Origin of the sequence: Streptomyces antnestii, from assembly GCF_004005495.1 — a bacterium.
Classification (GTDB): domain Bacteria; phylum Actinomycetota; class Actinomycetes; order Streptomycetales; family Streptomycetaceae; genus Streptomyces; species Streptomyces antnestii.
The window spans coordinates 631,199-745,828 of sequence record NZ_RZYA01000001.1; the positions used below are offsets into that span (position 1 = coordinate 631,199).

A 114,630-nucleotide genomic window follows, 5' to 3' on the forward strand; every position below is an offset into this window, starting at 1 on the left:
GTCGGCATGACCTTCGTGATCATCTCCGGCGGCATCGACCTCTCCGTGGGCGCGATCGTCGCCCTCGCGAGCGTCTGGGCGACCACCGTCGCGACGCAGGACTACGGCTTCGCCGGCATCCTCTTCACGGCCGTCGTCGTCGGCGTCGGCTGTGGCCTGGTCAACGGCCTCCTCATCGCGTACGGCGGCATGGTCCCGTTCATCGCCACCCTCGCGATGCTCGCCTCCGGCCGCGGCCTCGCCCTCCAGATCACCGACGGCAAGACCCAGGTGGTCACCGTGCAGAGCGTCCTGGGGCTCGGCGAGCGCGACTCCTACCTCCTCGGCATCCCGCCGCTCGTCCTCGTCTTCGCCGCCGTCACCGTCATCGGCTGGCTGGTCCTGAACCGCACGACGTTCGGCCGCCGCTCCGTCGCCGTCGGCGGCAACGCCGAGGCCGCGCGCCTCGCCGGCATCGACGTACGGCGCCAGCGCCTTTACCTCTACCTCCTGTCGGGCCTGTGCTGCGGCATCGCGGCCTTCCTGCTGATCGTCCTGGCCGGCTCGGGCCAGAACACCAACGGCAACCTCTACGAACTCGACGCCATCGCCGCCGCGATCATCGGCGGCACCCTCCTGACCGGCGGCCGCGGCACCATCACCGGTTCCGTGCTCGGCGTACTGATCTTCACCACGATCACCAACATCTTCGCGCTCAACAACCTGCAGAGCGACGTCCAGCAGATCGCCAAGGGGGCGATCATCGTCGCCGCGGTCCTGGTCCAGCGACGCACCTCCACCACCAGTTCCTGACTCGGGAAAGGCCGGCCGACATGCCAGAGACCACGAGCCGCAGAGGACTGCTCTTCGGGGCGGCAGCCGCCGTCACCGCGGGCGGACTGCTCACCGCCTGCACGAGCAACGAGCCCAAGGGCGCCAAGCCCGCGGCCAACGACAAGCCCGCGGACGACAAGCCGGGCAAGCACGTCACCATCGGCTTCGCCGGACCGCAGGCCGACCACGGCTGGCTGAACGCGATCAACGACAACGCCAAGGAACGCGCCAAGAAGTACTCCGACATCACCCTGGAGGCGACGGAGGGCTCGAACGACACCGCCGCGCAGATCGGCCAGGTCGAGACCCTCATCAACAAGAAGGTCGATGTCCTGGTGATCCTGCCGGCCGACGGCAAGGCCCTCACCCAGGTCGGCCTGAAGGCGATGCGCGCCGGGATACCCGTCGTCAACCTCGACCGGATCTTCAACACCCCGCAGGCGTACCGCTGCTGGATCGGCGGCGACAACTACGGCATGGGCCTGAGCGCCGGCAACTACATCGGCGAGAAGCTCAAGGGCAAGAAGAACGCCAGGGTCGTCGAGCTCGCGGGCCTCGACAACCTGGAACTCACCAAGCAGCGCTCCCAGGGCTTCGACGACGCCCTGAAGAACTACCCGAACATCAGGAAGGTGGCCCGCCAGGCCGCCGAGTTCACCGTCGAGTCGGGCCAGCAGAAGATGTCGCAGCTCCTGCAGGCGCAGAAGAACTTCGACGCGCTGTGGAACCACGACGACGACCAGGGAGTCGGCGCCCTGCGCGCCATCAAGCAGGCGGGACGCAACGACTTCCTCATGGTCGGCGGCGCGGGCGCCCTCTCCGCCTTCCAGGCCATCGAGGCCGACGACAGCGTCCTCAAGGCGACCGTCCTCTACCCGCCGACCATGGCCGCGTCCGCGATCGACCTCGCGCGCGCCCTCGGCCAGGGCAAGGGCGTCAGCGGCATGGCCGAGTTCGAGATCCCGGCCCACGTGACGCTGTTCTCGGCGGTCGTCGACAAGGACAACGTCGCCCAGTACATGCCGACCGGCTTCAAGTGATGGATGCCCCCACAGCGCATCTCGCGGGACCGGCGTCGACGAGGAGGACACTTGCATGGGCACGACTCAGGAGCCCGGAACCGGAAGGCGCCCCCTGGGTGTCGGCATGGTCGGCTACGCCTTCATGGGCGCCGCCCACTCCCAGGGCTGGCGCACCGTGGGCCGCGTCTTCGACCTGCCCCTGAACCCGGTTCTCGCGGCCGTCTGCGGCCGTGACGGGCAGGCCGTGCGCGCCGCCGCCGACCGGCTCGGCTGGGCCGCGGCCGAGACGGACTGGCGGGCACTGATCGCCCGCGACGACGTCGACGTCGTCGACATCTGCACCCCGGGCGACAGCCATGCCGAGATCGCCGTCGCCGCCCTGGAGGCGGGCAAGCACGTGCTGTGCGAGAAACCGCTCGCCAACACGGTGGACGAGGCCGAGGCGATGGCCGAAGCGGCCGAACGGGCCCGCGCACGCGGCCAGTTGGCGATGACCGGCTTCAACTACCGGCGCGTCCCCGCCACCGCGCTCGCCCGCCGCATGGTCGCCGAAGGCCGCCTGGGCGCCCTGCGCCACGTACGCGTCTCCTACCTCCAGGATTGGCTCGTCGACCCCGACTTCCCGCTGACCTGGCGGCTGAAGAAGGAGTACGCCGGGTCGGGCGCCCTGGGCGACCTGGGCGCGCACGCCGTCGACCTCGCGCAGTACCTGGCCGGGGAGCGGATCGCGGGGGTGTCCGCGCTCACCGAGACGTTCGTGCGGGAGCGGCCGGTGCTCACCGGTGCCTCGGCGGGTCTCGCGGCGGGCGGCTCCTCGCTCGGGCGCGGCCCGGTCACCGTGGACGACGCGGCCCTGTTCACCGCCCGCTTCACCTCCGGCGCGCTCGGCTCCTTCGAGGCGACCCGCTTCGCCGCCGGGCGTAAGAACGCCCTGCGGATCGAACTCAACGGCGAGAAGGGCTCGTTGGCCTTCGACCTGGAGCGGCTCAACGAGCTGTCCTTCCATGACCACACGGAACCCGGGGTCAGCGCCGGCTTCCGCCGCATCCTCGTCACCGAGCCGGACCATCCCTACCTGGAGGGCTGGTGGCCGCCGGGCCACGGCCTCGGCTACGAGCACACCTTCGTGCACCAGGCCCGCGACCTGGTCCACGCCATCGCCGCGGGCGAGCAGCCCCAGCCGTCCTTCGCCGAGGGCCTGCGCGTGCAGCGCGTACTGGCCGCCGTCGAGGAGAGCGCGCTCAAGAACTCCGTCTACACGACCGTCCCGGTCTGAGGAGGCACGGCTCATGCCACGCCAGTTCACCCTGTTCACCGGACAGTGGGCCGACCTGCCCCTCGAAGAGGTCTGCAGGCTCGCCCGCGACTTCGGCTACGACGGCCTCGAACTCGCCTGCTGGGGCGACCACTTCGAGGTCGACAAGGCCCTCGCCGACCCCGGCTACCTCGACTCGCGCCGCGCCCTGCTCGACAAGTACGGCCTCAAGTGCTGGGCCATCTCCAACCACCTCGTGGGCCAGGCGGTGTGCGACGCGATCATCGACGAGCGGCACCGGGCGATCCTGCCGGCCCGCGTCTGGGGTGACGGCGAGGCCGAGGGCGTACGGCGGCGGGCCGCGACCGAGATGGAGAACACGGCGCGGGCCGCCGCGGCCTTCGGCGTCGACACCGTCATCGGCTTCACCGGCTCGTCCATCTGGCATCTCGTCGCCATGTTCCCGCCCGCGCCGGAGTCGATGATCGAGCGCGGCTACGAGGACTTCGCCGACCGCTGGAACCCCATCCTCGACGTCTTCGACGACCAAGGCGTCCTCTTCGCGCACGAGGTCCACCCGTCGGAGATCGCGTACGACTACTGGACCACGCAGCGGGCCCTGGAGGCCGTCGGCCGGCGGGCCGCCTTCGGCCTGAACTTCGACCCCAGCCATTTCGTGTGGCAGGACCTCGACCCGGTCGGCTTCCTGTGGGACTTCCGCGACCGGATCTACCACGTCGACTGCAAGGAGGCCCGGCGCCGCCTCGACGGCCGCAACGGCCGCCTCGGCTCCCACCTGCCCTGGGGCGACCCGCGGCGCGGCTGGGACTTCGTCTCGGCGGGCCACGGCGACGTGCCCTGGGAGGACGTCTTCCGCATGCTGCGCTCCATCGACTACGAGGGCCCGATCTCGGTCGAGTGGGAGGACGCGGGCATGGACCGCCTCCAGGGCGCACCAGAGGCACTGAGGCACCTCAAAACCTTCGACTTCGAGCCCCCGACCTCATCCTTCGACGCGGCCTTCAGCAACTAGCGCCCCGTAAGGGGCGCGGGGAACTGCGCGAGCAACCACAGTGCTCGCGCAGCCGCTGAACCCTGCCCAGAAACCCCTTTGTCTCCGCACAGGAAAAAGCCCCAACAACCTTACGCACAAGGGCTATCCGAGCCAGACAAACGCGGCTAGCTTCGTTGCCGCATACACATGGCAAGCACTTTCTCCGGGGTGACGGCGCACCCCTCCACCGCACGACCCACCCCCTTTCCGGAGGAACCCCGTGCACAGAAAACGCCCCAGAACCCGCAAGGCACTCGCCCTCCTCACCGGCACACTCCTGGCCGGCGCGTCGCTCACCCTCACCGCCCGTGCCGCTGAAGCGCCGCAGGCCGGGACCGCCGCCACGGAGGACTTCCAGCAGGTCACCCTCGCCAAGGGCGCCGAAGAGGTCGGCGAGCCCATGTCGCTGGCCGTCCTGCCGGACCGCAAGGTCCTGCACACCTCCCGCGACGGCGTCCTGCGCCTGACCGACGAGAACGGCACCACCAAGGTCGCCGGCAAGCTCGACGTCTACTCCCACGACGAAGAGGGCCTCCAAGGCGTCGGCGTGGACCCGAAGTTCGCCGACAACCACTACATCTACCTCTACTACGCGCCGCCGCTCGACACCCCGGCGGGCGACGCCCCGAACGACGGCACGGCCGCCGACTTCAAGCCCTTCGACGGCCACAACACGCTCTCCCGCTTCGTGCTCAGGGCGGACGGCACCCTCGACAACGCCAGCGAGAAGAAGATCCTCGAAGTCCCCACCTCGCGCGGCATCTGCTGCCACGTCGGCGGTGACATCGACTTCGACAAGGAGGGCAACCTCTACCTCTCGACGGGCGACGACTCCAACCCGTTCGCGTCCGACGGCTACACGCCCATCGACCAGCGGGCCACCCGCAACCCGGCCTACGACGCCCGGCGTTCGGCGGGCAACAGCAACGACCTGCGCGGCAAGATCCTCCGCATCAAGGTCAACGACGACGCCACGTACTCCATACCCTCCGGCAACCTCTTCGCCCCGGGCACGGACAAGACCCGCCCCGAGATCTACGCGATGGGCTTCCGCAACCCCTTCCGGATGAGCGTCGACAAGCCGACCGGCATCGTCTACGTCGGTGACTACGGCCCCGACGCCGGCACCGCCGACCCGAAGCGCGGCCCCGGCGGCCAGGTCGAGTTCGACCGCGTCACGAAGGCCGGCAACTTCGGCTGGCCGTACTGCACCGGCAACAACGACGCCTACGTCGACTACGACTTCGCCACCAAGACGTCCGGCGCCGCCTTCGACTGCGCCGCGCCGAAGAACACCTCGCCCCACAACACGGGCCTCGTCGACCTGCCGCCCGCGCAGCCGGCCTGGATCCCCTACGACGGCGGCAGCGTGCCCGAGTTCGGCACCGGCTCCGAGTCCCCGATGGGCGGCCCGGTCTACCGCTACGACGCGGCCAGCACCTCGCCCGTCAAGTTCCCCCAGGCCTACGACGGCAACTTCTTCGCCGGTGAGTTCGGCCGCCGCTGGATCAAGCGCATAGAGCAGGACGCGGACGGCAAGGTCACCAAGATCAACCCGTTCCCGTGGACCGGCACCCAGGTGATGGACATGGCGTTCGGCCCCGACGGCGCCCTGTACGTCCTCGACTACGGCACCGCCTGGTTCGGCGGCGACGCGAACTCCGGTCTCTACCGCATCGAGAACGCCACCGACGGACACTCGCCCGTCGTCGACGCCAAGGTCGACAAGACCTCGGGCCAGGCCCCGCTGCGGGCCACGTTCTCCGCGACCGGGACCGACGCCGACGGCGACACCCTGACCTACTCCTGGAACTTCGGTGACGGCACCAGCGGCACGGGCGCCGCGCCCGGCCACACGTACAAGAAGAACGGCACCTACACCGCGACCGTCACCGCCAAGGACGCCACGGGCCGCACCGGCAGCGCCGACGTGCACCTCGTCGTCGGCAACACCGCGCCCAAGGTGACCCTCGAACTCCCCGCGGACGGCCAGCTGTTCACCTTCGGTGACAAGGTGCCCTTCAAGGTGAAGGTCACCGACCCGGAGGACGGGACGATCGACTGCTCCAAGGTCAAGGTCACCCACATCCTCGGCCACGACAGCCACGGCCACCCGGTCACCTCCGCCAACGGCTGCTCCGGCACCATCCAGACCTCCGCGGACGGCGAGCACGACGCGAACGCCAACGTCTTCGGTGTCTTCGACGCCGAGTACACCGACAACGGAGCGAACGGCCAGCCCGCGCTGACCACCCACGACCAGAATGTCACCCAGCCCAAGCACCGCCAGGCCGAGCACTTCGGTGACTCCAAGGGCGTCAGCATCGCCAGCCACGCCACGGCGAACGGCGGCAAGACCGTCGGCGACATCAACGACGGCGACTGGATCTCCTTCAAGCCGTACATCCTGAGCAACGCCACCTCGTTCACCGCGCGCGTCGCGTCCGGCGGCAGCGGCGGCACCCTCGAGATCCGCAGCGGCTCCGCCACCGGCAAGCTCCTCGGCAGCGCCAAGGTCGAACCCACCGGCGGCTGGGACACGTACAAGGACGTCACCGGCACCGTCAGCCACGCCCCCGACAAGACCACGACGCTCTTCCTGGTCTTCAAGGGTGAGGGCACCGACGCCCTCTACGACGTGGACGACTTCACCTTCACCACGAGCTGAGGAAGGAGCAGGACCGTGCGCACCCGCACCCGCATCACCCTCGCGGCCTCCGCCGCCGCCCTGCTCATCGGCTGTGTCTCCGCTCCCGCGTCCTCCTCACCGGGGGACGCGGGGGCGGGGGGCCGGGTCCTGGTCTTCTCCAAGACCGCGGGCTTCCGTCACGACTCGATCCCCGACGGGATCGCCGCCGTGAAGGACCTGGGCAGCGCGAACGGCTTCGCCGTCGACGCCACCGAGGACGCCGGCGCCTTCACCGCAGCCAACCTGCGCCGCTACGACGCCGTGGTGTTCCTCTCCACCACCGGCGACGTCCTCGGCCCCGACCAGCAGACCGCCTTCGAGGACTACATCAGGAAGGGCGGCGGCTACGTCGGCGTCCACGCGGCAGCCGACACCGAGTACGACTGGCCGTTCTACGGCGGCCTGGCCGGCGCCTACTTCCAGAACCACCCGGCGATCCAGCCCGCCACGCTCCGGATCGAGGACCGCGCCAACCCGGCCACGGCCCACCTCGGCCGCGCCTGGAACCGCACCGACGAGTGGTACAACTACCGCTCCAACCCGCGCGAGCACGCCCATGTGCTCGCCTCGCTCGACGAGTCGTCGTACACCGGCGGCACCATGGCGGGCGACCACCCGCTCTCCTGGTGCCAGAACTACCAGGGCGGACGTTCCTTCTACACGGGAGCAGGGCACACCAAGGAGTCGTACGCCGACCCCGCCTTCCGGCAGCACCTGCTCGGCGGGATCCGGTGGGCGGCGGGCAGCGCGCAGGCCGACTGCCGACCCGAGAACGGCTACACGTCCCTGTTCGACGGGACCGCCGAGTCGCTCAAGGGCTGGAAGCAGGCAGGACCCGGCTCCTTCTCGCTCTCCGACGACGGCACCCTGACGTCGAACGGCGGCCTGGGGATGCTCTGGTACGCGGACCGTGACCTCGGTTCGTACTCCCTGAAGCTCGACTGGAAGGTGGCCGGGGACGACAACTCCGGTGTCTTCGTGGGCTTCCCGCCGTCCGACGACCCCTGGTCGGCCGTGAACCGCGGCTACGAGGTCCAGATCGACGCGACCGACGCACCCGACCGCACCACCGGGTCCGTCTACAGCTTCCAGTCCGCCGACCTGAAGAAGCGCGACCGCGCGCTGAATCCGCCGGGGGAGTGGAACACGTACGAGATCCGGGTCCAGGGCGAACGCCTGCGGATCTGGCTCAACGGCGTGAAGATCAACGACTTCACCAACACGGATCCGGCCCGGAGCCTGCGTGACGGGCATATCGGCATCCAGAACCACGGCAACGACGACCAGGTGTCCTTCCGGGACATCCGGATCAAGGATCTGCCCGCCGGCCCGGTCAAGGGCTCCTAGAACGGCGGCGGGCGGGGGACGCCGGACCCCCGCTCGCCGTCCCGGCACCACCGGTGTTCCTCCGGCCCAGGTTCGCGTACGACAAGGAGGCTGCCCATGTCCGCCGAACCCACATCCACCACCGCCCCCCGTTCCCCCCGCTCCCCTCGCTTCGGGGTATGGCTCGTCGGGGCCCGCGGCTCCGTCGCCACCACCGCGGTCGCGGGCTGCGCCGCCGTCGCCGCGGGTCTCCATCCGCCGGCCGGCATGGCCACCGAGACCGAACCCTTCGCCGAAGCCGGCCTGCCGGCGTTGTCGTCCCTCGTCTTCGGCGGCCACGACACCGTCGACTGCCCGCTCCCCAAACGCGCCGAACACCTCGCCGCCGGAGGCGTCCTGCCGCACGGCCTGCCGTCCGCGGTGCGCGCCGAACTCGCCGCCGCCGACCGGGAGATACGCCCCGGCGGCCCCCAGCCGGGAGACACCCGCTCCGACGAAGAGCTCATCACCGCGTTCGCCGCCGACCTCCGCGACTTCGCCGGGCGCGGCGCACTCGCCGGGGTGGTCGTCGTGAACGTGGCGTCCACGGAACCCGCCCCCGAAGGCAGCCGCCTCCCCGCCAGCTCCCTCTACGCGGCGGCGGCCCTGCGGGCGGGCTGCCCGTACGTCAACTTCACCCCGTCGACCGGTCTCCACCACCCCGCGCTCGCGTCGCTCGCCACTTCCTCCGGCCTGCCTTACGCCGGCCGCGACGGCAAGACCGGCCAGACGCTCCTGCGGTCCGTGCTCGCGCCGATGTTCCTCCAGCGCTCCCTGTCGGTACGGGCGTGGTCCGGCACCAACCTCCTCGGCGGGGGTGACGGCGCCGCCCTCGCCGACCCCGGCGCCGCCGCCGCGAAGAACGCCGGCAAGGAACGCGTCCTTGCCGACGCGCTCGGGGCGGCGCCCGAGGGCGAGGTCCACATCGACGACGTGCCCGCGCTCGGGGACTGGAAGACGGCCTGGGACCACATCGCCTTCGACGGGTTCCTCGGCTCCCGCATGATCCTCCAGACGATCTGGCAGGGCTGCGACTCCGCACTCGCGGCCCCCCTCGTCCTGGACCTGGCCCGCCTCCTCCTGCGCGCCCACGAGAAGGGCGTCACCGGCCCGCTCCCGGAACTCGGCTTCTACTTCAAGGACCCCGACGGCGACGCGTCCCCGGCACTCGCCGAGCAGTACGCGGCGCTCGTGGGGTTCGCGGGACGGCTGCGATGAGCGGCCGCACCGGACAGCTGCGCGCCTGGGCCGAACTCCTGCGCCTGCCTGCCCTGTTCACGGTCCCCGGTGACGCGCTCGCGGGCGCCTCGGCGATGGGCCTGCGCCCTGGCCGCGGCACGCTCCTGGCCGTCGGCTCGTCCCTGTGCCTCTACGAGGCGGGCATGGCCCTCAACGACTGGGCGGACCGCGACGAGGACGCCGTGGACCGCCCGCACCGCCCGCTGCCGTCAGGCCGAATCCGCCCCGCAGCGGCCCTGACGGCAGCGGCCGCCTTCACAGCGGCGGGCCTGACCCTGGCCCACCGAGCGGGCCGCCCGGCATCACTGCTGGCAGGCGCCCTGGCGACAACGGTCTGGTCCTACGACCTGGCCCTGAAACACACCCCGGCGGGCCCGGCAACGATGGCAACGGCGAGGGGCTTGGACGTCCTGCTGGGAGCGGCGGCCACCGCAACATGCCGCGCGCAGGCGCCCCGCCCGGCAGCGGCAACACCTGCCTCCCTCCGCTCTGGGCAGGCGCTCCGCACGGCAGCGGCAACACTTGCCTCCCTCCGCTCTGGGCAGGCGTCCCGCACGGCGGCGGCAACACCTCTCGCCCCTGGCTGTGGGCAGGCGTTCCGCAAGGCGATGGGGGTCCCCCCGCTCGAGCGAAGCCGAGAGTGGGGGAGGGTGGGCACAGCCCCACGCGCCGGGCGCCCGTCACACGGCCTGAGGGCAGCACTGCCCGCGGCAGCCACCGTCGCCGCCCACACCCTCGCCGTCACCACGGTGTCCCGCAACGAGACACAGGGCGGGAACACCCTCGCGCCCCTGGGAGCACTGGCCGCGACCCTCACGCTGACCCGGTTGACGGCCCGTACCCACAAACTCCCGGCAGGCCGGCGGGTAGCAGCCGCCCCCGGCCTGCCGGGCTCCGTCACCACGGCCCTGGCCGCGGCCTACGCGGCCGCAACGACCCGCCCCTACCTCCACGCGGCCCTGAACCCCTCCCCACCCCTCACCCAACGCGCCGTGGGCGCGGGGATCAAAGCCCTCATCCCCCTCCAGGCCGCGCTGGCCGCCAAGGCCGGCGCCCCCGGAACAGCCCTGCTCACCGCCGCCCTCGCCCCGCTGGCACAGCGCATCGCACCGAAGGTGAGCGTCACATGACCCTCCGCTGGGGATACGGCACCAACGGCCTCACCGACCTCCGCCTCGCGGACGCCCTCGCCCTCCTCGCCGACCTGGGCTACGACGGCGTGGGCCTGACACTCGACCACATGCACCTGGACCCCCTCGCCCCCGACCTCCCCGCCCGCACCGGCCAGGTGGCCCGCGCCCTGGACCGGCACGGCCTGACCGTCACCGTCGAGACCGGCGCCCGCTACGTGCTCGACCCGCGCCGCAAGCACGGCCCCTCCCTCCTCGACCCCGACCCGGACGCCCGCGCCGCCCGCACCCGGCTCCTCATCAGGGCGGTCCAGGTCGCCGCGGACCTGGGCGCCCACGCCGTGCACTGCTTCAGCGGCATCACCCCCGACGCCACGGACGACGGCACGGCGTGGAAGCGTCTCGCGGACGCGCTCGCGCCCGTCCTCGACGCGGCCACCGACGCCGGGATCCCCCTGGCCATCGAGCCCGAGCCCGGCCATCTCCTGGCGACGCTCGCCGACTTCCACTACCTCCGTCAGGAGTTCGGCGGACCCGACGCCCTGGGTGTGACCCTGGACATCGGCCACTGCCAGTGCCTGGAACCCGTACCGCCCGCGGACTGCGTGCGTGAGGCCGCGCCCTGGCTGAAGCACGTACAGATCGAGGACATGCGGCGCGGTGTCCACGAGCACCTCCCGTTCGGCGACGGCGAGATCGACTTCCCGCCGGTCCTCGCAGCCCTCGAAGCGACCGGCTACCAGGGCCTGGCCGTCGTGGAGCTGCCCCGCCACTCCCACGCCGGCCCGCAACTCGCCGAGGACTCCCTGCGTTTCCTGCGCGCCACCGCCGAAGGAGGCACCCCATGACCGGCACACCCCCCGGCATCGGAGCCCTCCGCGCCCGCACCGAGGCCGCCCTCGGCGAAGCCGCCCGCGCCTGGCTCGACAAGGCCGCGACGGAGGCCGCGTCAGGTGACACCGGCAACCAACAGACTCCCGCCCCCTGGGAGTTGCGGTTCGCCGAGGCCGGCCGCCGCTGCGGCACCGAGCACGCGGACGACGCCCGGATCGTCCTCCTGCACGCCGCCCGCGCCGACACCCCCACCCTCACCCGCCTCTACGAACAGGGCGCCGCCGCCGAACGCCGCGCCGTCCTCGCCGCCCTTCCCCACCTCGTCCCCGGCCCCGACGCGCTGCCCCTCGTCGAGGACGCGCTGCGCACGAACGACACCCGGCTCGTGGCCGCCGCCGTGGGCCCGTACGCCGCCGAACACCTCCCCCCGCACCACTGGCGGCACGCAGTACTGAAGTGTCTGTTCACCGGGGTGCCCGTGGACGCCGTCGCCGGGCTCGCCGCCCGCGCCCGCGGTGACGCCGAACTCGCCCGCATGCTCGGCGACTACGCGCACGAGCGCACCGCCGCGGGCCGCGCCGTCCCCGACGACCTGCGCCGCGTGCTGGCCCTGACCACGCCGCCCAACCCCGAGGCCGAGGAGTCCTGATGCGCATCTTCGACCCGCACATCCACATGACGTCGCGCACCACCGACGACTACGAGGCCATGTACGCCGCGGGCGTCAGGGCGATCGTCGAGCCGTCCTTCTGGCTCGGCCAGCCCCGTACCTCGCCCGCCTCGTTCTTCGACTACTTCGACGCGCTCCTCGGCTGGGAGCCGTTCCGCGCCGCGCAGTACGGGATCGCCCACCACTGCACGCTCGCCCTCAACCCCAAAGAGGCGAACGACCCGCGCTGCACCCCCGTCCTCGACGCGCTGCCCCGCTACCTCGTCAAGGACAACGTCGTCGCCGTCGGCGAGATCGGCTACGACTCCATGACCCCCGCCGAGGACACCGCGCTCGCCGCCCAGCTCCAGCTCGCCGCCACCCACGAACTCCCCGCGCTCGTCCACACCCCGCACCGCGACAAGCTCGCCGGACTGCACCGCACCCTCGACGTCGTACGCGAGTCGGACCTGCCGCTCGACCACGTCCTGATCGACCACCTGAACGAGACCACGGTGAAGGCGGCCAAGGACGCGGGCTGCTGGCTCGGCTTCTCCGTCTACCCCGACACCAAGATGGACGAGGAGCGCATGGTCGCGATCCTCAGCGAGTACGGGCCGGAACAGGTCCTCGTCAACTCGGCCGCCGACTGGGGCAGGAGCGACCCCCTCAAGACCCGCAAGGTCGCCGACGCCATGCTGAAGGCCGGCTTCACCGAGGACGACGTCGACCGGGTCCTGTGGCGCAACCCCGTCGCGTTCTACGGCCTCAGCGGCCGCCTCGTCCTCGACGTCCCCGGCACCGACGCCACGCACGAGGGCAACTCCATCCTGCGCGGCGGGGCGTGAGCGATGCGCTTCCGGCACCCCGACGGTTCCACCGTCCACCTCGCGTACTGCACCAACGTCCACCCCGCAGAGACCCTCGACGGCGTGCTCGCCCAGCTGCGCGACCACTGCGAACCCGTCCGCAAACGCCTCGGCCGCGACCGGCTCGGCATCGGCCTGTGGCTCGCCAAGGACGCCGCGCGCGCCCTCGTCACCGACCCGGTCGCCCTGCGCGGCCTGCGCACCGAACTCGACCGCCGAGGCCTCGAAGTCGTCACCCTCAACGGCTTCCCGTACGAGGGATTCGGCGCCGACGAGGTCAAGTACCGTGTGTACAAGCCGGATTGGGCCGACCCGGAGCGCCTCGCGCACACCGCGGACCTGGCCCGCCTGCTCGCCGCGCTGCTGCCCTCCGACATCACCGAAGGCACCATCTCCACGCTGCCCCTCGCCTGGCGCACCGGCTACGACCCGGCGCGCCGGGACCTCGCCCACGCCGCGCTCGTCACCCTCGCCGAACGCCTCGACGCCCTGGAGGAGCTGACCGGGCGCTCCGTCCGCGTCGGGCTCGAACCCGAGCCGGGCTGCACCGTCGAGACGACCGGCGACGCCATCGCCCCGCTCACGGCCGTGGCCCGCGACCGCATCGGCGTGTGCGTCGACACCTGCCACCTCGCCACCTCCTTCGAGGACCCGGCCACCGCGCTCAACGCCCTCGCCGCCGCCGGCATCCCCGTCGTCAAGTCCCAGCTCTCCGCCGCCCTGCACGCCGAACACCCCGAGCTGCCCGAGGTCCGCGCCGCCCTCGCCGCGTTCGACGAGCCCCGCTTCCTGCACCAGACCCGCACCCTCACCCCCGAAGGGCTGCGCGGCACCGACGACCTGGGCGAGGCCCTCGCGGGCGGCGCGCTCCCCGACACCGCGCCCTGGCGCGCCCACTTCCACGTACCCCTGCACGCCGCGCCCGCCACGCCCCTCACCTCCACGCTCCCCGTGCTCCAGGACACGCTCACCCGCCTCGTCGGCGGCGCGCACCCGCTCACCCGGCATCTGGAGGTCGAGACCTACACCTGGCAGGCGCTGCCGCCCGAGCTGCGCCCCCGCGCCCGCACCCAGCTCGCCGACGGCATCGCCGCCGAACTCACCCTCGCCCGCGACCTCCTGACGGACCTCGGCCTGAAGGAACTCCCATGACCAGCAAGCAGCTTGAGGAACCCCGCCCCCGCCCCCTCCTCGTCCTTGACGTCGTAGGGCTCACCCCGCGCCTCCTCGACCACATGCCCCACCTCAAGGCCCTCGGCCGGTCCGGCTCCCAGGCACACCTCGGCACCGTCCTGCCCGCCGTCACCTGCGCCGCCCAGTCGACCTTCCTCACCGGCACCATGCCGTCCGAACACGGCATCGTCGCCAACGGCTGGTACTTCCGCGAGCTGGGCGACGTACTCCTGTGGCGCCAGCACAACGGCCTCGTCGCCGGCGACAAGCTCTGGGACGCGGCCCGCCGCAGCCACCCCGGGTACACCGTCGCCAACATCTGCTGGTGGTACGCCATGGGAGCCGACACCGACATCACCGTGACACCCCGGCCCGTCTACTACGCGGACGGCCGCAAGGAACCCGACTGCTACACCCGGCCGCCCGCCCTGCACGACGAACTCACCGACAAGCTCGGCACGTTCCCCCTGTTCCACTTCTGGGGACCCGGCGCCGACCTCGTCTCCAGCCGGTGGATCATCGACGCCACCCGCCACATCATCGCCACCCGCCAGGTCGACCTCGCGCTCGCCTACGTCCCCCACCTCGACTACGACCTCCAGCGCTTCGGCCCCGACGACCCCCGCTCCCACCGCGCCGCCGCCGAGCTCGACACGGCGCTCGCCCCGCTCCTCGACGACGCGCGGGCCGAGGGCCGCACCGTCGTCGTGCTCTCCGAGTACGGCATCACCCGCGTGGAGCGGCCCGTCGACATCAACCGCGTCCTGCGCCGGGCCGGGCTCCTCGAAGTGCACACGCAGGACGGCATGGAGTACCTCGACCCGATGACGTCCCGGGCATTCGCGGTCGCCGACCACCAGATCGCCCACGTCTACGTGCGACGGCCCGAAGACCTCGACACGGTCCGCGAGGCGCTCAAGGACGTGCCCGGGATCGAGCAACTCCTCGACGACGAGGGCAAGAAGGCCCACCATCTCGACCACCCGCGCTCCGGGGAACTCGTCGCGATCGCGGAGCCCGACGCCTGGTTCACGTACTACTACTGGCTCGACGACGACCGCGCGCCCGACTTCGCGCAGCTCGTCGAGATCCACCGCAAGCCCGGCTACGACCCCGTCGAGCTGTTCATGGACCCCCAGGACCCCTATGTGCGGGTGAAGGCCGCCGGCGCCCTGGCCCGCAAGAAGCTCGGCATGCGCTACCGCATGGCGGTCGTGCCCCTGGATCCCGCACCGATCCGCGGCAGCCACGGCCGCCTCCCCATGAGCGACGACAGCCCCGACGGTCCGCTCATCCTCTGCTCCACCCCCCGCGCCGTCACCGGCCGTGTCGCGGCCACCGACGTGAAATCGCTGTTGCTCGACCTGGCCGGCCTCGGATGAGGCCCACTGTGAGAAAGAGAGACACCGTGACCGCGTTCAACGACGCATCAGGAACCGGATCCGGCGACGCCCTGCGCCGCACCCTCGGCGTCAGCCGCCGCCGCTTCCTGAGCACCTGCACCGCCGCCGCGACCGCCGCCGTCGCCGCCCCCGTCTTCGGCGCCTCACCCGCCCTCGCCCAGACCGCGCCCGCCGGGAGCGACCGGGGCGAAGGTCTCGCCCTCGTCCCGTCGGACAAGCGCGGCATCATCCTCTACACCGTGCGCGACGCCACCGGCAGAGACCCGCTCTCCTCGAACCTGCCCTCCGGCTTCCGCGAGGTCTTCAAGGAGCTGGCCCGCTACGGCTACCGGCAGGTCGAGTTCGCCGGCTACGGCCAGCACGCCAACGCACCCGGCGGCGCGAGCCTGGAGTCCGTCGAGGGCGCGAAGCTGCTGCGCTCCTGGCTCGACGAGTACGGCCTGCGCGCCCAGGGCAACCACGGCTTCATCCCGGGCTCGTGGCCTCTCAGCCCGGCCGACCTCGACACGTTCAAGAAGCACCTGGAGATAGCCAACATCCTCGGCATGGACCACATGGGCACCGGCGGCGACCCCACCGGCAGCGCCTACCGGTCCGACTGGGACACCGCCGCCGACAAGTGGAACACCCTCGGCGGCATCGCCGACAAGGCGGGTATCAAGCTCTACACGCACAACCACGACGCGGCGTACGGGTTCCTGCTCGACGGCGGCCCCCTCGACGCGCAGGGCCGCCCGACCCGCAGCTCCGGCATCCGCAAGCTGGAGTACTTCCTGTCGGTCACCGACCCGAAGACGGTCTGGCTGGAGATGGACATCTTCTGGGCACACGTGGCCCAGTACAAGTTCCACACCTACACCGCCCACGACGGCTCCGCGCAGGAGAACGTCTTCGACCCGGCGGCCCTCGTGCGCGCCCACAACAAGCGCTACCCGCTGTTCCACGCCAAGGACGGCACGGTCAACACGACGAACGGCATGGGCTACGACATGGTGCCGTTCGGCGAGGGCGTCATCGACTACCGGACCTTCTTCAGCCGCGTCGGGGCGAAGAACTACCACAACCCGATGGTCGAGCAGGACAACGCCCCCAGCTCCACCGACCTCGGCCAGTCCCTGAAGTACGCGAGGGTCGGCTACGACAACATGGCGGCGTTGCGCGAGTAGCGCCGGACACCGTGAGAGGGGCCCGGCCACCTGGCCGGGCCCCTCTCACGTGGTGATGCGGTTACGCGGTCACCGCACGCTTCGCACTGTTCTCACTGTCCCGTCCCGGCTGCCGCAGCAGCAGCGCGACGGCCGCCGCCACCATCGAGATGCTGCCGGCCAGCGCGTACGCCCCGTTGTAGCCCCACGCGGCGACCACCATCGAGCCGAGCCCACCGCCGAACAGGCCGCTGATGAGCTTCCCGCTGTAGACGAGCCCGTAGTTGGTGGCGTTGTAGTTCTCCCCGAAGTAGTCCGGGGTCAGCGCCGCGAACATCGGGTAGAACGCGCCGCCGCCGAAGCCCGACAGGAAGGCGAAGACCAGGAACAGCCACTCGCTCTTGATGTCGCCCGCCCAGATCACGCCGAACTGGGCGAGCCCCAGCACGACGATCACGAGCACCAGGCTGAGCTTGCGGCCCCAGATGTCCGACATCCAGCCGACGACGGCCCGGCCGACACCGTTGATGACGGCCATGACACCCATCGAGGACGCCGCCACCAGCGGCCCGAAGCCGACCTCCTTGGCGAAGTCCACCTGGAACGAGATGCCGAAGATCGACACACCGGCCGTGAGCACCAGGCTGAACCACATGAGGGGCAGCACCCCGGTCCTGACGGCCTCCATCGGCGTGTACTGGCGTACCGCCGGCGGATTCTTGGCGAGGGACCGCGCGCTCTTCGCCGAACCGGACTTGGCCAGCGGGTCGACGTCGTGCGGCCACCAGTTCTTCGGCGGGTCCCGGAAGAAGAACGCGCAGACCAGGACGACGACCAGCACGTACGCGCCGATCATGTCGAGCACGCGGTGGTAGTTCGACGTGTCGAAGGCGTAGTTGAAGATGAAGATGAACGGCAGTGATCCGTAGGCGAAGCCGCCGTTCACGAAGCCGGTCCTGCCGCCCTTCCGTTCCGGGAACCACTTGCCGACCATGTTGATGCAGGTCGAGTAGACGAGACCGGATCCGAGGCCGCCCACGACTCCGAACCCGAGGATCGCCAGCCACACGTTGCTGAGGTGGGACAGGGCGATGAACCCGAGCATGCACATGAACGCGCCGGTCATCATGGCCTGCTTGGCGGTCACGATGCCTTTCTCCCGCAGCCAGCCGGCCGGGAAGGCGATACCCGCCTGGAAGAACACCCAGATGCTCAGGATCCAGAAGGTGTTGGACTGCGTCCAGCCGTGGGCGCTGGACAGGGTGTCCTCCGCCGAGCCGTACGCGTACTCGGAAACGCTGATGGCCATCATCGCGACCCATGGCAGGTACACCATGAACTTGCGGGAATGGCCGAGGATGTCGCGGTCGGTCTCGCCTACGCGGAAGACGCGGCCGTTCTCGTCGGTGATCTCCTGGTACTTCGTGCCGGCGGCTGATCCTGTGCTGCCTGCGGCCATGGGCTCCGCGGTCATGTCAGGCCATCTCCTCACCGAGCGGTTGCGGATTGGGAACGATGCGGCGCTGCGGCCTCGGCCGGCCCGGCGCCCTGAGGAACAGCGCGAGGAAGGCGGAGGCGATCCCGATGGAGCCCGCGATGACGAAGGCGCCCTCGTAGTCCCACGCCCCGACCACGACGGCGCCCATACCGGAGCCCACGAGGCCGGATATCAGCTTCGAGCTGTAGACCATCCCGTAGTTGGAGGCGTTGTTGTTCTCGCCGAAGTAGTCCGCCGTCATGGCCGCGAACAGCGGGAAGATCGCGCCGCCGCCGAACCCGGAGACCATGGAGCAGAACAGGAAGAACGGCATGCTGCCCATCGACCCGGAGACGAGCACGCCGAACTGGGCGGAGCCGAGGACGAGACAGACGATGACGAGTGTGTTGCGGCGGCCGAAGCGGTCGGAGATCCAGCCGATGACGCCGCGGCCCGTTCCGTTGACGATCGCCTTCAGCGACATTGCCGTGGCCACGATGCCACCGGCGAATCCCATGTCCTTTCCGAACGGCACCTGGAAGGCGATGCCGAAGATATTGATCCCCGCGGTGCAGAGCAGACAGAACCACATCATCCACAGGACGGGTGTACGGGCGGCCTCCTTGGGGCTGTACTGCTTGACGGCGGGCGGGTTCTTCGCCAGCGCCCGGCGGATCTTCGGGTCGTCCGACAGCCGCAGCGGGTCGACATGGGCCGGCCACCAGCCTTTCGGCGGGTCCTTGAAGAACCAGCCGGCGAACGCGACGACGGCGCAGCAGATCAGGCCGACCATCACCAGGACACCCTCGTAGTTGCCGAGGTTCATGTACGAGGTGAACAGGAACACGAAGGGCACCGAGCCGTAGGCGAAGCCGCCGTTGACCATCCCGGTCTTGCCGCCCTTGCGCTCCGGATACCACTTGCCGACCATGTTCACGCAGGTCGCGTAGACGAGGCCGGCGCCGATGCCGCTGAACATGCCGAAACCGATGTACGCGACGACCACGTGCGGCGCGTACGCGAGCGAGAGATAGCCGAGGATCGTGCCGAGAGCGCCGAGGAACATGGCGTACCGCGCGGGCAGCCGGCCGCTCTCGCGCAGCTGGCCGGCGGGAAAGGCGACGGCGGCCTGGAAGAACACCCAGACACCCATCAGCCAGAAGATGTGTCCGCTGTCCCACAGGTGGGCCTCGTGCAGGGTGTCCTCGGCGGACGTGAAGGCGTACTCGGACGAGCTGATGCCGAGCATGCCCAGCCATGGGAACAGCACCATGGTCCAGCGTGGCCGCCCCATGATGTCGCGATCGGTCTCACCGATGCGGTACAGGCGTCCGTTGTGGTCCGTCACCTCCCTGTAGGGGACGGAACTCGATAGGTCGGCGGTTGTCATGACGGTCGCACCCCTTGCGTCGAAAGATCTGGCCAGCGCCCCCTGTCCGGTCTTTCAGAGGTCTTTCGCGTGCGCATGGGCCCCGGGGCCGGCCGGCGCGCACCGCCGGCCGGCCCCCACGTCACTCACCTCATGAACCGCCCCCCAACAGCCCCGCCGCCCGCGCCCAGCGGTACTTCGCGCCGAGCACCGCGACGGGCTTCTCCGTCGTGTACGGGTACGCGACGACGCCCCGCTCGTAGAGGTACTGGCAGGCCTCCTCGACCTCGACGTCACCCGCGAGCGACGCCACCACGGGCTTCTCGACGCCGCGCTCCCGGAACTCGGCGACGACCTTGGCCGTCAGCTCCGCGAAGACCATGGGCGGGGTGACGATGGTGTGCCAGTAGCCGAGGACGAGCGCGTGGATGCGCGGGTCCTCCATACCGAGCCTGATGGTCGCCTCGTACGTCGACGGGGGCTCGCCGCCCGTGATGTCGACCGGGTTGCCCGCGGCGCCGAACGGCGGGATGAACGCCTTGAAGGCGGCGTCGAGATCGTCCGGGATCTCCATCAGCTTCAGGCCGTTGTCCGTCACCGCGTCGGACAGGAGCACGCCCGAGCCGCCGGCGCCGGTGATGATGACGACGTTGTCGCCCCGCGGGGTGGGCAGCACCGGCAGGGCCCGCGCGTACTCCAGCATCTCGTTCAGACCCGGCGCCCTGATCACGCCGGCCTGCCTGAGGATGTCGTCGTACACCGCGTCGTCGCCCGCGAGGGCGCCGGTGTGCGAGCCCGCGGCCTTCGCGCCGGCCGCCGTCCGCCCGGCCTTGAGGACCACGACGGGCTTCTTCGGCACCGTCGCCCGCGCGGCCTCCACGAAGGCCCGCCCGTCCTTGAGGTCCTCCAAGTGCATCGCGATGCACTTGGTGTTGGGGTCCTCGCCGAACCAGGTCAGCAGGTCGTCCTCGTCCAGGTCCGACTTGTTGCCGAGCCCGACGATCGCGGACACACCCGTCTTCGTGGTGCGCGCGAACCCGAGGATCGCCATGCCGATGCCGCCCGACTGGCTGGTCAGGGCGACCCCGCCCTTCACGTCGTACGGCGTGCAGAACGTGGCGCACAGGTCCTGCCACGTCGAGTAGTAGCCGTAGATGTTCGGCCCGAGCAGGCGCACGCCGTGCCGCTCGCCGATCGCCACGATCTCGTCCTGGAGCGCCTGTTCACCGGTCTCGGCGAAGCCCGACGGGATGAGGACCGCGTTCGGGATGCCCTTGCGGCCCACCTCTTCGAGGGCCGAGGCCACGAACTTGGCGGGGATCGCGAAGACCGCCACATCCACCTCGCCCGGGACGTCCGTGACACTCTTGTACGCCTTGCGGCCCAGAATGTCATCGGCCTTGGGGTTCACGGGGTGGATCTCCCCGGAGAAGCCGCCGTCGATGAGGTTCCGCATCACCGAATTGCCGATCTTGCCCTGCTCGTTGGACGCCCCGATCACCGCGACCGAGCGCGGCTGCATCAGCCGGCGCATCGACTTCAGGATCTCCTCGCGCGAGTACGTGCGCCGCTGCTTCGGCGGCCCGTCGGCGAGGATCACGCGGATGTCGGCGGCGACGGCACCTTCCGGTGTGGCGATCACCGGGTTGAGGTCGACCTCGGCGATCTCCGGGAAGTCGGTGACCAGTTGGGACACCCGGCGGATCTGCTCGGCGATCGCCCACCGGTCGACCGGCTGCGCGCCGCGCACCCCGCGCAGCACCTCGGCCGCCCTGATCGAGTCCAGCATGGACACGGCCTCGTCCGCGCCGACCGGCGCGAGCCGGAACGTCACGTCCTTGAGGACCTCGACAAGCACACCACCGAGCCCGAACGCGACGACCTTCCCGAACGTCGGATCGGTGACCGCCCCGACGATGACCTCCTGCGAGGAGGGCCCGGTCGGCAGCAGCTCCTGCACCTGGACGCCCTCGATCCGGGCCTGCGGGTTGTAGGCCCGCGCGTTCTTCACGATCCGGCAGAAGGCGGCCCGCACGTCGGCGGCCCCCTCCACCCCGACGATCACGCCGCCCGCGTCCGTCTTGTGCAGGATGTCCGGCGAGACGATCTTCATCACGACGGGCCCGCCGAAGCGCGCCGCGCACGCGACCGCCTCGTCCACGTCCGTCGCCAGCTCCTCGCCCGGCACACAGATCCCGTACGCGTCGGCGATCACCTTGCCCTCGGGTGCGGTGAGCGCGCTGCGGCCCTCCGCGCGCACGGATTCGAGCAGCGCCCGTACCGTGAGCTCACGGTCCTCGGCCATCAATCAGATCACTCCGTTCGACTTGAGCAGGCGCAGTTCCTCGTCCCCGAGCCCCAGTTCCCCGACGAACACCTCGGCGTTGTGCTCGCCGAGCAGGGGTGAACTGACCACTTCCACAGGGGAGTCGGAGAGCTTGAGGGGGGAGCCGACCGTGGTGAACGTGCCGCGCTCCGGGTGGGCCACCTCGACGACCATCTCGTTCGCGACGAGCGACGCGTCCTCGATGATCTCCTTGGTGGAGAGGATCGGACCGCACGGGATGTTGTGCCCGTTGAGCCGCTCCAGGACCTCCCACTTGGGCAGGGTCGAGGACCACTCCTCGATGAGCTGGAACATCTTGTTGAGCTTGGGCAGGCGCGCCTCGGGCGTCGCCCACTCGGGGTCCTCGGCCAGCTCCGGCCGCCCGATCAGCTCGCTCAGCGGCTTCCAGCCGACGGGCTGCACGATGACGTACACGTAGTCGTTCGGGCCGCCGGGCGCGCACTTGACGGCCCAGCCGGGCTGTCCGCCGCCCGAAGCGTTGCCCGAGCGCGGCACCTCGTCGGCCTCGGCGGTGACCTGGGCGTTCGGGTACTCGGACAGCGGGCCGTGCGCCAGGCGCTGCTGGTCGCGCAGCTTGACGCGGCACAGGTTGAGGACGGCGTGCTGCATGGCCACGTTCACGCGCTGCCCGCGCCCCGTGTTCTCGCGCTGGAACAGCGCGGCGAGGATGCCGGCGACGGCGTGGATACCCGTCCCGGAGTCACCGATCTGCGCGCCGGTGGCGAGCGGCGGCCCGTCCTCGAACCCGGTCGTGGCCATCGAGCCGCCCATGGCCTGGGCGACCACCTCGTACGCCTTGAAGTTGGTGTACGGGCCGTCGCCGAAGCCCTTGATGGAGGCGTAGACGATGCGCGGGTTGATCTCCTGGATGCGCTCCCACGTGAAGCCCATCCGGTCGACGGCGCCGGGGCCGAAGTTCTCGACCATGACGTCGGAGCGCTTGATCAGCTCGGTCAGGAGCTCCTTGCCGCGCTCGGTCTTGGTGTTGAGGGTGATGCTCCGCTTGTTGCAGTTGAGCATCGTGAAGTAGAGCGAGTCGACGTCGGGGAGATCACGCAGCTGCTTGCGCGTGATGTCGCCGGTCGGCGCCTCCAGCTTCACCACGTCCGCGCCGAGCCAGGCGAGCAGCTGGGTGGCGGACGGGCCGGACTGGACGTGCGTCATGTCGAGGACGCGAATGCCTTCAAGAGCCTTGGTCATGGCCGTCAGCGCTCCTCACTTGTACATGGTCTGGTTCATGGTTCCGGGGGCGTACGCGTCCGGGTCGACCCAGACGTTGATCAGCGACGGCTTCCCCGACTCGCGGGCCCGCTGGAGCGCGGGAGCGATGTCGGCGGGGTCGCGGACCTCTTCGCCGTAACCGCCCAGCATCTGGGCGAACTTGTCGTAGTGGACGTCGCCGAGGGTGTTGCCTACGCGCTCGCGCTCGTCGCCGTACTTGGCCTTCTGGCCGTAACGGATCTGGTTCATCGACGAGTTGTTGCCGACGATCCCGACGAAGGGGAGGTTGTAGCGCACGAGGGTCTCGAAGTCCCAGCCGGTCAGCGAGAACGCGCCGTCGCCGAACAGCGCGACGACCTCCTTGTCCGGGCGTGCCTGCTTGGCCGCGAGGACGAAGGGGATGCCGACGCCGAGCGTGCCGAGCGGCCCCGGGTCCATCCAGTGGCCCGGCGACTTGGGCTGGACGACCTGCCCGGAGAACGTGACGATGTCGCCGCCGTCCCCGATGTAGATGGAGTCCTCGGTCAGGAAGTCGTTGATCTCGCTGACCAGGCGATACGGGTGGATGGGCGAGGCGTCGGAGCGCAGGTTCGGCAGCCGCTTCTCGATCGCGGTCTGCTCGGCGGCCCGCAGCTCGTCGAGCCACTCCTTGCGCTTGGTGCCCCCGCCGTTCAGCCGCCCGGAGGCCGCCTCGGTGACGGACTTCAGGACGAGGCCCGCGTCGCCGACGATGCCGAGGTCGATGTCGCGGTTCTTGCCGACCGTGCGGTAGTCGAGGTCGATCTGGACGACGGTCGCGTCGGGGGAGAGGCGCTTGCCGTAGCCCATGCGGAAGTCGAAGGGCGTGCCGACGATGATGATGAGGTCGGCGTTGGAGAAGGCGTAGCGGCGCGAGAGCTGGAAGTGGTGCGGGTCGCCGGGCGGCAGGGTGCCACGGCCCGCGCCGTTCATGTACGCGGGCACGTTGAGCGTGCGGACGAGTTCGATGGCGTCCTCGGTGGCGCGGGTCGTCCACACCTGGCTGCCGAGCAGGATCGCGGGCTTCTCGGCGTGCACGAGCAGGTCGGCGAGCTTCTCGATCGCCTCGGGGTCACCGGCCGAGCGGGTCGAGGCCCGGTACTGGCCGGCCTGGGGGACGCGGGCCTTGTCGACCGGCACCTTGGCGTCGAGGACGTCGCGCGGGATCTCCAGGAAGGACGGTCCCGGGGCTCCGTGGTAGCACTCGCGGAACGCCATCGACACCATGTCCGCGGCGCGCGCGGTGTCCGGCACCGTCGCGGCGAACTTGGTGATGGGCGTCATCATGTCGACGTGCGGCAGGTCCTGGAGCGAGCCCATCTTGTGCTGGGTGTGCGCGCCCTGGCCGCCGATGAGCAGCATGGGTGACTCCGCGCGGAACGCGTTCGCGACACCGGTGACGGCGTCGGTGGTGCCGGGACCCGCGGTGACGACGGCGCAGCCGGGCTTGCCGGTGATGCGCGCGTACCCGTCCGCCGCGTGCGCGGCGACCTGCTCGTGGCGGACGTCGACCACTTCGATGCCTTCGTCCACGCAGCCGTCGTAGATGTCGATGATGTGGCCGCCGCACAGGGTGTAGATGACCTCCACACCTTCTGCCTTGAGCGCCTTGGCGACCAGATGACCACCGGAGATGAGTTCCTGGCTGTCGTCGGGCATGAGGAAGTCCTGTCCCTTCGTAGGGGAGTCGAGCGCCGTCTCGGTACATTGCATACAGTCGACGAATACTGTATGAACTTGTTATCCCGCATCCGGTGGGTGGTGTCCAGGGGGCGTGCGGCACTTTTACGGCAGGAGCCGGAGATGGACCTGTACGAGTACCAGGCAAGGGAACTCTTCGAAGAACACGGCATCTTGGTGCCGAAGGCCGAGGTCACCGACGCGCCCAGGGAGGCCCGCGAGATCGCCCGCAGGCTGGGCGGCCGCGTCGTCGTCAAGGCCCAGGTGAAGACCGGCGGCCGCGGCAAGGCGGGCGGCGTCAAACTCGCCGCCGACCCGGCCGCGGCCGAACTGACGGCACGCCAGATCCTCGGCATGGACATCAAGGGCCACACCGTCGGCAAGGTGATGCTGGCCCAACCGGTGGACATAGAAGCCGAGTTCTATGTGTCCTACGTCCTCGACCGGGCCGCCGGACGCTTCCTCGCCATCGCCTCCGCCGAGGGCGGCATGGACATCGAGGAGGTCGCGGCCACCCGGCCCGAGGCCGTCGCCCGTATCCCCGTCGACCCGGCCGAGGGCGTCACCACGGCCAGGGCGGCACAGATCGCGCGGGCGGCGGGCCTGCCCGCGCAGACCGTCGACGTCCTCGTCCGCCTCTGGGACGTCCTCGTCCGCGAGGACGCCGTACTCGTCGAGGTGAACCCCCTCGTGAAAACGAGCGGCGGACAGATCCTCGCCCTCGACGGCAAGGTCACCCTCGACGACAACGCCCGCTTCCGCCAGCAGCGTTGGGGCGCCCAGGAGTCCGCCCACGACGACGCGCTCGAAGCGGCCGCCGCCGCCAAGGGCCTCAACTACGTGAAGCTCGACGGCGAGGTCGGCGTCATCGGCAACGGCGCCGGACTCGTCATGTCCACCCTCGACGTCGTCGCCGGCTGCGGCGCCCGCCCCGCCAACTTCCTCGACATCGGCGGCGGCGCCTCCGCGCAGATCATGGCCGACGGCCTCTCCGTGATCCTCTCCGACCCGGCGGTCAAGTCCGTCTTCGTGAACGTCTTCGGCGGTATCACCGCCTGCGACGCCGTCGCCGACGGCATCGTCCAGGCCCTGGAGTCCGTCCGGCTCACCAAACCGCTCGTCGTCCGCCTCGACGGGAACAGCGCCGCACAGGGCCGCGCCATCCTCGACGAGCGGGCCCACCCCCTCGTCGAACAGGCCACCACCATGGACGGCGCCGCGCGCCGGGCCGCCGACCTCGCCAACGCGCACTAAGGAGCCGGGACATGGCGATCTACCTCACCAAGGAGAGCAAGGTCCTCGTCCAGGGCATGACCGGCGCCGAGGGCATGAAGCACACCCGCCGCATGCTCGCCGCCGGCACGAACGTCGTCGGCGGCGTCAACCCGCGCAAGGCCGGCCGCAGCGTCGACTTCGACGACCGCGCCGTCCCCGTCTTCGGCTCCGTCGCCGAGGGCATGGCCGCCACCGGCGCCGACGTCACCGTCGTCTTCGTGCCGCCCGCCTTCGCCAAGGCCGCCGTCACCGAGGCCGCCGACGCCGGCATCCCCCTCGCCGTCGTCATCACCGAGGGCATCCCCGTCCACGACGCCGTCGCCTTCCAGGCCCACGCCGCCGCGCGCGGCACCCGCGTCATCGGGCCCAACTGCCCAGGCCTCATCACCCCCGGCCAGTCCAACGCCGGCATCATCCCCGCCGACATCACCAGGTCCGGCCGCGTCGGCCTCGTCTCCAAGTCGGGCACGCTCACCTACCAGCTCATGTACGAGCTGCGCGACATCGGCTTCACCACCTGCGTCGGCATCGGCGGCGACCCCGTCATCGGCACGACACACATCGACTGCCTCGCCGCCTTCCAGGACGACCCGGACACCGAACTCATCGTCCTCATCGGCGAGATCGGCGGCGACGCGGAGGAACGCGCCGCGGCCTACGTACGCGACCACGTCACCAAGCCCGTCGTCGCCTACATCGCCGGATTCACCGCCCCCGAGGGCAAGACCATGGGCCACGCGGGAGCGATCGTCTCCGGCTCGTCCGGCACCGCCCGGGCCAAGAAGGAAGCCCTCGAAGCCGCCGGAGTCGCCGTCGGCTCGACCCCGACCGAGACGGCCCGCCTGGTCCTCGACCGCCTGACGGACTGACGCACCCCCGGGAGTGGGGAGCGAGCCCACCGGGCAACCTCCCCACTCCACCACCCCCCCCGGGAACCAGCAACGCACCAGCCATGCACCCCCGCCCCGACTGTGCACCGTGAGCGGAGAACACACGATGGCAACCGCAACCACCCTCAAGGCCGGCACCTCCTGGCACGACGCCTGGCAGCGCTGCCTCGACGTCGCCCCCGAGGCCTTCCGCGACGACCGCGTACTCAACCTCTGGAACGGCACCTGGCACGCCGACGGACGCGTCCTGCCCGCCACCACCCCCGTCGACGGCAGCCCCATCGCCGGGCCGCCACGCCTGGACGCCGCCACCGCCCACCAGGCGGTGCGCGCCTCCCTCGACCAGCACCGCGCCTGGCGGCACATCCCGCTCGCCGAACGCCGCGCCCGCGTCGGCGCCACCCTCGACGCCCTCACCCAGCACCGCGAACTCCTCGCCCTCCTCCTCGTCTGGGAGATCGGCAAGCCCTGGCGCCTCGCCCAGGCCGACGTCGACCGCGCCATCGACGGCGTGCGCTGGTACGTCGACGGCATCGAGCCCATGGTCGAGGGGCGGGCCCCGCTCGACGGCCCCGTCTCGAACATCGCCAGCTGGAACTACCCGATGAGCGTCCTCGTCCACGCGATGCTGATCCAGGCACTCGCCGGCAACGCGGTCATCGCGAAGACCCCCACCGACGGCGGCGTCGCCTGCCTCACCCTGGCCTGCGCCCTCGCCGCCCGCGAGGGCATCCCCCTCACCCTCGTCAGCGGCAGCGGCGGCGAACTCTCCGAAGCGCTCGTGCGGGCCCCCGAGATCGGCTGCGTCTCCTTCGTCGGCGGCCGCGACACCGGTGCCGCCGTCGCCACGGCCGTCGCCGACCTCGGCAAACGGCACATCCTCGAACAGGAGGGCCTCAACACCTGGGGCATCTGGAACCACTCCGACTGGGACGAGCTCGCCGCCGTCATCCCCAAGCTCTTCGACTACGGCAAGCAGCGCTGCACCGCGTACCCGCGCTTCGTCGTCCAGCGCAGCCTCTTCGACGACTTCCTCACCGCGTACCTGCCGGCCGTCCGCACCCTGCGCGTCGGCCACCCCCTGGCCGTCGCCGACCCCGGGGACCCCTACCCCCAGCTGGACTTCGGCCCGCTGATCAACGCGGCCAAGGCGAAGGAGCTCACGGACCAGGTGGCGGAGGCCATCGACCGCGGCGCCGTGCCCCTGCACCGCGGCGCCCCCGACCCGGCCCGCTTCCTGCCAGGCCAGGACACGAGCGCGTACGTCCACCCCGTCACCCTCCTCGGCCCCCCGCCCTCCTCGCCCCTCCACCACGCGGAACCGTTCGGCCCCGTCGACACGATCGTCCTGGTCGACACCGAGGCGGAACTGCTCGCCGCGATGAACGCCTCGAACGGCGCGCTGGTCGCCACCCTCTCCACAGACGACGACGCGACATACGACCGCCTCGCCCCACAGATCCGCGCCTTCAAGACGGGCCGCGGCAAGCCCCGCTCACGCGGGGACCGGGACGAGCTGTTCGGCGGCTTCGGCGCGTCCTGGCGCGGAGCGTTCGTCGGCGGCGAGCTACTGGTGCGGGCGGTCACCAGAGGCCCGGACAGTGAACGCCTCCCGGGCAACTTCCCGGACCACCATCTGATGCCGTAGGCGACCCGGTATCACCGAGCGGCACACCTCCGTGACAGCGGGTGGTGTGCCGCTCACGTGGGTGTCCAGGTGTGCGCCCAGGTGTGTGCCCACGACAGATACGCAGGTGAAAGGCACTCCGAAAGCTTGGTATTGTTGTCCATGTCGCCGCGGGGAACACCCCGGCCGGGCGGCAGACACCTTGTCCGGGTGGCGGAATGGCAGACGCGCTAGCTTGAGGTGCTAGTGCCCTTTATCGGGCGTGGGGGTTCAAGTCCCCCCTCGGACACTTACAGAAATGCCTGGTCAGCACGCTGACCAGGCATTTTGCGTACAGGCGCCGCATGTGGCCGCCCACCAGGGGTGCTCGCGCGCTGCCGCTGCCCCCGGCCTGCCCGGCGTATGCGTGCGGGCAGGCCTTCGGTGTGCGCGTCGCTGGCCGCCCAGCCCTACGAGATCGCCCGTCGGTCAGGCACGCACCAGCGGTGTGTCGACCAGATGCTCGGCCAGGAACCAGGCCTGCCGTTCGCCGGTCCGGATCACCTGGGAGACCAGCAGGTCGATGGTGCCGTCGTCACCGCACTCGGCGGTCCGGGCGGTGGCGTCGTGGGCGTCGATGAGGATGGTCTCGTGGGCCTCCAGCAGCCGGGACAGCATCGCCGGCACCTCCTCCACCCCGTCCGGGGGCCGCGGGATCGACGTGATCTCGGCGACGTGCCGCGGATCTCCCACCGCCACGCCGCCCAGCGACTGGACACGTTCGGCAATGGTGTCGATGATCTCCAGCTGTTCACCCGCGTGCTTGTCCAGGACCAGGTGCAGCTGGTAGAAGGTGGCGCCCCGCATCAGCCAGTGGTGCTTCTTGTAGAGGCCGTAGAGGATCTGCGTGTCCGCGAGGACCTTGTTCAGGCGCTGGCACGAGTACATCCGCGCCTCGAAGGACAGGGCGACCGGGAACTGCTTGACGGTCCCGAACTCCTGGATCACCTCGCCCTTCTGGTGCAGCCAGGGCTGGCTGCCGTGGGTGGATGGGGGGTTGGTGGTCATGGTCGCCTCCTGCGATGCCGTGGTGTTCGTACTCCGGTGACGCTAGGTGCCCGGTCGAGGCGTGGCTTGACCCGCAGTGCATGTGGTGCTGCCTGCCGGCGCACTGAGTCCGGTGCTCGCGCGGGGAGTTCACTCTCGGACAAGCCTCCGTGCGCCGGCGGACTCGGGCGGTTCTCCGGCAGCTCTAGCGTCGGCGGGGCGGCCCATGGCCGGAGTGCCGGCGGAACGAGGAGAGGCATGAGTACGGACGAGCAGGCGACCGTGCGGGCGGACCCGGGAGCCAGGCGGCGGCGCACCATGGTGGGCCGCAACCCCGGTGAGCCGCACCGGTCCGCCACCTCGCTGGAGCTGTTCTTCGACCTGTGCTTCGTGGTCGCGGTGGCGCAGGCGTCCACGAGCCTGCGCGGGGCGCTGACGGAAGGGGACTACACCGGCGGTGCGCTGCGCTTCTCGCTGGTCTTCTTCACCATCTGGTGGGCGTGGATGAACTTCACCTGGTTCGCCTCCGCCTACGACCCGGACGATGTCCCGTACCGGCTGACGGTGCTGGTACAGATCACGGGATCGCTCGTCCTCGCCGCCGGCGTGCGCCGCGCGTTCGAGGGCGGGGATCTGTACGTCATCACGCTCGGGTACGTCGTACTGCGGACGGCGCTCGCCGCGCTGTGGTTGCGTGCCGCGCTGTCCGATCCCGCTCGGCGGGGCACCGCGCTGCGCTTCGCCGCAGGGGTGACGGGGTGTCAATTCGGCTGGGTGGGGCTGCTCTTCGTTCCGGCGCCGGTGCGGCTGGGCGGCATCGTGGTGATGATCGTGGCCGAGGTGGCCGTTCCCGTGTGGGCGCAGTCCGCCGGGATGACGCCCTGGCATCCGCATCACATCGCCGAGCGCTACGAACTGTTCACCCTCATCGTCCTCGGCGAGTCCGTAGCGGCCGCCACCGTCGCCGTCCACGGCGCCTTCGACCGGCATCACGGCACCGGTTCGCTGTATGTGCTGGCGGCGGGTGGCCTGCTCATGGCCTACGCCATGTGGTGGCTGTACTTCGCCCGGCCCGCGCACACGCTGCTCGCCACGACGCACCAGGCCCACCGCAGGAGATTCCCCTGGGCCTACGGCCACTACCTGATCTTCGCCTCGGCGACCGCCGAGGGCGCCGGCCTGGCCGCGTACGCCGATCACGTCACGCGGCACACCGGGACCTCACCGACTTCCGCCGGCGCCGCGGTCACCGTTCCGGCGGCCGTTTTCCTGAGCACGGTCTGGATGGTGCACCTGCGGCCGCACCAGCGGAGCGTGGCCGAACGCATTCTGTTTCCGCTCGCCGCGGCCGGTGTGCTGGCGGCTGCCTGGTCCCCGGCACCCGCACTCGTCGCCGGTGTGGTTCTGGCGAGCCTGGTCGCGGTGGTCTCGGTGTCACGCCGGTGACCGGGGCCTTCGGCGTGGTCCCGCCCTGAGACATGACGAGAGGGCCGCGCGGACGGACTCCCTTACGGCGTCCGCCCGCGCGGCCCTCTCGTCGCACCCCTCGGTGTGAGCGCGGACCGCGCTGTCAGCCGGCGTGCAGCGCGCTGCGCAGGGTGCCGGTGGCCAGCGTGATGGCCGCCTCGGCGGCGTGGGTCTCGCGCAGGGCGTTGAGCATCACGAAGTCGTGGATGATGCCCTGGAAGCGGACGGCGGTGACCGGGACGCCGGCCTCGCGCAGCTTGTTGGCGTAGGCCTCGCCCTCGTCGCGGAGGACGTCGGCCTCACCGGTGATCACCAGGGCGGGAGGCAGGCCGGTGAGCTGCTCGGTGGTGGCGCGCAGCGGTGAGGCGGTGATCTGGGCGCGCTCGGCCTCGTCGGTCGTGTACTGGTCCCAGAACCACTGCATGCCGTCGCGGCGCAGGAAGTAGCCGGTGGCGAACTGGTGGTAGGAGCCGGTGTCGAAGTTCGCGTCGGTGACCGGGTAGAACAGCACCTGCTGCACCAGCGGGACGTCGCCGCGTTCCTTGGCCATCAGGGTCAGCGCCGCGGTCATGTTGCCGCCGACGGAGTCGCCGGCCACCGCCAGCCGGGAGCCGTCCAGGCCCTTGGCGGCGCCCTGCTCGACGACCCACTTCGCGACCGTGTAGTTCTGCTCGATGGCGACCGGGTAGCGGACCTCTGGGGACAGGTCGTACTCGGGGAACACCACGGCGGCGTTCGCGCCCACGGCGAGTTCGCGCACCAGGCGGTCGTGCGTGTGGGCGTTGCCGAACACCCAGCCGGCGCCGTGGATGTAGAGGACCACCGGCAGGATCCCCTCGGCGCCGGCGGGCTTGACGATGCGGGCCCGGACACTGCCCGTCGGGCCGCCGGAGACGGTGATCCACTCCTCGTCGATCTGCGGCTTGACGGTCTCACCGGACTGCACCTCGTCGACCGCCTTGCGGCCCTCCGCCGGGGGCAGGTCGAAGAGGTAGGGCGGGTTGGCGGTGGCCTCGGCGAACGCGGCCGCGGCCGGCTCCAGGACCGGCTGCACCGGCTCCACGGCGTCGGACATGTGTAACTCCCCAGTTCAGGTGGCGCGCCGGGCTCGCGGGCGCGGTGAGACGACTCTCGCATCGGACCGGAGGATCTGACGAGTCGTCGGTCGCCACGCTAGGCCGCTCGGGCGACGGTGAATGTCCACGAGCGCACCGGAGTTGTCCTCAGAGTGCACGGACAGGCAGTGCACTGTCGGAACGCATCCGGTGCACTGCCGGGACAAAGGGAGGCTTCGGCGCGAAATAGCTTGGCGGCCAGAGCAGTCGAGGTGCCGGACACGGGCCTGTGCAGTGCACGGTGGCCCGCCCCGTGACGCGTAATGCGGACCCGCCGCCGGCGACGCACATGGAAGTCGATGCAGACGCATTCGACGTCGTTCATCCCGCAGGAGGTTGTCGAAAGGTGTCCACGATGCCGGTCGGTGGGCTGGTTCCCCACGCCACCGACAACGCCGCGGACCTGGTCGTCCGCAACGCGAAGATCCACACCGGAGACCCGGTCCGTCCGCAGGCCGAGGCGATCGCCATCCGCGACGGTGTCATCACGGTCGTCGGCGACGACAACGACGTCGCACCCCATGTCGGCCCGGACACGAAGGTGGTCGACGCCCTCGGCCGCCGGATGGTCCCCGGCCTCAACGACGCGCATCTGCATGTCATCCGGGGCGGTCTCAACTACGTACTGGAGCTGCGCTGGGACGGCGTCCCCACCCTGCGCCAGGGCCTGGCGATGCTGCGCGAGCAGGCCGCCCGCACCCCCAAGGGCCAATGGGTACGGGTGGTGGGCGGATGGTCGGCCGAGCAGTTCGCCGAACGGCGGCTGCCGACCGTCGCCGAGTTGAACGCCGCAGCGCCGGACACCCCGGTGTTCGTCCTGCACCTGTACCAGGCGGCGGTGCTCAACCGGGCGGCGCTCAAGGCCGCCGGATTCACCCGGGACACCCCCGACCCCAAGGGCGGCCAGATCGTACGAGGCCGGGACGGTGAGCCCACGGGCATGCTGCTGGCCGCCCCCAGCGCCCTCATCCTCTACTCGACGCTGGCCAAGGCCCCGGTACTGGAGGGCGAGGACAGGAAGACCTCCACCCGTCATTTCCTGCGGGAACTGAACAGGTTCGGCCTCACGTCGGCGATCGACGCGGCCGGAGGGTTCCAGAACTTCCCCGACAACTACAGCACGGTCGTCGAACTGGCGAAGGCCGGCCAGCTGTCGCTGCGCATCGCCTATCACCTGTTCCCGCAGACCGCCGGCCAGGAAATCGACGATCTCACCCGCTGGATCGAGATGGCCCGCCCCGAGGACGGGGACGAATGGCTGCGCCTCAACGGTGCGGGCGAGAATCTGACGTGGGCGGCGGCGGACTTCGAGAACTTCGCCCAACCACGGCCGGAACTGGGCGACTACGAGGCGGAGTTCGAGAAGGCCGTACGCCTGCTCATGGAAAACGGCTGGGGTTTCCGGCTGCACGCCACCTATGACGAGACCATCCGCCGGGATCTGGCGGTCTTCGAGAAGCTCGCCGCGGAAGGGCTCTTCCCGGCCGGCAACCGGTGGCTGTTCGACCATGCGGAAACGGTCTCCGCGGACAGTCTCGACCGCATCGCCGCCCTCGGTGGCGCCATGTCCGTGCAGAACCGGCTGTCCTTCCAGGGCGAGGCGTTCGTGCGCCGCTACGGCCCCGGTGCCGCCGCGGACGCCCCTCCGATCCGGGCCATGCTGGAGCGCGGGCTGACCGTCGGAGCCGGCACCGACGCGACCCGGGTCTCCACCTACAACCCGTGGGTCGCCCTGCACTGGCTCGTCACCGGCCGCACCGTCGGCGACCTGGTCGTCCGCCCGCCGCACAACCGGGTCGACCGGCGTACCGCGCTGGCGATGTTCACCGAGGCGGGCGCCGCGCTGACCGGGGAGGAAGGCGTCAAGGGGGTCCTGCGTCCGGGCTTCCTCGGCGACCTGGCCGTCCTGTCCGAGGACTACTTCACCGTGCCTGAGCCCGACATCGCGCACATCGAGTCCCTGCTGACGGTCGTCGGTGGCCGGATCGTCCACGCCAACGCCGAGTACGCGGGCCTGGACGAGGAACTGCCGCCTGTCAGCCCCGAGTGGAGCCCGGTGGCGCACTTCGGCGGCTACCAGGCCGCACCCGGTACGGGACTGTCGGGCGCCCGCCAGGCCGAGCTGCTCGGCCAGGCCGTCGCCGAGTCGGAGCAGCACCGCCAGTGGCGCGCCCGCCGCGGCTTCACCCCCGAGTCCGCGAGCACGTTCTTCGACCCCTGCTTCTCCCTCTGATCCGCAGTTCTCCCCTGCCCTCCCCTCCCGGGACTCCACCCCAACTCGTGCCGCCCACCTCGCGGTTGCGCTCGACAGCGGACGCCGTCCGCGATCACCACACACATGGAAAGGCCACTGTCATGGTCAACGTCTCCGAGGTCACCGCGGCCCCCAGCCCCGACCTGCTCACCCCGGACAACTGCGCGGTGCTGTTCATCGACCACCAGCCGCAGATGTTCTTCGGCACCGGCAGCGGCGACCGCACCGCGATCATCAACTCGGCCGTTGGCCTGGCGAAGGCCGCCAGGGCGTTCGACGTGCCGGTCGTGCTGAGCACCGTGGCCGCAGAGTCCTTCTCCGGCCCGATCATGCCGCAGCTGTCCGAGGTCTTCCCCGGCCAGAAGACCATCGACCGCACCACGATGAACGCCTGGGAGGACGTCGACTTCGTCGAGGCGGTCAAGGCCACGGGCCGTAAGAAGCTGGTCATCGCCGGCCTGTGGACCGAGGTCTGTGTGGTCCTGCCCGTGCTCTCCGCCCTCGCCCAGGGCTACGAGGTCTACGTGGTCACCGACGCGTCCGGCGGCGTCAGCCCGCAGGCCCACGAGCACGCCATCCAGCGGATGGTCCAGGGCGGAGCGGTTCCGGTGACCTGGGTGCAGGTGCTGCTGGAACTCCAGCGCGACTGGGCCCGCGGCGAGACCTACATGTCGGTCATGGACGTGGTGAAGGACCACGCCGGCGCCTACGGCCTCGGCGTGGTCTACGCGCAGGCCGTCATCGGGGCCCACGCCGCCGGCTGACCCGCGCACCTTCGCAGAGCGGTCAGGGACAGAGTGTCAGGAACAGGCAGGAGAAGATGAACGCTGGACTGCTGGTCCTCCGGCTGGTGACGGGGCTCCTCGTCGCCGGACACGGAGTTCAGAAGGTGAGCTTCCGGCTGGGAGGCCACGGCTTGGCGGGCGGGACCGAGGAGTTCCGCCACGACGGGTTCCGCGGCGGCCGGCTGACGGCCGTCGTCGCGGGTGCCAGCCAGATCGGTGCCGGTCTGTTCCTGACCGCCGGACTGCTCACGCCCCTGGCCGCGATGGCGGCCATGGGAGTGATGACGGTCGCGGGCACCGTCAAACGGCCCAAGGGCCTGTGGGTGCAGAACGACGGCTACGAATACCCGATGGTCCTCGTCGTCGTCTCCGCGGCGCTGGCCCTCACCGGGCCCGGCCGCTGGTCGCTCGACCAGGTGCTGGGTATCACGCCCTGGCCGCTGTGGGTCGTCCTCCCCGCGATCGTGGCCGGCCCGGCGAGCGGACTGCTCACCCGCGTCGTACTGCACCGTCCGCCCACCGCAACGGGAAGGAAGCGGTATGCGCAGGCTGCTGAATGACGCGGTACGCACACTTGTACCGACCGGAGAGGACCGCCACGGCCCGCTGCCTCCCCTGATGCTGACGCTCACGGTGGTCACCGGTCTGGTCGACGCGGTGAGCTATCTGGCGCTCGGGCACGTCTTCGTCGCCAACATGACCGGCAACGTGGTGTTCCTGGGGTTTGCGCTGGTCGGCGCCGCGAACCTCTCCGCGCTCGCCTCCGTCGTCGCGCTGGCGGCGTTCCTCCTCGGTGCGCTCAGCGGAGGCAGGCTCGGCACCCGGTTCGCGACGCACCGCGGAAACCTGCTGAAAACGGCCACCGCCGTGCAGGCGGTCCTGGTCGCCGTCACCGTGGCCGCCGCCATGGTCACCGACGGACGGGTCACCACCGGGGTCCAGTACACCCTGATCGTGTTCCTCGGGCTCGGCATGGGTTTGCAGAACGCGGTCGCCCGACGCCTCGGCGTCCCGGACCTCACCACGACCGTACTGACCCTGACCCTGACCGGTCTGGCCGCGGACTCCACCCCTGCCGGCGGCGCGGCGCCACGGCCCGGCCGCCGGATCCTGTCCGTGCTGGCGATGCTCCTCGGCGCCTTCGCCGGAGCCCAACTGGTGCTGCACGGCCACCTCGTGCTCACCCTCAGCCTGGTCCTGCTGCTCCTCACCCTTGTCTCCGTGACCACCCACCATCTCTCGTCCGCCGACCCGGACTGGACCCGGTCACCGTCCTGAGACCGGGACCGCTCGTGGGAGAAGGCCTCGCGCAGGGCGTCGCGCGCCTCGCCGGGCTTCTCCCCCCGAGTAGTGGCTGCACTCGGCGAACAGCCGGTCGGGGTGGGTCTCCTGGAAGTCCGCCGCCACCCCGGCTGGTACCGGCACGGCTCTCCATGAGCCGCTCCGCGTGAATCGTTCCGCCGGGAAATCGTCACTCAGCCGTGCGCCGTTCACCGGACAGGCCGTGACTCTGCCAGTCGCGAGGCGCTATCCCATATGCGGCACGGAACACACGGCTGAAATGACTGGGGCTCACGAAACCCCAGCGTCGGGCGACGGTCGCCACCCCGAGTCCCAGAGCCGGGGACCGCAGAAGATCCCGACGGCACCGCTCCAGTCGCTCCGCCCGGATCCACTCCCCGACGGTGGTTCCCTCCGACTGGAACAACTTGTGCAGGTAGCGCACCGAAATGAAGTGGGCGGCGGCGATCGCGGTGGGTGACAGGTCCGGGTCGGCGAGGTTCTGCACGATGTGGTCCTTCACCCGCACCATCATGGCCGCGGCGGTCTCAGGAGCCTGAGGCCTGAATCGGCCGCGCCGCTCGTTGATGAACACTGCCAGCAGGTCGAGCCCGGTGGCGAGGAACTGACGGCCGACGAAGTCGTCGAAGCCCGCTGCTTCGCGCGCCATGCGCGCGAAATAGGCAGCCACCAGTGCGCCACTTCCGTCACGGCCCGAGAACGCTCTCGCAGTCGACGCGTGCAGGTCCTCGTCCCGCACGCGAAGCTCCTTGCGAGGGAATTGGAAGGAGGTGAAGCAGAACTCGCCCTCAACTTTCTTTCTGAACGCGCGAGACGAATCAGAAACGGAGAAATCCCCCGGCTCTATGAGGCTCTCCCTGCCGTCCTGCTCCTTGACGGCGCTGCCTCTGCGCTGAAGCGTGAGGATGAGGTATTCCTTCCCGTCCCGGGCTATCAGGCGCTTGCTGCGTGTCACCTCTTGAGAGCCGGCCCGGACGTCCGACACCTGGGTGGCACCCAATCGGTAGGTGACGATTCTTCCTGGCGACGGATCTTCCTCCAGGATATTGACATCGAGCGGTACGAACGTCTGGGACACCGCTTCGTGCCAGCGCGCTCTCCGGTCGGCTGCCGACAGTTCCGCGGTGGAAAGGACGACGGACATCAGGCCCCCCTTGACATCGTGATCGACAGGCGGTTCGGATCCGGTCACCGGACAGCCCGATCACCGAAGACCCGGTGTGCCTGCCAGAACACCGTGCCAGCAGGCCTGGGCCGGCACATCGCGTGAATCCGCTAGATCGAGGCCGCCGGACCGAGATGCCCCTCACTTGATGGCGCCGCCGGTGGCACCGGCGGAGATGTGGCGCTGAGCGACGACGAGCAGTACGGCGGCGGGGACGGACGCCATGACCGTGGTGGCCATGATGGCGTTCCACTGGTCGGTGTGGGCACCGATGTACTGGTAGATGCCCAGGGAGATCGGCCGAACGGTCTCCGTGGTGGTGAGCGTGAGGGCGAAGAGGAAGTCGCTCCAGGCGAAGAGGAAGGTGAACACGGCGGCGGTGATCAACGCGTTCCTGCTCACCGGGAGCACCACGGAGCAGAAGACGCGCAGCCTCCCGGCACCGTCCACGCGCGCGGCCTCGATGATCTCCCTGGGGATGCCCTGCATGAACGAACGCAGGATGATGACCGCGAAAGGGACCCCCGCGGTGGAGTCGGCGAGGATCAGCCCGACGTAGGAGTTCAGGAGTCCCAGGTCGCTGTAGGCGCTGTAGAGCGCGTTGGCCACGACGATGCCCGGCACCATCTGTGTGATCAGGATGCCGAGGAGCACGAGGTTGGTCCCGCGGATGCGGAACTGGGCCAGCGCGTAGGCCGCCGGCGCCGCGAGCCCGAGGCTGAGAGCGACGCTGCCGAGGGCTACGACGAGGCTGGTGACGAGGTTGCGTCCCTGATCGCGCAGTGCGGTGGCGTAACCGCTGAAGTCCGGGTGGAAGGGGAGCCAGTCCCCCCGCAGGGTGTTTCCCGTCGGCTGGAGGGATGCGTTCACCATCCAGTAGACGGGAAACAGCATCAGCGCGAGCAGGACGATCCCGACGATGGTGGACAGCCGGCCACGGCCCGGTGCGCGCTTCAAGGGATCGCCTCTTCGGCGTTCCGGGCGCGACGGTTGGCGCGCAGATAGACGAGGGCGAAGGCGAGAGAGATGACGACGAGTACGTTGCTCATCGCGGCACCGCGCCCGAACTCGAACTGCTGGAAGGACAGTTCGTAGGACCGGGTGGCGAGGGTCTCCGTGGCGTTTGCCGGTCCTCCGCCTGTCACCACCAGGATGACGTCCAGCACTTTGAGGGTGTAGACCACGCCCAGCACCAGCACGACGCTCACCACAGGCCGCAGCAGCGGCCAGGTGACATGGCGGAACGACGTCACCGGGCCGGCGCCGTCCAGCTTCGCCGCCTCGTACAGGTGCGTGGGGATCTCCTGGAGACCGCCGTAGAGGATCGCGGTGTTGAAGGGGATCCCGATCCAGATGTTGATCAGGATCACCGACACCAGTGCCTGTGAGGTGCCGGTGAGCCAGGGGATGCCGGACGAGGAGAGGTGGAGGGCGCGCAGCACCGCGTTGACGACTCCCGTGTCGGGGTCGAGCATCCACCTCCATGTCGCTCCGGAGACGACCAGCGGCAGCAGCCATGGCAGCAGCAGGAGCGATCGAAGAACACCGCCGAGCGGGAAGCGGCGCTGGAAGAAGAGGGCGAAGCCCAGACCGAGGACGAACTGCCCGCATATCGAGCCGGCGGTGAACAGGAGCGTCGTCAGCAGGGACTTGGCGAACAGGTCCGAGGCCAGGATCTCCGCATAGTTCTGCCGTCCCACGAACGGCGCGGCGCCCGTGTAGAACGTCGTGGGCGTGTACTGCTGGAAGCTCATCACGACGTTCTTGACGATCGGGTAGCCGAAGAACAGCAGCAGGTATGCCGCGGCCGGCCCGAGGAACATCCACTGGGCCAGCCGCTCCCACGAGCGCGGGTCAGTTGCTGGTCGCGGTCCGCTGCGCATGTCTGAGGGCTTCCTCCGGCGTCTGCTCGCCCGTCAGCGCGGACTGGATCGCGGTGTATATGCCGGTCGCCGCCTTGGGCCACCTGACGCCGAGTTCGCCGGTACGGGCCCTTGCCGCTTCCACATTCTTGGCGAAGGCGGCGATCGACGGGACCTGTTCGGCGTACTGTGCGGCCACCGCCGGGCGGGAGGGCACGGTGAAGTGCTGTTCGGCCAGGGTGAGCATGGTCGAGGAGCTGTTCAGGCAGGCGAGTACCTGAGCGGCCTTCTGCTGCCGGGCCTTGGAAGCGCTCTGCGGGATCGTCCACACCTCACCGCCGAGCGGTGTGACCGGAGTCTGCCCCGCCCGGGGGACGGGGATGGGGGCCACTCCCCAGTGCAGGTTCTTGTCCTTGTCCAGGGCGGGGATCCGCCAGGGGCCGTTGATCATCATGGCCGTCCTGCCGGCGACGAACTGATCGTGCACGTCGGCCTGTGTCCAGTTCAGCACCGACTTCGACATGGACCCGCTCTTCACCAGGTCGACCCACAGCTGAAGTGCCTGCGCCGCCTGCGGGGTGTCCAGATGCTTCTCGTCCCCGCCGTTGGACCACAGGAAGGGCAGGAACTGCCAGGTGCCCTCGAAGGTGGCGTTCGCGTCGACCGCCATGCCGTAGCGTCCGGGACGGGTCAGCCTGGCCGCGGCCGCCTTCAGCTCGTCCCAGGTCCTCGGTACGGCGACACCGGCCTTGGCGAGCATGTCCTTGTTGTAGAAGAGGGCGATCGTGCTGACGTAGGGGGCCAGTCCGTACACCTTCCCCTTGTAGGTGCCCGCCGACAGGATGCCCTTGGCGTAGCCGCCGGAGTCGATGCCGTACCGGCCCAGCGGTGTCAGCGCGCCGGTCTGCGCGATCTGCTGGAGGTCGGGGTTGTCGAGCATCAGCAGGTCGGGAAGAGTCCGGGACGACGCCCGCTGAAGGACCTTGGGGACGAGGGACGCCCCTGGAACGCTCGTCTGCTCGACCATCACACCGGCGCGCTTGCCGCAGGAGGTGAGTATCTCGCCCCATTGGGAGTGTTCGGGTTCGTCGGTGTAGTAGTCGAGCGCGGTGATGGAGGCGACCTTGCCCGGGGCGGACTCGGCACCGGTTCCGCCGCCGCACCCGGTGGCGGCGACTATCAGGGCGATGGTTCCGGTCAGGAGTGCGGCGATCCGCCGCGCCGGCGGTCTGGCCGGTGAGATCATGCTGGTGCCTTTACCGAGTGACGTGAGGTCTGTGGGCGGGGTCGGTGCCGCGAGGTGAGTGGACTACCGGGGTGCCGTCAAGGTGGTCCATACCTCCAACTTCTGTTCGAACGCATTTTATAGGGCTTCACCTGCTCAAAAGGTCCGTCGAAGCGCGTCGCCGTCGCCGCGACCATCGCCCCGCTCGGCGGCTTCCCGGATCATCGCCACGACGGCGGCGGGCTGCGACAGCACCACGGCGTGCGAGCCGTCCAGCAGGTATTCGGTGGCCGCCATGCGCTGCGCCATGAAGCGCTGAGCGGTGGGGTTGAGCATTCGGTCGGCGGTCGCGATGGCGTACCAGGACGGCTTGGATGCCCATGCCGGCGCGCCCGATCTTGAGGTCAACGCGCGCTGGGCGATCGGGCGTTGCGCCACGGACATCGCATTCTTCACGCGTGGCGGCAGGTCGGCGGCGTACACCTGCGGGAAACGTTCCCTGCGGATGTAGAGCTCGCTGTCCGGGCCGCCGGGAACCTGGGTGGGGAGGGCGGCGGTGATGGTCGCGTCGGCCACCGGCGCGGGGGCGAAGCGGTGCGTGATGTCCAGGACGCTCTCGCCCGTGTCGAGGCCGAACCCCGCGACGTAGCACAGCGCCACGACGTTGTCGGCGTCGGTGGCGGCGTGCGTGATGACCGCGCCGCCGTAGCCGTGGCCGACCAGCACGACGGGGACATCGATGTCCCGCACCACGCTGCCGATGTGGGCGGCGTCCTGCGCCAGGCCGCGCAGCGGGTTCGCCGGGGCGCGCACGGTCAGTCCGGCGGTGTGAAGGATGCTGATGACCTCCGCCCAGGACGAGGCATCGGTGAACGCCCCGTGCACCAGCACGATGGTGGGCGGAGGGGGGACAAGTGGCATGGCGGTGCCTCCGATCGAGTCCGGTTTCCCAGCCAAGTGGGTTCGGGTACGGCAGGCATCGCGCGAACGTACCAATCACCCATGGCTCCGCTCAGTTGTCGGGCAAGGCCATGACCAGGTTGGCCAACTGAACCCGGGAGTTGACCGACAGCTTGCGGAAGACCGAGGTCAGGTGAGTGTTGACCGTGTGCGGGGAGACGACGAGCACGTCGGCGGCCGACCGGTTGGTGTGGCCCTCGGCGATCAGACGCGCGACCTTCTTCTCCGAGGCCGTGAGGGCCCCCCATCCCTGGACGGGACGCTGCGTGGCCGCGGCCCTGCGGCTGCCGGCCCCCGCACCGTCCATATCCCGCTGTAGGCGCGCCGCCGCGGCGTGGGCGCCCGACTCGGCGAACGTGCCATGGGCCTGAGCCAGGGCGGCCACCGCCTGAGGTCTGCGTCCCGCCGCCAGGAGTGCCTGTCCGAGATCGGCGCAGGCGGCGGCCCGGACCAGCCGGCGAGGGCTTGCCCTGAGGAGTTCCACGGAGTGTTCGAGCATGGCGAGATCGTTTTTCACGAGCCCGAGGGCATGTGCCGCGACGCCCGTGGCGGTCGGCACGGCAGGATTGCGCGCGGCGAGGGCCCCGGCCTGTGCTGCCAGGTCCTCGGCGAGCTCGTGCTCGGCGCCGCGCAGGGCCATCCGTATCGCGGCGTCGACCCAGTCGCGCAACAGCCGCCAACGCATGAAAGACCCTTCCTGCTGTACCTGTCGGATCTTGTCGACGGCAAGCCCGATGTCCCCGTCGGCCTCTGCGTGGACGGCCTCCAGGAAGCGCACCGCGGCCGTGTTGCCCGGGTTCGGTTTGACCACCAGTCTTTCCCGCGCCGCGAGCAGGTGCTCCCGCGCCGCTTCCAGGTCGCCGCGCAGCAGGGCGATCCGGGAGCGGATCACGCGACCGTTCACCTGCTGGACGGGCGTTTGTACGTCGTCTTCCAGGCGCTCCATGGTCGCGAAGTCGGCGTCGGCGTCATCGAGCCGGCCGAGTCCCAGGTCGTACTGGCCCTGCGCCCACAGCATCATCGCCTGACGCACCGACCCGGTGTTGTCCGCTGCCTGCAGGAGGAGTCGTTCACCGGACGCGAAGTCGTCCACGTGCAGGTGCGCGACGATCTCTTCCGGAAGGAAAGCGGAATCGAGGGCGCTGAGCGCGGCAAAGCGCTCCAGCGCGACCGCGTTGTCACCCGCGTTCTGCGCGATCTCGCCGAGCCCGGACAGGGCCAGGACGTGCGCCTCCCGGTCACCGGTCGCGGTGGCGGCCCGCAGCGCGGTCTCACCGGCCTCACGCGCCGCGACAAGATCACGCCCCCGGGACAGGGCCAGCGCCCGCAGGGCGGCCAGCCTCGCCGCGATCTCCGGGGCCGCGCCCCCGATTCCGAGGGCGGATTCGGTCCGGCGACGCAGTTCCTCGGCGAGATCCAGGTTCCACAGCGTCCCTCCGAGGGCGGCCTGCAACCGGCTGAACACCTCCAGCGGCGGCCGGGAGGCCAGCAGCCGGTCGCCGATGGACAGCGCCTCTCGGCTCCTGCCGGCCCGGGTCAGGACGAGGATCGCCTGCTCACCCGCCTCGAACCTCAGCGGCCCTGCGGACGGCGCCAGTTCCAGGGCGCGCGTCATGAGGTCGGCCGCGAGGCCGGGCGTGACCGGCAGCACGTCCTCAGCGGCTCGCCGCAGCAGCGCCACGCACTCCTTGTCTCCGGGCAGGGCGCCCCTGAGGATGTGCGGCACCGCGTCGATCGGCCGGCGGCCCGCGGAGACGAGCTGGCCGGCGGCCTCGCGGTGCAGAGCCTTCCGGGCTGACGGCGGGATGTCGACGTAGACGGCCTGGCGCAGCAGATCATGCCGGAAGACCAGATCGTCGCCGTCGTCGTCCAGAAGCCCGGCGCGGATCGCCTCCTCGAGCGCAGGGATCAGCGTGGCGGGCGGTTCGCCGTACAGCGCGGCCGCGTCATGGAAGCCGAACCTGCGCCCCAGCACGGCTCCCATCTGAAGGAAGCGCAGGGTGCTGGGCTGCAGGGATCTGAGTCTGCCCCGCACACCCACCACGACTGTGGAGGGCAGCGGATCACCCGAGGCCTCCGCGGTACCCAGTCCCGCGAGCATCTCGACCGCGAGGAACGGGTTGCCTCCAGCCCCGTCGAGCAGGTCCCGGACCCGCTCGTCGACGGCTGCCCCCAGGGTGTCGTCGGCGAGTTGACCGATGGCCGCGCCGGACAGCGGCTTCAAGGACACAGTGACCGTCGGGAGTGTGCCGGCCGCGGCTGTGACGATCTCTTCCGACGGTCCCGTGGGATCCGGTCGCCCGGCCAGCATCCACAGGACCGGCGAGGTGCGCAGGCGTGCCGGAAGCTGCTTCAGGGCGAACCGGCTCAGCGGGTCGGCCCACTGCACATCGTCCAGGGCGATCAGCACGGGCGCACCGTCGGCCCTGGCTTCGATCGCCTCCGCGAGGCGCTCCACCAGCCAGATCCGCTGATCCTGATTCCGCGCCAGATCGGCGAAGGCGCCGCCGGACAGCAGTGGTTGATCTCCGTGCAGGACGCTGGCCGCAAGCGACGACAGCGGCACGATGTGATGCAGCTCGTCGGCCTTGCCGAGTCCGACCGAGAACCCTGCCGCCCTGGCCCGGGATACGGCCTCGGTGAGCAGCGTGGTCTTGCCGATGCCGGGCTCCCCTTGGAGCAGGGCCAAGGCGCCGCTTCCGGTGCGGGCCACCGAGTCGGTCAGTGTCTGAAGCTGTTCGAGCTCGCCCTCTCGGCCGCGCAGACCGGCACGGGACAGCGAGCCGTTCGACCCCGACACCCATGGCCCCTTCCTGTCCGTACTCGCCTGCCGAAGCCCGGCTCGGCGCACCCCCACGTTGTCCGGTCACGTGGCAACGCAGGAGGGCGCCTTTGGCGTCCCGCAGGTCGCGGCTCCCCAACGAGCCCACCGTGCGTCGCCTCATCGTCGCAGGTCAAGCCCATCGTCTTCGAGTGCTTCGCCGCTGCGGGCGCCCGGTCGTGCTTCTCGCTACAACGGGGAGCACGGCGGAGATCACCCGGCGTCATGCGATCGGTCCCCGCTGGAGTCGCCGTACGCGGTGTGGAAGGGCCGGCTGAAATGGGTCGGACCGCTGAAGCCTCAACGGCGGGCCACGCCGGGGACCGAAGAGCTTGTGGAGGGACTGGACGGACCTGTCGTGCGCAGCCGCGATGGTCTCCGGTTCGGGCTCCGGACCCCCGAGGTGCCTCCACGTAGGCGCGGACTTCCCGGGCCCGCCCGGTGATGAGGGCGGCCACCAGGTCGGTGATGTTGCGGGCCGGTCGGCCAAGCGCTCGGGGGTAGCCACCGACTCGCGGCCGTCTGAGGGACAAGCTGACCGCGAGCTGAGTCCGACCTTTGCGGACCTGGAGTTACAGGCCTGCCGGGCTCGGCTCTGCTTCCGCCCCACTTCGACGTTCGGTGGTCCAGTAGAGGAGGGCGACGAGGGGCAGGGCGGCACCGAGTGCGGTGAGGCCGGTCCAGCCTTCGGCGTGGTAGACGACGGATCCGAGCTGCGATCCGACCGCGCCGCCCACGAAGAACATGGCGATGAAGGCGCTGTTGAGGCGGGCGCGCGCGGCGGGGTCGAGCTGGTAGACGGTGTGCTGGCCGAGGATCAGGGTCGTCTGTACGGCCATGTCGACGACGATCGCGGCCAGGGCGATCAGCACGACGCTGTGTCCGCCGAACCCGGCGAGCGCGAAGGCCAGGGCAACGACCACGAAGGCGATGCCGGTCATGGGGCGGACGAGCCCACGGTCGGCCCAGTGCCCGGCGAACGGGGCGATGGCCGCTCCGGCCGCGCCGACGAGGGCGAACACGCCGACCCCGACGGGGGAGTAGTGGAAGCGGGGGCCGGTCAGGACGAAGGAGACCGTGGTCCAGAAGGCGCTGAAGGCGCCGAACATCGCCGCCTGGTAGAGACCGCGCCGCACCAGCGCAGGGTGCGTGCGCACCAGACGGACGGTGGAGCGCAGCACGTGGTGGTACGGGATGGTCGTGGTCGGCGCGTGCTCCGGCAGGGCCACGCGCAGGGCCACGGCCAGCACGGCCATCAGGGCGGCGGAGCCGAGGAAGACGACGCGCCAGCCGGCGACGTCCGAGACCAGGCTGCTCAGCGTGCGGGAGAGCAGGATGCCGGTGAGCAGCCCGCTCATCACCCGGCCGACGATGCGGCCGCGGGCATGGTCAGGAGCGAGGCCGGCGGCGAACGGCACGAGGATCTGGGCGACGACCGAGGTGGCGCCGCTGACCAGCGAGGCGATCAGCAGCATGGGGAAGCTGGTGGCGAGTCCCGCCGCCACGAGGGCGAGGGTCGTGACCGCCAGCAGAACGGTGACCAGGTTGCGCTTCTCCAGCCGGTCGCCGAGCGGGACCAGGAAGAGCATGCCGATCACGTAGCCGACCTGGGTGAGCGTGATCAGTGCCCCGGCCGCGGCCGTGCTGATGTGGAAGACACCGCTCAGCGAGGACAGGAGGGGCTGGGCGTAGTAGAGGTTGGCGACCGTCATGCCGGAGGCGACGGCCAGGAGCGCGACCAGCCACCCTGGCACGCCGTGCGGGGCCGTCGCGGTCGCGGGCCGACGCGAGGTCCTGAGTTCGGATGATGCGGACATGTGCACCTTCTTGGCGGGGCGAGCCGGGAGACCGGCGCGGGCGGTAGTGCCGTGGATGGCCGGCAGCTTCCTCGATGCCGTCACGCAGGCGTAAGCGTCGGTGCGCCCCGGGTGCTTCCCTGTCCGCGGCGATGGTTCGGGATGTCGCTCATCTCCATCGGAGATGAGCGACATCCCACAGCCCGTACCGCTGGTGCCCCGGGTCAGCGCGCCAGCTCGGCCTCCAGCCATCGCAGGACTTCGGGGGTCACCGGGTCCGCGATGTCGGCGAACTCGTCGTGCTTCCTGAGGAACTTCGCCACGTAAGGGCAGACCGGCACGATGCGTTTCCCGGCGGCACGTGCGTCGGTCAGGGCCTGCTGGACGAGGATCGAAGCCAGGCCCTGACCGGTGAAGGCGTCGTCGATCTCGGTGTGGTAGAAGACGCGCTGGTCATCGTGGTCGCGGTAGGCGGTGAGGCCTGCGGCGCTGCCGTCGACCAGGATTTCGTACCGGTGCCTGGCATCCACACGCTGGACGGTCGGAGCGGCGGCGGGCTGTGTCATCGTGAGCCTTTCAGGGGCGTGTCGGGTTCTTGCGTGGCGTGAGGGTGGCATGTGGAAGGGCGGGCGCGGGAAGGCGGTGGCCGTCGTGACCTTCGACGCTTCCGAAGCGGTCGGACGCGTTTTCCCAGGCTTCCCTGGCGTCGACGATGTCCTCGTGACTGCGGCCGATGAAGTTCCACCACATGACGATCTGCTCCTCGAACGGCGTCCCGCCCAGCAGCACCACCCGGGCGGGGGTGTCCGACTCGTTCGTCAGCGTCAGGGTGTCGTTTCCGGTGCCGAGGTAGCCGAGTTCCGCCGGGACCAGGAGTGTTCCGCCCATGCGGACCTTCCCTTCGTCGACGAGCAGGCCGTGCTCGAAGGCGGCATCCACCGGGAGTGCGGTCGTCGAGCGCGGGTCGAGGACGAGTTCGGCGCCGAGCAAGGGCGTGAACGTCCGGACGGGGGAAGTGTCACCGGCGAGGGATCCCAGGAACACCCTGAGGTCTGCCCCGCCCACCCGAACAGGGTTCGGCACGTGGTGCTGGAAGTCCCGGTGGGTGTTCCGGTGTTGTTCCGGCAGAGCCACCCACAGCTGGACGCCGTGCAGGATCGTGGTGCCGGCGGTGGACACCTCCGAGTGGCTGATGCCGTACCCGCCCGTCATGAGGTTCAGCTCGCCGGGCCGTACGAACGCGTGGCTGCCCAGGCTGTCGCGGTGCTCGATCTCCCCGCTGAACAGCCAGCTCACGGTCTGCAGACCGGTGTGCGGATGGGGAGCGACGTCCATGCCGCCGGTGTCGGCGACGTCGTCGGGTCCGTAGTGGTCGATGAAACACCAGGCGCCGATCAGCGTCCGCGCCCGCTGCGGCAGCGTGCGCCGCACCGTCATGGCTCGTGGCCCGCCCAACGGGACGTCCCGCGGGGTCAGCACGTCGACCTGCGGCGCGGCCTCACCGTGTTCGGCGGCATCGCAGCGCAGTGCGGCCGGATTCGTTTCGACGTTGCTCATCGAAGGCCTTCCCACATCCCAAGGTGATTTTATATTCAACAATCATGCCTGATAGTAAGTCCGTGTCCCCAAACACGCACGGCACGGCGAGCAAGGGCCGGGAGCGGCCTCGAAGGAGCCCAAGTTGATAGACACCACCGCGCAGCCTGTGAATCGGCGGGTCTTGATCGACAAACAGAGCCCCAAGGCCTACCACGCACTGGTCGAGACGGCCGATGCGGTCCGGACGGTCGCTGCCGAGGCGGGGCTGGACCGCCGCCTGGTGGAGCTGATCAACCTCCGTGTGTCACAGATCAACGGCTGCGCCTACTGCCTGAATGTGCACACCAGGGCCGCGCTGCGCGCCGGGGAGACCACTCAGCGTCTGGGCGTGCTGGCTGCCTGGCGCGACACCGAGCTGTTCACGGAGCAGGAGCGTGCGGCTCTCGCCCTGGCGGAGGCGACCACCGAACCCGCTGACGCCGCCGCGCAGGAGAGCGCGTACGACAGCGCTCGCCGGTTCCTCGACGACGACGAGATCTCCGCGGTGATCTGGGTGGCGATCACCATCAACGCGTTCAACCGCGTCTCCGTCCTGAGCAAGCACCGTGTCCGCAGGAACCCTTGACAGCCGGTTCCCGAGATCCGAATCGGCTCAGTGGGCGGTGGCCCGGACGGCCTCCTCGATCAACTCGATGACGCGCTCCGGGTGGGCGAGCATCACCAGGTGCGAGGAGTCGACCTCGACAGTGGTCATGCCGGCACGCGTGTAGCCGTAGCGCTCCACCTCGGGGTTGATGGTGTGGTCGGCCGTGGCGACCAGACCCCAGGAGGGCTTGGTCTTCCACGCCGCCTTCGGCGCCTTCTCCGCGAAGGCCTGTGCGGCCAGGGGGCGTTGGGAGACGGCGAGGACGGCCGCCAGGCCGGGATCGACATCGGCGGCGAAGACGGACGGGAACTTGTCGATCTCGACCGACACGTCGGTGCCGGGAGTGGTGGAGCCCTCGACCGGGAAGGGCGTGTGGACGAGCGCGCCGGCGAGGTCGGAATCCGGGAAGCCGCCCTGCAACTCGCCCAGGCTCTCGCCCTCCTCCAGGGCGTAGCCGGCCAGGTAGACCAGCGCTGTGACGTTGTCCTCCGCACCGGCGACGGTGATGACGGCGCCGCCGTAGGAGTGCCCGACCAGCACGACCGGACCGGGTATCCCACGGACGATCGAGGCGATGTAGGCGGAGTCGCCGAGCAGACTGCGGTTGGGCACTGCCGGAGCCACGACATCCAGGCCGCGGGCGATCAGTTCGGGGATGACGCGGGCGAAGCCGGACGCGTCGGCGAAGGCGCCGTGGACCAGCACGACGGTCGGGCTGCCGGAACGGGACAAGTCACAACTCCCTGTGGATGTCGGCCGAGGTGATCGACCGATGCGGGCCGGGGGCTCGAACAGCACACTAGGGGCCGCCGGCGAGGACGCCTTGTCCGCCGGTGCACCGTCTGTGGTCCGTCCGCGCCTGTGAGCAGTGCGGGCGAGGGACACCTTCGACAGGCCTGCGCGGCAGTGCTCCGGCACTCGGCACTCGTCCTCTTCCCGCTCTTCCTGCCCTTCCTGGCACTTCCAGGCAAGCAGCGATGCACTGAAGGACAACAGGCGGCGAGACGTCCGCCCTAGCGTGACGACATCCCGTGCCGCGCATCCCGCGAACACGCCAGTCACTCCAGAAGAAGGAACGACACCTTGCCGTACATCACCGTGGGCCAGGAGAACTCCACCACCATCGACCTCTACTACGAGGACCACGGCACCGGGCAGCCGGTCGTCCTCATCCACGGCTTCCCGCTCGGCGGCCACTCCTGGGAGCGGCAGAGCGCCGTGCTGCTCGACGCCGGCTACCGCGTGATCACCTACGACCGCCGCGGCTTCGGACAGTCCAGCCAACCGGCCACCGGGTACGACTACGACACCTTCGCGGCCGATCTGAACACCGTGCTGGAGACCCTCGACCTGCGAGACGCCGTCCTGGTCGGCTTCTCCATGGGCACCGGAGAAGTCGCCCGGTACGTGTCCACCTACGGTTCCGCCCGGGTCGCCAAGGTCGCCTTCCTGGCCTCGCTGGAGCCCTGCCTGCTCAAGACCGACGACAACCCCGACGGTGTCGCCCCGAAGGAGTTCTTCGACGGCATCGTCGCGGCCGTCAAGGCGGACCGCTACGCGTACTACACCGACTTCTACAAGGACTTCTACAACCTGGACGAGAACCTCGGCACCAGGATCAGCGAGGAGGCCGTACGCAACAGTTGGAACGTCGCCGCGGGCGGCGGCTTCTTCGCGGCGGCCGCCGCGCCGTCGACCTGGTACACCGACTTCCGCGCCGACATCCCGGCCATCGACGTGCCGGCCCTGATCCTGCACGGTACGGGCGACCGGATCCTGCCCGTCGAGGGGACCGCGCGCCCGTTCCACAAGGCGCTCCCGTCCGCCGACTACGTCGAGATCGAGGGCGCCCCGCACGGCCTGCTGTGGACCCATGCGCAGGAGGTCAACGCGGCACTCCTGACCTTCCTGAGCAAGTGACCTCCCGCCGCAGGCCCGCCCCCGGCGGGCTTGCGGTCAAAACGATGAAGGTCACCACGGGCAGGTGAGTGCCTCGGCGACGGTCGCCGGTGCCGGTGCCGGTGCCGGTGCCGGTGCCGGTGCCGGTGCCGGTGCCGGTGTCCAGGGCCGGGCGTCCATGGCTGGGTCCGACATGATCCGTCGGAAGCGTGGCCTCGGCGCTGCTGACTTCCCGGTGCCGGCGCCCGCCGGCCTGGAGCGCCTTCCAGTAAGTCGGCTCCGCGACCAGGGTCTTGTCGGCGCAGTCGTCGATGCGCGCTCGCTCATCGGCAGGAGGCGCAGCAGCGCCAGGGCGTTGGTCGCGGCGAGGGGCAGGCACGGTTGGAGACAGGCGATCGGGGCCGTGAACCGGGCCGATGCTCAATCGGCAGCCGCAGTGCCATCGCGCAAGCTCGATGTCAGGACTTCCATCGCACCGGCAGCTGACGCGGGCCCCGGATGAGCATGCCGTGGCGCCAGGTCAGGGCGGCCGGGTGGGCGTCGAGTGCGAGGTCGGGGCAGCGCTCCAGCAGGGCACGGATCGCGATCTGAGCCTCCAGGCGGGCGAGTGGCGCGCCGAGGCAGTAGTGGATGCCGTGACCGAAGGCGACATGACCGCCCGCGGCCCGCCGGATGTCGAAGCGGCCGGGGTCGGGGAAGCGCGCCGGGTCGTGGTTCGAGTCCGCCAGAGCCACGAGGACCAGCTCACCACCGCCGGGGATGACCGTGGTGCCGATCTCGACCGGCTCGGTGGTGAACCTGAACGTCGGCGTCTCCACCGGCCCGTCGTAGCGCAGCATCTCCTCCACCGCGCTGTCGATGAGCGTCATGTCCTCGCGCAGTGAGGCGAGTTGATCGGGATGGGTCAGCAGGGCCAATACGCCGTTGGAGATCAGATTGACCGTGGTCTCATGCCCCGCGACAAGCAGCAGCCAGGCGGTACCGCGCAGTTCGTCCGTGGACAGCCGGTCGCCGTCCTCGGCAGTGGTGCGGATCAGGGCGCTCATCAGGTCCTGGCCCGGGGCCAGTCGCTTGCGCTCCAGCAAGTCGACGAGATATGCGGACGCCTCACCCGTCGCCGCCAGCCGCGCCCCCGGGTCGGGGTCGGTGAGGATCGTGCCGGTCCAGGCGCGGAACGCGGCCCGGTCCAGCATCGGCACACCGAGCAGCTCGCAGATCACCGAGATCGGAAGCGGGAACGAGAGTGACTCGACGAGATCGGCCCGCCCTTCCGGAAGCGCCACCATCGCATCGAGCAACTCGTTGGTGATCTGCCGCACCCGCGGCGAGAGCTGTTCGATCCGGCGCGGAGTGAACTCGCGGACGACCAGCTTGCGCAGCCGCTCATGGTCCGGTGGATCGGAGTTGAGCATGTGCGGTCCCGCAGACGGACTGGGGATCGGAAAGGAAGGCGAGGCGTTCTTCCACTGCTTGGACAACCGCGGATCCACCAGCGCGGCCCGGCCGGCCTCGTACCCGACCACGAGCCAGGCCTCCGTACCCTCCGGAATCCGCACCTTGTGCACGGGGCCGCGCTCCCGCAGCGCCGCGTAAACCGGATAGGGATCGCGGACGAAGTCCTCGCCCATCGCGACCAGATCGATCACCTCGGCTGCCGCCATCGCCTGCCCCCCCGTCTCCCGCTTCGCCCGACGCTAGCAGCGGGCGGTGCTTCGGCGAAGGACGCATTCAGCCGAACCGGGCCGGGAAAGACTGGCACCCCGCGCCCGGCGCTCGGCGTTCTCCGCCGCTCGTGACCAGAGGCGGCCAGGCGGACGGCGGCATGCCTGGTCAGCACGCTGACCAGGCATTTCGCTCGTTGCCGCCCCGATTACCGGGCCATCCGCAGGAACCCGACGTTGAAGTCCTGCTGCGTCGGCGAGAACGGGATGTTCCTGACCCGCCCGTCCGACAGGACGGTGATCGCCGGGTAGGCGATGTAGAGCAGGGCGTGATCGGCGAGGATCTTGTTCTGGGCCTTGGTGAAAGCCGCACACGCCTTGCTTGCGGTCGGAGCGGTGTTCCCCTCCTTCAGCCACCGGTCGACCTGCCGGTCGGCGTACCAGGTGTAGTTCGTCGACCCGGCGAAGGCCGAGTTGTACTCACGGTCCAGCTGCGGACCCGCCTCGGGGTAGGAGGCGAAGTCCCACGCGAGCGCGATGTCAGGCATCGTGGACTGCTTGGAGACGCGCGCCGAGTACTGAGGGAACGTCACCGCCTGGAGCTCCGCCTTGAGGCCGATCTTCTTCAGGGAGTCCTGGAGGATGGTGCCGGCCACGTTGAACTCGTCGACGGTCGGCTGGTAGGCGATCGTGACGGTCTTCCCCTCCACGCCGGCCTCGCGGATGAGGGCCTTCGCCCTGCCGAGGTCCTGTTTCGGCTTTCCCGCGTCGGCCCGGCAGGCGATCCCCTCGGGGAGCAGGGAATCCGCGATCTGGCCCTGGCCCCCGAGCGCGCTCGTCAGGTGTCCCTTGTAGTCGTAGGCGAGCTGGACGGCCTCGCGGACCTTGGGGTCGGCCGTGATGCCCCCCTTCATGTTCATCCACCCGTACGTCTCCCGGGGGACGGGCAGCCGCATGAACTTGAAATGGCCGTTCTTCCTGACCTGTTCGACGTCCGCGCCGGAGAGGCCGACCGTCAGGTCGATGTCCCCGGCCAGGAGTTCGTCGCGGCTGCCGCTGCGGTCCTCCTGCATGCGCAGGACGACCGCCTCCGGCCGGCCCTTGTCGAAGGCCCAGTAGTCGGCGGAGCGCTTCAGCCGGATCTCCTGGTTCGCCGTGTAATGGGCCATGGCGAACGGCCCCGACCCCGCCTCGTGCGTGGCCAGCCAGCCCTGGCCGTTGTCGGCGCCCTCGTGTTTCCCGACGAGTTGGGAATCGACGATGTAGAAGCGGCTCAGGGCGCCGACGAAGGTGAGGTCGTGTTCCTTCAGCGTGATGCGCACGTGGTCCGGGTCGACGGCCTCGGCCGACACGTAGTTCGTGAGGAACGCCGCGACGCCCGACCCGATCTTCTTCGCGCGGTCCAGCGTGTACGCCACGTCGCGCGCGGTGAACGGGTTGCCGGAGTGGAAGGCCGCCCCGTCACGGAGGCGGAGCGTCAGATGGGTGGCGTCCGCGTCGAACTTCCAGGAGGTGGCGAGCTGGGGTACCAGCTTGCCGTTCGCGTCGTAGTTGACCAGACGGTCGTACATCGGGGCGAGATTGAAGTCGTTGTGTGCGTCCGACGCCTGGAGCGGGTCGAGTGTCTCGGCGATGTTCGAGGTACCGATGACGATCTGCGACGCGCCTCCCTTCCCCGAGTTCGGTGCCTGCATGTTGCACGAGGCCAGGGCGAGTGTTCCCCCGAGGGCGATCACGCCGGCCTTGAAGGCTCTGGAGAGCGGCCAGTCCATTGGTGTCCCTTCGTCCCTTCGTCAGAGGTTCCTTGATCAGGTGCCGTCGCGTTCCGTCGAGCGCCGGCGTCAGACCACGTTCAGCCGGTTCGGGACGCTGTTCAGCTCCTCGGGACCGTTCGGGGTGAGCAGGACGGTGCCGCCCACGCAGACACGCTGACCGTCGCGCAGTGCGTTCGGTTCGAAGGCGAACGCATGCCCCTCCCGGATCACGAAGTCGCCGTCGAGGGCGTGGCCCGAGGGCAGCTTCTCCAGGTGCTGGAGCGCGGGGTCGACGCCCGGATCGATCCGGGTCGCACCGTTGTAGATCGGCGACACCGTCTGCACCATCGGGCCGGTGTTCCAGGTGCGCGAGCGCCGCAGCGGCTCCTCCATGACCGCCGCCAGCTCGGAGAACCGCAGACCGGGCGTGAGCGCGTCGAGGCCGGCCCGGTAGGACTCCAGGCAGACCTCCTCCAACTCGCGCAGCAGCGGGCTCGGTTCGCCGAACGACACGTCGATCTGCTGCTGCGACTCCTGACCCCCGTAGAAGGCGAAGATCTCGGCGGCGATCGTGTCGCCCTTACGCGGTACGTGCGGTGCGCCGCCCATCTCGAACCACTCGGGGACCGACCACGCGAACATGCTCGCGCCGGCCCGCTCCAGCATGAACGGCCACCGCACCCACCCGCCGCCGGAGATGACGGCGTGGAACGCCGCCGCCGCGATCTCGTGCTCGTTGCCGCCCGCGCGGGCCGTGTCCACGAACGCCTGACACGCCCGCTCACCGAGAGCGGCGGCCTTGCGGAGCAGCACCTGCTCCTCCGGGCTCTTGAGGATCACGAGGGACTCGTACGCGGCGGCGGTGTCGACCCAGCGGACGTCGGGCAGCAGCTCCATGACCCGGGACCAGGTCGTGTACGAGATGGTGCCGGCGGACTCACCGACGAACCTGCCCGTCAGTCCCACGACTCCGAGCCGGCTCCGGTCGAGCCCCCGCTCCCGGAGCACGGCCGCCAGGTTCGCCGGTCCGTCTCCGTGCCTCCAGTCCCCGGCCCAGCGCTCCCACCGGGAACCCTGCGCGTCGAACCGGTCGAGCGGAACGTCCCCGGTGAACACGCTCGGGTCGTCGTTCCGGGTGAGGAGGACGATCGTGCGGCGGGCCTCGTTGGTGAGGTAGGAGTCCGCGTTGTCCCGGCCGGTCCCGAACACGACGATGCCCTCGATCTCGTGCTCCTTGAGCAGGCCGCGCACGGCAGCCCAGCGCCGGTCGCGCTCCTGGAGGCTCAGCGTCGGGTAGGCCGTGTCGGCCGCGATGTCGGTCATGCTGTCCAACTCCTGTCCGGGGTGGGTTCCTGTCCGGCCGTGCGGGCGAGGATCTGCCGAAGGTGCTGTGCGCTGCGGTCGATGAAGGCGAGGGATTCGGGTTCGCCGACCGCGCGGTGGAGCTGCTCCCGGGAGGCTGCCGCGCCGTCCGAGACGCGATCGGCGTAGAGGGTGGTCAGACGGACGACCTCGAAGGCCTCGGCGAGGGTGAGATCGGGATGGCCCTCCTGCCAGACGGGGTCGTAGAGCTGCAGCTCCATCTCGCCGCGGGTGCTCTCGACGATGCCCTCGACCGACAGCATCAGGTCGTGCCCCGCGAGCGGCGCGAGCAGGCGGTCCCAGTCGAGGACGCCCTCGCCCACCGGCACGAGCTGCCGCGCGATTCCGGCCGGGGTGAAGAAGAGGGCCGCGTCGCGGATGTGGGTGGCCCGGATGTAGGGGGCTGCTCGCTCCACGGCCGCGACGGGGTCCTCGCACCGCATCAGCACGTTCGCGGTGTCGAAGGTGATGCCGACGACGTCGGGCCCGACCGCCTCCACCAGGCGCACCAGCTCGAAAGTGGTGATCTCCTCGTGCGTCTCGATGTTGAGGTGCACCCCGAGGTCACGCAGCACGGGCGCGAGCTTGTGCAGAAAGCGCTCGGTGGCGGCGAGTTGCTCGTCCCATCCGACGTCGGTGCGGAAGCGGTCGTAGGCGTACCGGTCCGGCAGACGGAACTGGTAGTTGGCCGTGGCCGTCCACAGTTCGCGGATCCCGGCCGAGGCCGCGACCTCGATCATGCGCCGCATCCCCCGCAGGTAGTCGCCGTCGCCGAGTGCGCGGATCTCGGGCGTCTCGGGGGTGGCGAACGGGTTGACCTTGCCGACCCCCGCCTCGACGCGCTGGCCGAGATCGTGGGCCGCCCGCATCACCTCCTTGACCTCGGCCGGCTCCAGGTCCGGGCTGAGCTCCAGGACGGAACGGAAGTAGACACCTTCGAGCCCGCGGTCCGCGGCACGCTCGAGGACAGCGACCGCCGGGCGGCCGCGCACGACACCGAACTTCGAGCTGTCGACCCCGATACGCAGCATCTCGTCCTACGCTCCCGCCCGGTCGGCGCCGGCCGCGGCGAGGTCGAGGTCGACCAGGCCGTGGTCGAAGACGTTGTTCGGGTCGAACGTCGCCTTCGCCTTCGCCAGGCGCTCGTATTTGTCGCCGTAGATCTCGCGGCCGCGGCCGGCGTCGCCGCGCTCGGAGGTGAAGTTGACGTAGGTGCCGTGTTCCCACGCGCCGACCGCGGCGCTGAACCGCTTGACCCAGGCGACGAGTTCGGGGCGCTCGTCCGGGTACTCCCAGTCGGCGCCGATGTTTCCGGCCCACCGGGAGTGGATGTCGGTCGTGGAGTCGTTGCTGTGGTCCCGTGGGTGGATCCGGCCCGCGATGAGCTCGAACGGGCACATGACCTGGTGGGCTATGTGCGCGCTGGAGTTGAGCGAGCGGCCCGGGTAGGCGTCCGCGTGCTCGATGACGATGTCGAGGAGTTCGTCGGGCATCTCGCGGAAGGCGACGTGCCGCCAGTAGTGGCAGATCCCGTAGCGGAACTCGTCGTCGGTCGAGTGCTGCAGCGTGACGTGGGGGAACGTGCTGACGCGCTCGTAGACGGGGGTTCCGGTCCCGAACATCGGCTTGCTCAGCTCGGGCTCGCCCGCCGGGTCGCCGTAGGTGACGGTCGCGACGGACACGACGGGCCGGCCGCGGTGCTCGCGGGGCAGCTGGGACCAGTACGCGGGAGCACGGTAGAGCCGGACGTAGGAGGTGACGTTGTCCGGCATGCCCGGGCCGAGATCGCGGAACCGGCGCAGGATCTCCTTGCGGTTCTCCGCCGGGTAGAGGGCGAGGCGCACGGTGGCGAGGCCGGGGAGGTCGACGTAGTCGAAGACGAACTCCGTCGCGATGCCGAAGTTGTGGCCCGCGCCCTTCAGCGCCCAGAACAGCTCGGGCTCGTTGTCCGCGTCGACCCTGCGGACGACGCCGTCGGCGGTGACGAGTTCCACCTCGCGGAGGAAGTCGACGGTCGAGCCGAACATGCGCGACAGATAGCCGGTACCGCCACCGAACGTCAGACCGGCGACCCCCGTGTGGGACACCACACCGGCCGGGAGCGCGATGCCGTACGGCTCGGCCGCCCGGTCGACGTCGCCCCACCGGCAGCCGGCTCCCACGGTGATCGTGCGGGCGGCCGTGTCGATCGTGACGTGGCGCATGAGTCCCGTGTCGATCAGGACGGCGTCGTCGGACACGCTCGTCCCGGCGAGATTGTGACCGCCGCCGCGCACCGTCAACGGGACCTGGTGGGCGCGGCACCAGCGCAGCGCCGCCGCGGCGTGCTCCGCCGTCGTGCACCGGACGACGGCCGCCGGACGCTGGTCGACGTCGGCGTTCCACACCCGGCGCAGCGTTTCGTACCCAGGCGCCCCCGGCAGGACGACGTCACAGTCGACCGCCTCGACGAGACCCATCAGCTCGGGCTTCTGCAGCATTGCTGTTGTCCTCCAGATCTCGGGATGGTGCTCCGGAACAGCTCGCGACCCGGGCCCTGAGCGCGCTCAGGGATTCCGTGAGGAACCGGCGGTGGTCGGCGGCCCGGGGCGGTGACGAGCGCAGCGAGGCGAGGCTCGGGGCGCGGCCGGTCGCCACCAGGTCGTCGAAGCCGGCCGCCAGTGCGTGCAGGGCCGCGGCGTCGGCGTCGGTCATGTCAGGGTGCGCGGCGCGCCAGTCCGGGTCGTCGGGGCACAGCAGCATCTCCGCCCGCGAGCCGCCGATCCCCTCGATGACGAGGTCGAGGCCGGGTCTGGCGGCGAGGACACACCCCAGCAGATCGGGCCAGTCGATGACGCCCCGGCCCACCGGTGCGAGGAACCTGGCCGGCCCCGCCCCGGTCGGGACGAGTACCGCGTCGCGCAGGTGGGTCATGTTGACGTACGGAGCGACGCGCCGCACCGCGTCCGGGACCAACTCACCCCGGACGGGCAGGTTCGCGGGGTCCAGGCAGACGCCCAGGACGTCCGGGCCGATCTCCTCGACGAGCCGGAGGATCTCGAAGGTCGTGATCTCCTCGTGCGTCTCGAGGTTGATCCGCACTCCCGCGGCGCGCAGCGACGGGGCCAGCAGCCGGAGGAACCGGGCGGTCGCCTCCAGCTGGTGGGGCCATTCGACGTCGGTGCGGAAGCGGTCGAAGCAGAAGGGCGCGGGCAGTTCGTGCTGGTAACCCCCGGTCGCGGTCCACGCCTCGGTCCAGCCGTGATCGGCACAGATGCCGATCATCCGTTCCATGCCGGCGAGGTAGCTGCCGCCACCCAGGTCCCGCACGCGCGGCAGTTCGGCCGTCATATAGGGGTTGACCTTGCCGAGGCCCATCTGGACGAACATCCCCCGCCGCGCGGCCTCTTCGGCGAACTCGCCGATCGCGCCGCCGTCCAGCGTGGGGAACGCCTCGTCGAGCGTGCGCACGAGGACTCCCTCGAAGCCGAGGTCGCGCAGTTCCGCCAGCGTCCGGACCGGGTCGCCCAAGAAGGAGGTGCCGTCCCTGAACTTCACGTCGGCGCCGATCCGGTTCATCGCGCCGCCTCCTGCCGCCGCGCCCGTCGCGCGCGTTCGGCCGCGGGGTCCGGCAGCGGAACGGCCTCCATGAGGGCTCGCGTGTACGGGGCCTGCGGATCGTCGTAGATCGCGGGGACGTCGCCCGCTTCGGCGATGACCCCGCGGTCGAGGACCACGAGGCGGGTGCACAGGTACTTCACGACGGCGAGGTCGTGCGACACGAAGAGCACCGTCAGGTCGAGGCGGCGCTGCATGTCCTTGACCAGGTTGAGCACCTGGGCCTGGACCGACACGTCCAGGGCGGACACCGGCTCGTCGCAGAGGAGAACCCGGGGTCCGACCACCAGCGAGCGGACGATCGCGATCCGCTGTCGTTGTCCGCCCGAGAAGTCGCGCGGATACCTGGCCAGGTGCTCCGGGAGGAGGCCGACCAGGTGGATCAGCTCGTTGATCCGGTCGCGGCGCTCGCGCGCGGAGAACCCGCCGATCACCAGCATCGGCTCTTCGAGGATCTGTCCGACGGTCATCCGGGGATCGAGGCTCGAGTACGGGTCCTGGAAGACCAGCTGGATCTCGCGCCGGTACCGTCGCAGTTCGGCCTTCGAGGCCGCAGCGGGGTTGATGCCGTCGTAGGTGATCTCGCCGGAGTCCTCCTTCTCCAGGCCGACCAGACAGCGGATGATCGTGGACTTCCCGGATCCGGACTCGCCGACCAGACCGAGGATCTCGCCCTGTCGCACGTCGAACGAGACGTCGTCGAGCGCCTGGTGGACGCCGTGTCCACGGCCGAAGCGCTTGCGCAGCCCGGCCACGCGCAGCAACACCTCAGGCATGGCTGGTGGTTCCTTCCATGGACATGTGGTCGGCGACGGTCTTCAGCCGGATGCCGGGGTCCGCGTCGAGACGTGGCACGGATCCGATCAGGCCTCGTGTGTAGGGGTGCCGTGGGCAGGCGAAGAGGTCGTCGACCGTGCGCTCCTCGACGAGGGCGCCGCGCAGCATCACCGCCACGCGGTGGGCGAGGCCGGCCACGATTCCCAGGTCGTGGGTGATGAAGAGAACCGCGAGGTCGAGCTCGCGCGACTGCTCCTCCAGCAGGTCGAGCACCTGTTCCTGCACGCGGACGTCGAGAGCCGTGGTCGGCTCGTCGGCGATGAGCATGTCGGGGCCGGCCACCAGCGCGGCCGCCATGACCACGCGCTGACGCATCCCGCCCGAGAACTCGCCCGGGTAGGCGCGCAGCCGTTCCTTCGCCTTCGGCACCCTGAGCCGGTCCAGCATCTCGGCCGCCCTGGCGTAGGCCTTCTTCTTCGGCATCCCGTGGACGGTCAGCGTCTCCGCGACCTGCTCGCCGATGGTGAGGACCGGGTTCAGGGCGGTCATCGGGTCTTGGAAGATCATGGAGATCTCACGGCCCCTGATCGTGCGCATCCGGCGCTCACCGCTGCCGACCAGCTCCTGCCCCTTCCAGCGGACGGAGCCGGAGAGGCGCAGGTGCGGGTCGAGCTGCAGGACGGCGCGGGCGGTCATGCTCTTGCCGGATCCCGACTCCCCGACGAGTGCCACCCGCTCGCCCGGCCTGATCCGGAGCGACAGGCGGTCCACCAGTGTGAGGTCGCCGGCACCGCCGCCGATGCGCTCCTTCTCGGGCACGCGGACGGACAGTCCGTCGATGGACATCAGGGGTTCGTGACAGTCCATCAGGACCTCCTCGACGAGGGATCGACGGCGCTGCGGACGGCGTCACCGGCGAGTCCGAACGCGATGGCCGCGAGGGTGATCGCGAGGCCGGGGAACAGCGCGATCCACCAGGCGGTCGTGATGTGGTTCTGGCCCTGGGCGATGAGCGATCCCCAGTCCGGGCTGGGGGGCGGGGCTCCGACGCCGAGGAACGCGAGACCGGAGATCATGACGATGGTGCCGGAGATCTCCATGCTCGCCTGCACGTAGATCGCGTCCAGCGAGTTGGGCAGGACGTGCCGCCGCATGAGCCGCAGCCGCGACATGCCCAGGGTCCGGGCCGCCTCCACGTAGGAGCTGGTCAGCGTCTCGCGCAGGATGTTGCGCATGAGGCGGGCGGTGGCCGGCCACGAGGTCGCGATCATGGCGAACACGATCGACATCATCGACGGGCCGAGCGACGCGGCCAGGCCGAGCGCGAGCACGAGGCTGGGCAGTGACATGCAGATGTCGCAGGCCCGCATGACGGACTCGTCGATCCACCGGGGCATGAGCGCGGCGGCGCTCGCGACGAGGACGCCGATGACCGTCGCGCACAGGACGATCGCGACGGCGACGAGGAGGGTCCTGCCGGCCCCGGCGAGGATCCTGGAGAGCACGTCCCGCCCGACGTTGTCGGTGCCGAGAAGGTGGCCGCTCCCGGGCGGGAGGAACGCCTGTCCCGTGTTCACCATGAACGGGTCGTGCGGTGTCACGAAGAGGCCGACGAGCGCCACCAGTACGAGGAGGACGACCAGAGCGAAGGCGATCCTGTCGAGCAGCGGGAAGCGACGTCCCCCGAGAGCGCGCCGTGCGGCGGTGCCGATCGACCGTCCGATCGCGGCCGGTGAGACGACGCTCGCGCCGTCGTCGGTCATGACGCACCTCCTGGCGCGTTGCGCACACGCGGATCGAGGAGCCGTTGGAGCATGTCGGTGATCAGCGCCGTCACGATGAAGACGAGGCCGATGACGAGGACGGCCGCGAGGACGGCGAAGGTGTCCTGGCTGGTGATGGAGCCGTACAGGTAGCTGCCGATCCCCGGGAGCGAGAAGACCGCCTCGACCAGGACGGCGGCGCTGATCATCCAGCCGAACTGCATGCCGAAGATGGTCACCACCGCGCCGAGGGACGAGCGGAACGCGTGGCGCATGACGACGCGTCGCCGCGGAACTCCCTTGGAGACGGCGAAGGTGATGAAGTCCGACTTCATCGCGGTCATCATGTTCGACCGGATGATGCGGGCCAGCGTCGTGATGAAGGGCATGCTCAGCGCCACGGCCGGGAGCAGCAGGTGCGCGACGGAGTCGACGACGTTGCCCATGGTGCCGAAGAGCAGTGAGTCGATCACCGTGAACCCGGTCACTCGGGGAGGGGCCATGCCGACGCTGTTGGTGCCGGAGATGGGGAACCAGCCGAGGCGCAGGCTCAGCGACCAGCGCAGCATGATCGCCAGCCAGAACATGGGCACGCCCCCGGAGAGGACGAGGACGACGCGGGCGGCGATGTCCGCCGCCCGTCCCTCGTTGACCGCCGCGACGATGCCGAGCGGGGCCGCGACGGCCACCACGATGATCATCGTCAGGACGACGAGTTGGACCGTGGTCGGGAGCACGTTCAGGAGGTCGTTCGAGACCTTCTGGTGCGTCACGACCGATTCGCCGAAGTCGCCGTGCACCAGACGCTTCATGAAGTCCAGGTACTGGACGAGGACCGACTGATCGAGGTGGAGCTTCTCGCGCATGGCCTCGACCTGCTCACGCGTCGCGAGCCGTCCGGCCGCCACCCGCGCGACGTCGCCCGGGATCAGCTTCGACATGAAGAAGACGATGGTGGCGACCCCCCACAGGGACAGGAGGGCGAGGCAGCTACGACGGACCATGAACCGGGTCATAGGCCACTCCGCTTTCAGCGCATTTGGTATACCGGGTTCTCGCCGCAAGGGTCACTCGCTGCGCGCGAGTGGTCTGCGAAGACGCCTCAACATAGGGCGATGCGGGGCAAGTTGGGAAGACGGCGGCTGGCTCTTTTTGGGGTTTGGTATTCCAATAATTTCCGCCGCCGGCAGGCTGTCGGCCGAGGCTGTCGGGGAACGCGCAGGCGGCGGCCGACATGGTGTCGGCCGCCGCCTGGCGTGAGGGATTCAGATTCAGTTGGGTGCGGATGACGGGGTGTCAGCCGGTCGTGCTCCCCGCGACCCACTCGCTCCACGGCATGTTCCAGTCGCTGAGGCCGTTGTCCGGGGACAGCTTGGTCTTGTCCACGGAGTTCTTGATGATCACGACGTCACCGGTCATCGAGTGGTCGAAGAACCACGCGGCGGGCTGCGTACCGTCGCTGCCGTCCCTGGCGTCCTTCAGGCCCACGCAGCCGTGGCTGGTGTTGACCTTGCCGAAGACCGAGTCGCCACCCCAGTAGTTGCCGTGGATGAACGTGCCCGAGTCGGTCAGGCGCATGGCGTGCGGCACGGCCTTGATGTCGTACGAGGGCTTGCCGTCCTTCTCCGTGAGGCCGACGGTCGCACCGTTCATGTGGGTCTGCCGGAACTTCTCGGAGATGACCATCCGGCCGTTGTACGTCGGGTGCTCGGCGCTGCCGGACGAGATCGGGATGGTCTTGATGGTCTTGCCGTCCCGTACGACGGTCATCTGCTTCGTCTTGGCGTCGACCGTGCTGATCTGGCTCCGGCCGACCTTGAACGTGACCGTCTTCCGGACGCCCTGGTCGGTGAGCTTCACGGTGACGGTGGAGCCGGGCTGCCAGTAGTGCTGGGGGCGGAAGTCCAGGCGGCTGCCGTTGAGCCAGTGGCCGACGACCTGCTGGCCGCTGCTGGAGCTCACCTGGATCTTCGACGCCATGGCGGCCTTGTCGCCGACCGCCTTGTCGAAGCTGACCGTCACCGGCATGCCCACGCCGACGGTCGAGCCGTTCTCGGGGGAGACGTGCCCGATGAAGTCGTTGGCCGGGGAGACCGTGGTGATCGTGGCGTACTCGGTGACGGAGCGCCCCTTGGCGTCGTCGGCCTCCGCGGCGATCTGATACTTGGTGGCCCGCACCAGAGGTGCGTCCGGCTGCCAGGACCTGCCGTCCGTGGACAGGGTGCCCTGCACCTCGGTACCGCTCGCGACGGCGGTCATCACCACCTTGGTGAGCTTGCCCTTACTGACGGTGACCTTGACCGGATCGTCGACCCCGACGCCGGAGGCGCCCTGCCCGGGCGTGATCCTTATTCGGGCATCGGAAGCGTCCTGGGCGCCGGCCTGATGTCCCCACGCCTGAGAGTGCGAGTGGTCCCCATGGTCGTTGCCGCCGGTGGCAGCGTTGCTGGTCCCGCTGAGGGCGGTCAGTGCGAGTACGCCACCGACTACGCCGGCCGGAGCCACCAGAGCGATGCGTCGCTTACGTGCCGTGATCAAGCGCTTCTCCCTTGCTGCTGGTCGTCGGATCCGTTGGTCGTCGGATCCGTGGGGCCGGTTACCAGGGGTGTGGAATCAGCCCGACCTGACCATTTATGCATTGATTCGCTCGAAAGTGGGCAAATTGTGGCGGATCCAACGCATCGGGAACGTCGCCGATGGCCCTGACTGTCCAGCTGTCGCCCCGCGCCCGGAGCTCCCGGCGGGGTGTCGGGCCTGGTCGGATACGCTGGCCGCTCCCTATTGGCGTGAGCATGGCTTTCGCGGAGTGCGCGCGGGCGTGGCTTTCGCAGAGCGAAGAGGAGATATGTCCGTGAAGGGGCGTCCGGTGCTGGCCGGACTCATGATGATTCTTGTGGCGTCCCTCGGGGCGTGCTCCGCCTCGGACGGCGACCGGGCGCACTCCGGCGGCAAGGGGGGCGGGAACAGTGGCGGGTACGCGCGGCCCCAGTCCGACCAGGTCCGCGGTCTGTACGACGCCGTCCGGCATCTCCCCAGGAAGACCGCCAAGGGCACCCGCCCGCACCTGGTCAAGGAGTGCGACCCGGCCACCCGGAAGGTCAGGCACACCTCGCGCAGCGGCGCCGGCAAGCGGAAGAGGACCCGCACCTGGTACACCACCGAGCGTTACGAGCGGTGCCGGAAGGTGCGCAAGGGCAGCGAGAGGTACACCAGGATCGTGCGGCCCGAGCGGTGGTGCGTGCGCCTCGACGACGTGAACGGGAAGCCCCGCAAGGACGACCGCTGGTTCCGCGTCAGCCCGGCGACGTACAGCGAGGTGCACGGCAAGGCCGAGCACGCGCGCGTGAAGTTCGAGCCGAGGGGACGCGGCTGCTGAGCCGGTGCCCGTCGGCTCACCACGTCACGGGCAGTTCCCTCACCCCGTAGACGAGATCCGACGTGCCGTAGGTGAGCGCCGTCTCCCCGGTGGCCAGGCGGAGGTTCGGGAGGCGGCGCAGCAGGGTGGTCAGGACGACCTCCAGTTCCACTCTGGCCAGCGCGTGGCCCAGGCACTGGTGGACGCCGAAGCCGAACGACAGGTGGCGGCGCGCGTCTCGGCGGTCCGGGTCGAGGGTGCCGGCCGTGGGGCCGAACACCTCCTCGTCCCGGTTGGCCGTGGAGAGCATGCAGATCACGCCGTCCCCTGCCGCGATCGTCACCCCGCCCACCTCCACGTCCTCCTTCGCGGCGCGCGCCAGGCCGAGGTGGATGATCGTGACGTGGCGCAGCAACTCCTCGACCGCTGCGGGCATCAGGGCGGGGTCGGCCCGGAGCCGTGCCGCCAGGGCCGGGTTCCGGAGCAGCGTGAGCACGCTGATCGCCGACATGTTCGCCGTGGACTCGTGGCCCGTGACCAGGAGCATGAAGCCGAGCGAGGCGACCTGTCCGGGGGTGAGGTCGTCCCGTGCGGCCAGCCGGCTCAGGATGTCGTCCCCCGGCTCGCGCGCCTTCCGCGCGGCCAGTCCCGCCAGGTAGCCCATCAGGCTCCGGTGCGCGTTCGCGACCTCGCCGTCGGTCGCGGTGTTGTCGAGCAGCGTGCGGCTCAGGGACTGGAACAGGTCACGGTCCGCGTACGGGACGCCCAGCATCAGGCAGATCACCAGGGACGGGACGGGAAGGGTGAAGTCCCTTACCAGGTCGGCAGGTTGTTCCTTCGCGATCAGCTCGTCGAGCGCGTCGTCCACGATCCGCCGGATGGCCGGGCGCAGCTCCTCCACGCGCCGGACCAGGAAGTCCCTGGTGACCATGCGGCGCAGCCTCGCGTGCTCCGGGTCGTCCATGCGGATGAAACTCGGCCGGGACGTGGCCAGTTGGCGCTGGCCGGGGGAGAGGAACGGGAATCCGGGCGTACGGGCGTCGGCACTGAAGCGCGCGTCCGCGAGGACGGAACGCACCTCCCGGTAGCCCGTGACGAGCCAGCACGGGGTGCCGTCGGGCAGGACCGACCGGGTGACCGCGCCCGCGCGCGCGGCCTCCGTGTACGCGGGTGGCGGGGTGAACGGGCAGCGACCGTAAGCGGCGGGCAGGCGTAGGGGCGGCGCGAGCTGCGTGGGCACGGCAGACATGCGGGGGGACCCTTTCAAGGGGAGGGGAGGGGAGGGGGGTGGTGCTGTGGCGGCGCTAGCGCTCCGCCGCGTCGGCGTTCGTCGTAGGTGTGTCGGGCGGTGTGCCGAGCGTGTTCAGCGTCGTGCACACCATCGCGCACTGTCCGATCACGAGCAGCAGCTCGACCAGTTGCTCCGCCCGCAGCCGGTCGGCCAGTTGCCGCCACAGCGACTCGGGGAGTTCCCGCGGGCCTGCGAGGTGGTCGGCCGTCGTCAGGACGGCTAGGTCCGCCGGGTGCCACGGGTGCGCGGACAGGTCGGGGGACCCCGTCGCGGCCACGTCGGCGCCGGTGAGCCCGGCCAGGCGCGCGTGCTCCTCGTGACGTGCGCGTACGAAGTCGCAGCCGAGGCGGTAGGACGTACGCAGGATCGCGAGCTCCCTGTCCCGCATCGTCAACGTGCCCTGGTGCGTGAGGACTTGGGCCAGGCGCAGCCACGCCTCCGCGAGCGGGGGGTGGTGGGCCAGGGTGCCGAAGAGATTGACGCGGCCCGGCCCGTCCTGGCTCGACGCGCCGAGCAGGTCGCGCAGGGCGGGCGGCCACTGGTCGGCCGGCAGCGGGGGGATGCGCGGGGTCAGCATGCGCGTACCACGGGACGTGGCGGGCGTCGGGCCGTCCGGTGTCACCATTCGCACACCACCACCCCGGCGCTCGCTCCGCTCGCGAAGCCGAACATGCCGACCAGGTCCCCGCGCCGGAGGCGTCCGGTGTCCAGGGCGGTGGCCAGCTGGAGGGGGATCGTGTTGGTGGCCACGTTGCCGTGCGAGGGGAAGGTGGCGATGACGCGGTCCGGGTCCACGCCCACCCACTCGCACGCCACCCTCGTGAAGGCGACCGACGGCTGGTGCACGCAGACGAGGTCCAGCTCGTCGGTCTTGACCCCCAGGTCACCCATGGCGCCCCGCACCTTCTCCGGCATCCCGGCGAACGAATCCACCAACTGGGCCGAATCGATCCGGAGTTCGCCGAGGGTGCGATGGTGCTGGGCGTAGGGGTTGGGCAGGGTCGCGGCCGGCCAGCCCCAGGAGTTGGCGAAGAAGCGGGAGCCGACGACGCCGGGGCGTGCGGACGCTTCGAGCAGCAGGGCGGAGCCCATGTCGCCCGTACTGAGGCTGGGCAGCGCGGTCAGGACGTCGGCGGGGTCGTCGACCGTCCACCGGCTCTCGCGCGTGGACACCTCGGCCGTGGTGACGAGGACGCGCCGGTACTGGCCCGCCCTGATGAGGGCGTCGGCCACCTCGACGGCGTTGAGGACACCGTTGCACGCGTTCTTCAGGTCGAACACCGGGCAGCTCAGGCCGAGTTTGTCGGCGACGAGGTGTGCGGTGGCGGGCTCCTCCATGTCGGCGAGGATCCCCGCGAAGATCAGCAGGTCGACGCCCGACGGACCCGGGATGCCGGGGGCCTCGAAGAGGCGGCGGGCCGCGTGGGCGGCGAGGTCGGAGGGCTGTTCGTCGGCGGGGGCGACGGTCCGATCCGCGAGGCCGTACATGTGGGCCAGTACGCCGGGGGAGAGGGAGACGTGGGGATTGTGGGAGCGGAAACGTTCCTCCACCTCGGCGACGGACTGCCGGCCGGGCGGAACGTGGACCGCCGCGTGGACGATGCTGCTGTACAGGGTCAACGGGGAGCTCTCCAGGGGGGAGGAGTGGGGCGGTCGGTCAGGCCGCCGGCGACGTCAGCGCCAGCACCACGTTGTGTCCGCCGAAACCGAACGAGTGGGTGACCGCGGCCCGTACGTCTTGTGGACGGGGCGCGCCGGTCACGCAGTCGAGCGGGAAGTCGAGGTTCCCGGGGGTGAGGTTCGCGACCGGGGGGACCGTTCCGTGATGGATCGTCAGGGCGGTGAGCGCCGCCTCGATCGCCCCGGCCGCGCCGAGGCTGTGGCCCAGGGCGCCCTTGGGTGCGGTGACGCTCGGGCCGTGCGGCAGGACCCGCGCGATGAGGTCGGCCTCCGCGTGGTCGTTGAGCGGGGTGGACGTGCCGTGCGCGTTGACATGGTCGATGTCGCCCGGGGCGAGCCCCGCGTCCGCGAGTGCGGTGCGCAGCGCGCTCTCGGCGACCGCGCCCCCGGGGGCGGGCGCGGTGGGGTGGTGGGCGTCGGTGGACTGGCCGGCGCCGGCGAGCAGGGCGTAGGCACGGCGTCCACGGGCCGCAGCGTCCGCGGGCCGTTCCAGTACGCAGACGGCGGCGCCCTCGGCGATCACGAAGCCGTCGCGGTCGGCCGCGAACGGCCTTGAGGCGGCGGCGGGTTCGTCGGTGCGGGACGACAGCGCGCCCATCCGGTGGAAGCCGGTGGTGATGACGGGGGTGACGGCCGCCTCCGTGCCGCCCGCCACCGCGATGTCGCAGGCCCCGGACAGGAGCAGGTCGCGGGCGACGGCGAGGGCGCTCGCCCCGGAGGCGCAGGCGCTCTCCGTGGCGAGCGAAGGGCCGCGTGCGCCGAGGTCGAGCGCCACCTCGCCCGCCGCCATGTTGGAGATGAGCATGGGGATGAGGGTGGGCGCGACCAGTTCGGGCCCCCCTTTGAGGAACCGCGCCGACTGCTCCTCCAGATGCGCGGCGCCGGCGAGGCCCGAGCCGATGACGACCGCGACGCGTGCCCCGTCCCAGTCGCCGCCGCGGGCGAACCCCGCGTCGGCGACGGCCTCCCGGGCGGCGAGCACTGCGAGCCGCGTGAACTGGCCCATCCGCCAGGACTTGCCCCCGCCGATCCGTGCCTGCTCGGGGGTCATGTAGGGAACCCGGCACGAGAAGTCGACGGGCAGTTCCTTGAGTTCGGGGTCCTCGGCGGCCGCGGAACGGCCGCGCAGCACGCCCTCCCATGTCGCCTCGCGGCCGACACCGGCCGGGGTGATGAGCCCCAGGCCGGTGATGGCGACCGTACGGCTCGACGTCGTCGTCACCGGGCCCCTGCCGTGGTCTGCCGGGTGATGAGGGTGGCGGTCAGTTCGGCGACGGTGGTGCGCTTGGTGGCCTCCGACTCCTCGACGCGCACGCCGAGCCGGTCCTGGAGGGCGAGCGCGAGTTCCGCGAGGGCGAGGGAGTCGAGGTCGAGGCTCTCCAGGGTGGCGTCGGGGCGGATGCTGTCGGGGCTGACCTCGAACTTCTCCGTCAGGACGGAGGTGACGGCGGCGCCGACGCGGGGTGCGGCGCCGGCCCGGGGTGCGGGGGCCCCGAGCGCGACGGGTGTGAGGGCGGTGGTGGCGGTGGTGGGGGACGACGAGGACATGAGGGGTCCTTTCAGGTCGTGTGTGGTGCTGGTGCTGGTGTGGTGATGTGGTGGTGAGGTCGTGAGCTGCTTTTTTAGGGGGACTCAGGAGGCCTCGGGGGGCGGACACACCGGCGGGACCGCCGGGAGGTGCGGCCACAGGAGCGTGGCCGAGGCCCAGGTGAGCCCCGCCCCGAACGAGGTCAGCAGCACGCGCTGCCCGGGAGCGAGCAGACCGCGCGACGCGGCGTCGGCGAGGGCCAGCGGGATGGACGCGGCGCCCGTGTTGCCGACGTGCTCGATGTTGGACACCTGCCGTCCCGGGGGGAGTTGGAGGCGTTCGGCGACGGCGCCGAGGATCCGGGCGTTCGCCTGGTGGGCGACGAACCGGTCCACGTCGTCGGTCGTCCACGCGGTGCGGTCCAGCACGGCGCGGGACGACTCGGTCATACGGATCACCGCGTGCCGGAACACCTCGCGGCCGCGCATACGGAAGTGCCGGTCGGCCGGGGTGTGGGCGGCCGGGTCCGCGCGTTCCGCGGCGCCGCCGCCCGGGACCTGGATCAGCTCGTGGCCTGAGCCGTCGCTGCCGAGGTCGAAGGCGAGCACGCTGCCGGGCTCTCCGTGGGTGCCGCGGCGCAGGACCACCGCGCCGGCGCCGTCCGCGAAGACGACTCCCGCGCTGCTGTCGGCGGGGTCGACGAGGGTCGAGTACACCTCCGCGCCGACGAGCAGGACGCGTTCGGCGGCGCCCGAGGCGATGACGCCGACGGCCGAGGCGAGTCCGTAGCCGAAGCCGCTGCAGGCCGCCGAGATGTCCCAGGCCGCCGCCCCGTCGAGACCGAGCCGGGTGGCGAGGAGCGGGGCCATGGCGGGCATCGGCAGATCGGGGGTGGAGGTGGCGACGAGGACGGTGTCGGGGGCCGGACCGCCGGCCACGGCGAGGGCGCGGACGGCGGCCTGCAGGGCCAGTTCGCCCGTGCGGACTCCGGGGCCGGCCCAGTGCCGGGCGACGATGCCCGTCCGCCGGCGCACCCATGCGTCGTCGACCTCCCAAGTGGTGGGGAGTTCGTCGTTGGTGACCCGGCGCGGTGGCACCCAGCCCGCAAGGCCTTCCAGGACGGCGCCGGTTCCGGCTGTGTGCCGGTGCGCGTCAGCGGATGTCACCCGAGCCTCGCTCTACGTCTCGTTCCTGCGTGCTGATTCCCGTACGAACCGGGAAAACTGTAAGCACAGAAAGGATCTTCACAAACGGAAGGTCCCCTTCGAACGAAATCCCAGCAGGTGGGTGCTGGGTGCATCCACGCAGTTCAGAAGCGGAAGATGACATTCCGGTTCCGGCGGGTGGGCCGAATGAGTGTCACTCGTAAGACGGTTCGGCATGCGGGGGTGTCGCGCTCGTGCGTGGGAAAAACCCCAGCTCCCCGCCCTCGTCCTCATGGCATCCTGACCCGATGAACGGACCGGAGATCGTCGTCAGCGTCGCACCCGAGTTGGAGTTGTTCGTTCCGCATGTGCGGCGCGGGGGCGGAGCGACGCCACTTGTCACCGACGGCGTGTCCACGCTCGGGCATGTGATCGAGTCGCTCGGGGTGCCGCTGACGGAGGTCGGCGCGCTGGTCGTGGACGGGCGCGAGGTGGCCACCGGGCACATTCCCCATGCCGGGGAGCGGGTCGAGGTGCGAGCCGTCGTCCGGCCGCAGCAGGTGCCGGGTGCCCCGTTGCGCTTCCTTCTCGACGTCCATCTCGGCACGCTGGCACGGCGGTTGCGGCTGCTCGGCGTCGACGCCGCGTACGAGGCCACCGACATCGGCGACGCCGCGCTCGCCGCCCGGTCCGCCGCCGAGCGGCGGGTGCTGCTCAGCCGGGACCGGGGGCTGCTGCGGCGGCGCGAGCTGTGGGCCGGCGCGTACGTCTACAGCGACCGGCCCGACGACCAACTACGCGACGTGCTCGGCCGGTTCACGCCCGAGCTGCACCCCTGGACCCGGTGCACCGCCTGCAACGGGCCGCTGAAGGAGGCGCGCAAGGAGGACGTCACCGACCTCCTTGAGGGCGGGACGCGCGGCACGTACGACGTGTTCGCGCAGTGCCGTGAGTGCGGCCGCGTGTACTGGCGGGGTGCCCATCACGACCGGTTGGAGCGGATCGTGGGGCGGGCGGTCGCCGAGTTCGGGGACTGAGGGGCCGGTCCGCCCGCCTCCGATACCCGCGTCTCCTCCGGTTCCCGCGTCTCCTCCGGTTCCCGCGTCTCCTCCGGTTCCCGCGTCTCCTCCGGCACCCGGGGTGATTCGATGCGCCAGGCGATGCGTTCCCCGTCCTGCACCACCCTCCGGTACGCGTACAGCACCACCGAGATGAGCAGGATGCCGACCGCGAGGAAGGACTCGGTGGCGCCGCCGTAGCCCGCGAGGGACGGATGGGTGACGCCGACGGAGACGATCACGACGTTGAACACCAGCAGGACCCAGGCCACCGGGATCCAGGCGCGCGCCCGGCGGATCGGCCGCGGCCAGTCGGGGCGGTCCTTGCGCAGCAGCAGGAAGCCGGCGACGGCGAGCGTCATGGCCACCAGATAGCCGAAGTTGCTGGCGATGAGGATGCTCAGGGGCTCGCCGAGCAGCACCACGATGGCCGCGTTGACGAGCGCGTCCAGGGTGAGGGCGCGGCCCGGCACACCCCAGCGGTTCACCTTGTCGAGCTGCCGTACGGTCATCCCCTCGCGCGCCAGGCCGTACAGCGCCCGGCCCCCGTCGGCCGTGCACGACACCATGCCGAAGAACATCGAGACGATGAGGATCACGACGCCGAGGTCCGAGAAGCCGCCGAGCGCCCGGGTGAAGGCGGTGGCGAACGCGCCCACCGGGTCGGCGCGCAGCGTCGCCTCCCCGACACTGCCGACCGTCGCGAGCGGCACGACGAAGAAGACCCCGAGCGAGATGAGCGACGTCAGGCGCAGCGCCTTCGCCGTGTCGCGCGCGGTGTCGCGGTACTCGGGCGCGAACGACGCGCAGATCTCCGTTCCGTACGTCGTCCAGGCCGTGACGTAGAACCACACGATCAGCGTCATCCAGCTGCCGCCGTGGTACCAGGTCAGACGGGACGCGTGCCAGCTGCCCGGGTGGAGGAAGGGGGCCACGACGACCACCGTGAGGCCGAGCATCACCAGGGCCGCGACCGCCTTGGAGACCCCGGCGGCGAGCCGCGCGCCGAAGTAGTTGCAGGCCCAGCCGCCCGCGATCGACAGCACCGCGAGCGCTTCGGGCAGACCGATGCGGTGGCCGGGGAACGGGAGCGACGGCGCGTGGGGGAACCACTGGGCGGTGATGAGGTGGCCGATCGCCGCGCCGTTGACCGCGATGCTGAACGACCAGCCGATCCAGTACCCGTACGAGGCCACGGCGCCCAACGGGGCGAAGTAGCGCTTCCAGCCCTCGGTGGCGTACCGGCTGATGCCTCCCGACATGCCGGGGAACATGGCGGCGGTCTCGGCGAACAGCATGTTCTGCGCGAACGCGACGAGCGCGCCGACGCACCAGATGGTGATGGCCGTCCAGCCGCCGATCGCGCCGACGGTGTAACCCACCGTGAGGAGCAGGCCGTTGGGGATCACCATGGCGATGGCGAGGCCGTCGCGCCAGGTCAGGGACTTGTGCAGCTGTTGGCTCAAGGGGGCCACCTGTCTCGGTCGGGGACTGACGGGAGAAGGTCGGGTGCGGGGAGAAGAAGCCGGGGAAAGCGGCGCCGCTTCGCTGTGTCGGCGGTCACAATAATTCGTTATTGTTGGCCGGGATAGAGGTCTGGCAACGATCACTTCAGGCAAAAGAGGGCGGGCATGGGGGAGAAGGAAAGCGGCGATGCGAGCGAGGACCAGCGCGAACGGATCCTGCGGTCGGCCGCCCTGGTCATGGCCGAACGAGGCTTCGACGCGGCACGCATGAGAGACGTCGCCCGCGGCGCCGGGGTGTCCATCGGGCTGCTCCAGCACTACTTCGACACCCGCGACCTGCTGTTCCGTGCGGCCTTCGACTGGTCGATCGACGACCTCATCGCCCGCTGGCGCAAGGGCTCGTCCGCCGAGCCCGACGCGTGGCGCCGCTTCGGACTCCTCGTGCGCGAGCTGGCCGACGACCCCGACCTCCGGCGGCGGTGCGCGACCTGGATCGAGTTCTGCGCGAGCGCCGCCCGCAGGCCCGAGCTGCGCGACGGGGTGCGCCGCGCCCACGAGGACTGGCGCGAGCTCGTCCTCGGAATCGTCGAATCGGGCGTCGCGGCCGGCACGTTCACCCCGGCCGTGCCCGCCGACGTCGCGGTGCGGTCCGTGCTCGCGGCCGTCGACGGCTGCGACCTGGCCGTGGCGTCGGGCAGCGGCATGGGGGCGGAGGACTACGCCGCCGTCATCCTCGCCACCGCCCGGTCCGTCCTCGGCGTACGCGAGTGATCGCCTTCCCCTTCAAGTCACCCACCCGAGCCCCGAGCCCCGAGCCCCGAGCCCCGAGCCCCGAGCCGCAGTTCACAGGAGGCACCGCGCCATGACGTCGACCGCATTCCCGCATCTGTTCAGTCCGCTCACCGTCGGCGGGGTCACCCTCAAGAACCGTGTGCTGTCCTCCGGCCACGACACGGTCCTGGTCGAGGACGGGAAGGTCACCGATGACCTGATCGCCTACCACGAGGCGCGCGCGGAGGGCGGCGTCGGGCTCATCGTCGTACAGGTCGCGGGAGTTCACGAGACGGCCCGGTACACGACGCACGTGCTCATGGCCACGGACGACTCGTGTGTCGAGGGGTACCGGCGGCTCGCCGAGGCCGCGCACCGGCACGGCGCCAAGGTGTTCGGGCAGCTCTTCCACCCGGGACGGGAGATCCTGGAGTCGCGCGACGGCTCCGCACCCGTCGCCTGGTCGGCGTCCGCGACACCGAGCGAGCGCTTCCACGTGATGCCGCGCGCCATGACCGGGGCCGAGATACGCGAAGTCGTCGACGGTTACGGCGAGGCCGCGCGCCGGCTGCGCGAGGCGGGGCTCGACGGCGTCGAGGTGGTCGCCAGCCACGGCTACCTGCCCGCCCAGTTCCTCAACCCGCAGGTCAACGTGCGCACGGACGGGTACGGCGGGGACGCGGACGGCCGGCTGCGGTTCCTGCGCGAGGCCCTCGCGTCCGTCCGGGCGCACACCGGGCCCGGCTTCGTGACCGGACTGCGCATCTCCGGGGACGAGTTGAGCCACGACGGCCTCACCGCCGCACTCGTCGTCGAGGCGGCCACCCGGCTCGACCGCGAGGGTCTCGTCGACTACGTGAGCGTCTGCGCCGGTTCGTCGGCGACGATCTCCGGCGCCGTGCACATCGCGCCGCCGATGACGCAGCCCGCCGGATACACCGCCCCGCTCGCCGCGCGGGTCCGGGCGGCTATCGGTGTGCCGGTCATGGTCGCCGGACGCGTCAACCAGCCGCAGGAGGCCGAGCAGATCATCAAGGAGGGGCAGGCCGACGCCTGCGCCATGACCCGCGCCCTGATCTGCGACCCCGCCATGCCGGGCAAGGCGAGCGAAGGCCGCACGGAGGAGATCCGGGCCTGCATCGGCTGCAACCAGGCCTGCATCGGCCACTTCCAGCGCGGCTATCCGATCTCCTGCATCCAGCACCCCGAGACCGGCAGGGAGCGCCGCTTCACGGGGCTCCCGATGCCCACCCGGCGGCGTCGCGTCCTGGTCGCCGGAGGCGGCCCGGCCGGGCTCAAGGCCGCCGCCGTGGCCGCGGCCCGCGGGCACGACGTCACCCTGCACGAGGCCGGGCGCCGCGTCGGCGGGCAGGTCCTGCTCGCCCAACTACTGCCCGGACGCGCCGAGTTCGGGGGCGCCGTCACCAACCTGGAGGGCGAGGCGCGGCGGGCCGGGGCGCGCATCGTCACCGGGTCCCGGGTCGACGCCGAACTGCTCGACCGGGCCGGGGCGGACGCGCTGATCGTCGCCACGGGAGCGGTGCCGCGCAGGCCAGCCCTGGAACTCCTCGACGACCCCGTCGTCCTCGACGCGTGGGACGTCGTGCGCGGGACCGCCGACGTGCCGAAGGGCCGGATCGTCGTCGCGGACTGGCGCGGCGACTGGATCGGCATCGGCGTGGCCGTCCAACTCGCCCGGCAGGGACGGAAGGTGACGCTGTGCACGACCGGGTTCGGCGCCGGTGAGCACCTTCAGCAGTACGTGCGGGCCGCGATGCTCGCCGAGGCCGCGCGGGCCGGCGTCGAGACCGTGCCGACCGTGCGCCCCTACGGCGCCGACGCCGACACCGCGTACTTCCAGCACACGCTCACCGAGGAGCCGGTGATCATCGAAGGGGTCGCGGCCCTCGTGCTCGCCCAGGGGCACGACCCGGTGAGTGAACTCGCCGAGACGGCGCGCGGGCGGGTCGGCGAGGTCCTGATGGCGGGGGACTGCGTGTCGCCGCGGACGGTGGAGGAGGCCGTACTGGAGGGCCTGACGGTGGCGTCGTCTCTCTGAGCCACACGGCCGCGCCGCCCCGCCCGACTCAGCGCGGATGGCGGCGCAGCCGCACCCGGTACGAGTAGTGCTCGGGCAGGAAATGGCTCACGGCCAGCTCGACCGGGCGGCCCGTCGCCGACAGGTAGAGGCGGTCGATCCGGAGGAGCGGATGCTGCGGCGGGCAGTCGAGGTGTGCCGCCACCTCGGCCGACGCGAGCGTGACCGTGACGGACTGCTCCGCCTCCGCGATGGGCTCGGGCAGCCGGCCGTCGAGGAGGCCGATGACCGTGACGCGGCTCTCCGCGCCCTCCTCCGTCAGCTCGGGCCGGTCCGCGACGAGCGCGCCCACGTCCGGCGGCAGGTGCACCGTCGTCAGACAGAACGGGGTGTCCTCGTGCAGCCGCAGGAACGAGAGGTGGTCCACCCGGTCCGAGGCGACGCGCAGCCGGCCCGCCGCGTCGACGTCGACCCGGCGGCGCAGCGGCGACACCAGGCGCATCGTCGTGTCGAGGGACAGCGCCATCAGGTCCTCGACCGAGCCGAACTGCCGCAGATACTGCTCCTCGCGGGGCGCGGCGAACGTGCCGCGCCCCGGGACCCGGTGCACCAGACCCTCCGTGACCAGGTCCTGGAAGGCGCGCCGCACGGTCTGGCGGCTGAGCCCGTGCGAGGCGGCGAGCTCCGCCTCCGTGGGCAGCCGCACCCCCTCCGGGTAGTCGTGCCGCAGGATCGCCTCGCGCAGCTCTCGCGCGAGACGTACGTAGGCGCTGTCACGCCCGGGGGCCGTCATCCGTGTCCCCCTCGTCCGCTCTGTGCGTGTCGTACGCGTCATGTCTGCCGTTCACCGCCCTGCCTGTGCCGTGAGTCTAATGGCCGTACAAGACGGTGCGCAGGTCAGACGTCCAGGCCGCCCCGGGAGACCAGCTGGCGCACGATGACGTTCCGCTGGATCTCGTTGGTGCCCTCGCCGACGATCATCAGGGGCGCGTCACGGAAGTAGCGTTCGACGTCGAACTCGGTGGAGTACCCGTAGCCGCCGTGGATCCGGACCGCGTTCAGGGCGATCTGCATCGCCGTCTCCGAGGCGAAGAGCTTGGCCATGCCCGCCTCCATGTCGACGCGGCGGCCCGCGTCCGCCTCGCGGGCGGCGTACAGGGTCAGCTGGCGCGCCGCGGTCAGCGAAGTCGCCATGTCGGCCAGGTAGTTGCCGATCGACTGGTGCTTGTAGATGGGCTCGCCGAACGTCTCGCGCTCCTGCGCGTAGCGCAGCGCGTCCTCGAACGCGGCCCGGCCGACGCCCAGCGCGCGCGACGCGACCTGGAGGCGGCCCGTCTCCAGGCCCTTCATCATCTGCCCGAAGCCCTTGCCCTCGACGCCGCCGAGCAGCGCGCCGGCCGGGACGCGGTAGTCGTCGAAGGTCAGCTCGCAGCTCTCGACGCCCTTGTAGCCGAGCTTCGGCAGGTCGCGCGAGACGGTGAGCCCCGGACCGTGCTCGGCGAGCAGGATGGAGATGCCGCGGTGCTTCGGCTCGGCCGCCGGGTCCGTCTTGCACAGCAGCGCGATCAGCTGCGAGCGGCGGGAGTTGGTGATCCAGGTCTTGCCGCCGTTGACGACGTACGTGTCCCCGTCGCGCCGCGCGACCGTCCGCATCGCCTGAAGGTCGGAGCCGCCGCCCGGTTCGGTGAGGGCCATCGTCGAGCGGATCTCGCCGGTCGCCATCTTGGGCAGGTAGCGGTTCTTCTGCTCGTCGGTGCCGAAGTGGAGCAGCAGCTTGGAGACGACGGTGTGGCCGCCCATGGCGCCGGCGAGGCTCATCCAGCCGCGCGCCAGCTCCTCGGTGATCAGCACGTAGCAAGGCGTCGAGACGGGCGTGCCGCCGTACTCCTCGGGGATCGCGAGGCCGAAGATGCCGAGGTCCTTCATCTGCTCGATGAGGGCCTCGGGATAGGTGTTGGCGTGTTCCAACTCCCGGACGACCGGCTTGACTTCACGGTCCACGAAGTCGCGCACGGTCTCGACGATCAGCCGTTCGTCGGAGGAGAGGGTGTCGAGGGTGCTCACTTCGCGGACGCTCCTTGCTCGTGGTCGTGCGTGGTGTCGATGACGCCCTGCGCCCGCAGCCGCTCGATGTCGGCGGTGCTGCGGCCCAGGGCGGTGAGGATCTGTTCGGTGTGCTCTCCCGCGGCGGGGACGGGGTCCATCCGGGGGGTGACGCCGGAGAGGTCCGCCGGGGGAAGCAATGCCTGTACGGGTTCCTGCGCGCCCGGCACCGCGATGTCGCGCCAGCGGTCGCGCTCGGCGAGGGCCGGGTGGGCGAGGAACTCGGCGATGGAGTTGACGCCGGCGTTGGCGATGCCGGCCTTGTCGAGGAGCGCCATGGCGTCCTCGCTGCCGAGCTCGGCGAAGCGAGCGGAGACGGCCGCGTTGACCTCGTCGCGGTGGGCGACGCGGTCGGCGCCGGTGGCCATGCGGGGGTCGTCGGTGAGTTCGGGGCGGCCGAGGACCGTGGAGCACAGGGCCTGCCACTCGCGCTCGTTCTGGATGGAGAGCAGCACCTCCTTCCCGTCGGAGGCGGTGAACGGGCCGTAGGGCGCGATCGTCGCGTGCTGGGCGCCGATGCGGGGCGGCTGGGTTCCGCCGTACCGCGTGTAGTAGGCGGGCTGGCTCATCCACTCGGCGAGTGCCTCGAACAGGGAGACCTCGACGGCGGGCGCTCGGCCGGTCGTGGCGCGCGTGTAGAGCGCGGAGAGGATGCCGCTGTACGCGTACATGCCCGCCGAGATGTCGGCGACGGAGATGCCCACGCGGGCGGGCTCGTCGGGCGAGCCGGTGATGGAGAGCAGTCCGGTCTGGCACTGCACGAGCAGGTCGTACGCCTTGCGCCCCGACCAGGATCCGCTGGTGCCGTACCCGCTGATCGTGCACGGGATCAGGCGGGGGTGGCGGGCCTGGAGCGCGGCGGGGCCGAGGTCCATGCGGTCGGCGGCACCCGGTGCGAGGTTCTGGACGAACACGTCGGCGTCCGCGAGAAGTTCCTCCAGGATGTCCCGGCCCTCCTGCGACTTGAGGTCCAGGGTGAGGGACTCCTTGGAGCGGTTGAGCCACACGAAATAGCTGGCCTGGCCGTGCACCGTGGTGTCGTATCGGCGGGCGAAGTCGCCGCCACCGGGACGTTCGACCTTGATGACGCGGGCGCCGAGGTCGGCGAGCTGGCGGGTGGCGAAGGGGGCGGCGACGGCCTGTTCGAGGCTGACGACCGTGATGCCTTCGAGGGGGAGCGGCTCGGTCATGCGGATGCCTTCCCGGGCAGTTCGGCGAGGAGCAGCGCGCGGGCCGACTCCCAGGTCGCGTCCTTGAGCCGGGCGGGTACGTCGCTTCCGCACGCGGCGAACTTCTCCGCCAACTCGGCCTCTGTGGGCGGGCGTTCGGGGGAGCCCGGGGGGTGGGCGAGGGAGGACCGCAGGACCCGGCCGTCGGTGAGCGTCACCGCGAGGTCGACCTCGCCGTCGAGGAGCCCGGCACCGCCCTCGGTGCGCTCCGTCTCGACGGTGGCCATCAGACGCCGCGCCTCGGGTCGGCGCACGGCGTCGTCCGTGAAGGCGCTGAAGCCGGGGAACCCGTCGAGCAGCGCCGTCGCCACCGCGTACGGGAGGCTGAATTTGGCTTCGAGGCCGGTGCCCGGGTCGTCGTGGATGAGGGGGTGGATCGTGGCCCCCGGGGTGGTGACGCGGACGGCCGCCACGTCGTCGGGGCCGCACGCGACACGCAGGTCGCGCAGTGCCGCGATCGGGCGCTGCATCGCGTAGCAGCAGGGGAACATCTTGATGGCGAGGCCGCCGGGCACGGCGGGACCGCCGGTCTGCGGCGCCGCTCCCTGCGCGCCCACCAGCTCCAGCCACGCGTCGACCGCCCGCGGGTCGGCCGTGGCGCCGGCGCGGGCGAGGCGCGCCGCCCGCACCCCCGCCTCCGCCGCGAAGCCGACCTGGAGCGACTTGCTGTGGGTGCCGAACGCGGCCTGCACCCCGCTCGCGCCGGGCACCGCGAGGGCCATGGCGGTGGCGAGCTGCCGGGGCGTGAGGCCCCGGGCGACGCCCGCCGCGACGGCCGCCGCGGGGGCGCCCGCCGTGCACGTGGCGTGCCAGCCCGCCGCGTAGTGCGACCAGCCGAGCAGCGCGCCGAGCCGGGCCATGACCCCGGCCCCGGCCAGATAGGCGCGCGCGTCACCGCCCGCCGCGAGGACCGCGGGGACGATCACCACGCTGATGTGGGTCGTGGACTCGATGTGCAGGTCGTCGAAGTCGAGGACGTGCCCCACCGCGGCCCACCGCGCCGCGTCCGGCAGCTCGGCGGCCAGCGCGCTCACCGGATGGTCGCGGGCGGCGAGCGTGACCGCGACCGTGTCCAGGAGGGAGCGGCGGGCGAGCGCCAGGTCCTCGGGGTCGGGTTCGTATCCGTACGCCCACTCGGCGAGCGATTCCGCGATGGCCGGCATGGCTTCCCTTCGTACAGGTCCTGCACTGCGTGCTTACTTTGTACGGCCAAATAGCAGGGTCGTCAATGCCGCCGCCGCAGGGCAACTTAGAGCTTTCACATGCAACTTCACCCCAAGGGGGTTGACTCGACGCCCTGCGGGGCGGACGCTGGGCCGCGTTTTGTACGGCACAATCCGTCATTGAGGCGGCCACATCAATCCGTCGGTCCAGCCACCCGTCCGGGCACCTGGCGATCCGCCTGTCCGCCGGCTGACCGGACGCCCGTCCCCCGGAGGTCTCGCATGGGCGATGCGCATCCCCTGCTCGCCGCACTCAGCAGCGCCCGGCACGGTGCCCTGCACCGGCGGGTGCTGCTCACCGTCAGCGCCATGTTCTTCTTCGACCTCGCGGACCTGAACACGTTCGCGTTCGCCGCGCCCGCCATCCGCCGGGCGCACCTCTTCACCGTCGACGACATCGCGTTCGTCACCGCCCTCGCCTTCGCCGGCATGGCGGTCGGCGCGATCCTCGGCGGCCGGTTCGCCGACCAGGTGGGCCGACGGCGGGTCATGACGGGATCCGTGGTGCTCTTCTCCGCGGCCTCCGTGGTCAACGCGCTGGTCACGGCGGTGGGCGCGATGGCCGCCGCCCGCTTCGCGACCGGGTTCGGCCTCGGCGCCATGACCTCCGTCGCGATCACCTACCTCTCCGAGGTCACCCCCGCCGCACGCCGCGGACGCGTCCAGGCGACGGCGCTCGGCACCGGCCTGGTCGGCATCCCCGTCGTGGCCTTCACGGCCCGCGGCCTGACCGCCGACGACCCCGGCGGCTGGCGCGCCCTCTTCGTCATCGGCGCTCTCGGCGTCCTGCTCGTACCCTTCCTGATGCGCCTGCCCGAGTCGCCGCGCTGGCTCCTCGCGCGCGGCCGCAGCGCCGAAGCCGTGCGGGTCACGCGCGCCTTCGTGCCCGACTGGGAGCCCTCTGCCGACGCGCTCGCCGCGCCGCCCGCTCCGGCCGGCCGGCCGCGGTTCTCCGAACTCTTCGCCGTGGGCCAGCGGCGCAACACCGTGGCCCTCATGGTCCTGTGGCTCTTCGGGCTCGTCGGCTTCTACGGGTTCCAGTCCTGGGTGCCGACGCTGCTCGCCGACCACGGCCAGGACTTCGCGAAGAGCATGACCATGTCCGCGGTCACCACCATCGGCGCGGTGCCCGGCGCGTTCCTCGCCTGGCCGTTCATCGACCGCTACCCGCGCAAGCACCTCGCGGTGGTCCTCGGCCTCGTGGTCGCGGCGCTCGGCATCGGGTACGGGCTCAGCTCGTCCGTCGTGGCCGTCGTCGTGTTCGGCACGCTCGTCGCCGCGCTCAGCCAGACGTTCATCGCGGTGCTCTACTCGTACACCCCCGAGGTCTTCCCCACCCGCCTGCGCACGGCGGGCGCCGGGCTCGGCAACGGCGTCGGCCGGATCGGCAACGTCATCGCGCCGCTGGTCGTCGCGGCGATCTACACCACGCCGGGGCTCGGTTACATCGCCGTGTTCGTGTTCATCGCGGGTTGCTGGCTGGTCGCCACGGCCACCGTGTTCTTCTTCGGCGTCGACACCCGCGGCCGGTCGCTGGAGACCCTGCACGACGCGGCGGCGGCCCCGGTGGCTTCCGCCGCACCCGTTTCGCAACGCATCGGAGAATGAGAAGCATGCCCCAACAGGAAGCATCCCAGGGTGAGTTCGCGCTCGCGCGGTATCTGGACGCCTGGGCCCCGGCGCCCGTGACCCTGGACGATCCCGTCGCCGCCGCGCCCGTCGCCGCGCTGAGCCAGGTGCTCGACCAGGAGGCGCCCGTGGCCATTGAGGGGGAGCCGCTGCCACCGTTGTGGCACTGGCTGCACTTCCTCGAATGGCCCGCACAGCGAGCCCTGGGGGCCGACGGGCACCCCGCGCACGGCCACTTCCTGCCGCCCCTCCCGGACCGCAGGCGCATGTTCGCCGGAGGCCGCGCGGAGTTCACCGCGCCACTGCGGGTGGGCGTGCCCGCCCGGCGCACGAGTTCCCTCGCCAAGGTCGAGATCAAGCGCGGCCGCACCGGCGAGATGGCGTTCGTGACGGTACGCCATGAGATCACGCAGGAAGGGCGGACGCGGGTCACCGAGGAGCAGGACCTCGTCTACCGCGTGGGGGAGGACGAGCGGAGGAGTGGAGGCTTCGGCCTCGATCTCGGCGAGGCCGAACCGTCCGGCTCCGACTGGCGGTTGACCCTGCGCCCCTCGCCGACCCTGCTGTTCCGCTACAGCGCGCTCACCGCGAACGCCCACCGCATTCACTACGACGAGCCTTACGTGCGCGACGTCGAGGGCTACCCGGGCCTCGTCGTCCACGGGCCGCTCCTCGTCCAGCTGATGCTGGAACTCGCCCGCCGCGAGGCCCCGGAGCGGGAGGTCCGCACGCTCTCCTACCGGCTGCGCAAGCCCGTGTTCGCGGGCGAACAGGTGTGTGCGCTCGGCGACGTGGCGGACGACGGAAGGTCGGCAGGGCTGCGGATCGCCACCCGTCGGGACGAGCGGCATGCGACGGCGGAGGTGACGTTCAGGTGAGCGCCGAGCACACCACGGCCGACCCCGCGCACAGCGGCCCCGCGCGTCCCGAACTCGCCGGCCCCACACGCCTGGGCCGGGACCGCGCCCGCCTGGCCGCCGCCCGCACCCTGCTCTTCGTCCCGGGGCACCGGCCTGACCGGTTCGAGAAGGCGGCCGCGGCCGGGGCCGACGCCGTGATCATCGACCTGGAGGACGCCGTCGCGCCCGACGGGAAGGACGCGGCGCGCCGGCATGCCGCCGACTGGCTCGCGCGGGGCCGGGACGCGGTGGTGCGGATCAACGCGCCCGGCACGCCCTGGTGGGACGCCGACCTGGACCTCGTCACCGCGTTCGGCTGTCCGGTGATGCTGCCCAAGGCCGAGGACACCGACGCGATCGCACGGATCGCGGAGGTCTGCGCCGTGATCCCGCTCGTCGAGACGGCGGCCGGGATCGAGCGCGCCCTCGATGTGTGCCGCGCGCCCGGCGTCGTCCGCGCGGCGTTCGGCAGCGTCGACCTCGCCACCGAGCTGGGCGTGCGCCACGACGACACCCTGGCGCTGGCATATGCCCGGTCCCGGCTGGTCATCGCGGGCGCCGCCGCCGGTGTCGCGCCCCCGCTGGACGGCGTCACGACCGCGCTCGACGACGCCGACACGCTCGCCGAGGACATCCACCACGCCCGACGGCTCGGCTTCGGAGGCAAACTGTGCATCCATCCGAGGCAACTCCCCGCGGTGGCCGAGGCGTTCGCGCCTTCGGAGAAGGAGCTGGCATGGGCCAGGAAGGTGCTCGCCGCGGGCGACGCGGTGTCGGCCGTCGACGGTGTGATGGTCGACAGGCCGGTGCGGGAGCGGGCGCGACGGCTGCTCGGGGAGCTCACCACCGGCCCTGGCGGGACGGCGTAGGACGGAGGATCAGGGGATGCCCGGCGATGTCACGCCGCCGGCAAGTCCCTGAGTCCGTCGGCGAACGTGTCGACCAGGTCGACGAGGGCTGCCACCGCCGGATCCGTGTCGTCCGCCCGCCAGGCGAGGCCGAGCGGGAGTGCCGGGGCGTCGAGCACCGGGACCAGCGTCACCCCCGGCACCGCCAGATGCCCCGCGGAGTCCGGAGTGAGCCCGATGCCGACGCTCGCCCCCACCAGGGAGAGAAGGGTGTGCGTGTCGGGCGCGTCCTGGACGATGCGCGGAGTCGTGCCCTGAGCCAGGAACGCCGACATCACCAGGTCGCGCACGATCGAGCCCCGGCCGGCCGGATAGCTGACGAAGGGCACGTCCCGCAGATCGGCGAGGGTCAGCGACTCCCGTGCGGCGAGCGGGTGTTCGCAGGGTACGGCCGCGACCAACGGGTGCCGCAGCAGCTCCCGCACCCGCAGACCCGCGTCCGGCAGCGGGAGCCGCACCAGACCCGCGTCCGCTTCTCGCAGGTGCAGGCGCTCGGCCAGCTCGCCGCCGTAGTAGGGGCCGACGATGTCGAGTCTGACGGTGGGGTGCCGCAGCCTGAACTCACGGGCGATGGCCAGGAGTTCGCGGTAGGACGTGGGGCCGCTGAACGCCAGCCGCACCACCCCGGTGACCCCCTCCGCCGCCCGGTGCGCCGCGCGCTTCGCCGCCTCGAGGGAGTCGAGCGCGGACCGTACCTCGGTGAGGAACGCCGCCCCGGCGGCAGTGAGTTCGACGCTGCGGGTGGTGCGGTGCAGCAGCTCGACGCCCACGTCCTGCTCAAGACGCTTGATCTGCTGCGAGAGCGGTGGCTGCGACATGTGCAGCCGGGCCGCGGCCCGGCTGAAGCTGAGCTCCTCGGCGACCGCGACGAAAGCCTGCAGACGGCGCAGTTCCATGCCCTTCCACCCTCCACCCACGCCGGAAGCCGTTTCGTTCCGGCGCGTCGAGATTATGTCGTCCCGGCGAATAAATCGATGGCCGACAATGTGTTAGTTGCATCACACATCCGGTGATACGGTAAATGTCACCAGACGCGAGAACGGCCGCACTGAGCCGGAATTACATAAATGCGCCAGGCGCCAAACTGCCCATGTGGGAAGGGCCTTTGGTGAATCCGAATTGCCTCCCGAAGGAGTGTGGCAAGGGTGAGACGCAAACTCGTCGCAGACGAGAAGATGGGGCGGCGAGCGGGAATTGCCGCATTCATCGGAACCACCATCGAGTGGTACGACTTCTATATATTCGGGACCGCGTCGGCGATTGTTCTCGGGAAACTCTTCTTCCCCGAGGTGTCACCCGCCGTCGGCGTGCTCGCGTCCTTCGCGACGTTCTGGATCGGCTTCGTCGCCCGTCCCCTCGGCAGCATCGTCTTCGGGCACCTGGGCGACCGCATCGGCCGTAAGAACACCCTCATCGCGACGCTCCTCCTCATGGGTGTCGCCACCGCCGGCATGGGCCTGCTGCCCACGTACCACGCCGTCGGCGTCCTGGCCCCGGTCCTGCTCGTCCTGCTGCGCGTCGTGCAGGGCGTCGCCGTGGGCGGAGAATGGGGCGGAGCCGTACTCATCGCGACCGAGCACACCGAGCGGCGCCGCGGGTTCCTCTTCGGCGCCTTCGCCCAGCAGGGCTCGCCCACCGGCCAGATCCTCGCCGTCCTCGCCTTCACCGCCGTCTCGCAGCTTCCCGACGCCGCCTTCGTGACGTGGGGCTGGCGCCTGCCCTTCCTCGCCTCCGCGCTGCTCGTGATCGTCGGCCTGATCGTGCGCATGCGCATCCAGGAATCCCCCGAGCTGCTGCGGCTCAAGGAGACGGACCAGGTCGCACGGCTGCCCCTCGTCGAGCTGCTGCGCACCCACAGAACGACGGTCGCGCTCGGGCTCGCCGCCTCCGTCGTCGCGTACGTCGCCTCATACCTGAAGAACACCTTCGCCCTGTCGTGGGCCACCAACGACCTCGGCATGTCCCGCGACAGCATGCTCACGATCATCCTGCTCGCCACGGTCGCGCAGTTCGTCGCCCAGCCCTTCGGCGCCGTCCTCGGCAGCCGCTGGAACACCCGCAAGGTCGTCACCGTCCTGCTGATCCTCGAGATCCCGGCCATGCCTCTGCTGTTCTGGCTGATCTCGACCCGCAGCTTCGGTCTCACCCTGCTCGGCATGGTCATCGCGACGCTGCCGCACGTCATGTTCTACGCACTCCTCGCGGGCATGCTCGCCCAGGCGTTCCCCGCCCGCGTCCGCTACACCGGCATCTCGGTGTCGTACTCCGCGGCCGGGATGCTCTTCGGCGGCGGCACGCCTCTCATCGGGCAGGCGCTGCTCACCGCCACCGGATCGATCGTGCCCGTCGTGGCCTTCGCCGTCCTGATGGTGCTGCTCTCGCTCTTCGGTGCCCGCGCCCTGCTCGCGCGCACCGCGGCAGCCGAGGGGCGGGACGCCACCGCGGCGGGCGCCACGCAACAGCCCGCCGCGCTCTGACGATCAGTCAAGTACCGGGTGGGACATCCCCCGACTCCGGCCCCGGCCCCGATCCTGCCCCCGACCCTGACCCTGACCCCGACATGAGGGAGACACAGCCATGGACTCCGATGTCTTCGAGGACATCCTGCGCACCGTGAAGGACTTCGTCCGCGGCGAGGTCGTGCCGCTGGAGGAGGAGATCGAACGGAGCGACGCGATACCGGAGCGCCTGCGGCGCGGAGCCGCCGACATGGGCCTGTTCGGCTGGGCGCTGCCCGAGGAGCACGGCGGACTCGGCCTCGACATGCGCCAGGACGTGCGCCTCGCCATCGAACTCGGCTGGACCACACCGGCGTTCCGCTCCATGCTCGGCACCAACAACGGCATCGCGGGCAAGGCCCTGGTGAACTTCGGCACCCCCGAGCAGCAGAAGCGCTGGCTGCCCGCGCTCGCCGCCGGTTCGGCGGTCGCCTCGTTCGCGCTCACCGAGGACGGCGCGGGCTCGGATCCCAGCGGCGTCCGCACCCGTGCCGTCCGTGAGGGCGACAGCTGGGTCCTCTCCGGGGCCAAGCGGTTCATCACCAACGCTGACCACGCCGACCTGTTCGTCGTCTTCGCCAGGACCGACCCCGACGCCGAGGCCCACCGCGGGATCTCCGCCTTCCTCGTGGAGAGCACGGCACCGGGCGTCCGCGTCGGCCCGCCCGACCGCAAGATGGGCCAGCGCGGCGCCCACACCGCGCCCGTCTACTTCGACGACGCGCGGGTCCCCGCCGACGCCGTACTCGGCGGCGAGCCCGGCACCGGTTTCCGTGCCGCCATGGCATCGCTCACGCGCGGCCGGCTGCACATCGCCGCCCTGTGTGTCGGCCTCGCCGCCCGCGCACTCGACGAGGCCGTGCGGTACGCCGCCACCGCCGAACAGGGCGGCGAGTCCATCGGCCGCTTCCAGCTAGTCCAGGAACTGCTCGCCGAGTCGCACGCCGAACTCCTCGCGGGCCGCTCCCTCGTGCTCGCCGCCGCCGAGGCGTTCGACGACGGCACCGACACCCGCATGGGGCCCTCCAGCGCCAAGCTGTTCTGCAGCGAGATGGTGTGCCGGGTCGTCGACCGGGCCGTACAAGTGCACGGCGGCAGCGGCTACATGAGCGACTCGACCGTCGAGCGCCTCTACCGCGACGCGCGCCTCTTCCGGATCTACGAGGGCACGAGCGAGATCCAGAAGCTCATCATCGGCAAGGGACTGCTGCGGGAGGCCCGGGCATGAGCGACCCGCGACCGCCCCGCACCGACCTCGTTGACATCCTGCTCCACCCACGCTCCATCGCCGTGCTCGGCGCCTCCGACAACCCCCGCAAACTGTCCGGCCGCCCCGTCGACTACCTCAAGCGCTTCGGGTACGCGGGCCGCATCCTGCCCGTCAACTCCCGCCGCGCCACCGTCCAGGGCCTGCCCGCCCACCCCACCCTCGACGCGATCGACGGCGACATCGACCTCGCGATGGTCATGCTCGACGCCGCCCACGCGGCGGACGGCGTACGGGCCTGCGGGCGGCGCGGCATCCGGGCCGCGATCGTCGCCGCCGCCGGCTACGCCGAGACCGGCGAACAAGGCGCCCTGTTGCAGCGGGAGTTGAAGGCCGCCGCCGAGGAGAGCGGCGTCCGCGTCCTCGGCCCGAACTGCCTCGGCCTGATCAGCGTCCACGACCGGGCCGTGCCCACCTTCACCTCCGCGCTCGACGAGGACATCGAACTGCGCCCGGGCCCCGTCGCGTTCGTCAGCCAGAGCGGCGCCTTCGGCTCGTTCATCTTCAGCGAGGCACGCCAGTACGGCATCGGCCTCGCCCACTACGTCAACACCGGCAACGAGGTGGACATCTCGGTGTCCGAACTCCTCGGCGCGTTCGCCGCCACCGACGAGTCCACGGTCCTCCTCGCCTACCTCGAAGGCGTCAGCGACGGCCCCGGCCTGCTCGACGCGGCCCGCGCCGCGCACGCCGCCGACAAGCCCGTCATCGCGGTGAAGGTGGGCCGCTCCGCCGCCGGGGCCCGCGCCGCCCAGTCGCACACCGCGTCCCTGGCCGGCGAGGACCGTGTATTCGACGGCGCGGCACGGCAGTTCGGCCTCACCAGGGTCAGTGGCGTCGAACCCATGCTGGACGCCGCCCAGCTCTTCGCCACCGGCCGCCGCACCCGGGGCCGCCGCCTCACCACCCTCTCCCTGTCCGGCGGCGCCGGGGTCCTCATGGCCGACGAGGCCGCCACCCGCGGCATCACCGTCGACCCCTGGGACGACGAGTGGCAGCGGCGCATGGCCGACGTCATCCCGCCGTTCGGCTCGGCCCGCAACCCCGTCGACCTGACCGCCGCCCTCGTCAGCGAACCCGACATGCTGCGCCGCGCCCTCGACGTCGCCCTCCAGCACCCCGGCACCGACATGATCGGCGTCCTCCTCGGCAACGCCGATGGCGACGTCGACGAGCTGACCGACGCCATCGCCAAGGCACACGGCGCCACCGAACAACCCCTCGTCGTCGTCTGGACCGGCGGCAGCGGCCGGGCGCGGCAGCGCCTGCGCGAACTCGGCGTCCCCTGCTACAGCGACCCCGGCCGGGCCGCCGCGGCCCTCGGACACCTAGCCGACTTCAGCCTCCGCCCGCCCCTGCCCACGGGAGAACGCCCCGAGGGCACGGACCCGCGGGCCGCCCGCGCGATCGTCGCCGAGGCCCGCGCCCAGGGCCGCACCCGGCTCGACGAGTACGACTCGGCGCGGCTCATCGCGGCCTATGGCCTCCACTCCGCGCCCGCCCGCACGGCCCGCGACCCCGAGGAGGCGGTCCGTGCCGCGGCGGACCTCGAAGGCCCCTTCGCCGTCAAGCTGCTCTCCGCCGACGTCTCCCACAAGAGCGACATGGGCGGCGTACGGCTCGGCCTGAGGACGCCGGACGACGTGCGCGAGGCCGCCCGGAGCGTCCTCGGCGCCGCGGGCCGCGCGGGCGTCGCCGATGCCCGGCTCCTCGTGCAGCGCATGGCGGGCGGCGACCGCACCGAGCTGATCCTGGGCGTCCAGCGCGACGCGGCCTTCGGGCCCGTCGTCGTCGCCGGGTTCGGCGGCGTCCTCGTCGACGTACTCGACGACAGCCAGGTCGCCGTGGCCCCCGTCGACCACGCAGGGGCGGAGCGCATGCTGCGCTCGCTGCGCGCGGCGGCCGTGCTCGACGGGGTGCGCGGCGCGCCGCCGCGCGACGTCGACGCGGCGGCCGACGCGATCGTCCGCCTCTCCTGGCTGGCCACCGACCTCGCCGACGACCTCCTCGAACTCGACGTGAACCCGCTCCTGTGCGGCGCGGCCGGCGACGGCGCCATCGCCGTGGACTGCCTCGCACTGCTGAGCGCGCCTTTCAGCACGCCGTCGGAACAGGAAGCACGATGAACTCTCACGAAGCTCCGGAACTATCCCCCGCTCTGGCCCACCGCGCCGGCCTGAGCCGCGGCGAACTCCGCTACCAGCGCTGCGCGCCCTGCTCCGCCGCCGTGTTCCCGCCCCGCACGCTGTGCCCGGACTGCGGTTCCCTGAGCCTGAGTTGGCAGCGCAGCACCGGCATCGGCACCGTCTACGCGACCACGGTCGTACGAGGCCGTGACGGCGCGCACAACGTCGTCCTCGTCGACCTCGACGACGGCTTCCGCATGATGTCGCGCGTCGAGGGCCCCGCGCCGGAGGACGTCGCGATCGGCGACCGCGTCCGGTTCCGTACGACCGCTGACGCCGAGACCGCCGACGGAGACACCCCTGACGGCGAGACCGCTGACGGCAACACCGCCGTCTTCGTACCCGAGGAGGATGTCCGATGACGCAGTCACTGCGCGGCAGGGCCGCCGTCGTCGGGGTGGCCGAGTCCGACCTCGGCGAGGTCGCCCCCGGCCTCACCCACCTCGACCTGATCGGCCAGGCCACCGCCCGCGCCCTCGCCGACGCCGGCATCGCCAAGTCCGAGGTCGACGGTCTCTTCACCGCCTCCTCGTACCTGCCGATGGCCGCCATGGACACCGCCGAGTACCTCGGCATCCGCCCCCGCCACCTCGACGGCACCAACATCGGCGGCAGCTCCTTCGTCTCCCACCTGCTGCACGCGGCCGCCGCGATCGAACAGGGCCTGTGCAGCACCGCGTTGATCGTGTACGGCAGCACCCAGCGCTCCGACGGCGGCCGCCTCATCTCCCCGACCCGGCCCGACCCCTACGAGGAGCCGTACGGCCCCCGCTACCCGCTCAGCATGTACGCGCTCGCCACGTCCCGGCACATGTACGAGTACGGCACCACGCGGGAGCAACTGGCCGACGTGGCCGTGGCGGCGCGCGCGTGGGCGCAGCTCAACCCGGCCGCGTTCGAACGCAAGCCCCTCACGCGCGAGGACGTCCTCGGCTCCCGCATGATCAGCGACCCGCTGACCGTGCGGGACTGCTGCCTCGTCACCGACGGCGGCGGCGCCCTCGTCGTCACCTCCGCCGAACGCGCACGCGACCTCGCCTCCGAGCCCGCCTATCTGCTCGGCGGGGGCGAAGCCACCTGGCACCGCAACATCTCGCGGATGCCCGACCTCACCTTGACGGCGGCCACCGAATCCGGGCGCCGCGCCTTCGAGACGGCGGGCCTGACCCCGGCCGACGTGGACGTCGTCGAGCTGTACGACGCGTTCACCATCAACCCGGTCCTGTTCCTGGAGGACCTCGGGTTCTGCGCCAAGGGTGAGGGCGGTCCCTTCGTCGCCGACGGCGGCATCGCGCCCGGCGGCCGGCTCCCCGTCAACACCAACGGCGGCGGCCTCTCGTACGGCCACCCCGGCATGTACGGCATCTTCACCGTCATCGAAGCGGTACGCCAACTGCGCGGCGACTGCGACGAGCGCCAGGTCGACGGCGCGCGCGTCGCCCTCGCCCACGGCAACGGAGGTGTCCTCTCCAGCCAGGTCACCGCCCTGCTCGGCACCGCCGACGCCCTCAACTGACGTATCCCACAAGGAGATTCACCATGCTGCACGGCAGGACCGCCCTCGTCACCGGGGCCGCCAAGGGGATCGGCCTCGCCATCGCCACCGCCTTCCGCACACACGGCGCGCGCGTCGTCATCGCCGACATCGACGGGCCCGCCGCCGAGGCGAGTGCCCGCGCCCTGGACGCCACCGGAACCCAGGTCGCCGCCGTCACCTGCGACGTCACCGACGCCGACGCGGTGCGGGCCGCCGTGCGCGAGTGCGTGGACCGGTTCGGCTCCCTCGACGTGATGGTCAACAACGCGGGCATCACGCGTGACGCCACCCTGCGCAAGATGTCCGAGGACGACTTCGACGCCGTCGTCGACGTCCACCTCAAGGGGGCCTGGCTGGGCACCCGCGCCGCCGCCGAGGTCATGCGCGAGCAGGGCAGCGGCTCCATCGTCAACATCTCGTCGATCTCCGGCAAGGTCGGCATGATCGGCCAGACCAACTACAGCGCCGCCAAGGCCGGTCTCGTCGGCCTCACCAAGGCCGCCGCGAAGGAACTCGCCCACCGGGGCGTACGCGTCAACGCCGTCCAGCCCGGCCTGATCCGCACCGAGATGACCGAGTCCCTGCGCGAGGACATCTGGAACGCGAAGCTCGCCGAGGTCCCGATGCGCCGCGCCGGCGAACCGGAGGAGGTCGCCGGCACGGTCCTGTTCCTCGCCTCCGACCTGTCGTCGTACACGACAGGCTGCGTGCTGGAGGTGGCGGGCGGGCGCTTCATCTGACGCTGGCGGGATCTGACGCGGGGCGGGCGGGGCTTTCGCCCTTGGAGCATCGCCCCTGGATCATCGCCCCTGGATCAGGGCTGCCGGGCGGCGCGCTGCACGGCCTCGGCCGCGAGCCGGGCGGCCGCGCGGCGCGTCGCGTCCGACAGGAGCTCCGCCTGGATCGGGCCCCCCGCGGCCAGATGCCGGTCGTACGGCAGGTGCACGACGGCGACCCCCGCCTCCCGCAGGTGCGCCGTCGCCGCCTTCAGGTCGAGCGTCATGTGCGGCGCGCTCGACGTGAGCGCGACGACCGTACTGGCCAGGGCCGCCTTCGGCAGTCGCGCGAGCCAGTCGAGCACCACGCGCGTGCCGCCCACGCCCTCCACCGTCATCGGGGCGACGACCACGCGCGCGTGCGCGGTGTCCATCGCCGTACGCGCCACTTCGCCCGGCAGCGTCTCGCAGTCCACGACCGTCATGGCGAAGTACCGCCGCAGCGCGAGCGACACGGTCCGGTACGTCCGGATGTCCAGCGGCGCGCCCACCCGGCCCTGGCTCGCGGGCAGCAGCCAGCCGCCGCCGGTGACCGGCACGAGATAGCCGGTGACATCGGTGATCTGCATCTTCGGGGTGAGGATCTGCGCGAGATCGGGGCACGACCAGCGCACGGACTCGGCGCCGAGCCGCACGGGCAGCGTGCCGAGCGCGGCGTCCGCCTCAAGGGCGAGGACCGGGTCGTGACGGTAGTGGTTGAGGGTGCGGGACAGGAGAGCGGACACGGTGGTCTTGCCGACGCCGCCGCGGATCGACGTCACGGCGACGACCCGGCCGTTGGTCACGGGCTGCTGGATCTCACGGGCGAGCCGCGCCTCGTCGGAGCCGTCGAGGGAGGCGGTGAGCCGCCGCAGCGAACGCCCGGTGCGCCGGGCCACGGTGTCCCCGTGCTGAGCCCGCCCGACGGACCCTGCGAGCCGTGGATCGACGGTGGGCACGGACTCGGGGGTGAACGCGGGCAGCGGAGCATTGCGCATCCGCGCGGGAACCGGAAGCGGGGCCTGGGGCTGCGGGAGGGCCGGCGTGTACGGCGCGGGGAGCCCGGCGGGCGCCGGACCGGGGGCGGCGGGCACGTAGGGCGCCGGCAGCCCGGTGAGGGGCGGGGCGGGGGGCTGGTGCGGAGGCGGCGGCGCGTCGACGGGCGGGGCGTACGGGGGAGAGGGAGGGGCCGGGGTGACGGTCGGCTCCGGCGCGGGTACGGCCTCCGGGACGCCGGCTTCGGGCTTCACGGCGGGTGTCTGAACCGACGGGGGTGAGATCCGGACGGTCGGCGTCTTGGTGAGCAAGGTCGGCTCATCGGCGTCGGACGCCTCCGCAACAGCGTCCCCGCTGACGCTCGTCTCCGTCTCCGTCTCCGCCTCCGTGGTCGTCGGAGCAGGCGTCCGCGCCGCCCGGCTCTCCGCCATGCGCTCGGCCAGCGACGGGGTCCGGCGCGGGGCCGGGGCGGCGGGAAGGGGTTCCGGCGCGGGCGCCGGGTCGTCGTCCGCGTCGAGCGGCGGTGAGGGCGACGGGCCTGGGCCCGCGTCCGGTGACGGGGCGGTGCCGGTGCGCCGGCGCGGCAGCGGCGCGCGATCGGGGTCGGGCGCCGGAACCGTGGAGTCAACGGCTGCCGCGGGCGCCACGGCACCCTGAGGAACGGCACCCTGCGCCATCGCCTCCGCGCCTTCCCCGCCCAGCTGCGCCTGGGTCTGCCTGAGCAGGTCCCGCAGGACGTCGTTCTGCCAGTCACGCTGCGTCATTGCCCGAGCCCTTACGTCGATATCACGCGCTCGAACCTATCACCGGGCCACGGAGGGGCTGCTCGGCATGCGAAGGGGGGCGGGCCCGCGCGAACGGGTCCGCCCCCCAGGTGTCAACGGATCACCTCCGCAGCGTCACTCTGAAGTCGCTGTCGAGAGGCTGCCGCGTGGTCTTGACCGTCGTCACGCCCGTTTCCGCGTCGTAGTACCAGCCGGAGTCCGTCGCCGCGAGGGCGTCGGGCGAGGCGACGTGGGTGAGCGGGCGGCCGCCCATGGACACCTGGCGCGGAGCGTCCTCGCCGTGGACCGTGAACCGGTACGCGCGGGAGTCGGGCTTGTTCGCGTAACTCCCCTTGCTCGCACCGACGTTGACCTCGGTGGCGTTCTCCTCCTGGCCGACCGTGACGCGCTGCGTCGCCGAGGCGCCGTCCGCGAACTTCCGGGTCACCCCGTCGTCCTCGTACAGCGTGTAGGAGGAGTGGCCCTGCGGGTACACGTCCCAGTCCAGCTCGTGGACGTCACGGGACTTGTACGACGTCGTCCCCTTCGGCCACATCGGCACGACCGCGCCCGCCTTGACGAAGAGGGGGAGCGTGTCGAGCGGCGCGTGGTACCCGTCGACGGTCGTCGGGCCCTGGTACGTCTTGCCCGTCCAGTAGTCCGTCCACGTGCCCTTGGGCAGGTAGATGCCGTCGCGGGTGTCCGAGTCCTTATAGACGGGGGCGACCAGGAAGTCGTCGCCGGCCAGGTACTCGTACTTGGCGGTCGCGCCCAGGGTCTTCGGGTCGTCCGGGTACTCCAGGTACAGCGGGCGCACCCCGCCGACGCCGGTCTTCGCCGCCTCGGCGGACAGCGTGTACAGGTAGGGAAGCAGGCGCTCGCGCAGCTGGAGGTACTTGCGGTTGATGGACGTGTACGGCTCGCCGTCCACCCACGGCTGCTGGTTGATCTTCTGCTTCGTGGTGAGGTCCCGCGCCCAGCCGTCCATCGTCATGATGGCCGGCAGGAACGTCTTGGCCTGGAGGTCACGCGCGTACATCTTGGCGTCGTGGCTGTAGATGCTGCCCACGTCACCGGTGTTGTACGCGATCCCGGACATCGTGGCGCCCGCGTACGTCGGGATCTGCCAGCGGACGTAGTCCCAGGACAGCTTCTGGTCGCCGGACCACAGGACGGAGCAGCGCTGGGCGCCCGCCCAGGAGACGGGCATCCAGACGAAGCCGCGTGCGTCGCTGTTGTCCTCGATGCCGGCCTTCGCCTTGTCGCAGGCGTCCAGGGACATGCCGTAGCCGTTGCCGACCCAGGCGACGTCGAGCTTCGCGACGCGCTGCCCGGCCTTGACCTGGTCGGCGAGCTTGCCGATGCCGTCCTGGGTCCACAGGCCCAGCTGGGCGCCGTGGTCCTGGAGGCCCTTGGCGGTCTCGGCGAGGTTCTCGTAGCCGCAGCCGTAGCCGTCGTTGACCAGCATCCAGCCGAGCGGCAGCTGGTGGTCGACGTAGCCGTCGGCGACCTTGAGGGCGTCCAGGGTGTGGCGCTCGCCCTGGTTGGCGTTGTGGAGGTAGCAGTCGGCGTCGCCGGGTTCGAGGCCGTACACCGGCGGCATGAAGGGCTTGCCGACCAGCGACGTGTAGCCGCCGATCACCTCCTTCGCGTCACCGAGGAAGTAGTACGCGTCGAGGCGGCGCTCCTGCTGGCCGGTGTGGACCGAGGGGCCGAAGTCGTAGACGCCCGGGGCGAAGGTGTTGCGGTAGACGCCGTAGCCCGCCGAAGAGAGGTAGAACGGCTGCGAGTTGTTGTAACCGCCCTCATTCCAGTTGGTGTTGTTGGCGACGTAGACCGTCTTGTCGCGGTGCGAGAACGAGCCGTTCTGCTCGCCGCCGCCGAAGAACTGCTCGTCCCTGCCGCGTTCCAGGCTCTGCCGCATGCCGCCGGTGGACCAGCGCAGCGGCTTGTCCTCCTGCCAGATCCGCGTCTTGTCGTCGGCCTTGTACAGGCCGAAGCGCAGCGGCTTCTTGTAGACGCGCAGGACGGCGCCGTGGGCGCGGATGCCGTAGTACGCGCCCGCGTCGAACGAGGACGTGTGCGGGTCGATGGCGGGCTGCTTGCGCACGATCTGCGAGCCGGTGGGGTCGGAGAAGTCGCCCGACGGGTCGGCCTGGAGGCGGAGCCCGCCGCCCGTCAGGAAGTCGGCCCTGGCCTTCAGCGCGCCGGCCTCGACGGTGTAGCTGCCGTCGTCCCCCTTGAAGGAGGTCAGGTCGCCCGCGTCGGTCGTCTCGGGCAGATACGCCTTGCCGACGAAGGAGTTGTCGTGCACGTCGTAGGGGACGACCACGACGTGGTACGTGCCGTTCGCCTTCGGGATGACCGTGGCCTCGGGGTCGGCCGTGCCCGCGCTGGCGGCGACCTGCTTGCCCGCGTCGTCGTAGATGTACATGTCGAAGTCGTCGGTGGGCTGCTTGGCCCACTCGATCGAGACGGGGACGCCGCCCTCGGGGTTGTCGTCCCAGTAGCCGTCCGGGACCGAGACCTTGAGGTCGAAGCGGTCGCAGACCTTGTTGTCGGGGTCGCCGGCCTGGGACGGGCACTTGCCGGGATCGCCGACCGTCCCCGCCGGGTACACGGGGCTCTGCCAGGTCACGCTCTTGTGGCCGTCGTCCAGGACGCCGCTGCCGGGGGTCGCCGCGCTCGCCTGCTGGGCGGGGGAGGCGAGCAACGCCGCGGCGAGGGCCGTCACAAGCCCGGCCGAGGCGCCCGCGGCCCACCGCGCGCGGCGGGCCCGTGTCAGGTCCAGTCTTCGATGCAGCCCTATATGCATTCTCCGCACAGATCCCATCTCCGCTCGAACCAACGGCCGTATGTTTACTCGTGCTTGAAATGTTGAGACAGCGAGCACTTTCGCGCAGTCGCAGGCATCAACATCCCCCTTGGGGCGCGAGCATGTCAACGGATGGGAAGCGGGGACTCCGGGACGGGGGCCGCCGGCGGTGTCACGCCATCTGGCGCCGCACCAGCTCGTGCAGGCGCCCGTTCGTGTCCGCGAGGAGCTCGGCGGGCGGTCCCTGCTGGACGACGCGGCCGTCCGCCATGACGATCACCCGGTCCGCGTCCATCACCGTGGACAGGCGGTGCGCGATGACGACGCGGGTCGCGTTCAGGGCGCGGGTGCTGTCGATGACCGTGCGCTGCGTCTCGTTGTCGAGCGCGCTCGTGGCCTCGTCGAAGAACAGGATGCGCGGCCGGCGGATCAGTGCCTGCGCGATCATCAGACGCTGGCGCTGGCCGCCGGAGATGGCGCCGCCGCCCGCGATCATCGTGTGCAGCCCCATCGGCATCCGCTTGATGTCCTCGGCGAGCCCCGCCATCGCCGCCGCCTCCCACGCCTCCTCCTGCGTGAACACCTCCGCGCCGCAGATGCAGTCCAGGATCGAACCGGTCAGCGGCTGCGCGTTCTGCAGGACGACCCCGCACTGCCGCCGCACCGCGGCCTGGTCGAGGGCGCCCAGGTCCTGACCGTCGTACAGCACCCCGCCCGCGACCGGCTTGTCGAAGCCGATCAGGAGGCGCAGGAGCGTGGACTTGCCGCAGCCGCTCGGGCCGACCACCGCGACGAACTCGCCCGGCCTGATGGACAGGTTCACGTCGTCGAGGACGAGCGGGCCGTCGTCCGTGTACCGGAAGGACACGCCGCGCGCCTCGATCTCACCGGTCAGCTCGCCCGGCTGCGTGCTCGCGTCCCGCACCTCGGGCGCCTCGTCGAGGACCGGCTTGATCTGCTCGAACATCGGCAGAACGGCGGCCGCCGAGATCAGGGCGCCCGTGAGCTGCGTGACCGAGGACAGCAGCATCGTCACCGCGGTGCTGAACGTCAGGAAGTCGCCCGCGGAGAGCGTGCCCCGCGCCGGTCCGGCGAGCAGCATGAACATCACGAGCGAACACAGCGGCAGATAGACCGCGTTGAGGACCGTCGTCAGGTTCTTGATGCGGCCCGCGCGCCGCTGGAGCTCACGGCTCTGCGCGAACTCCCCGGCCCACGAGGCGTAGGCGAAGCTCTCCGCGCCCGCCACCCGCAGCTTCGGCAGGCCGCGCAGCGTCTGGAACGCCTGGTTGTTCAGCTTGTTGCCGAGGACGACGAGGCGGCGCTGCCAGCGCAGCTCCCACAGCCCGAGCGTGAGGAACACGCCTGCGATCACCGCGAGCATGGCGAGCGCGGTCAGTGCCAGGGGGACGCTGTAGCAGAGCAGCAGGACGAGGTTCATCGTGCCGATCGTGCCGGCCTGCACCACCACCGGGCCCACGCCGGACAGGACACGGCGGATCGCACTGATGCCCATGGCCGCGCTCGCCAGCTCGCCCGTGGACCGCGACGCGAAGAACCGCGTCGGAAGCCTCAACAGGCGGTCCCACACCGCGGGTTGGAGCGCACTCTCGATCCGGCCCTCCATGCGCAGGATCGTCAGGTTCTGCAGCAGCATGAACGCGGCCGACACGATGCTCGTCACCATCACGGCGACGGCCACCTGCACGATGAGGTCCGACTCGGCGTTCGGCACGTACACGCCGAGCACCCGGCCGGTCGCGACCGGCACCAGGGCCCCGATCGCGACGGTCACCAGACCGGCCAGCAGCAGGTTGCGCACGTCGGCACGGGTGCCGCGCGCGCTGAACCCCATCAGCCGCAGCGGGCTCATCGGCTTGTCGGGCAGCGGCCGGTACAGCATCACGGCCCGCTGCTCGAACTCCTCCGCGTTGTCCTCGTCGACCCGGGTCCGCCGACCGCTCGTCGGATGCACGGCCTCGTACCCGCCCCGGCGCCACAGCAGCGCGACCGGCGCGCCCGTCGCCGCGCGATGGCCCACCAGGGGGCCCGTGTTCTCGCGCCACCAGCGGCCGACGAGCCGGACCGGGCGGGTGCGGATCCGTGACGCGACGGCGACCTGCTCGACCGGGTCGACACGGTCGCTGACCGGGCCGCCCCGCTCGGGCGCCGAGAGCGTGATCCCGGCCGCGCCGGCCACCAGCTTGCACGCCGCGTACACCGCGTCGTCGCCGTTGCCGGAGGACGCGCCGCGCCGCGCACCGCCCTTGCCCTGCCGCCCGATGGACGCGAGCAGCGTCCGGTCGGCCTCCTCACGGACGGTCTCGCCCGCCTTGATGCCGGCCGCCGCCCGTGTCTCGTGCGCGTTCTCCAGGCGCTCGATCCACCGGTCGAGCGCCGACAGGAGCCGGAACTGCTGGTTGACCATGCGCTGCCACATGGAGCCGTCGACGAACAGCTCGCCCACGGTGTCCGCGCTGTACGACGCCCCGTACTGCACACTGCCCGGCAGGATCGGCAGCCACAGGATGTCGTCGTCGCCCACGGAGTCGTCGCCGGTCGTCCTGCCGTCGAGCGGCGCCTCGAACAGGACACGCTGGCTGCGCCCGACACCGAGCGCGAACGCGTGCTCAAGGAGGCTGAGGGCCGCGTCCTGGGTGTCGTACTGGCTGAGGTACTGCTGGTCGTACGACCACGAGGCGTCGCCGTAGTCGGGGCGCTGGAGTTCCCGCAGCCCGATGCGGCGCAGCAGGCAGCCCTGCAACGGCCGTCCCACCAGGGTGTGCTGGGGGCCCTCGACCGGGCCGAGGAGCAGCGTGCCCGCCTCCAGGCGGCCCAGGAAGTGCCAGTGCCCCTGCGCTGCCGCGTCGACCGCGAACAGGTCGAGCGCGCCCTGCACGACGAGCCACAGGACCTGCGGCCCCTCCAGGTTCAGGCTGCGCATGCCCGCGCAGTCGACCGGGACGCCGAGCGAGCCGAACGCGGCGGTCACCTGGTCGCCGGCGGAGTGCTCCGCTTGCGTGTACGTCACCTCAGTGCTCCCTGACCAGGTCGGCGTACGGGCCCCCGGCGGCCACGAGTTGTTCGTGCCGGCCGCGCTCCACGACCTGCCCGTGGTCGAGGACGACGATCTCGTCGCTGTCGCGCACCGTGCTGAGCCGGTGCGCGATGACGACGCAGGCGCAGCCGCGGCGCCGCAGATTGTCGATGATGATCTGCTCCGTCTCCGCGTCGAGCGCGCTCGTCACCTCGTCGAGCACGAGGATGCTCGGCCGGCGCACCAGGGCGCGCGCGATCTCCAGGCGCTGGCGCTGACCGCCGGAGAAGTTCCGCCCGTCCTGCTCGACCCGGCCCTGGATGCCGCCGGGCCTGCGCGCGACGACGTCGTACAGGGCCGCGTCCTTGAGGGCGTCGACGACGGCCTCGTCCGGGATCGACGGGTCCCACAGGGCGACGTTGTCGCGGACCGTGCCCTCGAACAGGAACACGTCCTGGTCGACGAACGACACCGACGCCGACAGGGCGCCGCGCGGGATGTCCTCAAGACGCTGCCCGTCGATGCGGATCGTGCCCTCCCACGGGCTGTAAAGGCCGGAGATGAGCCGCGACACCGTCGACTTGCCGCTGCCGGAGCCGCCGACGAGCGCCACCTGCTGGCCGGGTCCGACCGCCAGCGAGAAGCCGGTCAGGAGCGGCTTGTCCAGCGGGCTGTAGCCGAACGTGATGTCGTCGAGCGTGACGTGCCCCTTCAGGCGGCGCGTGCTCGCCGCCGCGTCGGGCCGCGTGTACAGCGCGTCCGCCGGGAAGCTCTCCACGTCCTTCAGACGCGCCACGTCGGCGGCGAAGTCCTGGATACGGCCGGCCACGCCGTTGAGCCGGGTGATCGGTGCGGTGAAGCGGGTGACCAGCGCCTGGAAGGCGACCAGCAGACCCACCGACAGATGCCCCTCGACCGCGCGCAGACCGCCGATCCACAGGATCAGCGCGCTGTTGAGGGTCGCCAGGGTCGGCGCCACGATGCCCAGCCACGCGCTCGGCACCCCGAGCCGCTGCTGCTCCTCGAGGGTGGTCGCGTGCTGCCCCGCCCAGCGCCGGAAGTACCCGTTCTCGCCGCCCGTCGCCTTCATCGTCTCGATGAGCTGAAGGCCGGTGTACGAGGTGTTGGTGAGCCGCGCCGTGTCCGCGCGCAGCTTCTGCGTACGGGTGGCGCGCAGCCGGATGACGATCCGCATCGCGACGACGTTCCCGAGCGCGATCCCCACGCCGACGAGCGTGAGTTGGGGGTCGTACGTCCACAGCAGCGCCGCGTACAGCAGCACCACGACCCCGTCGACCCCCGCCGCCGTCAGGTCGCGCGCGAGCGTCTCGGAGACCGCGTCGTTCGACTGGAGCCGCTGCACGAGGTCGGCCGGGCTGCGCTGCGCGAAGAACGTCACCGGCAGCCGCAACAGATGCCCGAAGAACCGCGCGCTGCTCAGCGTCGACGCGATGACGCGCCCGCGCAGCAGATTCGCCTGCTGCAGCCAGGTCAGCACGGCGGTGAGCCCGACCATCGCGGCCATCGACGCGAACAGGGCGCCGAGCAGCGAGGTCTGGTCACCGATCAGGAACATGTCGATGTACGTCCGGCTGAGCGCGGGCAGCGCCGCGCCGACCGCCACAAGGAGCAGGCTGGCGAGCAGCGCCGCGAGCATCGTGCCCGTCGTGCCGCGAAGGCGCGCGGGCAGCGCCCGGAGCACGCCCGGCCTGCGGCCGCCGGGGCGGAAGTCCTCGCCCGGTTCGAGGACGAGGACCACACCCGTGAAGCTGGTGTCGAAGTCCTCGGACGGCACGAACCTGCGGCCCTTGTCGGGGTCGTTGATGTGCACGCCGCGCCGCCCGAAGCGGCGGCCCATGCCGTCGTAGACGACGTAGTGGTTGAACTCCCAGAAGAGGATCGCGGGCGCCTCGACCTCCGCGAGCGCGGCCGGCTCCATCTGCATGCCGCGCGCGGTCATGCCGTAACTACGGGCGGCTTTGAGGATGTTGCTGGCCCGCGAGCCGTCGCGCGAGACGCCGCACGCGATGCGCAGTTCTTCGAGCGGGACGTGCTTGCCGTGGTGCGCGAGGACCATCGCGAGGGACGCGGCACCGCACTCGACGGCCTCCATCTGGAGGACGGTGGGCGTGCGGACCGTCCGGTGCCGGCGCTTCGGCGGCTTCGGCGCGGGGCGCGCGCGGCGGCGGCCGTGCCCGGCCGGGGGCAGCTGCTGCTGGACTGCGGGGGAGGGGCTCACGGGAGCAGCCAATCGATCGGGCGCTGCTCGGCGAGATGCACGGCGCCGGAGGCGGGGGTCATCGAGTCGAGCGCGTACGGGGGTCCGCCCTTGGACGACCACGCGTAACCCGACTTGGTGGCGGGCGACGCGACCAGCTTCACGAGGACCGCGACCGTCGGGCCGCCCTTCGTGAACTGCCGGGCCAGCTCCTTGTCACCGAGGAACGCCTCGACCCGCTGCCCGGTCTGCGCGCCGCGCCCGACCGCCTGCACCCGGCCGCGCAGCACGCCGTACTGCTGGGACGGCGCCGACTGGACGCTGAGGTCGACGTCCGCACCGACCGGCACGGTGCCCGCCTTGTCCGCGGGGACGTACAGCATCGCGAGGAGGGGGTCGTGCGCGCCGGAGGTCTTCTCGACGGTCGCGATATCGGACCCGGTGGTGACGACCGCGCCGGTCCGGGCGACGAGGGTGGTGACGCGGCCCGCGTCGACGGTCCGCACATAGCTGTCGCCCGTGGGCGTACGGACCTTGAGGAGCGGGGCGTTCGCGGCGAGCTGCTGCCCTTCCTTGGCGAGCACGCCCGTGACCTGACCGGTGACGGGGCTCTGCAGGACGTAACTGCCCTGCGCGTGTGTGAGGACGCCGGGGACCCGCAGCGTCGAGGACAGCGAACCGGTGACCGCCCACACGGACGCGGCCGCCATCACGACGAGGGTCACGGCAAGCGCGAGGAGGCCCTGGGGCCTGGCGAGCCGCACGGGAAGGTCGAGTTCCTCGGGCGACTGCAGCTTGGACAGGGCCTGTTGGCGGAACTGCACGACGTACTTCCCTTACGTATCTTCCGGTCCGGCGGAGTGCCGGGAGTGCCCGAAGGCCCCGGAACCGGGGGGAGGTTCCGGGGCCCGGGGCAAGCCGTGGCTCAGAGACCGGCGGTCAGGCCCGAGGCCAGGCCGGTGACAGCGCCGGTGTTGAGGCCGGTGAGGCCCTCGACCGTGCCGGTGAGGCCGGCGACGGTGCCCGAGATGGGGGCGATCGAGTCGGCCGCGCCGGTCAGGTTGGCGGCGAGACCGCCGACGAGGCCGCCCGAGACGTTGTCGAGGTCGGCGTCGGAGATCTCGAGGGTCTCAACCTGGGGGGTGGAGTTCATGATGCTGCCCTTCTCATTGGTAATTCCAGAATGCGTGAATCACTCGCGTGACACCCGCAGTGCCGAGGATCAAAGCACGCGGACGCCTCGCACATCCAATCGGAAGGTCCCCGGTCAGAGGCAGTGTGGGCACGTAATTACCGCTGAGTGCAGGTGTGTTCACCGACTGGGGGCAGCACCTTCACAGAATCTGCGGGTCAACATTTCCCAGGGGTTTCGTGAAATTCAGCAAAATGGACACTCCCGCATTTTTGGCCGGGGCCTTATTCAAGGGTTGTGCACATCTCCTGGACACCGTGACCGGACTGCGTATTCGGTGTGCAGGTTTACTGGAGAGGCGCGAGGGGGCGCCGGGGGGTTGTCTCGGCGACCCGGGCGTGAACAATGGGGCGATGCTGGAGTTGTCGCAGGACACAGGTGTGACGCTGCCCGGCGGGGCCGGGACGGTGCGGTTCGGGATGACACCGGACCAGGTGCTCTCGCTACTCGCCGCGGGCGCGATCACGCGCAGACGCCCGTGCATGACGCTGACGCGCGAGCAGTATCCGGAGCTGCGGCACGCGCACGACGCCTGGCTCAGCGGGCTCCTCCACGAACCGGACTGGGCCTTCGAGGCGGAGTTCGACGGCGTCACGCTCGGCTTCCGGGGTGGCGGTCCCGGCGCGGCGGACCGGCTCGCCCGGCTCGACGTCACCTCTACCGCCCCCACTCCGGCGACCACGGTCGCGTGGGACGACATCGACCTCTTCGGGTACCCGGCGGGCGAGATCGCCGACGCCCTGCCCGGGGCGAAGCTGCTGCCGGACGACCCGGCGGCGGGAGCGGGCCGCACGGCCACCGACCTGATCGTCGAGCCGGCCGGCCTGCGCCTGTCCCTGCTCACCCCCGTGTCCGCAGGCCAGCGCATCGTGCTGCTCGGCCCGGACGCCCGGAGCTGGCAGGCGTGTTGCGAGGGCGCGTGGGCGTGCGCGAAGGAAGGGGACGCGCTCACCGGGATCATGCGGTGACGGTGACAGTGACAGCGACCTGACGGAGGCCCTGGAGGCGCGGCCCGACGCGCCTCAACGGTCGAGTGTCTTGTGCGCGCTCTCCGGCAGCCGCAGATACACCACGGACGACACCAGGCAGAGCACGGCGACGTACCAGGGGAAGAGGCCCGCGTGGCCGGTCTCCTTGAACAGCGTGCCCACATAGGGCGCCGTCCCACCGAACAGGGCGACGGTGAGCGAGTACGGGAAGCCGATGCCCGCCGCGCGCACCCGGGCGGGGAACACCTCCGCGTTGACCGCGGCCGAGATCGACGTGAACCCGGTGAGCAGCACCATGCCCGCGCACTGCACCAGCAGCAGCGACCCGAACGAGCCGCCGAGCGACCGCAGCAGCGGCACGCTCAGGAGCGCGAAGCCCAGGCCGAAGAAGAGCAGCAGCGGCTTGCGCCCGTACCGGTCCGAGAGCATCCCGCCGACGGGCTGGAGCAGGGCGAAGAAGGCCAGCGCGATGGTGCCGGCGACGAGCGCGTCCGCCTTGTCGATGCCCGCGTTCAGCTCCGCGTACGTGGGCAGGTACGACGTCCACGTGTAGTAGGCGAGCGTGCCGCCCGCGGTGATGCCGCAGATCAGTAGCGACTGGCGCGGGTGGTGACGCAGCGCGTCGAAGAGCCCGGGCCGCTCGGCCGCGCGCTGCTCGGCGCTGCGGGTCTCGTACGCGCCGCGCCGGATCCAGAAGCCGACCAGGCTGAGGACCGCGCCGAGCACGAACGGCACGCGCCACCCCCAGCCGTTCATCTGCCCGTCGCCCAGCGTGCTGACCAGGGCGGCCGCGACACCGGACGCGGCGAGCTGCCCGGCGGACGTCGACACGTACTGGAAGGAGGAGAACAGACCGCGTCTGCCGGGGCCCGCCGACTCCACCAGGAAGGTCGTCGAGGCGGCGAACTCGCCTCCGACGGACAGGCCTTGGAGCAGGCGCGCCAGGACGAGCACCACCGGGGCGAGCACGCCGGCGGCCGCGTACGTCGGGGTGAGCCCGACCAGCAGGCTGCTGCCGCCCATCAGCAGGATGGTCACGGTCAGCGCGGCGCGCCGTCCGTGCCGGTCGGCGACCGCCCCCATGAGGAGCCCGCCGACCGGCCGCATGAAGAAGCCCACGGCGAACACGGCGAACGTGGAGAGCAGCGGTACAAGGGAGTTGCCCGCCTCCTTGGGGAACACCTGCCCGGCTATGTAGGTGGCCAGGAAGGTGTACGCGTACCAGTCGTACTGATTGACCCGAAGTCGCTATAGGCTACTGACCTGCGGAAATGGCTGAGTCGACGTCAGGGACTGGCCCGCTGGGGAGAATCTGGGGAGATCCAGAACCTGGAGAGACTTCAGGCACCACATCCGCCACTCCCAGTGTTACCCATTGTCCCAGCGCGGCAAGACCCTTGCGACCGGACTTGGGCATGAAGTGCACGTAGGTCCGCAGCGTGAACGCAGGATCAGCATGCCCCAGCCATGCCGCAAGCTGCGTGATGGTCTCGCCGGCCTGCAGCACGATCGACTCTGTGTGACACGGCTCGACTCGGGCGCCCATCCTGGGCAAGTGTTGTAACGTAACTCGTGTACGCATCTATGTAACGCTCAACCCCCTTTGCGATACGATCAGTTCATGAGGATCGGCGTAGCGCGGGTCTCAACCCGCGACCAGAACCCCGAAGCCCAGCAAGACGCACTCATCGCCGCCGGCTGCGAACGCGTCTTCACCGACAAGGCATCCGGCAAGCTCGCCCGGCGCCCCGAACTCGACAAGGCCCTCATGGTCGCCCGCGAAGGCGACCAGATCGTCGTCACCAAACTCGACCGCCTAGGCCGCTCCCTCAAGAACCTCATGGACCTGGCCGAGGACTTCCAGCAGCGAGGCGTCGGACTCGTCGTCATCGACCAGGGCATCGACACGGCCACCCCCGCCGGCCGCCTCTTCTTCCAGATCATCGGCGCCATCGCTGAGTTCGAGCACTCCCTCATGTCCGACCGCACCCTCGACGGCCTCGAAGCCGCACGCGCCCGCGGCCGAAGCGGCGGCCAGAAGCCGAAGCTCCGCAAGCGTCAGATCGAACTAGCCCAGCAGATGTACGACGAGGTCGGACCGGACGGGAAGCGCAAGCACACCGTTCAGCAGATCGCCGACGAGTTCGGAGTCAGCCGCCCCACCATCTACCGACACCTGGAGAAGTCGTGACGGACCAAGCGGCCGAGGAAGCCCCACGGCTTGCGGCGCAGCTGCAGTCAGAAGGAGAGAAGTAACTTGGGAGGCGTCCTACTTGGTGCTCTGATCGCGCTCGCAGGCAGTCTCGGAACCGTCGCTCTGCAGGCCTCGCTGCAGAGGAAGGCGTTGCGCGGGGAGTACCTGTGGAACAAGCGGGCCGAGCTATACCTCGATGTCCTACGGCATGGCAACGGGCACATCGCGCACCTCGGTGACGGCGAAGCTGATACGCAGTACGGCTGGACACCAGGCGTGGAGGAGCTGCGCCAAGATCTAACGGCACGGGTCCAACTCTTCGGCTCGGCGCAAGCTGAAGCGCACTGGCGAGCGTTGTCGCGGTCCAGTCGGCGACTTGACTCCTATGTGCTGGACAACTTGCTGACGTCCAGCGGAGATAGGGCGGTACTCGATCCGGCGCGTGCTCGCAACGATCACGAATACCTGCGTCTGGAGGGCGAGGCGTCCGCAGCCCGGCGCGCTCTCGTCACACAACTGCGCCGCGAGTTGAACACCGACCAGTATCTGAGGCGGGGCGCCTGACCCTTTCTTCTACCCATCACGGGCACGCTGCTTGGGTGCCCGCCTCGCATCCCCCGTCGAGGCGGGCGCTGTTCTGTGCGGTCGCAGCTCAGTAGAACTTGGACGGCTGAGGCGTGGGAGTCCCGCCGGTTTCCATCTGGTTGACGAGCTGGTTGTAGTCGTCGACGGTTCCGGGCTTGAGGACGTAGTCCTCGATCTGGCCGTTCGCCTGCGGCACTTGGAGCGTGAGTGTGCTGCCGTTCAGGGTGCCGTTGAAGACCGTACTGCCCAGCGCGAAGCTCGCCGTGAGCGTGACCTGGCTGCCCTTTACGGTTCCCGTGAGGGTGGCGCGCTGGTGATCGGGACTGTTGTATTTGACCTCTGTCGTGTCGAACGTGCCGGTGATGTTCGTGCCCTGCACGTCCGTTTCGATGAGGGTGACGGAGTTGTAGTCCTCGCCGACGAGGGTGTGCGGCAGGCCACCGATGGATACCGGCGCTACGGCGGGGTCCGCTCTGTGGCCGGACCCGCAGCCGGCGAGGGTGAGTACGCAGCTGGAAGCGGCGACGAGTGCCGTATGTCTGATGTTCATGAAGCCCCCCAAGGCTGTTCAGCGCAGACCGTAGCGCTGCTGAAACTTGTGGATCCGCCCTCTGTCGAACCGGCTAGGCGCCCGTCCCGCCGCCACTCCCGTTGGCGAGATGGGCGCTCTTGTGTCTACTGCGGGTATCCCTGCTCGTCCATGCACTGCTTGAACGTCTTCTCGTTCATGGTGGCGGAGTAGGCGTTCGTGATGCTGTCGAGGGACTTGTCACCGCTGTTGCTGTTGCTGGGGTAGGCCTGGTCGGCGACGATCTGACAGTGGGCGTGGGCTTCCGTCTCGGTGAGCTGGACGGGGGCGGTGCTGTCCTGGGTGGGGATGACGGTTGTACCGACGGCGTCTTGCCCGTCCCGGCCGGCCGAGCCGGTAAGGCCGCGGGGCCCGGGTAGCCCTGCGGGTCCGGCTGGCCCGGCGGGTCCTGTCGGTCCGGCGGGGCCGGGTATCTGGCGCTGGACTTGCAGGTCGCTTATCTGCATCTGCTGCGCGACCAGGACGCCGGTTTGCGCGGCCAGCACTATGACGAGTCCGGCGAGTAGGACTGTGCGGCGGCGTGGCCGTCTTGGCGAGGCTGGCGACTCGGCTGATATGTCTTCTGTGGACATGTACCCCCCTCTAGCGAGGGCAGGATTCTATGGCAGCGGAGGTGTCTGGATGCGGGGCGAGGTTGGCCTACCTAGGCTGGAGATCCGTCCGCCAGGGGGGCCTGGAGGTCTGCCATGCCCCACGCCGTGTGGTCCGGCGCGATCAGTTTTGGCCTGGTCACGATCCCTATCCGGGTGACCGCAGCGACCGAAGACCACAGCTTCAAGTTCCACCAGTACCACCTTGAGGATCACGCCCGGATCCGCACGCGGAAGTTCTGCGAGCTGGAGGACCGCGAGGTCCCTGCGGGAGAGATCGGCAAGGGCTACGAGATCAGCAAGGACACGCTCGTCGCGATCACCGACGAGGATCTCTACGACCTGCCGCTCCCTACCGCCAAGGCCATCGAGATCGAGGGCTTCGTGCCCTACGAGAGCATCGACCCGATCAAGATCGGGCAGGGCTACTTCCTCGAGCCGGACGGCCAGGTCGCGAACAAGCCGTACACCCTCCTCCGGAAGGCGTTGGAGCGGAATGAGAAGGCCGCGGTCGCGAAATTCGCGTGGCACGGCCGGGAAAGGTTGGGCCTGCTCCGCATCAAGGACGACGTGATCGTCCTGCACGCGATGCAGTGGCCCGACGAGATCCGCTCCCCGGAGGAATTGGCCCCGGCCCCGGTGGAGCTGTCGGAGGGCGAGATCGACGAGGCCCTCGCGTTGATGGACGCGTTGTCCACCGACAGCATCCCCGAGGACGTGTCCGTCGACCGGTACACCGAGGCGATCGCCGACCTGATCACCGCGAAGCAGAAGGGGCAGCCGGCGCCGCATGCGGCTGAGGAGGCGGCGCCGTCCGTGGAGGTCGTCGACCTCATGGCCGCCCTGCATGAGTCCGTGCAGAAGGCGAAGGCATCCCGCGGCGAAAGCACCGAGGACGCGACCGTCCACGAGATGCCGAAGAAGAAGGTCGCAGTCAAGAAGCCTGACGCCAAGAAGGCCACGGCGGAGAAGACCACGAAGAAGGCGTCGGCGAAGAAGCCGCAGCGCAGCGCCTAGGGCGTCTCTTTCGGATCATGCCTAGACAGCGTCGTCCTCCGCCCGCACCCAGGCCAACTGCTCGTCGCTCAGCGGGGGGTCGAACCCTTCTGGGAACATCAGCATGAGTGGTTGCGGCCACATGTTCTCGGGCCCGTGCTCTTGGCAGTCCAGGGCGATGAGATGTGGCCCTTCCTCGCAGGACTCGTGCCGGTAGGGGCCGTCATGGGCCTGGCAGAAGTACCCGAACCTAGAGCAGCCGTCCTCATCGCTCGGCTCGTAGAAGCCGGGATCACGGACAATCTGGGTCACCGGCTCCTGCCGATTGAACCGGGGGATCGGCCGGGGGTCACGCCACAGCAGTCGGGGAGGGAGCATGCGCTCATCCTGCACCGAGGCCGTCCCCTTCCTCGCGGGCATCTTCATCTGGGCCGCATGGTGATCCGAAAGAGACGGCCTAGTCGAGCACGCCGAGCTCGGTGTCCGGCCGGCAGTGCGGGCAGGCGTCGACGCCTTCGGTCACGGCCCGCAGTGCCTGATCCCGCGCGACACCGCGCGAGCGCTTGCCTGCCATGTGGCAGCCGCCGACGTGGACGTACACGGGGTCGCGTCCGCCGAGGCCCATCTCGATGAGCCAGTCCGGGGCCGGCGGCCTGTGCTCCTGCCCGTACCGTTCCTCGGCCTCGCGTCGTTCTGTGTCTGCGATCGTCCGTCGGACGCGTTCCAGGGACATGGCGAGCCAGGTCTCCAGGGTGCGGAGACGCGGCAGGTCAGGCGGCAGATCGGACACATGTTCGATACTATGACCACTCGCCGACCGCGGCACGCAGGGGGCGACCAGAACGGAGGGATCATGCAGATCAACGACATGCTGCGTGCAACGTGTCGTGCCGGACGGTTCACAAGGCTGTGGACTCGGCCTGGTCGGCAGCTGGCACCGTCACCCTTCTGCCCGGTCTGGTGCGACAGCTGTTCGCCTGTCTGGGCAGCCTGGTCTTCCCTGGCGGGATGGGGGTGGACACGCGGTCCCGCTTCACGATAGGAGCACCCATGCGCGGTCACCTCACTCGCGCCACCGCCAAGCTCTTCCTCCTCGTGGCTCTTCTGGGCCTGGTCACTCCCACGGCTACCGCCGCGGCCCAGCCCGCGCAAGTCGCCCGCACACGCACCGTCGTGCTGGCGTTGAACGGCACGTTCAGCGCTCCCGCCGAGGAGCCGATCCACATCACCGGGAGAATCCGCGTCACGGCCGTCAGCCAGGGCACGCCGGGCGGCGGCGGCACCCTCCGCGTGATCAGCAGTCTGGACAACACCACCGGTATCGGCCAGATCAGCGGCCGCACCTACCGCTTCGTCGGCGCCGACGTCACCACCCGCGCTCTTCCGAGCGACCCCATCACGCCGGTGATCATCAGACCCAGGTTCCTCAGGATCTTGCCGGGGGACCCGATTCTCCCGACGGACCCCATCAGGGTCGCCGTGAAGGTCGCGGGGGACGGTGCCATCAGCAGCATCAGCGCGGACATCGGCCCAACCTGACGGCTAGGAGCCAAACCGCACAGGCCGACGGCCCGGCATCGCGCGCGGAGCGCGGTGCCGGGCCGTCGGGGCTCCCCACTCATCCGTGATGGCCGAGGCTGGGATGCCCATCGGCGCCCTACAACTCGGCGTCCGTCATGGGGTGACTACGCCCCGATGACGGACGTTCAGCGACGGCTGCCGACATGGCAGTGCCGTCACTTCCTGCGAACATTGGCGAGCCTGCCGATCGTCGACTGCTGCTGAAATCAGTGGACAAACGCTGTTGCTGAAAGTGAACGAAGCCAACGGCAGCATCTCCGGCGCCCGCATCACGCCAGCAGAGCTGGGGGCGGGTGAGACGTGGATCGAACTGAGGGCGTGGCCGGACGTAAAGGCGTGAGCAGGCCGCCTCTGCGGATCAGGGGCTTGCCGCCGTCTAGCCCCCACAGGCCGATGCCCATCGCGGTACGGGGCGATAAGGCATGGCTGTGGATCAGTGCCCGTTCGTTGCGGCCCCAGCGATGGCTCAGCTCGCGTCACGCTGGGGCCTGGAAGCCGAGGGCTCAGGGCGCGTTCAGCCCGAAGTTCTGACTGCTGTTGTTGCTCGCACCAGGGCTGTCGATGTTGTGGTTGATGCTGATGTTGTTGAACATCGGGATGACGCCGCTGAGGTTGATCGGCAGGATCGACCCCGAACCGCCCCCGTTCCCGCCGTTGCCGTTACCGCATTCGCCGCCGGTGACCGTGGTGACGTCGCTGTCCGTTTCGTCAGGGAGGAAGGGCGGTGGCTGATCGCCATCCTCACCCACTGTGACCCTGTTGGTGGTGCTGCAGGGAGCGTCCGCGGCAACGTTGACCGTCAGGAGGATCGTCGAAGTCTGACCAGCCCCCAAGGCGTCGGCGCTGCATGTCAGCACGCTTCCGCTGCCCACGACGTCGCAATGGAACGGGGCTCCGGCCTGCACGCTGGCACCTCTGAGTCCTAGCGGAAGCTCGTCGGTGACGTGGATGCGGCGGGTGGATTCCGAGCCCGGGTTGCTGACGGTGATGCGATAGACGCCCTGCCCGCCTCGGGCGAAGTCACCCTGATGCGTCTTCGTGATCCTCAGTTGCGCCTGGGCGTAAGCGGGTGTCACGCCTGCCGCGAACGGCAGCGCGACGCCCAGCGCCACCACCGTACCTAGGGCGGACATCCGCCGCCTCAACCCGTGCATTGTCATTGCAGGTCGCTCCTGTCCACGAGGGTCCTTTGCAATCGAACCTCCCGAGCGATCGCGGGAGCCGATCGCGGGAAATGTATCGACCAGAAGCGCCCCATTTGTCAGCATGTGGAATCGAAATGCCGACTTCACTCGATCGCCAGCAACAAGACGGACGCCACAGGCGCGCCCGAGTCGGAGACCCTGACCCTCACTGCGCGACGCGGCACGACGGGCCGGCGTCGACGGAGTCCTCCTCGCCGCCTCGTTCGTCGAGCGAACCTCAGGCGGGGCATGGACCGAGCTGAAGGCGTGGCCCGACGGTGCGGCGTAGCGATCCCTGTCAGGCCGCTACGACCTCGGGGTGGCGCACGACGCGCTTCAGCTGCATCTCGACGTCGAGGCGCGACAGCTCGGACTCCGCGGCGAACGCCGTGACCCCCTCGTGCACGGCGAGCGCCGTCGGTACGGTCAGTGCGCCGGCCTGGATCTCTTCCCAGGCGGAACGTTCCAGCGCGATGAGATCGTCGGGGAATTCGATAGCTGCCACGCCCAGATTTTATGCGGCTTCGACGATGCCTTCGCGCACGGCCGCGGCCCACTCGGCGACCAGCTGCTCGTAGCGGATCCGGGTGTCGCCATACAGCCAGCCGCCGCACGCCTCGACGAGCGCGCGGATCTCCTCATTCACCGCAGCGGCAGGCCGCGCGGGACCCGGGGCCGGGGGAGTGGGAGGCATGGATCAAGCTTAGGTGTCAGGTCTGACACACGGCCTAGCGATCAGCGGGATCGGCATAGTCCGATCAGTCGGTGGAGCGGTCCTCGACGAACGTCCCGAGCCCGATTTCCGCGCGCACCAGACCCTCGCTCTTCAGGTGCCCAAGCACCTTCTGTGCGGTCGATGCCGCCACCTCGAACTCGGCTGACAGCTCGACTACCGAGGGGACCCGCGATCCAGCCGGGTAGGTGCCGTCCTTGATGCGTTCCACGACGACCGCCGCGATCTGCTTCCAGATCGGCCGCGTCCGGTCAAGATCAATGCTCACATAGTTGACGCTAGGTACCTGTAGTAGACCGCGCGACCGCAGTACAGTGCGGTAGACCGCAGTAGACCTGCGGCAAATTGAACCCCCGCAGCCGCTGTCGACGGCTCGGGGGCGTGGACGACACCTGTGGAGCGCCGCCATGGAACAGCCTACGGATCCGCCCGCCGCCAACGAAGAGCCCGAGCCTGAACTCGTGTGCCCCTGCGGCGACCTCGGCCACACCCCGGTGCGGGTCGGCCTGACGTTCTCCTCGAGCGGCCCTGAGCGAGGGCTGTACGACTGCCCGCAGGCTGCACCCATCCACCGGTACGGCCTGGGGCCCGTCTCATGACCGGCGACTCCAGCCCCATCGCGGCGGTCATCGCCTCCATGGCGGCCCGCCGGCAGCGCGCCTACGCCGACCTCATCGACCACACCGCCGACTGTGGCGCCTGCAATCGGCAGCCGCTGTGCACCGAGGGTCGCCGCCTGTGGAACATCTGGAAGGGGCGCGACCAGTGATCTGCGCGCGATGCGACCAAGTCATCAAGCCTGGCGAAGAGTTCGACACCATCACGGTCCACTCGGCCTCGGCCGCCGGCTCGACCATGCACCGGCATTACGTCTGCCCGCCCAAGCCGCGGGACTGAACTCCCGCCCGCGCCTGGTTATGGCGGGCCAGGGGCGGGCGGGTTCCACTTCGCACGGGGCGTAAACGGAGTGCAGCGATCGCTGCACCATGCACGGTCCCCGGGGCGCCCTATTGGTGGCAGTGTCAGTACCTGCCATTGGCGCGCTCAGCGCAGGAGGTCGGTGATGTGCACGCCGAGGACGTGGGCGATGCGTAGCAGCGTCGAGATCCTGGCGTCGCGGGCGCCGGCTTCGACGTCCTGATAGGTCGTCCGGGCGACGTGGGCGGCGAGGAACACCTGCTCCTGCGTGAGGTTGAGGTCCAGGCGGACGGCGCGGATGCGGTCGCCGAGGAGGCGTCGCTGCTCGAGCAGCCAGTCGTCGTCCTCGGGCAGGTGGTGCACTCGACAAACGCTCTGGCCTGCATGATCATAAGTCAGCCTGGTATTTCGGGCATTATTTGATCTTGGTTTAGGCCCCGAGCGCCGGGCAGAGTGGCCCAGGCTGCATGGGTCACTCGCCTTGCGGTGCTGGCATATGCCGCAGGGCTACAGGTATTGTCGTGAATTCGAACGCACGTTCCCCCAAACGGGTGAACATCCACTGGCCTGCGGTTCTCGTCGGACAGGGAGGGAATCATGCGCGTCGCCCCACAAGCCACATGGCCAACCCACAGGAGACGGGACATGGACAGCGAAGAGATCCTCGCCCTCTACGACTGGGACACGGGGGTCTGCTTCAGGCATCCAGGCGAGAACCCAGACACCACCGCAGTCAAAAGCCTCCAGCCAGCATCCGCCCCCGCCGAAGAGATACGCGCCTGCCGCAACTGCGTCCTCGCCATGGAAGCCGCCCGCCGCGCCGCAGCCGAAGGGGCGGGAATCCCCTACGTGCCGGGCCGCGCCGGTGATGCCTTGTAGTGCCTGTTCGCGCTGCTCATAGCGCCACTTGAGACCTCTCCTCTGGGGGGAATCTGGGGAGTGGAGCCCCCGTGGGGAGGGTCTGGGGAGAGCCAGGGTCATGGACTCAAAGGAAGTGGCGGGAACTCAAAGGAACTGAAAGGCAGCAGGTCAGAGCAGATTTCGCGAGATCTGTGAAACCGCCGTCCAGGTCAGCGCAAGGCCGTCTACCAGTACCAGTCGTACCACTCGACGGCGTTGCCGACGGAGGCGGCGAGCAGTTGGCGGAGTGGACGCCGGGGAGTGACGGGTGAGGACGTGACCGTGCGTTCTGTCATGATCGCGACCATCCCCCGAACCCCGCCGTCCCACACCTCAGGTCCTCCGGTCCTCCGGTCCTCAGGCCCTGTGGTGCGAGAGCGCCGTCAGCCCTTGCGGTACGAGAGCACCGCCGTCGTCACCAGGCACGGTGAGGGCGGCACCATCTCCACGCGCAGCGTGCCGC

General features: G+C 70.6%; 101 protein-coding genes, 1 tRNA gene and 1 pseudogene (2 of these 103 only partly in view). 46 read left to right on the top strand and 57 right to left on the bottom strand.

Translation table 11 applies throughout. The features are described 5' to 3' along the window. From EOT10_RS02675 to EOT10_RS02740, 14 genes are all read left to right on the top strand, one after another. Positions 1-792, top strand: partial view of an ABC transporter permease gene (locus tag EOT10_RS02675; RefSeq protein ID WP_127826376.1) — the 3' portion only. It extends 219 nt beyond the left edge of the window; only the last 792 of its 1,011 coding nucleotides appear in the window; the start codon falls outside the window, past its left edge; it ends in the stop codon at positions 790-792. 20 nt (positions 793-812) lie between these two features. Next, on the top strand, positions 813-1,853 hold the full coding sequence (locus tag EOT10_RS02680; protein ID WP_127826377.1) for a substrate-binding domain-containing protein: 1,041 nt from the start codon (positions 813-815) through the stop codon (positions 1,851-1,853). A gap of 55 nt (positions 1,854-1,908) precedes the next feature. Further along, positions 1,909-3,111, top strand: a complete 1,203-nt coding sequence (locus EOT10_RS02685; RefSeq protein ID WP_127826378.1) for a Gfo/Idh/MocA family protein — start codon at positions 1,909-1,911, stop codon at positions 3,109-3,111. A 13-nt stretch (positions 3,112-3,124) separates the two neighbouring features. Beyond that, positions 3,125-4,123: a sugar phosphate isomerase/epimerase family protein gene (locus EOT10_RS02690; RefSeq protein WP_127826379.1), complete on the top strand. Its 999-nt coding sequence runs from the start codon at positions 3,125-3,127 to the stop codon at positions 4,121-4,123. A 241-nt stretch (positions 4,124-4,364) separates the two neighbouring features. Next, the gene (locus EOT10_RS02695; protein ID WP_127826380.1) at positions 4,365-6,812 is read left to right on the top strand and encodes a PQQ-dependent sugar dehydrogenase; all 2,448 of its coding nucleotides are present in this window, start codon (positions 4,365-4,367) and stop codon (positions 6,810-6,812) included. Positions 6,813-6,827: 15 nt separating this feature from the next. Beyond that, on the top strand, positions 6,828-8,180 hold the full coding sequence (locus EOT10_RS02700) for a ThuA domain-containing protein (protein WP_127826381.1): 1,353 nt from the start codon (positions 6,828-6,830) through the stop codon (positions 8,178-8,180). 96 nt (positions 8,181-8,276) lie between these two features. Next, positions 8,277-9,416: an inositol-3-phosphate synthase gene (locus EOT10_RS02705; protein ID WP_127826382.1), complete on the top strand. Its 1,140-nt coding sequence runs from the start codon at positions 8,277-8,279 to the stop codon at positions 9,414-9,416. Next, the gene (locus EOT10_RS02710) at positions 9,413-10,567 is read left to right on the top strand and encodes a UbiA family prenyltransferase (protein WP_127826383.1); all 1,155 of its coding nucleotides are present in this window, start codon (positions 9,413-9,415) and stop codon (positions 10,565-10,567) included. Before EOT10_RS02705 ends, EOT10_RS02710 begins: the two co-directional genes overlap by 4 nt. After that, positions 10,564-11,415, top strand: coding sequence for a sugar phosphate isomerase/epimerase family protein (locus EOT10_RS02715; RefSeq protein ID WP_127826384.1), 852 nt, complete (start codon positions 10,564-10,566; stop codon positions 11,413-11,415). The genes EOT10_RS02710 and EOT10_RS02715 overlap by 4 nt, the downstream gene beginning before the upstream one ends. Beyond that, entirely contained in the window at positions 11,412-12,050 is a 639-nt protein-coding gene (locus EOT10_RS02720) for an EboA domain-containing protein (protein WP_127826385.1), read from the top strand. Before EOT10_RS02715 ends, EOT10_RS02720 begins: the two co-directional genes overlap by 4 nt. Further along, positions 12,050-12,898, top strand: coding sequence for a TatD family hydrolase (locus EOT10_RS02725; RefSeq protein ID WP_127826386.1), 849 nt, complete (start codon positions 12,050-12,052; stop codon positions 12,896-12,898). Before EOT10_RS02720 ends, EOT10_RS02725 begins: the two co-directional genes overlap by 1 nt. Before the next feature lie 3 nt (positions 12,899-12,901). Continuing rightward, the gene (gene eboE / locus EOT10_RS02730; protein ID WP_127826387.1) at positions 12,902-14,071 is read left to right on the top strand and encodes a metabolite traffic protein EboE; all 1,170 of its coding nucleotides are present in this window, start codon (positions 12,902-12,904) and stop codon (positions 14,069-14,071) included. Then, the gene (locus EOT10_RS02735; RefSeq protein WP_127826388.1) at positions 14,068-15,474 is read left to right on the top strand and encodes an alkaline phosphatase family protein; all 1,407 of its coding nucleotides are present in this window, start codon (positions 14,068-14,070) and stop codon (positions 15,472-15,474) included. Before eboE ends, EOT10_RS02735 begins: the two co-directional genes overlap by 4 nt. 26 nt (positions 15,475-15,500) lie before the next feature. Then, entirely contained in the window at positions 15,501-16,661 is a 1,161-nt protein-coding gene (locus tag EOT10_RS02740) for a sugar phosphate isomerase/epimerase family protein (protein ID WP_127826389.1), read from the top strand. Positions 16,662-16,722: 61 nt separating this feature from the next. Here the strand turns inward: EOT10_RS02740 and EOT10_RS02745 are convergent, their stop codons facing one another. From EOT10_RS02745 to EOT10_RS02765, 5 genes are all read right to left on the bottom strand, one after another. Beyond that, complete coding sequence (locus EOT10_RS02745; protein ID WP_127826390.1) at positions 16,723-18,114, bottom strand: OFA family MFS transporter; 1,392 nt, start codon at positions 18,112-18,114, stop codon at positions 16,723-16,725. Between the two features lies 1 nt (position 18,115). Further along, complete coding sequence (locus EOT10_RS02750; protein ID WP_127826391.1) at positions 18,116-19,507, bottom strand: OFA family MFS transporter; 1,392 nt, start codon at positions 19,505-19,507, stop codon at positions 18,116-18,118. Positions 19,508-19,637: 130 nt separating this feature from the next. Then, positions 19,638-21,791 (bottom strand): acetate--CoA ligase family protein, encoded by a 2,154-nt coding sequence (locus tag EOT10_RS02755; RefSeq protein WP_127826392.1) that lies wholly within the window; start codon positions 21,789-21,791, stop codon positions 19,638-19,640. Between the two features lie 3 nt (positions 21,792-21,794). Then, positions 21,795-23,033, bottom strand: a complete 1,239-nt coding sequence (gene frc / locus EOT10_RS02760) for a formyl-CoA transferase (RefSeq protein ID WP_127826393.1) — start codon at positions 23,031-23,033, stop codon at positions 21,795-21,797. Between the two features lie 15 nt (positions 23,034-23,048). After that, entirely contained in the window at positions 23,049-24,731 is a 1,683-nt protein-coding gene (locus EOT10_RS02765) for a thiamine pyrophosphate-binding protein (protein ID WP_127826728.1), read from the bottom strand. Between the two features lie 144 nt (positions 24,732-24,875). Between EOT10_RS02765 and sucC the strand changes: the two genes are divergently transcribed. The 4 genes from sucC to EOT10_RS02785 all read left to right on the top strand — a co-directional run bounded on the left by sucC (position 24,876) and on the right by EOT10_RS02785 (position 28,833). After that, on the top strand, positions 24,876-26,006 hold the full coding sequence (gene sucC, locus EOT10_RS02770) for an ADP-forming succinate--CoA ligase subunit beta (RefSeq protein WP_127826394.1): 1,131 nt from the start codon (positions 24,876-24,878) through the stop codon (positions 26,004-26,006). An 11-nt stretch (positions 26,007-26,017) separates the two neighbouring features. After that, positions 26,018-26,896, top strand: coding sequence for a succinate--CoA ligase subunit alpha (sucD, locus tag EOT10_RS02775; protein WP_127826395.1), 879 nt, complete (start codon positions 26,018-26,020; stop codon positions 26,894-26,896). A gap of 127 nt (positions 26,897-27,023) precedes the next feature. Beyond that, positions 27,024-28,565 carry an aldehyde dehydrogenase family protein gene (locus tag EOT10_RS02780; RefSeq protein ID WP_127826396.1) on the top strand — a complete coding sequence of 514 codons (1,542 nt, stop codon included), beginning with the start codon at positions 27,024-27,026 and terminating at the stop codon, positions 28,563-28,565. Between the two features lie 183 nt (positions 28,566-28,748). Continuing rightward, a tRNA-Leu gene (locus EOT10_RS02785) sits at positions 28,749-28,833 on the top strand. Positions 28,834-29,012: 179 nt separating this feature from the next. Here the strand turns inward: EOT10_RS02785 and EOT10_RS02790 are convergent. Next, a complete protein-coding gene (locus tag EOT10_RS02790) occupies positions 29,013-29,591 on the bottom strand; it encodes a Dps family protein (protein ID WP_127826397.1) in 579 nt (192 codons plus the stop codon). Positions 29,592-29,828: 237 nt separating this feature from the next. On the opposite strand from EOT10_RS02790, the gene EOT10_RS02795 reads away from it, so the two are divergent. Further along, positions 29,829-31,016: a low temperature requirement protein A gene (locus EOT10_RS02795; RefSeq protein ID WP_223280716.1), complete on the top strand. Its 1,188-nt coding sequence runs from the start codon at positions 29,829-29,831 to the stop codon at positions 31,014-31,016. A 124-nt stretch (positions 31,017-31,140) separates the two neighbouring features. On the opposite strand, the gene EOT10_RS02800 is transcribed toward EOT10_RS02795, so the two are convergent. Continuing rightward, positions 31,141-32,112 carry an alpha/beta hydrolase gene (locus tag EOT10_RS02800; RefSeq protein WP_127826398.1) on the bottom strand — a complete coding sequence of 324 codons (972 nt, stop codon included), beginning with the start codon at positions 32,110-32,112 and terminating at the stop codon, positions 31,141-31,143. 395 nt (positions 32,113-32,507) lie between these two features. Here EOT10_RS02800 and EOT10_RS02805 point away from each other — a divergent pair, with 395 nt between their 5' ends. The 4 genes from EOT10_RS02805 (at position 32,508) to EOT10_RS02820 (ending at position 36,469) form a co-directional block, all read left to right on the top strand. Beyond that, positions 32,508-34,385 carry an amidohydrolase gene (locus tag EOT10_RS02805; protein ID WP_223280717.1) on the top strand — a complete coding sequence of 626 codons (1,878 nt, stop codon included), beginning with the start codon at positions 32,508-32,510 and terminating at the stop codon, positions 34,383-34,385. Between the two features lie 122 nt (positions 34,386-34,507). Further along, a complete protein-coding gene (locus EOT10_RS02810; RefSeq protein ID WP_127826400.1) occupies positions 34,508-35,170 on the top strand; it encodes a hydrolase in 663 nt (220 codons plus the stop codon). A gap of 56 nt (positions 35,171-35,226) precedes the next feature. Next, entirely contained in the window at positions 35,227-35,751 is a 525-nt protein-coding gene (locus tag EOT10_RS02815) for a DoxX family protein (protein ID WP_127826401.1), read from the top strand. Beyond that, positions 35,732-36,469 (top strand): YoaK family protein, encoded by a 738-nt coding sequence (locus EOT10_RS02820; protein WP_127826402.1) that lies wholly within the window; start codon positions 35,732-35,734, stop codon positions 36,467-36,469. Before EOT10_RS02815 ends, EOT10_RS02820 begins: the two co-directional genes overlap by 20 nt. A 193-nt stretch (positions 36,470-36,662) precedes the next feature. Here EOT10_RS02820 and EOT10_RS02825 read toward each other — a convergent pair whose 3' ends face one another. The 9 genes from EOT10_RS02825 to EOT10_RS02865 form a co-directional block, all read right to left on the bottom strand. Then, a complete protein-coding gene (locus tag EOT10_RS02825; protein WP_127826403.1) occupies positions 36,663-37,637 on the bottom strand; it encodes an AraC-like ligand-binding domain-containing protein in 975 nt (324 codons plus the stop codon). Between the two features lie 162 nt (positions 37,638-37,799). After that, positions 37,800-38,615 (bottom strand): carbohydrate ABC transporter permease, encoded by an 816-nt coding sequence (locus tag EOT10_RS02830; RefSeq protein ID WP_127826404.1) that lies wholly within the window; start codon positions 38,613-38,615, stop codon positions 37,800-37,802. Further along, a complete protein-coding gene (locus EOT10_RS02835; RefSeq protein ID WP_127826405.1) occupies positions 38,612-39,541 on the bottom strand; it encodes a carbohydrate ABC transporter permease in 930 nt (309 codons plus the stop codon). Before EOT10_RS02835 ends, EOT10_RS02830 begins: the two co-directional genes overlap by 4 nt. Then, positions 39,513-40,766, bottom strand: a complete 1,254-nt coding sequence (locus EOT10_RS02840) for a sugar ABC transporter substrate-binding protein (protein WP_127826406.1) — start codon at positions 40,764-40,766, stop codon at positions 39,513-39,515. The genes EOT10_RS02835 and EOT10_RS02840 overlap by 29 nt, the downstream gene beginning before the upstream one ends. A gap of 135 nt (positions 40,767-40,901) precedes the next feature. After that, positions 40,902-41,666 carry an alpha/beta hydrolase gene (locus EOT10_RS02845; RefSeq protein WP_223280718.1) on the bottom strand — a complete coding sequence of 255 codons (765 nt, stop codon included), beginning with the start codon at positions 41,664-41,666 and terminating at the stop codon, positions 40,902-40,904. 91 nt (positions 41,667-41,757) lie between these two features. Then, complete coding sequence (locus tag EOT10_RS02850; protein ID WP_127826407.1) at positions 41,758-44,505, bottom strand: helix-turn-helix transcriptional regulator; 2,748 nt, start codon at positions 44,503-44,505, stop codon at positions 41,758-41,760. 593 nt (positions 44,506-45,098) lie between these two features. Next, positions 45,099-46,280, bottom strand: a complete 1,182-nt coding sequence (locus EOT10_RS02855; RefSeq protein ID WP_431313255.1) for an MFS transporter — start codon at positions 46,278-46,280, stop codon at positions 45,099-45,101. Positions 46,281-46,546: 266 nt separating this feature from the next. Next, positions 46,547-46,888 (bottom strand): GNAT family N-acetyltransferase, encoded by a 342-nt coding sequence (locus EOT10_RS02860; protein ID WP_127826409.1) that lies wholly within the window; start codon positions 46,886-46,888, stop codon positions 46,547-46,549. A gap of 10 nt (positions 46,889-46,898) precedes the next feature. After that, complete coding sequence (locus EOT10_RS02865) at positions 46,899-47,879, bottom strand: pirin family protein (protein ID WP_127826410.1); 981 nt, start codon at positions 47,877-47,879, stop codon at positions 46,899-46,901. A 124-nt stretch (positions 47,880-48,003) separates the two neighbouring features. Here EOT10_RS02865 and EOT10_RS02870 point away from each other — a divergent pair, with 124 nt between their 5' ends. Next, a complete protein-coding gene (locus tag EOT10_RS02870) occupies positions 48,004-48,486 on the top strand; it encodes a carboxymuconolactone decarboxylase family protein (protein ID WP_127826411.1) in 483 nt (160 codons plus the stop codon). 27 nt (positions 48,487-48,513) lie between these two features. On the opposite strand, the gene EOT10_RS02875 is transcribed toward EOT10_RS02870, so the two are convergent. Beyond that, the gene (locus EOT10_RS02875) at positions 48,514-49,239 is read right to left on the bottom strand and encodes an alpha/beta fold hydrolase (RefSeq protein ID WP_127826412.1); all 726 of its coding nucleotides are present in this window, start codon (positions 49,237-49,239) and stop codon (positions 48,514-48,516) included. Positions 49,240-49,590: 351 nt separating this feature from the next. Between EOT10_RS02875 and EOT10_RS02880 the strand changes: the two genes are divergently transcribed. After that, positions 49,591-50,427: an alpha/beta fold hydrolase gene (locus EOT10_RS02880; protein WP_127826413.1), complete on the top strand. Its 837-nt coding sequence runs from the start codon at positions 49,591-49,593 to the stop codon at positions 50,425-50,427. A 437-nt stretch (positions 50,428-50,864) separates the two neighbouring features. Here the strand turns inward: EOT10_RS02880 and EOT10_RS02885 are convergent, their stop codons facing one another. From EOT10_RS02885 to EOT10_RS02935, 11 genes are all read right to left on the bottom strand, one after another. Further along, positions 50,865-52,067: a cytochrome P450 family protein gene (locus tag EOT10_RS02885; protein WP_127826414.1), complete on the bottom strand. Its 1,203-nt coding sequence runs from the start codon at positions 52,065-52,067 to the stop codon at positions 50,865-50,867. A gap of 209 nt (positions 52,068-52,276) precedes the next feature. Beyond that, positions 52,277-53,839, bottom strand: coding sequence for an ABC transporter substrate-binding protein (locus tag EOT10_RS02890; RefSeq protein WP_127826415.1), 1,563 nt, complete (start codon positions 53,837-53,839; stop codon positions 52,277-52,279). 69 nt (positions 53,840-53,908) lie between these two features. Next, a complete protein-coding gene (locus EOT10_RS02895) occupies positions 53,909-55,144 on the bottom strand; it encodes a M24 family metallopeptidase (RefSeq protein WP_127826416.1) in 1,236 nt (411 codons plus the stop codon). Further along, positions 55,141-56,214, bottom strand: a complete 1,074-nt coding sequence (locus EOT10_RS02900) for a sugar phosphate isomerase/epimerase family protein (protein ID WP_189491009.1) — start codon at positions 56,212-56,214, stop codon at positions 55,141-55,143. The genes EOT10_RS02895 and EOT10_RS02900 overlap by 4 nt, the downstream gene beginning before the upstream one ends. Before the next feature lie 6 nt (positions 56,215-56,220). Next, positions 56,221-57,663 (bottom strand): FAD-binding oxidoreductase, encoded by a 1,443-nt coding sequence (locus EOT10_RS02905; protein WP_127826417.1) that lies wholly within the window; start codon positions 57,661-57,663, stop codon positions 56,221-56,223. Next, on the bottom strand, positions 57,614-58,741 hold the full coding sequence (locus tag EOT10_RS02910) for a sugar phosphate isomerase/epimerase family protein (RefSeq protein ID WP_127826418.1): 1,128 nt from the start codon (positions 58,739-58,741) through the stop codon (positions 57,614-57,616). Before EOT10_RS02910 ends, EOT10_RS02905 begins: the two co-directional genes overlap by 50 nt. Continuing rightward, positions 58,738-59,556, bottom strand: coding sequence for an ATP-binding cassette domain-containing protein (locus EOT10_RS02915; RefSeq protein WP_127826419.1), 819 nt, complete (start codon positions 59,554-59,556; stop codon positions 58,738-58,740). The genes EOT10_RS02910 and EOT10_RS02915 overlap by 4 nt, the downstream gene beginning before the upstream one ends. After that, the gene (locus EOT10_RS02920) at positions 59,549-60,424 is read right to left on the bottom strand and encodes an ABC transporter ATP-binding protein (RefSeq protein WP_223280719.1); all 876 of its coding nucleotides are present in this window, start codon (positions 60,422-60,424) and stop codon (positions 59,549-59,551) included. The genes EOT10_RS02915 and EOT10_RS02920 overlap by 8 nt, the downstream gene beginning before the upstream one ends. Beyond that, positions 60,424-61,320 carry an ABC transporter permease gene (locus EOT10_RS02925; RefSeq protein WP_127826420.1) on the bottom strand — a complete coding sequence of 299 codons (897 nt, stop codon included), beginning with the start codon at positions 61,318-61,320 and terminating at the stop codon, positions 60,424-60,426. Before EOT10_RS02925 ends, EOT10_RS02920 begins: the two co-directional genes overlap by 1 nt. Continuing rightward, complete coding sequence (locus tag EOT10_RS02930; protein WP_262985389.1) at positions 61,317-62,324, bottom strand: ABC transporter permease; 1,008 nt, start codon at positions 62,322-62,324, stop codon at positions 61,317-61,319. The genes EOT10_RS02925 and EOT10_RS02930 overlap by 4 nt, the downstream gene beginning before the upstream one ends. A 292-nt stretch (positions 62,325-62,616) precedes the next feature. Next, positions 62,617-63,855: a L,D-transpeptidase gene (locus tag EOT10_RS02935; RefSeq protein WP_431313256.1), complete on the bottom strand. Its 1,239-nt coding sequence runs from the start codon at positions 63,853-63,855 to the stop codon at positions 62,617-62,619. A gap of 310 nt (positions 63,856-64,165) precedes the next feature. Between EOT10_RS02935 and EOT10_RS02940 the strand changes: the two genes are divergently transcribed. Further along, complete coding sequence (locus tag EOT10_RS02940) at positions 64,166-64,696, top strand: hypothetical protein (protein WP_127826423.1); 531 nt, start codon at positions 64,166-64,168, stop codon at positions 64,694-64,696. 16 nt (positions 64,697-64,712) lie between these two features. Here EOT10_RS02940 and EOT10_RS02945 read toward each other — a convergent pair whose 3' ends face one another. The 6 genes from EOT10_RS02945 to EOT10_RS02970 form a co-directional block, all read right to left on the bottom strand. Then, positions 64,713-65,924: a cytochrome P450 gene (locus EOT10_RS02945; RefSeq protein ID WP_127826424.1), complete on the bottom strand. Its 1,212-nt coding sequence runs from the start codon at positions 65,922-65,924 to the stop codon at positions 64,713-64,715. 55 nt (positions 65,925-65,979) lie between these two features. Continuing rightward, positions 65,980-66,543: a carboxymuconolactone decarboxylase family protein gene (locus tag EOT10_RS02950; protein WP_189491012.1), complete on the bottom strand. Its 564-nt coding sequence runs from the start codon at positions 66,541-66,543 to the stop codon at positions 65,980-65,982. A gap of 41 nt (positions 66,544-66,584) precedes the next feature. After that, the gene (locus EOT10_RS02955) at positions 66,585-67,586 is read right to left on the bottom strand and encodes a 3-oxoacyl-ACP synthase III family protein (RefSeq protein WP_127826426.1); all 1,002 of its coding nucleotides are present in this window, start codon (positions 67,584-67,586) and stop codon (positions 66,585-66,587) included. Between the two features lie 37 nt (positions 67,587-67,623). Further along, a complete protein-coding gene (locus EOT10_RS02960; RefSeq protein WP_127826427.1) occupies positions 67,624-68,868 on the bottom strand; it encodes a beta-ketoacyl-[acyl-carrier-protein] synthase family protein in 1,245 nt (414 codons plus the stop codon). Next, positions 68,865-69,194, bottom strand: coding sequence for an acyl carrier protein (locus tag EOT10_RS02965; protein ID WP_127826428.1), 330 nt, complete (start codon positions 69,192-69,194; stop codon positions 68,865-68,867). The genes EOT10_RS02960 and EOT10_RS02965 overlap by 4 nt, the downstream gene beginning before the upstream one ends. Positions 69,195-69,278: 84 nt before the next feature. Beyond that, the gene (locus EOT10_RS02970; RefSeq protein ID WP_127826429.1) at positions 69,279-70,340 is read right to left on the bottom strand and encodes a beta-ketoacyl-ACP synthase III; all 1,062 of its coding nucleotides are present in this window, start codon (positions 70,338-70,340) and stop codon (positions 69,279-69,281) included. A 287-nt stretch (positions 70,341-70,627) separates the two neighbouring features. Between EOT10_RS02970 and EOT10_RS02975 the strand changes: the two genes are divergently transcribed. Beyond that, a complete protein-coding gene (locus tag EOT10_RS02975) occupies positions 70,628-71,356 on the top strand; it encodes a Mut7-C RNAse domain-containing protein (protein ID WP_127826430.1) in 729 nt (242 codons plus the stop codon). On the opposite strand, the gene EOT10_RS02980 is transcribed toward EOT10_RS02975, so the two are convergent. Then, complete coding sequence (locus EOT10_RS02980; RefSeq protein WP_223280720.1) at positions 71,302-72,843, bottom strand: APC family permease; 1,542 nt, start codon at positions 72,841-72,843, stop codon at positions 71,302-71,304. The genes EOT10_RS02975 and EOT10_RS02980 overlap by 55 nt on opposite strands. A 165-nt stretch (positions 72,844-73,008) precedes the next feature. Here EOT10_RS02980 and EOT10_RS02985 point away from each other — a divergent pair, with 165 nt between their 5' ends. Beyond that, positions 73,009-73,614, top strand: coding sequence for a TetR/AcrR family transcriptional regulator (locus EOT10_RS02985; RefSeq protein ID WP_127826431.1), 606 nt, complete (start codon positions 73,009-73,011; stop codon positions 73,612-73,614). A 91-nt stretch (positions 73,615-73,705) separates the two neighbouring features. Further along, on the top strand, positions 73,706-75,673 hold the full coding sequence (locus EOT10_RS02990) for an oxidoreductase (RefSeq protein ID WP_127826432.1): 1,968 nt from the start codon (positions 73,706-73,708) through the stop codon (positions 75,671-75,673). Positions 75,674-75,701: 28 nt separating this feature from the next. Here EOT10_RS02990 and EOT10_RS02995 read toward each other — a convergent pair whose 3' ends face one another. From EOT10_RS02995 to EOT10_RS03010, 4 genes are all read right to left on the bottom strand, one after another. Next, positions 75,702-76,445 (bottom strand): GntR family transcriptional regulator, encoded by a 744-nt coding sequence (locus tag EOT10_RS02995; RefSeq protein ID WP_127826433.1) that lies wholly within the window; start codon positions 76,443-76,445, stop codon positions 75,702-75,704. A gap of 104 nt (positions 76,446-76,549) precedes the next feature. Continuing rightward, positions 76,550-77,716, bottom strand: a complete 1,167-nt coding sequence (locus EOT10_RS03000; protein WP_127826434.1) for an acyl-CoA dehydrogenase family protein — start codon at positions 77,714-77,716, stop codon at positions 76,550-76,552. Next, positions 77,713-78,945 (bottom strand): CaiB/BaiF CoA transferase family protein, encoded by a 1,233-nt coding sequence (locus EOT10_RS03005; RefSeq protein WP_127826435.1) that lies wholly within the window; start codon positions 78,943-78,945, stop codon positions 77,713-77,715. Before EOT10_RS03005 ends, EOT10_RS03000 begins: the two co-directional genes overlap by 4 nt. Continuing rightward, positions 78,942-80,147, bottom strand: coding sequence for an MmgE/PrpD family protein (locus EOT10_RS03010; protein ID WP_127826436.1), 1,206 nt, complete (start codon positions 80,145-80,147; stop codon positions 78,942-78,944). The genes EOT10_RS03005 and EOT10_RS03010 overlap by 4 nt, the downstream gene beginning before the upstream one ends. 282 nt (positions 80,148-80,429) lie before the next feature. Between EOT10_RS03010 and EOT10_RS03015 the strand changes: the two genes are divergently transcribed. From EOT10_RS03015 to EOT10_RS03025, 3 genes are read left to right on the top strand one after another with little or no spacing between them, the layout of a single operon-like run. Then, positions 80,430-81,815 (top strand): MFS transporter, encoded by a 1,386-nt coding sequence (locus EOT10_RS03015; RefSeq protein ID WP_189491015.1) that lies wholly within the window; start codon positions 80,430-80,432, stop codon positions 81,813-81,815. A 5-nt stretch (positions 81,816-81,820) separates the two neighbouring features. Next, positions 81,821-82,714, top strand: coding sequence for an HTD2 family dehydratase (locus EOT10_RS03020; protein WP_223280721.1), 894 nt, complete (start codon positions 81,821-81,823; stop codon positions 82,712-82,714). Then, complete coding sequence (locus EOT10_RS03025) at positions 82,711-83,604, top strand: HpcH/HpaI aldolase/citrate lyase family protein (protein ID WP_317617322.1); 894 nt, start codon at positions 82,711-82,713, stop codon at positions 83,602-83,604. The genes EOT10_RS03020 and EOT10_RS03025 overlap by 4 nt, the downstream gene beginning before the upstream one ends. 29 nt (positions 83,605-83,633) lie before the next feature. Here the strand turns inward: EOT10_RS03025 and EOT10_RS03030 are convergent, their stop codons facing one another. Beyond that, entirely contained in the window at positions 83,634-84,539 is a 906-nt protein-coding gene (locus EOT10_RS03030; RefSeq protein ID WP_127826439.1) for a LysR substrate-binding domain-containing protein, read from the bottom strand. A 249-nt stretch (positions 84,540-84,788) separates the two neighbouring features. On the opposite strand from EOT10_RS03030, the gene EOT10_RS03035 reads away from it, so the two are divergent. From EOT10_RS03035 to fabG, 6 genes are all read left to right on the top strand, one after another. Continuing rightward, positions 84,789-86,120 carry an MFS transporter gene (locus EOT10_RS03035; RefSeq protein WP_223280722.1) on the top strand — a complete coding sequence of 444 codons (1,332 nt, stop codon included), beginning with the start codon at positions 84,789-84,791 and terminating at the stop codon, positions 86,118-86,120. Between the two features lie 100 nt (positions 86,121-86,220). Further along, positions 86,221-87,369, top strand: coding sequence for an acyl-CoA dehydrogenase family protein (locus EOT10_RS03040; protein ID WP_127826440.1), 1,149 nt, complete (start codon positions 86,221-86,223; stop codon positions 87,367-87,369). Beyond that, positions 87,366-89,534 carry an acetate--CoA ligase family protein gene (locus tag EOT10_RS03045; RefSeq protein ID WP_127826441.1) on the top strand — a complete coding sequence of 723 codons (2,169 nt, stop codon included), beginning with the start codon at positions 87,366-87,368 and terminating at the stop codon, positions 89,532-89,534. Before EOT10_RS03040 ends, EOT10_RS03045 begins: the two co-directional genes overlap by 4 nt. Next, positions 89,531-89,956 (top strand): Zn-ribbon domain-containing OB-fold protein, encoded by a 426-nt coding sequence (locus EOT10_RS03050; protein ID WP_127826442.1) that lies wholly within the window; start codon positions 89,531-89,533, stop codon positions 89,954-89,956. The genes EOT10_RS03045 and EOT10_RS03050 overlap by 4 nt, the downstream gene beginning before the upstream one ends. Next, entirely contained in the window at positions 89,953-91,110 is a 1,158-nt protein-coding gene (locus tag EOT10_RS03055; protein ID WP_127826443.1) for a thiolase, read from the top strand. The genes EOT10_RS03050 and EOT10_RS03055 overlap by 4 nt, the downstream gene beginning before the upstream one ends. A gap of 23 nt (positions 91,111-91,133) precedes the next feature. After that, positions 91,134-91,871, top strand: a complete 738-nt coding sequence (fabG, locus tag EOT10_RS03060) for a 3-oxoacyl-ACP reductase FabG (RefSeq protein WP_127826444.1) — start codon at positions 91,134-91,136, stop codon at positions 91,869-91,871. Between the two features lie 74 nt (positions 91,872-91,945). Here the strand turns inward: fabG and EOT10_RS41650 are convergent, their stop codons facing one another. The 6 genes from EOT10_RS41650 to EOT10_RS03090 all read right to left on the bottom strand — a co-directional run bounded on the left by EOT10_RS41650 (position 91,946) and on the right by EOT10_RS03090 (position 102,869). Next, on the bottom strand, positions 91,946-93,646 hold the full coding sequence (locus tag EOT10_RS41650) for a CpaE/TadZ family protein (protein ID WP_223280723.1): 1,701 nt from the start codon (positions 93,644-93,646) through the stop codon (positions 91,946-91,948). 121 nt (positions 93,647-93,767) lie between these two features. After that, complete coding sequence (locus EOT10_RS03070) at positions 93,768-96,461, bottom strand: glycoside hydrolase family 31 protein (RefSeq protein WP_317617323.1); 2,694 nt, start codon at positions 96,459-96,461, stop codon at positions 93,768-93,770. 172 nt (positions 96,462-96,633) lie between these two features. Beyond that, complete coding sequence (locus EOT10_RS03075; protein WP_223280724.1) at positions 96,634-99,492, bottom strand: NHLP bacteriocin export ABC transporter permease/ATPase subunit; 2,859 nt, start codon at positions 99,490-99,492, stop codon at positions 96,634-96,636. A gap of 1 nt (position 99,493) precedes the next feature. Continuing rightward, positions 99,494-101,749 carry an NHLP family bacteriocin export ABC transporter peptidase/permease/ATPase subunit gene (locus EOT10_RS03080; RefSeq protein WP_127826445.1) on the bottom strand — a complete coding sequence of 752 codons (2,256 nt, stop codon included), beginning with the start codon at positions 101,747-101,749 and terminating at the stop codon, positions 99,494-99,496. Further along, on the bottom strand, positions 101,734-102,540 hold the full coding sequence (locus EOT10_RS03085) for an HlyD family efflux transporter periplasmic adaptor subunit (RefSeq protein WP_127826446.1): 807 nt from the start codon (positions 102,538-102,540) through the stop codon (positions 101,734-101,736). The genes EOT10_RS03080 and EOT10_RS03085 overlap by 16 nt, the downstream gene beginning before the upstream one ends. Before the next feature lie 101 nt (positions 102,541-102,641). After that, the gene (locus EOT10_RS03090; protein WP_127826447.1) at positions 102,642-102,869 is read right to left on the bottom strand and encodes a type A2 lantipeptide; all 228 of its coding nucleotides are present in this window, start codon (positions 102,867-102,869) and stop codon (positions 102,642-102,644) included. A gap of 392 nt (positions 102,870-103,261) precedes the next feature. Here EOT10_RS03090 and EOT10_RS03095 point away from each other — a divergent pair, with 392 nt between their 5' ends. Next, positions 103,262-103,876, top strand: a complete 615-nt coding sequence (locus EOT10_RS03095) for a hypothetical protein (RefSeq protein WP_127826448.1) — start codon at positions 103,262-103,264, stop codon at positions 103,874-103,876. Positions 103,877-103,930: 54 nt separating this feature from the next. On the opposite strand, the pseudogene EOT10_RS03100 reads toward EOT10_RS03095, so the two are convergent. Beyond that, positions 103,931-105,136: pseudogene (locus tag EOT10_RS03100) on the bottom strand (MFS transporter); the annotation flags it as partial. A 382-nt stretch (positions 105,137-105,518) separates the two neighbouring features. Here EOT10_RS03100 and EOT10_RS03105 point away from each other — a divergent pair. Together EOT10_RS03105 and EOT10_RS03110 are read left to right on the top strand one after the other, a co-directional pair. Then, positions 105,519-106,088 (top strand): recombinase family protein, encoded by a 570-nt coding sequence (locus tag EOT10_RS03105; protein ID WP_127826450.1) that lies wholly within the window; start codon positions 105,519-105,521, stop codon positions 106,086-106,088. A gap of 66 nt (positions 106,089-106,154) precedes the next feature. Next, positions 106,155-106,655, top strand: a complete 501-nt coding sequence (locus EOT10_RS03110; RefSeq protein ID WP_127826451.1) for a hypothetical protein — start codon at positions 106,155-106,157, stop codon at positions 106,653-106,655. A gap of 88 nt (positions 106,656-106,743) precedes the next feature. Here EOT10_RS03110 and EOT10_RS03115 read toward each other — a convergent pair whose 3' ends face one another. Both EOT10_RS03115 and EOT10_RS03120 read right to left on the bottom strand, forming a co-directional pair. Further along, the gene (locus EOT10_RS03115; RefSeq protein WP_127826452.1) at positions 106,744-107,226 is read right to left on the bottom strand and encodes a hypothetical protein; all 483 of its coding nucleotides are present in this window, start codon (positions 107,224-107,226) and stop codon (positions 106,744-106,746) included. A gap of 125 nt (positions 107,227-107,351) precedes the next feature. After that, positions 107,352-107,750: a hypothetical protein gene (locus EOT10_RS03120; protein WP_127826453.1), complete on the bottom strand. Its 399-nt coding sequence runs from the start codon at positions 107,748-107,750 to the stop codon at positions 107,352-107,354. A 201-nt stretch (positions 107,751-107,951) separates the two neighbouring features. Between EOT10_RS03120 and ku the strand changes: the two genes are divergently transcribed. Beyond that, complete coding sequence (ku, locus tag EOT10_RS03125) at positions 107,952-108,872, top strand: non-homologous end joining protein Ku (RefSeq protein WP_127826454.1); 921 nt, start codon at positions 107,952-107,954, stop codon at positions 108,870-108,872. A 21-nt stretch (positions 108,873-108,893) separates the two neighbouring features. Here the strand turns inward: ku and EOT10_RS03130 are convergent, their stop codons facing one another. Then, complete coding sequence (locus tag EOT10_RS03130; RefSeq protein WP_127826455.1) at positions 108,894-109,163, bottom strand: hypothetical protein; 270 nt, start codon at positions 109,161-109,163, stop codon at positions 108,894-108,896. A 145-nt stretch (positions 109,164-109,308) separates the two neighbouring features. Next, on the bottom strand, positions 109,309-109,641 hold the full coding sequence (locus EOT10_RS03135) for a DUF6233 domain-containing protein (protein ID WP_127826456.1): 333 nt from the start codon (positions 109,639-109,641) through the stop codon (positions 109,309-109,311). Positions 109,642-109,901: 260 nt separating this feature from the next. Between EOT10_RS03135 and EOT10_RS03140 the strand changes: the two genes are divergently transcribed. Beyond that, positions 109,902-110,390: a hypothetical protein gene (locus EOT10_RS03140; protein ID WP_127826457.1), complete on the top strand. Its 489-nt coding sequence runs from the start codon at positions 109,902-109,904 to the stop codon at positions 110,388-110,390. Positions 110,391-110,935: 545 nt separating this feature from the next. Here EOT10_RS03140 and EOT10_RS03145 read toward each other — a convergent pair. From EOT10_RS03145 to EOT10_RS41655, 4 genes are all read right to left on the bottom strand, one after another. Continuing rightward, entirely contained in the window at positions 110,936-111,544 is a 609-nt protein-coding gene (locus tag EOT10_RS03145; RefSeq protein ID WP_189491018.1) for a DUF11 domain-containing protein, read from the bottom strand. Between the two features lie 370 nt (positions 111,545-111,914). Next, positions 111,915-112,121, bottom strand: a complete 207-nt coding sequence (locus EOT10_RS03150) for a hypothetical protein (protein ID WP_127826459.1) — start codon at positions 112,119-112,121, stop codon at positions 111,915-111,917. A 9-nt stretch (positions 112,122-112,130) separates the two neighbouring features. After that, positions 112,131-112,310: a hypothetical protein gene (locus tag EOT10_RS03155; protein WP_127826460.1), complete on the bottom strand. Its 180-nt coding sequence runs from the start codon at positions 112,308-112,310 to the stop codon at positions 112,131-112,133. Positions 112,311-112,374: 64 nt separating this feature from the next. Beyond that, a complete protein-coding gene (locus EOT10_RS41655; RefSeq protein ID WP_223280725.1) occupies positions 112,375-112,617 on the bottom strand; it encodes a GntR family transcriptional regulator in 243 nt (80 codons plus the stop codon). 139 nt (positions 112,618-112,756) lie between these two features. On the opposite strand from EOT10_RS41655, the gene EOT10_RS03165 reads away from it, so the two are divergent. Together EOT10_RS03165 and EOT10_RS41055 are read left to right on the top strand one after the other, a co-directional pair. Further along, the gene (locus EOT10_RS03165) at positions 112,757-112,948 is read left to right on the top strand and encodes a hypothetical protein (RefSeq protein ID WP_127826462.1); all 192 of its coding nucleotides are present in this window, start codon (positions 112,757-112,759) and stop codon (positions 112,946-112,948) included. After that, a complete protein-coding gene (locus tag EOT10_RS41055; RefSeq protein WP_189491021.1) occupies positions 112,945-113,118 on the top strand; it encodes a hypothetical protein in 174 nt (57 codons plus the stop codon). The genes EOT10_RS03165 and EOT10_RS41055 overlap by 4 nt, the downstream gene beginning before the upstream one ends. A 275-nt stretch (positions 113,119-113,393) precedes the next feature. Here the strand turns inward: EOT10_RS41055 and EOT10_RS03170 are convergent, their stop codons facing one another. Continuing rightward, positions 113,394-113,630, bottom strand: a complete 237-nt coding sequence (locus tag EOT10_RS03170) for a helix-turn-helix domain-containing protein (RefSeq protein WP_127826463.1) — start codon at positions 113,628-113,630, stop codon at positions 113,394-113,396. 282 nt (positions 113,631-113,912) lie between these two features. On the opposite strand from EOT10_RS03170, the gene EOT10_RS41060 reads away from it, so the two are divergent. Next, on the top strand, positions 113,913-114,146 hold the full coding sequence (locus EOT10_RS41060) for a hypothetical protein (RefSeq protein WP_189491025.1): 234 nt from the start codon (positions 113,913-113,915) through the stop codon (positions 114,144-114,146). A 404-nt stretch (positions 114,147-114,550) separates the two neighbouring features. On the opposite strand, the gene EOT10_RS03180 is transcribed toward EOT10_RS41060, so the two are convergent. Next, positions 114,551-114,630: the end of a hypothetical protein gene (locus EOT10_RS03180; protein WP_223280726.1), read on the bottom strand. The gene runs 769 nt beyond the window's last position; the window shows 80 of its 849 coding nt (coding positions 770-849); the start codon falls outside the window, past its right edge; it ends in the stop codon at positions 114,551-114,553.

Excerpts from the sequence above, each read along its gene's own strand:
- EOT10_RS02680 (WP_127826377.1), top strand. The coding sequence starts at position 813 with ATGCCAGAGACCACGAGCCGCAGAGGACTGCTCTTCGGGGCGGCAGCC.
- EOT10_RS02685 (WP_127826378.1), top strand. The coding sequence starts at position 1,909 with ATGGGCACGACTCAGGAGCCCGGAACCGGAAGGCGCCCCCTGGGTGTC.
- EOT10_RS02690 (WP_127826379.1), top strand. The coding sequence starts at position 3,125 with ATGCCACGCCAGTTCACCCTGTTCACCGGACAGTGGGCCGACCTGCCC.
- EOT10_RS02705 (WP_127826382.1), top strand. The coding sequence starts at position 8,277 with ATGTCCGCCGAACCCACATCCACCACCGCCCCCCGTTCCCCCCGCTCC.
- EOT10_RS02710 (WP_127826383.1), top strand. The coding sequence starts at position 9,413 with ATGAGCGGCCGCACCGGACAGCTGCGCGCCTGGGCCGAACTCCTGCGC.
- EOT10_RS02715 (WP_127826384.1), top strand. The coding sequence starts at position 10,564 with ATGACCCTCCGCTGGGGATACGGCACCAACGGCCTCACCGACCTCCGC.
- EOT10_RS02720 (WP_127826385.1), top strand. The coding sequence starts at position 11,412 with ATGACCGGCACACCCCCCGGCATCGGAGCCCTCCGCGCCCGCACCGAG.
- EOT10_RS02725 (WP_127826386.1), top strand. The coding sequence starts at position 12,050 with ATGCGCATCTTCGACCCGCACATCCACATGACGTCGCGCACCACCGAC.
- eboE (WP_127826387.1), top strand. The coding sequence starts at position 12,902 with ATGCGCTTCCGGCACCCCGACGGTTCCACCGTCCACCTCGCGTACTGC.
- EOT10_RS02735 (WP_127826388.1), top strand. The coding sequence starts at position 14,068 with ATGACCAGCAAGCAGCTTGAGGAACCCCGCCCCCGCCCCCTCCTCGTC.
- EOT10_RS02745 (WP_127826390.1), bottom strand. The coding sequence starts at position 18,114 with ATGACCGCGGAGCCCATGGCCGCAGGCAGCACAGGATCAGCCGCCGGC.
- EOT10_RS02750 (WP_127826391.1), bottom strand. The coding sequence starts at position 19,507 with ATGACAACCGCCGACCTATCGAGTTCCGTCCCCTACAGGGAGGTGACG.
- EOT10_RS02755 (WP_127826392.1), bottom strand. The coding sequence starts at position 21,791 with ATGGCCGAGGACCGTGAGCTCACGGTACGGGCGCTGCTCGAATCCGTG.
- frc (WP_127826393.1), bottom strand. The coding sequence starts at position 23,033 with ATGACCAAGGCTCTTGAAGGCATTCGCGTCCTCGACATGACGCACGTC.
- EOT10_RS02765 (WP_127826728.1), bottom strand. The coding sequence starts at position 24,731 with ATGCCCGACGACAGCCAGGAACTCATCTCCGGTGGTCATCTGGTCGCC.
- sucC (WP_127826394.1), top strand. The coding sequence starts at position 24,876 with ATGGACCTGTACGAGTACCAGGCAAGGGAACTCTTCGAAGAACACGGC.
- sucD (WP_127826395.1), top strand. The coding sequence starts at position 26,018 with ATGGCGATCTACCTCACCAAGGAGAGCAAGGTCCTCGTCCAGGGCATG.
- EOT10_RS02780 (WP_127826396.1), top strand. The coding sequence starts at position 27,024 with ATGGCAACCGCAACCACCCTCAAGGCCGGCACCTCCTGGCACGACGCC.
- EOT10_RS02790 (WP_127826397.1), bottom strand. The coding sequence starts at position 29,591 with ATGACCACCAACCCCCCATCCACCCACGGCAGCCAGCCCTGGCTGCAC.
- EOT10_RS02795 (WP_223280716.1), top strand. The coding sequence starts at position 29,829 with ATGAGTACGGACGAGCAGGCGACCGTGCGGGCGGACCCGGGAGCCAGG.
- EOT10_RS02800 (WP_127826398.1), bottom strand. The coding sequence starts at position 32,112 with ATGTCCGACGCCGTGGAGCCGGTGCAGCCGGTCCTGGAGCCGGCCGCG.
- EOT10_RS02805 (WP_223280717.1), top strand. The coding sequence starts at position 32,508 with ATGCCGGTCGGTGGGCTGGTTCCCCACGCCACCGACAACGCCGCGGAC.
- EOT10_RS02810 (WP_127826400.1), top strand. The coding sequence starts at position 34,508 with ATGGTCAACGTCTCCGAGGTCACCGCGGCCCCCAGCCCCGACCTGCTC.
- EOT10_RS02815 (WP_127826401.1), top strand. The coding sequence starts at position 35,227 with ATGAACGCTGGACTGCTGGTCCTCCGGCTGGTGACGGGGCTCCTCGTC.
- EOT10_RS02820 (WP_127826402.1), top strand. The coding sequence starts at position 35,732 with ATGCGCAGGCTGCTGAATGACGCGGTACGCACACTTGTACCGACCGGA.
- EOT10_RS02825 (WP_127826403.1), bottom strand. The coding sequence starts at position 37,637 with ATGTCCGTCGTCCTTTCCACCGCGGAACTGTCGGCAGCCGACCGGAGA.
- EOT10_RS02835 (WP_127826405.1), bottom strand. The coding sequence starts at position 39,541 with ATGCGCAGCGGACCGCGACCAGCAACTGACCCGCGCTCGTGGGAGCGG.
- EOT10_RS02840 (WP_127826406.1), bottom strand. The coding sequence starts at position 40,766 with ATGATCTCACCGGCCAGACCGCCGGCGCGGCGGATCGCCGCACTCCTG.
- EOT10_RS02845 (WP_223280718.1), bottom strand. The coding sequence starts at position 41,666 with ATGCCACTTGTCCCCCCTCCGCCCACCATCGTGCTGGTGCACGGGGCG.
- EOT10_RS02860 (WP_127826409.1), bottom strand. The coding sequence starts at position 46,888 with ATGACACAGCCCGCCGCCGCTCCGACCGTCCAGCGTGTGGATGCCAGG.
- EOT10_RS02865 (WP_127826410.1), bottom strand. The coding sequence starts at position 47,879 with ATGAGCAACGTCGAAACGAATCCGGCCGCACTGCGCTGCGATGCCGCC.
- EOT10_RS02885 (WP_127826414.1), bottom strand. The coding sequence starts at position 52,067 with ATGGCGGCAGCCGAGGTGATCGATCTGGTCGCGATGGGCGAGGACTTC.
- EOT10_RS02890 (WP_127826415.1), bottom strand. The coding sequence starts at position 53,839 with ATGGACTGGCCGCTCTCCAGAGCCTTCAAGGCCGGCGTGATCGCCCTC.
- EOT10_RS02895 (WP_127826416.1), bottom strand. The coding sequence starts at position 55,144 with ATGACCGACATCGCGGCCGACACGGCCTACCCGACGCTGAGCCTCCAG.
- EOT10_RS02900 (WP_189491009.1), bottom strand. The coding sequence starts at position 56,214 with ATGCTGCGTATCGGGGTCGACAGCTCGAAGTTCGGTGTCGTGCGCGGC.
- EOT10_RS02905 (WP_127826417.1), bottom strand. The coding sequence starts at position 57,663 with ATGCTGCAGAAGCCCGAGCTGATGGGTCTCGTCGAGGCGGTCGACTGT.
- EOT10_RS02910 (WP_127826418.1), bottom strand. The coding sequence starts at position 58,741 with ATGAACCGGATCGGCGCCGACGTGAAGTTCAGGGACGGCACCTCCTTC.
- EOT10_RS02915 (WP_127826419.1), bottom strand. The coding sequence starts at position 59,556 with ATGCCTGAGGTGTTGCTGCGCGTGGCCGGGCTGCGCAAGCGCTTCGGC.
- EOT10_RS02920 (WP_223280719.1), bottom strand. The coding sequence starts at position 60,424 with ATGGACTGTCACGAACCCCTGATGTCCATCGACGGACTGTCCGTCCGC.
- EOT10_RS02925 (WP_127826420.1), bottom strand. The coding sequence starts at position 61,320 with ATGACCGACGACGGCGCGAGCGTCGTCTCACCGGCCGCGATCGGACGG.
- EOT10_RS02930 (WP_262985389.1), bottom strand. The coding sequence starts at position 62,324 with ATGGTCCGTCGTAGCTGCCTCGCCCTCCTGTCCCTGTGGGGGGTCGCC.
- EOT10_RS02940 (WP_127826423.1), top strand. The coding sequence starts at position 64,166 with ATGTCCGTGAAGGGGCGTCCGGTGCTGGCCGGACTCATGATGATTCTT.
- EOT10_RS02945 (WP_127826424.1), bottom strand. The coding sequence starts at position 65,924 with ATGTCTGCCGTGCCCACGCAGCTCGCGCCGCCCCTACGCCTGCCCGCC.
- EOT10_RS02950 (WP_189491012.1), bottom strand. The coding sequence starts at position 66,543 with ATGCTGACCCCGCGCATCCCCCCGCTGCCGGCCGACCAGTGGCCGCCC.
- EOT10_RS02965 (WP_127826428.1), bottom strand. The coding sequence starts at position 69,194 with ATGTCCTCGTCGTCCCCCACCACCGCCACCACCGCCCTCACACCCGTC.
- EOT10_RS02975 (WP_127826430.1), top strand. The coding sequence starts at position 70,628 with ATGAACGGACCGGAGATCGTCGTCAGCGTCGCACCCGAGTTGGAGTTG.
- EOT10_RS02985 (WP_127826431.1), top strand. The coding sequence starts at position 73,009 with ATGGGGGAGAAGGAAAGCGGCGATGCGAGCGAGGACCAGCGCGAACGG.
- EOT10_RS02990 (WP_127826432.1), top strand. The coding sequence starts at position 73,706 with ATGACGTCGACCGCATTCCCGCATCTGTTCAGTCCGCTCACCGTCGGC.
- EOT10_RS02995 (WP_127826433.1), bottom strand. The coding sequence starts at position 76,445 with ATGACGGCCCCCGGGCGTGACAGCGCCTACGTACGTCTCGCGCGAGAG.
- EOT10_RS03005 (WP_127826435.1), bottom strand. The coding sequence starts at position 78,945 with ATGACCGAGCCGCTCCCCCTCGAAGGCATCACGGTCGTCAGCCTCGAA.
- EOT10_RS03010 (WP_127826436.1), bottom strand. The coding sequence starts at position 80,147 with ATGCCGGCCATCGCGGAATCGCTCGCCGAGTGGGCGTACGGATACGAA.
- EOT10_RS03015 (WP_189491015.1), top strand. The coding sequence starts at position 80,430 with ATGGGCGATGCGCATCCCCTGCTCGCCGCACTCAGCAGCGCCCGGCAC.
- EOT10_RS03020 (WP_223280721.1), top strand. The coding sequence starts at position 81,821 with ATGCCCCAACAGGAAGCATCCCAGGGTGAGTTCGCGCTCGCGCGGTAT.
- EOT10_RS03030 (WP_127826439.1), bottom strand. The coding sequence starts at position 84,539 with ATGGAACTGCGCCGTCTGCAGGCTTTCGTCGCGGTCGCCGAGGAGCTC.
- EOT10_RS03040 (WP_127826440.1), top strand. The coding sequence starts at position 86,221 with ATGGACTCCGATGTCTTCGAGGACATCCTGCGCACCGTGAAGGACTTC.
- EOT10_RS03045 (WP_127826441.1), top strand. The coding sequence starts at position 87,366 with ATGAGCGACCCGCGACCGCCCCGCACCGACCTCGTTGACATCCTGCTC.
- EOT10_RS03050 (WP_127826442.1), top strand. The coding sequence starts at position 89,531 with ATGAACTCTCACGAAGCTCCGGAACTATCCCCCGCTCTGGCCCACCGC.
- EOT10_RS03055 (WP_127826443.1), top strand. The coding sequence starts at position 89,953 with ATGACGCAGTCACTGCGCGGCAGGGCCGCCGTCGTCGGGGTGGCCGAG.
- fabG (WP_127826444.1), top strand. The coding sequence starts at position 91,134 with ATGCTGCACGGCAGGACCGCCCTCGTCACCGGGGCCGCCAAGGGGATC.
- EOT10_RS41650 (WP_223280723.1), bottom strand. The coding sequence starts at position 93,646 with ATGACGCAGCGTGACTGGCAGAACGACGTCCTGCGGGACCTGCTCAGG.
- EOT10_RS03070 (WP_317617323.1), bottom strand. The coding sequence starts at position 96,461 with ATGCATATAGGGCTGCATCGAAGACTGGACCTGACACGGGCCCGCCGC.
- EOT10_RS03090 (WP_127826447.1), bottom strand. The coding sequence starts at position 102,869 with ATGAACTCCACCCCCCAGGTTGAGACCCTCGAGATCTCCGACGCCGAC.
- EOT10_RS03095 (WP_127826448.1), top strand. The coding sequence starts at position 103,262 with ATGCTGGAGTTGTCGCAGGACACAGGTGTGACGCTGCCCGGCGGGGCC.
- EOT10_RS03105 (WP_127826450.1), top strand. The coding sequence starts at position 105,519 with ATGAGGATCGGCGTAGCGCGGGTCTCAACCCGCGACCAGAACCCCGAA.
- EOT10_RS03115 (WP_127826452.1), bottom strand. The coding sequence starts at position 107,226 with ATGAACATCAGACATACGGCACTCGTCGCCGCTTCCAGCTGCGTACTC.
- ku (WP_127826454.1), top strand. The coding sequence starts at position 107,952 with ATGCCCCACGCCGTGTGGTCCGGCGCGATCAGTTTTGGCCTGGTCACG.
- EOT10_RS03140 (WP_127826457.1), top strand. The coding sequence starts at position 109,902 with ATGCGCGGTCACCTCACTCGCGCCACCGCCAAGCTCTTCCTCCTCGTG.
- EOT10_RS03155 (WP_127826460.1), bottom strand. The coding sequence starts at position 112,310 with ATGCCTCCCACTCCCCCGGCCCCGGGTCCCGCGCGGCCTGCCGCTGCG.
- EOT10_RS03165 (WP_127826462.1), top strand. The coding sequence starts at position 112,757 with ATGGAACAGCCTACGGATCCGCCCGCCGCCAACGAAGAGCCCGAGCCT.
- EOT10_RS41055 (WP_189491021.1), top strand. The coding sequence starts at position 112,945 with ATGACCGGCGACTCCAGCCCCATCGCGGCGGTCATCGCCTCCATGGCG.
- EOT10_RS41060 (WP_189491025.1), top strand. The coding sequence starts at position 113,913 with ATGGACAGCGAAGAGATCCTCGCCCTCTACGACTGGGACACGGGGGTC.